This is a genomic window from Reyranella sp. (genome assembly GCF_965279465.1).
Lineage (GTDB): Bacteria > Pseudomonadota > Alphaproteobacteria > Reyranellales > Reyranellaceae > Reyranella.
The window spans coordinates 7,826,866-7,935,854 of sequence record NZ_OZ257242.1 but is presented as its reverse complement, the minus strand read 5'-3'; the positions used below and the strand labels follow the sequence as shown (position 1 = coordinate 7,935,854).

The following is a 108,989-nucleotide window of genomic DNA, read 5'->3' as shown; positions in this document are numbered from 1 at the left end:
ATCCGTTCGTGAATCCTGCCGCCGAGCGCATCGAGGCCGGTGCGGCGCTGTTCAAGCAAGCCTGTGTCTCCTGCCACGCCACACCCGAGACCAGCTTCAAGCGCTGGGCGGTCGAGATGCCGAAGTGGGAGCCGCGCTTGAAGAAGGTGCTCGGCGTGGAGGAGTTCATCACCCGCCACGCCAAGGCGACCGCCGGCAAGGACTGGCTGATGCAGTCGCGCGACAACACCGACATGTCGGTCTATCTGCACAGCCTGGCCAACGGCGAGGCGATCAAGGTCGATCTCTCCTCGGCCGACGCCAAGGCCGCTTACGACCGCGGTGTGAAGCTCAGCGAGCTCAAGGTGGGCCAGTTCGACTTCGCCTGCGTCGATTGCCATGGCCAGGCGGCCAACAAATGGATTCGCGGCCAGTGGCTTGGCGAGCCGAAGGGCCAGTTCGATCACTTTCCGTTGTGGCGTACCAGCCGCAACGAGATCTGGGACATCCGCAAGCGCTTCGAATGGTGCAACGTGCAGGTGCGCGCCAACGAGCTGCCGCCCGACGCCGTTGAATATGGCGAGCTCGAGCTCTATCTGCGCAAGATGAACGAGGGGCAGAAACTCACCGCGCCGAACATCCGGCACTAGGGGAACCATGGTTGCTTCGACACTGACACGACGGACGGCGCTGGGGACGGTGATGGCGGCCCTGGCGGGCGCGCTGGTCGCCCGCAACGCCTTCGCCACGCCCGACCAGGCGAGGGACTGGATCGCCGCGATGGCCAAGGGAACACCCAAGGACGGGAAGGTGAGCCTCAAGGCACCGGAGATCGCGGAGAACGGCAACGCCGTGCCGCTCACCGTCTCGGTCGAGAGCGAGATGAGCGAGAAGTCCTACGTCAAGGCGCTCTATATCGCGGCTGACGGCAATCCCAGTCCGGGCGTCGCCGTCTATGAATTCACGCCGCTCTCCGGCAAGGCCGAGGTCGCGCTGAGGGTGCGCATGCAGCAGACCCAGAAGCTCGTCGCCGTCGCGGAGATGAACGACGGCACGCTCTACACGGCAAGCCGTGAAGTGAAGGTCACCATCGGCGGCTGCGGCGGCTGAGGAGGAAGACATGGCTGACGACATCAAGCCGCGCCTGCGCGTGCCGGCCACCGCCAAGAAGGGCGAGCTGGTCGAGGTCAAGACGCTGATCACCCATCCGATGGAAACCGGCCTGCGCAAGGACGCCGACGGCAAGCTCGTGCCTCGGCTGATCGTGAGCGCGCTTGCCGTCACTTATAACGGCAAGCCGGTGCTGAACGCCAAGCTCGAGCCGGCGGTGGCGGCGAACCCTTACCTCTCTTTCTTCGTGAAGGTCGAGGAGAGCGGCACGCTCAAGTTCACCTGGACCGACGACAACAAGCAGAGCTGGACCGCCGAGAGCAAGATCGAGGTAGCGTAGCACGGTCATGTCATGCTCTTCCGAACCGCGAGCCTCCGGCTCGCTCATGAAGCTGAGCGAGCCGGAGGCTCGCGGTCCGGAAGAGCATGAGGGTTCCCATCTTTGTGGTGAGGCATGAGCCTCGGCCGCCGCGAGCTGCTGCAGGTCGCGGCTGCGACCGCGGCGCTGGGGGCGAGTCGCGCGGGATTCGCCCAGCGGCGCGAACCGACGCAGGAAGATCTGCTGCGCTTCAAGCCGACGGGGCAGGTGACGCTGCTCAACTTCACCGACCTGCATGCCCAGCTCGTGCCGCTCTACTTCCGCGAGCCGTCGGCCAATCTCGGCGTCGGCGCGGACAAAGGCCTGCCGCCGCATCTCGTCGGCGAGAAGCTGCTGGAAGCCTACAAGCTCGGCCGCGGTAGCGCCGAGGCCTATGCGCTCGCCTGTACCGACTTCGAGGGGCTCGCGCGAACGTACGGCCGGATCGGTGGGCTCGACCGGATGGCGACCCTGATCAAGGCGATCCGAGCCGAGCGCGGCGACAAGGTGCTGCTGCTCGACGGCGGTGACACATGGCAGGGCAGCTACACCGCGCTGCAGAGCAAGGGCGCCGACATGGTGCGCCTGATGAATGCGTTGAAGCCGGATGCCATGACCGCTCACTGGGAGTTCACTTACGGAGCCAAGCGCGTCGAGGAGCTGGTCAAGGAGCTGAAGTTTCCCTTCCTCGCCGGCAACGTGAAGGAGGCGACCTGGGGCGACCCGGTGTTCCAGCCCTCCGCGGTGTTCGAGCGCGGCGGCCTGCGCGTCGGCGTGATCGGGCAGGCGTTCCCTTACACGCCGGTCGCCAACCCGCGCTACCTGATCCCCGACTGGTCGTTCGGCATCGAGGAAGAGAAGATCGCCGCCAACGTCGAGAAGCTGCGTACCGACAAGGTCGATCTGGTCGTGTTGCTGAGCCACAACGGGTTCGACGTCGATCGCAAGCTGGCCGGCCGGGTCAAGGGCATCGACGTGATCCTGACGGGCCACACGCACGACGCATTGCCCGCGCCGGTCAAGGTCGGCGACACCCTGCTGATCGCCGCCGGCAGCCACGGCAAGTTCCTGGCGCGGCTCGATCTCGAGGTGCGCGACAGGCGCATCCAGAGCTACGAGTTCCGGCTCATCCCCGTGCTGTCCGAAGCGATTGAGCCCGACCCCGACATGGCGACGATGATCCGCGAGGTGCGCGAACCGCATCTCGACAAGCTGCACAAGGTTCTGGGCCGCACCGATTCGCTGCTGTACCGCCGCGGCAACTTCAACGGCACGTTCGACGACCTGATCTGCCAGGCGCTGCTCGCCGGGCGCGACGTCGAGATCGCGCTGTCCCCGGGGTTTCGCTGGGGCGCGAGCCTGCTGCCCGGCCAGGAGATCACGGGCGACGATCTCTTCAACCAGACGGCCATCACCTATCCTGCGGCGTACCGCACCGAGATGACGGGCGCCTATCTCAAGGAGGTGCTGGAGGACGTGGCCGACAATCTGTTCAATCCCGATCCCTACTACCAGCAGGGCGGCGACATGGTGCGGGCGGGCGGGCTCGCCTACACGCTGACCATCGACAGACCGGCAGGCCAGCGCATCTCCGACATGGTCCTGCTGCGCACCGGCGAGAGGATCGATGCCAGCCGGAAGTACACGGTGAGCGGCTGGGCCTCGGTCAACGAGGGCACCGAGGGCCCGGCGGTCTACGACGTGGTGGCCAAGCATATCGAGCGCGAGAAGACGGTGCGCCTTCAGCCGAACCGACACGTGAAGGTCGTCGGTGCCGATTCGGCCGGCATGACCGAGGAGCGTCAATAAGGCAGCGTCCTTGCCGTTCCCAATGGTCTTTCACCGCGAGGCATTGTCGGGCGAGCGGAAGTAGGCGAGCGAACCCAGCACCAGCCCGCCGGCCAACGTGCCGAACACCACGCGATAGGCGAGGTCGCTCGCCCCGAAGGCCTCGACGATGTAGCCGGTGACGGCGGGCAGCACGGTGAGGCCGAGGCATTGCGCCAGGTTCACGGTGGTGACGGCGCGGCCACCGAGCCGGTCGGGGAACAGCGTCCGGCCCTGCGCCACGATCACCGTGCCGAAGGCACAGAAGAAGCAGACCGCAACCAGCAGGGCGATGGTGACGGCGAGCGACGGCCGCGCGATCAGCGCCAGGGCCAGGAACAGGCTCGCCGAAATGTAGGTGCCGCCGATCACGACCTTCTTGCGCGACTTCAGCACGCGATCCATCGGGCCGTAGGCCAGGATGCCGAGGACCTGGGCGATGCCCATGGCGAGCAGCACGTTGCCGCGCTCGACGCCGTCGAGCTTGTGGACATCGAACAGATACGGCCCGCCCCACACGCCGAGCACCGTCAGCATGGTGGCATAGGCAAAGAAGTGCATCGACAGCAGCGGCAGCAGGCCGGGCGTACGCCACACTTCCCACAGGCCGCGGAACACGTCGCGCAGAGACTCCTTATGCGTCGCTGGCAGTGCCGATCCCGGCGGCCGGTCGCGCACCACGGCATAGAACAGCGCGACGACGATGAGCGTGATCGCGGCGAGGCCCAGGAACCCGTTGCGCCAGCCGACGGTGGCGGCGATCCAGGCAAGCGGCGTGGCCCCGGCCAAGGTGCCGAGGTTGGACGCGGCGAATACCCAGGATAACGCCGTCGCGAGCCTGGCCGGCTCGAACCAGCGCGCGCACAGGAACACCACCGACATGAAAGAGGCGGCACACCCCAGCCCCATGACGACACGGGCCGCGATCAGGTCGGCGGCGTCGGTGGCGTGCGCCATGCCGACCGCCCCCACGACCGCGAGCAGCGACACCGCGGACACCGTGCGCCGCGCACCGAACCGGTCGAACCACAGCCCAACCGGAAGCTGAACGGCGAACAGCGCGAGAAAGAACGCGCTGCCCGCCCAGCCAAGCTCCCGCGCATTGAGATGGAGGTCGCGCACGAGGTCAGGCGCGATCACGGAATTGGAGACGCGATAGAACTGGCTGAGGCAAGTGATTGCGATCAGCAGCAAAAGCAGCGGCACTTTGGAGGCCATCGGTGCCCGCGTATCACGCAGCAAGCGGACTGTCCTTCGGTGCGGACCGAAGCATCAAGCTTGCAAGTTGCAGCTGAGGAGCCTCGCTAATCAATCGGCAATTCACGAATCCGCACGCGCGTGTCGTCGACGACGACAACTGCTCCCGCTTCCAACGCCAATGTTGCGACACGCAGAGCTGCTATCAGGCGTTCGATCTGATCATGCGCACGAGGATCCGTTAGACGGTAGATGACGACGCTTGGGAACGCTGCGCGAGCGTCGAAAACGAGCCGCGCAAAGTCGAGATCGAAAGTCAGGATCACGCGTCTTTCATAGATCGCTCGTGCAAAGATTTCTTCGTCGGGCATGCGCTGCATGCCGATGTCTCGCAGATGGAGGACGTCATGCCCCTTTAGGCGAAGATGCAGCACAACAGAATAAGCTGACCCCCATATCGGCAAGGAAGCGCATCCTGGGGCTAGGAAGCGATCACCTGCTCTCGAGTCAGCCACGCCGCATACTGGAGGGCCTGCGAAATATCCTCGCGCTCAAGATCGGGGTACTCTTGCAGGACTTCGTCGTTGGATGCTCCGTAGGCGATTTGGGACACGATCACAGACACTGGAATGCGCATGCCCCGGATGCAGGCACGCCCGCCCATGATCTTAGGATCGAAGGTGATGCGGTCGAACATGCTCTAACTGTACTCCCGCGGCCGGGGGATGGCCAACCCGCGATGACGGCGTATGATCGCGCCATGGCACGCACCCTTGGAATCATCACCGTCGGCCAGGCGCCGCGGGACGACATGGCCGACCTCTTCGCCGAGCACGCGCCGCCCGGCACGAAGGTCATCCTGCGCGGCGCGCTCGACGGGCTGAGCGAGGCAGAGATCGACGCGGCGACGCCGGAGAACGGCCCCGATACGCTCTACACGAAGCTGCGCGGCGGCCGCGACGTGAAGCTCTCCAAGAAGGCGGTCATCGCGCGCTCGCCCGAGGCCTTCGCCAAGCTCCGGGCCGACGGGTGCGACGTGCTCGTCTATGCCTGCACCGGCGACTTCCCGCCGATGGAGGGCGACGAGGGCATTCTGTTCCCCTCGCGGGTGTTGAGCGGCCTCGCGGCCGGTCTGCTGCCGCGCGGCCGGCTCGGTCTGCTGATTCCCGTCGCCGAGCAGGCCGAGAAGCTTGGCGCGAAATGGTCGCGGCCGGGACTGGAGGTCTTCTCGGAGGCCCTGGCGCCGAGCGCCGATGCGCGCGACGCCGAGGCGGCGGCGCAGCGCCTTGCGGCCAAGAAGCCCGATCTGGTCGCGATGGATTGCATGAGCTATTCGCCTGAGACCAAGGCGCAGGTGAAGCCCGCGCTCGGGGTGCCGACTCTGCTCGCGATCACCGCGACCGGTCGCGTGCTGCGTGAGATGCTGGATTAGCCCTCGCGCGTGGCGGAGACCAGCAGGAACGTCGGCCGGCGGTGGTCGATCTTCCATTCGGGATGGGCGGCGATCTGCTCGCGGCTCGCGCCCCATTCCTCGACGCGATCGATGGCGAAGCCCGCGCCGATCAGCAGATTGAGATAGGTCGCGAGCGTGCGGTGCTGCTTCACGACACCCTCGGCGAGCCAGTCGCTCGTGCGCGGGCCCTCGTCGAGATAATCCGGGCCGGGCTCGGTATAGAGCGGATGTTCGGCCGAGAAGACGAAGTGCCCACCCGGCACCAGGGCGTGATGGACCGTGGCGAACAGCGCGCCGAGGTTCTTCAGGTAATGCAGGGTGAGCGAGCTGTAGGCTAGATCGAATGCGCCTGTCGGAAGATCGAGCGATTCGAGATCGGCCTGACGATAGAGGATGACGTTGTCCGACGTCGTTTCTCGTGCGCGGGCCAGCATGTTCGCCGACACGTCGAGGCCCAGCACGTCCTGCGCCCCCGCCTCGCGCGCGAAGCGGCAGAACCAGCCGAAGCCGCAGCCGAGATCGACCACGCGCTTGCCGTCGAAATCCGGCAGCAGAGACCGGAGCGTTGGCCATTCCGGCGCGCCGTCGAGTCCGTCGACGGAGCGCCTGAGCTGGCTGTAGCCGGCAAAGAATCCGGCATTGTCATAGATATTTTGCGTCACTTCACAGAGGCGGCGGCCTTCGCTTGCCGAATGGCGAGCGCAAGCGCCGCGCCGAGATCGGTGAGAAGCTTGGCTCCGACCTCGTCGGTGAACTTGCCGTCGACGAACTTGGTGTGCGCCGCACCGATCATGACCTCGGGCTTGTTGACCATCCGGCCATCGAGGAAAATCATCATCTGGCGCAGGTGATATTGCGCGCGGGCCGTGCCGAGCGGGCCGCCCGAGGCGCCGAACACCGCCATCGGCTTGCCGGCAAAGGGCTGTGGCGTCATGCGCGACAGCCAGTCGATGGCATTCTTCAGCACGCCCGACACCGAGTAATTGTATTCGGGCGATGCGAACACGATGCCGTCGGCGGCGAGCATCGCCTTCTGCGCGGCCTGCACCTTGTCGGGGAAGCCCTGCGCCTGGATGTCGGCATCGTAGAGCGGCCAATCGCCGATCTCGATCGTCTCGATCGTCGTGCCCGCCGGCGCGCGCTCGGTAAACACCTGCAGCGCCATGCGGTTGAACGAACCTTTGCGCAGGCTGCCACAGAAGGCGACTAACTTGATTGGCTCGGACATTGCGTAGGGTTCCTTTGTCAGGCGGGAATCAGCGGGCTACATAGAAGCCGCAGGGGAGATTGGCAACGCAATGCCGCTACGCGACATCACTTCGGACGACATTGAATCTCTCGCCGTCGGCGCATGGGTGCTGGGAACCGGCGGTGGCGGCAGTCCCTATCTCGGTCTGTTGAACATGCGCGCCCTCTACAAGGAGGGCCATCGCGTGCAGCTCATGCCGGCGTCCGAGCTCGCCGACGACGACTGGGTCGCCGCGGTGTCGAACATGGGCGCGCCGCTGGTCGGCCAGGAGAGGCTGACCGACAGCCGGACCATCGCGCGCGCGGTCGAGCTGATGGAACGCCACATCGGCCACGAGTTCCGCGGGATCATGTCGCTCGAGATCGGCGGCGGGAATTCGATCCAGCCGTTGATGGCGGCCGCGCACCTGAAGCGCCCGGTGATCGACAGCGACATGATGGGGCGCGCCTATCCCGAGGCGCAGATGACCTCGATGGCGGTCGGCGATCTCGTGCCCTGTCCCCTGACGACGGTCGATGTGCGCGGTCTCGAATCGGTTGTCGAGAAAGTGCCGACCTGGAAATGGATGGAGCGGGTCAGCCGCAAGATCTGCGCCGAGTACGGCTCGATCGCGTCGACCTGCAAGGCGCCGCGCACCGGCGCGGAGGTGAAGAAATGGGGCATCCACGGCACCACGACCAAGGCGATCGCAATTGGCGCGGCGGTGCGCGAGGCGCAGCGCAAGCATGAGGATCCGATCGCGGCCATCCTGTCCGTCGAGCCGGGCAAGCTTCTCTACAAGGGCAAGGTGATGGACGTCGAGCGCCGCGCGACAGAGGGATTTCTGCGCGGCCGCACACGCTTCGACGGCATCGACGAGTTCCGTGGTGCTGTGATGGAGATCAACTTCCAGAACGAATGGATCGTGGCCTGGGTGGACGGCAAGCCCATCGCGATGACGCCCGATCTGATCTGCGTGCTCGACTCGGTTTCGGGCGAGGCGGTTGGCAGCGAGACCATCCGCTACGGCCAGCGGGTCACGGTGATCGCGCTGCCGTCGCCGCCGGTATTCCTCTCGCCCAAGGGCCTGCAGCACGTCGGCCCGCGCGCCTTCGGCTACGACCTCGAGTTCAAGAGTGTGTTTGCGTGAGCCTGCGCGCGCTTTCCATCGACGATATCGAATCGCTCGCCGTCGGGGCCTGGATTCTCGGCACCGGCGGAGGCGGCAATCCGTATTTGCCGCTTCTGAACATGCGCGCGCTCTACAAGGAGGGCCATCGCGTTCAGCTTATGCCGGCGGCTGACCTTGCCGACGACGATTTGGTGGCCGGCGCGGGCGGAATGGGCGCGCCGTTGGTGGGCGCAGAGCGCATGGGCGACCCCCACACGCTCACGCGCGCGGTCCGGGTCATGGAAGCCCATATCAAACGCAATTTTGCGGCCCTGATGAGCGTGGAGATCGGCGGCGGCAATGGCGTGCGGCCGCTCATGGCGGCGGCGCTCATGAAGCTGCCCGTGGTCGACAGCGACCCGATGGGGCGCGCTTACCCCGAAGGGCAGATGTCGTCGACCGCCATCGGCGGCCTGGCGCCTTGCCCGATCAGCCTGGTCGATGTGCGCGGCCTCGAAAGTATCGTGCACAGCACGCCCAATGCGAAGTGGACCGAGCGGGTGGCGCGCAAGATCTGCATTGAGTACGGCTCGACCGCCACCATGTGCACGCCGCCGCGCACCGGCGCGGAGATCAAGAAATGGGGCATCCACGGCACCACGACCAAGGCGATCCGGATTGGCGAGGCAGTGCGCCGCGCTCAGCGCCTGCACGAGGATGCGGTGGCGGCGATCCTGGCTGCCGAGCACGGTGTGCTCCTGTTCAGAGGCAAGGTGATCGACGTGGCGCGCCGGGTGACCGAAGGCTACCTGCGTGGCGTCCTGCGCGTCGATGGCGTCGACGAGTTCCGTGGTGCTGCGTTGCGCATCGACTTCCAGAATGAATGGATCGTCGCCTATCGCGATGAGCAGCCCCTCGCCATGAGCCCCGACCTGATCTGTGTGCTCGATACGGTGTCGGGCGAGGCCGTCGGCAGCGAGACGATCCGCTACGGCCAGCGGGTGACGGTGATTGCCTTGCCGCCGCCGGCGATTTTCCTGACGCCCAAGGGTCTAGAGCATGTCGGTCCGCGCGCCTTTGGTTACGACCTCGATTTCAGGAGTGTGTTCGCGTGAGCCGGCGCGATCTTTCCATGGACGACATCGAATCGCTGGCTCTCGGCGCCTGGATCCTGGGCACGGGCGGCGGCGGCAATCCCTATCTGCCGCTGCTCAACATGCGCGCGCTCTACAAGGAAGGCCATCGCATCCAGCTCATCGACGCCGCCGACCTCGCCGATGACGACTGGGTGGGGACCGTCGCCAACATGGGCGCGCCGCTGGTCGGTCAGGAGCGGCTGATCGACAGCCTCACGCTGGCACGCGCCGTGTCGGTGATGGAAAAGCATATCGGCAAGCGCTTTGCCGCGCTCATGAGCATGGAGATCGGCGGTGCCAACGGCGTGCGGCCACTGATGGCGGCGGCGCACCTCAAACGGCCGATCGTCGATTCGGACACGATGGCTCGCGCCTATCCCGAATTGCAGATGACCTCGGTCGCGATCGGCGGGCTGAAACCCTGTCCGGTCAGCGTCGTCGACGTGCGCGGCTTCGAAAGCATCGTGCACAAGGTGCCGACCTGGAAATGGGCCGAGCGGGTCGCGCGCAAGATCTGCACCGAGTATGGCGCATCCGCCGCGACCTGCCAGCCGCCGCGCACCGGGGCGGAGGTGAAGGAATGGGGTATCCACGGCACCGTGACCAAGGCGATGACGCTTGGCGCGGCCGTTCGCGAGGCGCAGCGCCGGCATGACGATCCGATTGCCGCCATCCTGGAAGTCGAGCCCGGCAAGCTTCTCTTCCGGGGCAAGGTGACGGACGTCCAGCGCCGGGCCGCCGAGGGCTGGCTGCGGGGTGTGGTCCGGTTCGACGGCTTCGACGACTGGCGCGGCTCGCAGATGAGCATCAACTTCCAGAACGAGTGGATCGTGTCGTTCCGCGATGGTGAGCCGCTGGCCATGACGCCGGACCTGATCTGCGTGCTCAATTCGGATACCGGTGAAGCGGTCGGCAGCGAGACGATCCGCTACGGCCAGCGGGTCACGGTGATCGCCCTGCCGCCCCCCGACATCTTCCTTTCGCCGAAGGGGCTGGAGCATGTCGGCCCGCGCGCCTTCGGCTATGACCTCGATTTCAGGAGCGTGTTTTCAGCATGAGACGCATTGGCATCGACGTGGGTGGCACCAATACCGACGCCGTCCTGATCGAAGACGGCAAGGTTTCCGGCGCCGTCAAGGCGCCGACCAGCGAGGACGTGACCACCGGTATCCTCGACTCTCTCAAGAGCCTGTCGGGGACCGGCGTCCTGAATGATGCTGGCGGCACGCTGAAGAAGCTCGACGGCGTGATGATCGGCACCACGCATTTCATCAACGCCGTGGTGCAGCGCCGGTCCCTGACCAAGGTGGCGGCGCTCAGGCTGGGCATGCCGGCCTCGGCGTCTCTGCCGCCGTTCTGCGACTGGCCGGAAGATCTCGCGGCGCTGGTGCGCGGCGGCGTGTGGATGGTGGAAGGCGGCCACGAATACGACGGCCGGCCCTTCATGCCGCTCGACGAGGCGGCGGTGACCAAGGCGGCCAAGGAGATGAAGGCGGCCGGCCTCAAGTCGGTTGGCATCTCGGCGATCTTCTCGCCGCTCGATCCGAGCCATGAGCGGCGGGCCGCGGAGCTGGTGGCCAAGGTGATTCCCGATGCCGTCATCACCTGTTCGTCCGATCTCGGCCGCATCGGCCTGCTCGAGCGCGAGAACGCCGCGCTGCTGAACGCGGCGCTGGCCGATCTGTCGCGCGAGACGATCGCCGCCTTCGAGAAGGCGATCAAGGATTCGGGCATCGCCGCGCCGCTGTTCATCACCCAGAACGACGGCACCGTCGCCGAGGCAGCCCAGGCGCGTCGCCTGCCAGTCTACAGCTTCGCCTCCGGTGCGACCAACTCGATGCGCGGCGCCGCCTATCTGTCGGGCCTGGCCGACGCGATGGTAATCGATGTCGGCGGCACGACCACCGACGTGGGCCAGCTCAAGAACGGATTCCCACGCGAGGCCAATTCGGTAGTGCAGGTCGGCGGCGTGCGTACGCTCTTCCGCATGCCCGACCTGCTGTCGATCGGCCTCGGCGGCGGAAGCCATGTGCAGCTCGATCCGCTCAAGGTCGGGCCGGTGTCGGTCGGCTATCGCCTGCTGAAGGAAGGCATCGCCTTCGGCGGCAAGCAGCTCACCACCACCGACATCGCCATCGCTTCGGGCGTGCTGACGCTCGGCGACAAGCAGAAGGTCGCGCATCTCGATGCGGCGACCTGCAAGAAGGTGTTCGATGAAGCCGCGCGCCTGGCCGAGGAGGCGATCGACCGGATGAAGACCGAGGCGGGCGACGTGCCGCTGATCGCGGTCGGCGGCGGCGCTTTCCTGATCCCCGACAAGCTGCCGGGTGTGTCCAAGGTGATCCATGTGCAGCACGGCGATTGCGCCAATGCCGTCGGCGCCGCGATTGCCCAGGTCTCGGGCGAATGCGACCAGATCTTCAAGGACCTGAGCCGCACCGATGCGCTGGCCGCCGCGCAAGGCATCGCCAACGATCGCGCCGTGGCGGCGGGTGCCGCGCGTGCCTCGCTCGCGACGATCGAGAGCGAGGACATGCCGTTGGCCTACCTGCCCGGCAATTCCGTGCGGGTGAGGGTGCGGGTCGTCGGCGACGTCGCCGCGTCGTAGAACGCTTCGGAGTCAAAAGGCCGTCTGACCGCCGCGGGAAAGTCGCGCCGCAGGAAATCGGCGTGGTGGTCGATGCAATGAAGCGTGTCGGCATACAGTTGCCCGATCGCCGTCGCATAGGCGACGAGCGCGCGCTCCGCAGCGCCGGGCAGAATCCCCGAGCAATGGTGCGACCATGCTGCCGAGGCTCACTCCAAGGTCCTCGCGCACGATGAGGCCGAGTTCCGCGTCGCCGCCGAGGAATGCTGGAGCGTTGCCCGGCGCGTGCTGCGAGAGAAATGCCGTCGCCACCCATTCCTTGACCAGCCCCGTCTCGAAGGCTCCGGCATCCTGTGGCCTGTAGTCCTCGTCGCGCGTCGCCTTGATGATGACCGAGCGAGACGGTGCGGACGCACGCAGGATGAGGTTGCGTCTGTCGTCGCTACTCAGCGGTGTCGTGCTGCAGCGGAACCCCGAGGACCCGCTCTGCCGTCGCAACGGCGCGCTCCTGTTCGGCAATCATGGGCAGGAGGTTATCCTATCGGGCGAAGGTTCCATCAAGGCGTCGTGACTGCATGTGCACCGCGTTCGATCGCCCGGCTGATGCATTTGCGTGCTCGCGATATCCGCGAGCCTAAACGGAGGCGCCCGCTGACCGACGCCCAGGCCGCCGATCTCAAAGCCGGCAAATGGTACTTCAACATCCACACCGAGAAGAACAAGGGCGGCGAGATTCGCGGGCAGGTGATGAAGAAGTAGTTCCTTTACCCGGCCTCGAAGCGAAGGCCGTGCCGCGAAGGCACGGCCTTTCTCGTTTCAGCCTGCGCGCACCGGCACATAGGGCTGCATCTTGTCGAAGGCCTTGAAGAAGTGGCGCGCCTGGTCGACCAGTTCTCTATCGGTCGGATGATCCATCGTCTCTACGGCGGCGAGCTTCGCCTTCAGGTCCTGCGCGTGCCCGCCGACGTGCCGCAGGAAGTCGTGCTTTGCGACGCCCGGGCCAACCAGCAGCCATTCGGTCACACCGGCCAGCGCTTCGACGGTCTCGTCGAAAAAGGCCCGATCGCTATGGGCGTGGCCTCCACCGATGGCGCCTGCCTTGTGATGGACCTTGCGATACGGATTGCGCGCCTTGAGGCGCTGCTTTTGCACATCCTCGACGCCGAAACGGAACACGTGCGCTTCCCTGAAATCCATCCAGACGACGGCATGGCTGTGCGGCATCGAACTCTCCGGTTGTCTCGATCCCGACAGGGTCGAGCGGACGAGTTCCACCGGCCTTGATCCAGATCAAGGCCGACGAACCACCCAAGGTTACCGGGTGCGTCGGTAGAGATAGCAGTTGTCGGCGTGCGGCATCTTGATGCCCTGGTAGAACGTCACCGCGGTCGGCGCCGAGAGCAGCAGCGTCGTCGTCAGCTCGGCGCCGGCTGCCTTGCGCGTTTCCTCGATCAGCCGCTTGCCGATGCCCTGGCCTTGGCAGGCCTTGTCGACCGCGAGGTCCGACAGATAGCAGCAGAAGCAGAAGTCCGTGAGCGAGCGGGCGAAGCCGACCAGCTTGCCATCCTGCCGCGCGGTCACGAACAGGTTGCTGTGCTTGAGGAAGCGCTCGACCCTCGGGCGGTCCTCGACCGGGCGGTTGAGGCCCGACTTCCTCACCACGTCGATGTATTCGTCGGCCGCGAGATAGTCCTCGGTGGCGTAAACGGTCGTCGTCATTGCGTCAGCCATCTCCTCAGCGCGGCCGAGACCTCGGCCGGCTTCTCCAGCGGCGCCATATGGCCGCAGTCCTCGAGGGTCACCAGCCGCGCATTGGCGATGTCGGTGGCCATCTCCCGCGCGCGCGCCAGGGGCGTGGCCATGTCCTGGCGGCCCACGATCACGACGGTCGGTAAGTCGATGTCGACCAGCATCGGCCGGCTGTCGGGGCGGGCGATCATCGCGGTTTGCTCACGGCAGAAGCCGTCGGAGCCGACCTCGGCCGCCATCTCGACGATCGGCTGCACCACCGCCTGGTCGTTCAGGCGGCTGCGATGAACGATGGTCGGGAGCAGCGAGGGCTGCACGCCATGGAAGCGCCCGAGCTTGGTCTGCTCGATGAAGCCGCGCCGGCGTGCGCTGGCCTCGGGCGTGTCGGGCACGGCCTGCGTGTCCATCAGCGCCAGCCGCTCGACCCGTTCGGGTGCGCGGCGCAGGATCTCGAAGCAGACATAGCCGCCCATCGAGAAGCCGCCGAGCGCGAAGCGTTCCGGCGCCGCGTCGAGGGTCGCCTGTGCCATCGCGCCGATCGAATCGTAGTGCCAGAGTTCGGGCACGATCGCGTCTGCGATGTCGGAAAGTTCGGCGATCTGGCTCTCGTACACGCGGCGCGTGTTGAGCAGGCCCGGCAGCAGGACGAGCGGTTGGCGCGCCATTACACCTGGATCTGGTTGCCGAGCTCGATGGCGCGGTTGGGCGGGATGCGGAAGAAGGCCTTGGTTGCCGAGGCGCTATGGCTCAGCGATATGAAGAAGTCGCGGCGCCACCGGCCGAGCCGCGAGCGGCTGGCGGGCACGAGCGTCTCGCGGCCCAGGAAGAAGCTGGTCTCCATTTCATCATAGGCGATGCCATGCGGACGGCAGGCGCGCAAGGCCGCCGGCACGTCGGGTTGCTCCATGAAACCGTAGCGGGCGATCACTGAATAGAAGCCCTTGCCCAGGCGCTCGACCTCGACTCGCCGTGCCTCTGGCACCCGCGGCACATCCATCGTGTCGACCTGCATTATGATGATGCGCTCGTGCAGGATCTTGTTGTGTTTGAGGTTGTGCAGGAAAGCGGGCGGGGTCGAGGAGGCGTCGACCGTCAGGAACACCGCCGTGCCGGCGACGCGATCGGGCGCGCGCTCCATGCGGTCGAGGAACTGGGTCAATGGTAGCGCGCTCTCGGCCAACTCGGCGCCGACGATCTCGCGGCCGCGGCGCCAGGTCGTGATGGTGAAGAACACCAGCCCGGCCACCAGCAAGGGCAGCCAGCCGCCGTCCGGGATCTTGAGCGCGTTGGCGATGAAGAAGGCGATGTCGGGGATCGCCAGCAGCCCGAAGACCAGGGCGGCCACCGGCCACTTCCATTTCCAGACCAGGATCGCCACCGCCAGGGCGAGAGCGGCATCGACCAGCATCGCGCCGGTCACGGCAAGGCCGTAGGCGCCCGCCAGCTTGTCCGAGGAACCGAAGCCGACCACCAGGGCAATGATGCCCGCCATGAGGATCCAGTTCACCCGGGGGACGTAAATCTGGCCAATCTCGGTTTCCGACGTGTGCTGGATCTCCATGCGCGGCAGATAGCCGAGCTGGATCGCCTGCCGGGTGAGCGAGAATACCCCGGAGATCACGGCCTGCGAGGCGATCACGGCGGCCATGGTCGAGAGGACCACGAGGGCGAGCACCATGTCCTTCGGCACCATCTCGAAGAACACCTGCCGCACGACCTTCGGGTCTTCGATGATCAGGGCGCCCTGGCCGAAATAGTTGAGCATAAGGCCGGGCAGCACGATGAACAGCCAGGCGATCCGGATCGGCTTGCGGCCGAAATGCCCCATGTCGGCATAGAGCGCCTCGGCCCCGGTGACGGCGAGAACGATCGAGCCGAACGCGAGGAAGATCGGCCAGCCGCGATCGGCAATGAGGTCGATGCCGTAGATGGGATTGAGCGCCATCAGCACGCCGGGGTGCTTGGCCACCTGCCAGGCACCCAGGACACCCAGCACCAGGAACCAGACCAGCATGACGGGGCCGAACAGCCGGCCGACGTCGGCGGTGCCGCGCGACTGGAGCATGAACAGGCCGACCAGGACGGCCAGGGACATCGGCACGACGTAGTGGCTCATGCCCGGTGCAACGGAATGCAGGCCTTCGATCGCGCTCATCACGGTCATGGCCGGCGTGATGATCGCGTCGCCGTAGAACAGTGCCAGGCCGATCACCGCGAACACCGTGATGGACCGCCTTATTTTTCGGCTGCGACCGTTCAGGCCCTGTGTCGCGAGCGTGGCAAGGGCCAGCACGCCGCCTTCGCCCTTGTTGTCGGCCCGCATGATCAGCGTGACGTACTTGATCGTCACGGTGAGGGTGACGGCCCAGAACAGGATCGACAGCACACCCAGCACGTGGCGGGGCGTGGGCGTCATTCCCGAGCCGTGGGTGAATGATTCACGAAGTGTGTAAAGAGGGCTGGTGCCGATATCGCCGAACACGACGCCGAGCGCACCAACGACCAGCGCAGCCGCAGCGGCTTTGGCGGGCTCGTGGCCCGTCGCGCCGTTGGCTGGAGGCAGGGTGACGGCAGACAAGGGCGACGTGCGGTCGTCAGGGGCCATAGGTGAAACGCCGCCCTAAGGGGGGGCGGCGGGGCGAGGGTTTGCGCCTGCCCTTCCGCGCTGTCAACGCGTCAAACGGGGGGTCGTTGCGATGAAAGCGCTTGACTCGCAGGCAACCTGCAGGCCGGCTATGGGTCCATGACGGCACATGAAGATGTCGGCGACCCAAGGCTCTATCGGGAGGATACGTGGCGGCCGCACTTCGCGCGGCTGCGGGCCGAGGACCCCGTCCACTATCATCCCGAGAGCCCGTACGGGCCCTATTGGTCGGTCACGCGCTATGCCGACATCCTGAAGGTCGAGCTCGACCACGCGACCTATTCCTCGGCTTCGCAGCTCGGTGGCATCCAGATCGCCGACCAGCCGACCGGCGAGGAACTTCCGAACTTCATCCGCATGGATCCGCCGCGCCACACCGCGCAGCGCAAGACGGTGGCGCCGATCGTGGCGCCCACCAACCTTGCCAATCTGCAGGCGACCATCGAGCAGCGGACGTCGGCGCTGCTCGACGGCCTGCCGCGCAACGAGATCTTCGATTGGGTCGACAAGGTCTCGACCGAGCTCACCGCCATGATGCTGGCGACGCTGTTCGACTTTCCGTTCGCCGAGCGCCGCAAGCTCACCTGGTGGTCCGACGTGGCAATCTGCAATATCGCCGCCGAGGACGCCGTGGTGAAGACCGACGCCGAGCGCATGACGGAGCTCCGCAGCATGGCGGCGACCATGGCCGAGCTGTGGAAGGAACGCGCGGCGCAGCCGCCCAAGTTCGACTTGATCTCGATGATGGCGCATTCCGACGCGACCCGGGACATGCCGCTCAACGAGTTCATCGGCAACTTCGCATTGCTGATCGTCGGCGGCAACGACACCACGCGCAACTCGATGAGCGGCGGGTTGATGGCGTTCGCCGACCATCCTGGCGAGCGCGCGAAGCTCGAGGCCAACGCGGCGCTGATGTCGTCGGCGGTGTCCGAGATGATCCGCTACCAGACGCCGGTCATCCACATGCGCCGCACCGCGACGCGCGATACCGAGCTCGGCGGCAAGACCATCCGGCAGGGCGACAAGGTGGTGATGTGGTACGTCTCGGGCAATCGCGACGAGACGGCGATCGACGATCCCGAGCTCTTCCGCATCGACCGGCCCAAGGCGCGCCAGCATCTCGCCTTCGGCGCCGGCATCCATCGCTGCGTCGGCGACCGGCTGGCCGAGCTGCAGGTCCACATCCTGTGGCGCGAGATGCTGAAGCGCCGGATGCGGCCCGAGATCGTCGGCGAACCGGTGCGGCTCTACTCGAATTTCATCCGCGGCATCCGGGCCCTGCCGGTGATGATCCGCGAATAGCCGTATTCGAAAACTCGTTCCCAAGGTGCCGAAATGTCCGATCTGCCGACGTCGATCGAGATCCACGAGGAAGGCCCGCGCGAGGGGTTTCAGATCGAGCCTGGCCCGATCCCCACGGCCGACAAGATCCGCCTGATCGAGGCCCTGGCGGAGACCGGCCTGCGCCATATCCAGGTCTGCTCGTTCGTCAGCGCTCGCGTTGTGCCCAGCTGGGCCGACGCTGAAGACGTGGTGGCCCAGTTCCGGCAGCGGCCGGGCATCACTTATTCTGCCCTGTGGTTCAACGACAAGGGGCTCGAACGGGCGTTGGCGTTCCGCGACAAGCTCACGCTGTCGGGCGCGATCTCGCTCACGGCGTCGGAAGCCTTCACGCGCAAGAACCTGCACCGCAGCCATGCCGAGAATCTCGAAGCGATGCGCAAGCAGACCCGCCTGCACGTCGAGAAGGGCGTGCCGGTCAAGGCGATCGGCGTGATGGCCGCCTTCGGCTGCAACTTCCAGGGCGATATCGCCCCCGCCCAGGTCGTGCGGACAATCGCTGAGGGACTGGAGATCGCCGCCGAGTGCGGCGTGGAGATCGGTCGCCTGTCGCTGGCCGACAGCATGGGCTGGGCGACGCCGCCGAGGATCGAGCGGGTGGTCGGCGAGGTGCGCAGCGCCTGGCCGGACAAGCAGATCAGCCTGCACCTGCACGACACGCGCGGCATGGCCGTGGCCAACGCCATGGCCGGGCTTCGCCTGGGCGTGCGCCGTTTCGACTCCACGGTCGGCGGCCTGGGCGGATGCCCGTTCGCCGGCCAGAAGGGGGCGGCGGGCAACATCTGCACCGAGGAGCTGGTGATGCTGTGCGAGGAAATGGGCGTGCAGACCGGCGTCGACCTCGAGCGGCTGCTCGAGGTCGGGCGCATGGCGGAGGAGATCGTCGGTCACCCGCTGCCCAGCGAGCTTCTCCATGGCGGCGCGCTCGATGCCTTCCGACGGGCGGCGGCCTGACTTATCCGTGTAGACGCAACTCGTTGTTGACGGTCCGGTCGCCGGCCATCCACCGCTTCAGCGAGTCGTGGGCAGTTGCGCGCTGCCAGGCGTCGATCTCCGCGACATTGGCCGGATCGGCGGTGAACTCCACGATCAATCCGTCGGGATCGGACGCGTAGATCGACTTGCAATAGCCGTGGTCGCGCTCGCGCACGGGAATGCTCTCGGCTGTGAGGCGCCGCTTGATCTCATCGAAGGTCGCCTCGCTCACCGCCAGGGCCAGATGCACGTAGAACGGCTGCTGCTGGGCCTTGAACCTGGCGGCGACGTCGGCGTCGGCGAACTGGAAGAAGGCCAGGGCTCCCCCGTCGCCAATCGCGAAGAAGGTGTGGGCGAACGAAATCTCCCGTCCGGGAAAGTCGGGCGATTGGCCCTGCTCGATCCACGTCGCCACGAGCGGCAATCCGACGATGTCCTCGTAGAAGTGCCGGGTGCGTTCCTGGTCGGCGCAGACATAGGCATTGTGGTGAAGCCGCGTCGGCAACTCGCTCAGGATGCGGCTGTTGGCTGGCGTATGAGGCTGGCTGGTCATTGCCGTCTTTCCTCCTCAGCGACAATAATTGTAACACCGATTCCGGCCAAACGGACTCATTGGAGTGTGTCACTCTCATGCTCTTCCGGACCGCGAGCCTCTGACTCGCTCATGAGCTTGAGCGAGCCAGAGGCTCGCGGTCCGGAAGAGCATGACGACGCTAGCCTTTGCGTACCGTCGCCACGCCGGCGGCGAAGGCCTGCTGCAGCAGCCAGACGTCGCCGGCGATCGCCACGAAATCATAGCCGAGCTTTACGAAGTCTGCGCACTGCCGCGCATCGACGCCGAGGCGGCCGGCAGACTTGCCGTGCTTGCGGGCCGCGGCGATCGAGTCGCTTTCGTGCTTCAGGAAATCCGGGTGGTCGAAGGCGCCGGGCTTGTTCATCGCCACAGAGAGGTCGTTGTGGCCGAGCCACAGCATGTCGACGCCGGGAAGAGCAGCGATCTCGCCGGCGGCGTCGGCGCCGCGCGGATCCTCGACCTGCAGGATCACCACCGTGCGCGCATTCTGTTCGGCGAAGCGATCGAGCAACGGATCGCTCCTCATCGCGAAGCGCTCGTGCGCGAGGCCCAGCGCCACGCCGCGCGTGCCGTCGGGCCAGTATTTTGCGGCGTCGAGCACTGCCTTGGCCTGGACCACCGAGGACACGATCGGCACCATGATGCCATCGGCGCCGGCGTCGAGCGCGCGCGAGATGTGATGGCGCTGCTGGCTCGGCACGCGCACGATCAGCGGCAGATCGGCCGCCTGGCAGTAGCGCACCACCTGGCGCACGGTGTCGAAGCCGAAGCCGGTGTGCTCCATGTCGAGCACGGCGTAGTCGGCGCCGGCGGCCTTCAGGATCTGGCCGATGCCCGGCGTCGCGAACTCGAACAGGAACGTGCCGATCTTCGGGCCCGGCGTGCCGATGAGAGACCGTAATGTGTTTGTTGTCATTGCGTGGTTTCCCCCGTTGTGGCGCCAATGCTAGCGTCCCCCGTCCGAGACTGACACCCACGAAAGGGAGACTGCGATGAAGCTCTATTACATGCCCGGCGCCTGCTCGATCGGCATTCACGTCCTGCTCGAGGAGATCGGCAAGCCCTACGACCTGCAGAAGATCGACGGCGCCAAGCAGGAGCAGTACGGCCCCGACTTCGTGAAGCTCAATCCGAAGTCCAAGGTGCCGACGCTGCAGAAGGACGACGGATCGGTGCTGACCGAGTTCCCCGCCATCGCCACCTGGCTCGCTCGGAAGAACCCCGACAAGGGCCTGCTGCCGGCCGATCCTGACAGCGAAGCCAAGGCGCTCGAGGCGATGGACTACGTCGTCTCGACCATGCACATGCAGGGCTTCAGCCGCATGTTCCGCCCGGGCAACTATGCCCCGAGCGAAGCCGACCACGACGCGGTCAAGGCACGCGGCAAGGAGATCATGGAGAAGGGCCTCGTCATCATGGACAAGGCGCTCGAGGGCAAGGAATACGTCGCCGGCCAATACTCGGTCGCCGACGCCGCGCTGTTCTACGTCACCTTCTGGGCCGCCGGCCGCATGAAGATGCCGTTGCCCAAGAACGTCGCCGCCCACTACGAGCGGATGAAGAACCGCCCGGCGGTGAAGCGCACCGTCGAGCAGGAAGGCCTCTCGGCCGCGGTCTGATTCCTCTTCCTGGTTTCTCTCAGCGGCTCGCCGCGAGAAGCGACATTGATCGCCGCGGACGGACACTCGCTAATCGGGTGTCATGTCCGCGGCGTTTCTTTATGGCCTGGTGATCCTGTCGGCGATCGCGCATTCCGTCTGGAATGCGATGGTGAAGTCGGCCGCCGATCGCACCATGACGATGGTGGCGATCCGTGTCGTCGGCCTCTTGCTCGGCCTGGCCGCTCTGCCCTTCGTCGACTGGCCGACAGCATCCGGCTGGAAGTGGCTGGCGCTGACCGCCCTCGTGCAGTTCGGCTACTACGCGCTGCTGATCCGCTCCTACGGCATCGGCGACATGAGCGTCGTCTATCCGCTGGCGAGAGGCGTGGCGCCGGTGCTGACCACGCTGGCGGCGTTCCTGGTCATCGGCGAGACATTGGGCGCCGGCCAGATCATGGCGGTGGCGCTGATCTCGTTCGGCATCATGATGCTGTCGCTCGGCGCCGGCGCGAGCCGGTCCGCGGTGGGCTTCGCGCTGGCTACAGGCGCCACCGTCGCGGCCTACAGTTTCCTTGCCGGCATGGGCGTGCGCAGCGGCGGGACCGTGCTGGGTTTCCAGGCATGGCTCGAGATCGTCAACGGCATCGTCATGGTGGGCTTTGCGCTGCTGACGCGGCGCGCGGCGTTCGTCGACTATGCTCGCCGCCACGCCGCGACCGGTGTGCTGGCGGGCATCCTCTCGGTGATCGGCTTCCTGGCCTATCTCGCGGCTGCCAGGAGCCTGCCATTGGGGCCGATCACGGCGCTGCGCGAGACCAGCGTGATCTTCGGCGCGGTCATCGGCACGCTGGTGTTGAAGGAAGGCTTCGGCCTGCGCCGGATCACGGCTGCGTCGATGGTCGTCGCCGGCATCGGGCTTCTCGCCGTCTTGAGGTAAGCTCCGACCATGCCACTGCCTGTTGCTCTCAAGAACCGCCTGAAGCTGCCGCTGATCGCGGCGCCGATGTTTTTGGTCTCCGGCCCGGCACTGGTCAAAGCCGCGTGCCGTGCCGGCGTGATCGGCTCCTTCCCGACCGCCAACTGCCGCAGCGTCGAGGAACTCGATGCGTGGCTGGCCGACATCAAGGCCGCGACCGGAGGCGCGGCGCCTTTCTGCCCGAACCTGATCGTGCATCGCTCCAACCCGCGCGTGGCGGACGATCTCGCCGCCGTGCTGCGTGCGAAGGCGGAGATCGTGATCACTTCGGTAGGCTCGCCCGAGCCGGTGATGAAGCCGTTGAAGGACGCGGGCTGCCTGGTGCTGGCCGACGTCGCCTCGGTGCGTCATGCACAGAAGGCGGTTGCGGCGGGCGTCGACGGGCTGGTGCTGCTGACGGCCGGCGCGGGCGGCCAGACCGGCTGGGTCAATCCCTTTGCCTTCGTCCGTGCGGTCCGCCAGTTCTGGGACGGCATCGTGGTGATGGCGGGCGGCATGTCCGACGGCCATGCCATCGCTGCGGCCGAGACGCTGGGTTGCGACCTCGCCTACATGGGCACCAAGTTCATCGCTACGCGCGAGAGCCTGGCGAAGGACGAGTACAAGCAGATGCTGGTGAAGAGCCGGCTCGACGACGTGCTGCTGACCCGCGCCTTCACCGGCCTGGAAACCAACATGCTGCGCCCGTCGATCGCCGCCGCGGGGCTCGATCCCGACAACCTGCCGCAACGTGGCGCGATCGATATCGCCAAGGACATCAACGCCGCGGAACGAGACAGGCCGAACGCCAAGCGCTGGAAGGACATCTGGAGCGCCGGCCACTCGGTCTCGGGCGTCGCCGACATCCCGTCGGTCGCCGAACTGGTCGAGCGGACGGCGACCGAATACCAGGCGGCTAGTGCTTACCGTTCCTGAGTTTCGCGACCTGTCCCACGATCGCCGAGGCACTGGTCACCAGGACGGGCATGCGATGACTGAAGTCGGTCGGCGTCTTCATGACGTCGGCGACGGCGTTCAGCCGGCTGGTCGCGCTACGCAGGGCCGTCAAGGTGCCGCGAAGCGCGGCCCCGTCATGGCTGGCGCAAGGCGTGGCCCCTTCCAGCCGGTCCTTGATTTCCTCGAGCGTGTCGAGTGAAGCGCTTTCCCAGTCCAGCTCGGCTGCCCGCAGCAGGACCCGATTGATGCAGGCGAGAGCCGCCATGCGCTCGCCTTCGATTTTGCCATGACTTAGGTCGAGTAAGAGACTTCGAGATGAATGCATGTCGCCCCCCGGCTTGTTGCGGGAGGACACTCGCATGCATCGCGTTATTCGAGCGTTAGTCGGCCGTGAGGCGGTCGGCGACAGAAGAACGGGTGATGCGTTTGACGTTCGCAAGGTTGATGTACTTCGTCCAGAGTTCTCGCTCGCGCTTCAAGAAGGCCTCGGCCCTGGCGATCTCCCAGTCGCGCGGCGGCGTGGTGATGCCGATCTCAAGCGGGCGCTTGTGCACCTCGGGCTTGTGCAGCGCCTCCATCCCCCAGCCGGGGAGCTTGCGCTGGATCTCGACCGGCACTTGCCTGCGCACCGTGAAGGACAGAAGGGTGATCGCCTCTGTTTCGGGATATTGCGGCGCGCGTCGGGAGGACGTCATGCCGAGGGCGCGGACTTGGCCCGCGCGCACGTAGGTCCCGCCGATGACGATATCGCAGGGCGCTCAGAAAGGGGGAGGGCGATTCTCCGGTTCATGCCGCCAGCGAAAACCGCCCGCCTGCGCCCGCCCGTCAATGCAGGTGATAAAGTCCTGATGCGAAACCGAATTCTGCCGGCTTGATGAGCTGGGTGCTCGCCACGCGGACACGGTGCAGCTTGCCGTCGAGGTTGGTCTCCCAGAATTCGAGGAACTTGGTCAGGTTGGGGAAGCGGGGGGCCTTGTCCAGGTTCTGCCAGACATAGCTTTGCAGAACGTGCTTATGGTCGGGCATCCAGTACAGAATTTCAGCGGTGGTGATGCGGTAATCGTTGAGCTGAGCCACGAAGCTGCGGTCCATCAAGTCGCTCCTTGACACGTTACACGTAACGAAATAGTCACGCGCCTTTAACGAAAAGTCAGCAAAAATCGTTCCATATCAATGGATTAGCAGCCATCTCGCATGATTGCTGCTAATGCGAAGGGGTTCTTCGCACCTGCACAGCCAGATGAGGGAACCTTTCAGCGTTTGCCTTGACTCGACCTGCGCACAATCCTAAATCCCCTGCGCCTTTGGCACTCATCGCAGGAGAGTGCTGACAGGCATAGGCACACCGAGGGATTTAGGAGGCTACAGCATGAAGTTCCGTCCGCTTCACGACCGAGTCGTGGTCAAGCGCGTCGAGGAAGAAGGCAAGACCAAGGGCGGCATCATCATTCCGGACACCGCCAAGGAAAAGCCGATGGAAGGCGAAGTCGTGGCCGTTGGCCCGGGCGCCCGTGACGAGAAGGGCGCGCTCGTGCCGCTCGACGTCAAGGCTGGCGACCGCATCCTGTTCGGCAAGTGGTCGGGCACCGAGGTCAAGCTCGACGGCATCGAGTACCTGATCATGAAGGAAAGCGACATCATGGGGATCGTCGAAGGTTCCCCCGCCATGAAGAAGGCGGCCTGAGCACTTCCTGAAGTGCGCGAGCGCTTCCGATCCGACCAATCCAGACATATCCAAAGAGGAATTTGAACAATGGCAGCCAAGGAAGTCCGTTTTAGCGGCGATGCCCGCCAGCGCATGCTGCGCGGCGTCGACATTCTCGCCGACGCGGTGAAGGTCACGCTCGGCCCGAAGGGTCGTAACGTCGTTCTCGACAAGAGCTTCGGCGCTCCGCGCATCACCAAGGACGGCGTCACCGTCGCCAAGGAGATCGAGCTCGCCGACAAGTTCGAGAACATGGGCGCCCAAATGGTGCGCGAAGTGGCCTCGAAGACCAACGACATCGCCGGCGACGGCACGACGACGGCGACCGTTCTCGCCCAGGCGATCGTGCGCGAGGGCGTGAAGTCGGTCGCGGCCGGCATGAACCCGATGGACCTCAAGCGCGGCATCGACCTGGCGGTCGAGGCGGCGGTGAACGACATCAAGGCGCGCGCCAAGAAGATCACCGGCACCGACGAAGTGGCCCAGGTCGGCACCATCTCGGCCAACGGCGACAAGTCGATTGGCAAGATGATCGCCGAAGCGATGAAGCGTGTCGGCAACGAGGGCGTGATCACGGTGGAAGAGGCCAAGAGCCTCGACACCGAGCTCGACGTCGTCGAGGGCATGCAGTTCGACCGCGGCTATCTCTCGCCGTACTTCATCACCAACGCCGACAAGATGATCGCCGAGCTCGACTCGCCGTACATCCTGCTGTTCGAGAAGAAGCTCTCGGGCCTGCAGGCGATGCTGCCGGTGCTCGAGGCGGTCGTGCAGTCGGGCAAGCCGCTGCTGATCGTGGCCGAGGACGTCGAGGGCGAGGCGCTGGCCACCCTGGTCGTCAACAAGCTGCGCGGCGGTCTCAAGATCGCTGCCGTCAAGGCGCCGGGCTTCGGTGATCGCCGCAAGGCGATGCTCGAGGACATGGCGATCCTGACCGGCGGTCAGCTGATCTCCGAGGACCTCGGCATCAAGCTCGAGAACGTCACGCTCGACATGCTCGGCAAGGCCAAGAAGGTCATCGTCGAGAAGGAAAACACCACGATCGTCGACGGCTCGGGCAAGAAGGCGGATCTCGAAGGCCGCATCAGCCAGATCCGCGCCCAGATCGAGGAGACCACCTCGGACTACGACCGTGAGAAGCTCCAGGAGCGCCTGGCCAAGCTCGCGGGCGGTGTCGCCATCATCAAGGTGGGCGGCGCGACCGAAGTCGAGGTCAAGGAGAAGAAGGACCGCGTTGACGACGCCATGCACGCCACCAAGGCGGCGGTCGAAGAGGGTGTCGTCGCCGGCGGCGGCGCTGCTCTCCTCTACGCGATCCGTGCCCTCGACAAGCTGCGGACGGCCAATGACGACCAGAAGGTCGGCGTCGAGATCGTGCGCCGCGCACTGCAGTCGCCGGTCCGCCAGATCGCCGAGAACGCCGGCTTCGACGGCGCGGTGGTCGCGGGCAAGATGCTCGACCAGAAGGATCCCAACTTCGGCTTCGACGCCCAGAAGGGTGACTATGTCGACATGATCAAGTCCGGCATCATCGATCCGGTCAAGGTCGTGCGCACCGCGCTGCAGGACGCCGCCTCGGTGGCCGGCCTGCTCGTGACGACCGAAGCCATGGTCGCCGAGAAGCCCGAGAAGAAGGCCCCGATGGGCATGCCGCCGGGCGGCGACGGCGGAATGGGCGGCATGGACTTCTAAGTCCAGCCGACCTCGAGACAAGCGGAAAGGCCGGGGAGCGATCCCCGGCCTTTTCTTTTGGCGCCGGCACCGTCACCGTGGCCTTCCCTCTCCGCCCTTCGGGCACCTCCCTCGTCAGACGGGGGAGGCTGGGAAGGGGAAAGTCGGGGACGAGATGTGAGCCACCCCCTCTCCATCAAGGGCGTGCTGATCCACGACGGCTGCGTCCTGCTGCTGCTCAACGAACGCGGCGAATGGGACCTGCCGGGCGGGCGGCCCGATCCGGGCGAAGACCATCGCGCGGCGCTGGCGCGCGAAGTGCGCGAGGAGGCAGGGCTAGCCGTCGACGTCGGCGGACTGCTCGACGAACATCTTTTCGAGGTGCTGCCGCAGCGCTTCGTGCGGATCGTTGCCTATGGCTGCACCCTGACAGGCGCGGCCGATATCACGCTGAGCGATGAGCACCTGCGGATGCACTGGGCGCCTTTGACGGAGCTTGCCGGGGTGGTCGCCGGCCACCGGCTGCCATCCGGCTATTTGCGCGCCATCAAGTCAGCCTTTGGCTAGTTCTTTCGCGGCGCCACTGGCGTGGCGCCCCTTGGCGAAAGAGCTACTCGGACTCAGCTGCTTCCGACTCAGCGAACCTCCGATCGATCAGCACAAAGCGCCGGTCGCGCTCGCGCCAGGCATGCATGTCGCCGGTGGCAATATCGAACCACCAGCCGATCAGCTTTAGCAATCCCTTGGCGACCTGATCGCGCACGATGGGGTAGGTGGCCAGGTGATCGAGTTGCGACAGCACGTTGAGCTGCGACAGCTGATCATGGGACGGCCGCGAGGCGTCGAGCGGACCTTCCTGCGCGAGCCGGAATGCGGCGGTGTCGGCGTGATACAGCCATCGCCTGAGGTTGGGGGAGCCCGCCACCGTGCTCGGCTCGAGCACGGCCCTCATCGCTCCACAGCCCGAATGCCCGCAGACGACGATGCTTCCGACATTCAGGACGGAGACCGCATATTCGATCGCGCTCGCCTCCGACAGGTCACCTGTCGACACCCCGTCGGTCGTCGCCGGCGGGATCAGGTTGCCGACATTGCGCATCGTGAACAGATCGCCGGGATCGGTCGACAGCAGGAGGTTGGGGACCACGCGGCTGTCGGCGCAAGTGATGAACAGGGTGTCGGGAGATTGCCCGGACGCCAGCTTGCGAAAGCGGTCGGCGAGCATGGGAAGGTGCAGCTCCCGAAAGTCGACGATCCCCTGGATCAGCTCACGCATGGTGGCTTCATGCGGTCGCCCGCGGGCCGATCGTCCAGGAGATCGACCAGCCGCGCTCACCGAGCAATCGTTCGGTGCGAACCGTCAGGAACCGGTCGTGCGCCGCGGCGGCGCCGATCCACAGCTCGTTCCAGGCGTCGAACGCCTTCAGCGGATCGGCGAGCGTGAGTTCGCGCACGGCGCGCCAACCCGTGGCGGTCACCACGACGGTGCCGTCGCGTTCGGCCGCTTCGATCTCCTCGCCCTCGGCTCGCAGGATGTTGGCGAGCCAGCGCGCGAAGTCGCGGGCGCTTTGCAGATCGCCGCGCTCGACGTCGGTCGGCAGGTCCATCTCGCGCGCGGTCTCTTCGTGGAACTGCAGGCCGACGAGGCGCGCGACCCGGCCGAGCTCCGTCTGCGCGTCGTCGGCTCCCAGCAGCTCCTGCAGGGTCGGCAGCATGGTGCGCAGATACTCGACGGCATAGGCCCGGAACGTCTTGAGCCGCCGCTCCTCCGGCCAGTTCGCCGTCTCGAGCCTGGGCTGGGCGGCCCAGTCGAGCTTCGGCATCTCTTCCGTGCCATAGACGAAGCGCACGCGCTCGTGCTCTTCGATCGGGCGGCCGTAGTCGAAATAATAACCCTCGAGGCCGGGCATGCCGTCGACTGTCATGCCGGTGCAGACGAAGCCCAGGCCAGGATTGCCGAGCGACACGCCGTTATGGCCGTGCCAGCCGTGCAGCATGGCGGCAGAGACCGCGTGCGGGACGGCCGCGATCGCCGTGCCCCGCCAGATCCAGCGCGGCGGTGGATAGCGCACCCACGCCTTCCTGTCGCTTTCGCGCAGATAGCCGGTCTTCACACCGCCCAGCGCATTCGAATGATAGTGATAGAGTGCGCAGGCCGGTGCGTCGGGCTGGTCCGCGAGGCCGAGCTTCTGCAGGCCGGGCAGGAACTTCTCGAGGTGCTGGCGGCGGAAATGGCGGAAGACGTACTCGCGCGCGGTGTCCTCGCCGCGCCGGGTCACGAGGCCCAGCACCAGCGAGGTCATCAGCGCGTTGTAGAGCGTTCCGACCGCCTTGTAGGCGGCGAGCTCGGCCCCGGAGCTAGCCACTATGGCCGTCGACCAGGATGGCCTTCGACTTGCCGGCCTTCAGCCGCATCTCGAGGATCGGCTTGTAGTGCTCGCCGAAATAGAACGCCTCGGCCTTCTCGTAGTCGGGGAATTCCAGCACGACGACGCGTGAGGGCGTCCAGCCGCCTTCGAGCGTCCGGGTCTTGCCGCCGCGCACGATGAACTTGCCGCCGAACCTGGCAATCGCGCCCGGCGTGTGCTTGCGGTACTCGGCCATCAGCGCTTCGTCGGTCGTCTCCACTTCGACGATGATATAGGCAGCCATCTCTCGTTTCCTCTTTCAGCCGGTTTCCATCGGCAGGCTGGGGTCGTTCGACCATTCCTGCATGGAGTTGTCATAGACCGAGACGTTCCTGTGGCCGAGGACCGCCGTCAACACAAACGCATCGAGCGAGGCTGCAATCCCGCCGCCGCAATAGACCAGCACGCGCTTGTCGGGGGTCGTGCCGACGCCCTCGAACGCCCGCCGCAGCTCGGCGATCGGCTTCAGCGTCTTGTCGGCACCGAACAGGCTCGCCGCCGGCACGCAGGACGAGCCGGCGATTCGCCCGGCGCGCCCGTAGGTCACGCCGCCGCTGCCCGTGTGCTGATCGTGGCTGAGCGCATTCAACGTCAGCGTGTCGCTCTTGCCGATTGCCGCCTTGATGTCGTTTTTGTCGACGAAGATCCCGGGGCGTCCGCGCAGGGTGAGAGTGGTCGGCGGATAACTCGTCGCCTCGGTCGAGAGCGGTCGGTTTTCCGCCTTCCACTTGTCGAGGCCGCCGTCGAGGATCGCGGCATCGTCGAAGCCGACCGCGCGCAGCATCCACCAGATGCGCGTCGCCCAGACCGGTGAGGCGTGGCTGTAGAGCACGACGAAGGTGCCGTGGCCGATGCCCTTCGCCGCGAAAGCCCTGGTCAGCTCATCGAGCGGCGGGAGCGTGAAGCGAAGATCGGAACTCCGGTCGGAGAGTTCGGCGCCGAGATCGAGGAAGCCCGCGCCAGGGATGTGACCCTTGTCGTAGTTGGCGCGCCCGCTCTCGGCAGCATAGCCGCCTTCGGACCTGGGGCGCAGGTAGGTGGTGCAGTCGAAGATCCGCAGCGCGTGCGCGCCCATGCGGCGCGCCAGCTCGTCAGTGGAAATCAATGCCGCAGAATGAGTCACGTCGCTCTCCCGGGTTGGGGGAGAGCGAGACTACGTCAGATGGTCTTCTGCGGCAGCGGCGGAATGGCGACCGTCTGCGAGGTCGAAGGAGCCTGCGCCGGCGTGGCGGCCGGCGGCGCGTACTGGGCCGAGGAGTCGGTCTTGGCCGGGTCGACCTTCTTGGGCTTGGTCTTGTGCGGCGTCTTGGCGCTGGCATGCACCCGCTTGAGGCACGACGACTTCGACGTGGAGCTCTTCAGGGTGTTGCAATAGGCGGAGGTGCCGGGCTTGGGCTTGGCCGACGGGGTCGGGGCGGGCGCCGCCGCTTCCTGGGCGAAAGACGGAGCGGCGAACGCGACGGCGGCAAAGGCCGCGACGGAGGCGATCAACAAGCGCATCAATATCTCCTGGGCCGCCGTGCGGAGGGGGCGGTGCGGCCTCGATTTCAGGCGAAAATATTATGTTGTTCCGAAGGTTTATGTCAAATTCTTAATGTCTTGGTGGATGATCGGGCATGCAGGCCATCTTCAACGTCGCTTTGCCCATCTTTGGGGTGATCCTGACCGGTTACCTGGCGGGCAAATGGCGGATTCTGGGCGGTGAGGCGACCGCCGCGCTCAACGCCTTCGTCAGCTATTTCGCCCTGCCGATCCTGTTCTTCGGCACCCTGGCGCGGACGCCCGTCGACACGGTGCTCGATCCTTCGTTGATGGCCGGCTTCGGGCTGGTCGTGGTGGCGACCTTCCTCGTCGGCATGCTGTCGACGCGGCTCGCGGTACGGGGCGGGCTTGCCAAGATGAGCCTGCAGGGCATCGCGGCGTCATGGGGCAATGTCGGCTACATGGGCGTGCCGCTCTGCCTCGCGGCGTTCGGCGAGGCGGGCCTGCCGCCGGCCATGCTGACGGTGATCGTGACCGCAGTGGTCGCGATGGTGTTCGGCGTGATGCTGATCGAGCTCGAGGTCGCGGCCGGGCGCGGGCCGATCCTCACTTTCTTCAACGCGGCGTGGAACGTGGCGCGCAATCCGCTGCCGGTCTCGATCGCGGCCGGCATCGCCTGGTCCGGCCTGGCGCTGCCGTTGCCGACACCGGTCGAGAAGTGGATCGATCTGCTGGGCGGTGCCGCGGCACCGTGCGCCTTGTTTGCCATCGGGCTGTTCCTATCCGACAAGTCGGTGCGCTCGGGCCTCGCCGAAGCGGGCCTCGCCACCGTCATCAAGTTGCTGTTGCAGCCGTTGCTCGCCGCCTGTGTGTTGCCTTTCTTCGTTGATCTGAGATCGGTGCCGGGTCAGGTGGCTTTGCTGATGGCCGCGCTGCCGACGGCGGCCAACGCCTTCGTCCTGGCCCGGCAGTTCGACATCCAGGTCGAGCAGAACACCGCCTCGGTCCTGTTGACGACCGGCTTTTCAGTGGTGACGGTATCTGCTTTGCTGGTTTGGCTTCGCGTCACCTGAAGCAACGGAGGAACCATGCTGCAGGAGTTCAAGAAGTTCGCGATGCGCGGCAGCGTCGTCGATCTCGCGATCGGTGTGATCATCGGTGCCGCTTTCGGCAAGATCGTCGACTCGCTGGTCACCGATATCATCATGCCGGTGATCGGCCGCGTCTTCGGCGGGCTCGATTTCAGCAACTACTTCCTGGGCCTCACCGGCGCGGCCAGCCAGGCACCGACCTACGATGCGGCGAAGAAGGCGGGCGCCACGCTGGGCTACGGCCAGTTCATCACCGTGACGGTGAACTTCATCATCATCGCCTGGGTGATGTTCCTGGTGATCAAGGGCATGAACACCCTGTTCAAGAAGGAAGAGGCAGCGCCGGCGCCGCCCGCGCCGCCGACCAAGGAGCAGGAGCTGCTGACCGAGATCAGGGATCTCCTGAAAGCCCGCGCCTGAAATAGCGGCCCGATCACGCGGCCAGGCGATCGACCAGCATGCCGTCGAGCCGCCGCGCCAGGCCGTCGGAGATCTTCGTCAGCGGCAGGCGACATTCGGGCGAGGCGATCAGGCCCTGTCGCCACAGCAGGTACTTGATCGGCATCGGATTGGCCTCGGCGAACAGCAGCGGCACGAACGAGGCGAGCGGCGCCCAGGCGGCGCGGGCGCCGGCGATGTCGTTGCCGGCGAAGCGGCGGCCGACCTCGAGGAAGCGCTCCGTCATGATGTGGCTCGCCGCCAGGATGCCGCCGTCGGCGCCGTTGGCCATCATGGTGAAGTAGAGCGCGTCCTCGCCGGTCAGGACGGAGAAGCCCTCGGGCTTGCGCGCCAGCAGCTCGAGCGACTGGGCGAGGCTGCCCGAGCTGTCCTTCACGCCGACGATGTTGGACACCTTGGCGAGCTCGAGCAGCGAATCGTTCGAGAGGTTCACCGCGGTCCGGTAGGGGATGTTGTAGATCACCACGTCGCGATCGGTTGCCGACGCGACGGCGCGGAAGTGCGCGATCAGCCCGTCCTGGCTCGGCCGGTTGTAGTAGGGGCAGACCGAGACGATGCCCTCGAACGGCAGCCGTTCCAGCTGCTTCAGCGCCCTGGTCACCTTGTGCGTGGCGTTGCCGCCGACACCGACGAAGACCGGCACGCGGCCAGCCGCGACCGCGAGCGTGCGCTCGACCAGCGCCTCGGTCTCCGCCTCGTCGAGGGCCGGCGATTCGCCGGTCGTGCCGAGCGGAAAGAGCCCGTCGACCCCGGCGGCGATGTAGTGCGCCGCCAACCGTTCGTAGCTCGCGTAGTCGACCGCGCCGTCCTTGAACGGCGTCACCAGGGGGAGCCAGAGGCCCGAGATCCGTGTGCTCATGGTGGCAGGATGGCGCAGGCGATCCTATAAGAATATCTAATTGTTTGAATGACACCATTCGGAATTGCTTATGATTGACCTCCTGCGCACCTTCCTTGCCGTGGTCGACGGCGGCGGCGTCACGCCGGCTGCGGCGGCGCTCAACATGAGCCAGGCGGCGGCCAGCCAGCAGGTCAAGCGGCTGGAGGAGATGCTCGGCTGCCGCCTGTTCGAGCGGGTTGGCCGCCGGCTGGTGCTGGCGCCGGCCGGCGAGCGATTGCTGGCGCAGGCGCAGCGGCTGGTGAGCCAGGCCGACGAGCTGCTGTCGACCATGCGGCGGCCGGCGTTCGAGGGCGAGGTGCGGCTCGGCGTGCCGTACGACATCATCGGCAGCTTCGTGCCGGGCATCCTGCGCCGCTTCGCCAGGGCGCAACCGCGGGTGCGGGTCAGCCTCGTGTGCGAGGATTCCAGGGTCGTGCGCCAGCAGCTCCGCTCGGGCGGTTGTGACCTTGCGCTGACCACCGAGACCGAGTGCGGCCGCCACGGCGAAACGCTGCGCACCGACCGGCTGGTATGGGTCGGCGTGCCGGGCGGCGATGCGCATCTCAAGGACCCGCTGCCGGTCTCGCTCGGCGCGCCGACCTGCGTGTTCCGGCCGGTCGCGATCGAGGCGCTGGGCAAGGCCGGGCGTGACTGGCGTGCGGTCTGCGAGGTGAGCCGCCTCGAGCCGGTGCATGCCGCGATCGAGGCGGGCCTCGCGGTCGCGCCCCTGCTGCGCTCCTCGGTGCCGGAGAGGTTCGAGATCCTGGGCCGCGAGGCGCGGCTGCCGGCACTGCCCGAGTTCCAGATCAACCTCTATGCGCCGCCCGGCCCCAGCCCCGCCGCGCGCGACCTCGCCGAGCATGTTCGCGCGGCGTTCCTCACCGCCGGCCGCGGGGCGGTCGGTTACAACAATTGATACCAAGCGATGCTGGCCGCGGGCCGCGCCGCGTCCCTATCATCCCCCTCGTCGAATTCGCGGCCTACGAGGGGGCGTTGGGCGGGTCCGGCAGGAGCGATCGAAAACGATCGCCCGCCGGGCCCGCTCACCCATCGCCGCACCGTCGAATGATGTTCAGCGTGGCGGCAGCAGCTTCTTGGCCTGCATCTCGGCGAAGGCCTTCGTGAACATCGCCTCGGTATCCATCACCTCGGTGAAGCCGGCCTGCATCAGCTTGATGGTCGAGACCAGCGCCGGCGGGCCGGGCTCTGTGCGGCCGTAGCCCATCTGGTAGTCGGCGTACTCGAACGACAGCCCGACGAAATCCTTGAGCGTGCCCGAGGCCAGCCCGTGCTCCCCGCGGATCGCGGCCCATTCCGACTCGCGCGGCCGGATCTCCTTGTCGAGCGCCAGCGGCACCGCCACGCCGGGCGCCATGCCCAGTGCGTCGGCGATCGCGGGCCACACGTTGGGCCACACGAACACGTCGCCGTTGGTGACATTGAAGATCTCGTTGGCCGCCTTCTCCGACTCGCCCGACCAGGCAATCGCGCGCGCCAGCAGGTCGGTATCGACCGCCTGCGCCACCCTGCCGGCGCCGCCCGGGTAGTCGAGCGCGGCCTTGCCGGCGCGCTTCATGAAGGCGGCATAGACGCCGAGCGCCGGGATCACGTTCATCGCGCTGCCGACCGAGTCGCCCACGATCAGCACCGGCCGCAGGATCGACCAATGCCAAGCCTTGCCGGGCTGGCGTGCGCGGATGAAGCCTTCCTGGTTCCAGTAGAAGTTGGGCTGCTCGTGCATCTCCGAGCGGTTCTCGCGCGCCGGGACCTGAATCCGCCGGACGTGCGCGCCGTAAGCCTTGGTGCCCTGCAGCAGCGCGACGTGGCGCAGGCCGGTCGCCGCACGCTCCAGCGGCTCGAACAGGTTCTTCAGCATCGCCTCGTTGAGCGCGATCTGCTCGTCCTCGCGCCAGCCGGCGACCAGCCCCGGCCGTTCGTAGAGCGCGGCATAGACGAGGTGCGTCACGCCCGCGAGCTGCGGTGCCAGCGCCGCGCAGGCCGCGGCATCGGCCAGATCGAGCGGATACCAGCGCGCGCCGAATGTGTTGTCGGGCCGCCGCCGCGACAGCGCGATCACCTCGCAGCCCGGCTGGGCGGCGAAGTGCTTGAGGCAGGCATAGCCGACCAGGCCGGTGGCGCCGGCGACGAGAACGGTTTTGGGCATTCCGGGGGAACCTCTTTTCGGGCTAGAGGATAGCGCTTCGTCCGCGTCCTGCACTCCCTGGAGTCGGCTCATGCGCCTGTCGATTTCGCTGTCGCTCGTTCTTCTCGGAGCCGCCCTGCCGGCCTCGGCGGGCCCACTCGAGGATGGCATCGCCGCCTACAATGCGAAGAACTTCGACAAGGCCGTGGAGCTGCTGCAACCGCTCGCGGAAAAGGACGGCAATGCGCGGGCGCAGGAAAAGATCGGCCGCCTGTATCATCGCGGCAAGGGCTTGCCGAAGGACGCCGGCAAGGCGGCCGAATGGTATCTGAAAGCCGCGGAGCAGGGCGATGCGGCCGCAGCGGCGCGCCTCGGCTCGATGTACTGGATGGGCGAGGGCGTGCCGCGCGATCCGGTCCAGGCCGCCAAGTGGTACGAACTCGGCGCGTCCAAGGGCAATCCGCTTGCGCAGGCCGGGATCGGCTACATGTCGATGGAGGGCAGCGGCACGCCGGTCGATTTCAAGGCCGCCGCCGGCTGGTTCGACAAGTCGGCCGGGCAGGGCGACGCCTCGGCGATGCTGGCGCTCGGCACGCTGTTCGAGCTCGGCAGGGGCGTGCCGAAGGACGTGGTGCAGGCCTACAAGTGGTACGCGCTCGCCAGTGTCGACGACGGCGAGTACGAGCAGGACGTGTTCGACCGCGCCGCGCGCTCGCGCGACGAGCTCGCGAAGAAGATCACCCGCGCCGAGGTCGAGGAAGGCGAGCGCGAAGCCCGCAAGTGGAAGCCCGTGAAGCGCGAAGGGACGTGATGCGCTGGGAGCGCGGGTCTCCAGACCCGCTCGGAATCATGAGCGGGTCTGGAGACCCGCGCTCCCAGCAGATGATCACTCCACCTTCGCGCCCGAGGCCTTGATCACCGGCGCGAGCTTCTTCTCGTCGGCGGCGCGGTAGGCGGCGGTATCCTTCGGGCTCATCCAGAACGCCGTCGCGCCCTGCTGGGCGAACGCCGCCTTAACCTTGGGGCTCTCGAGCGCCTGCTTGGCCAGCGCGGCGCACTTCTCGACCATCGCCGGCGGCAGGCCGGCGGGGCCGCACAGGCCGCCCCACGAGGTGATCTCGAACCCGGCCAGGGTCTCGGCCATGGTCGGGATGTCCGGCGCCGCGGGATGCCGCGAGTTCGACGTCACCGCGATGCCGCGCACCTTGCCGCCGCGCATCAGCCCGAGCGGCCCGGGGATGTTGTCCCACATCATGTCGACCTGGTTGGCGAGCAGGTCCTGGTAGGCCGGCGCGCTGCCCTTGTAGGGCACGTGCAGCAGGTTGACGCCGGTCATCTGCTTGAACATCTCGCCGCTGATGTGCGGCGTGGTGCCGGCGCCCGAGGAGGCGAAGGACAGCTTGCCGGGCTGCGCCTTGGCCAACGCGATCAGCTCCGCCAGGGTCTTCACCGGCAGGTCGAGCCGCACCATCAGCATGTTGGGCACCGACCACAGCATCGCGATCGGCGTGAAGTCCTTGTCGACGTCGAAGGCCAGCCTGGCGTAGAGCGTCGGCGCGATCGACTGCGAGGCGATGGTGTAGAGCCCGATCGTGTAGCCGTCGGGCGCCGCCTTGGCGATCGCGTCGGTACCGATGTTGCCGCCGGAGCCCGACTTGTTCTCGACGATGAACTGCTGGCCGGTGAGCTCGCTCATCTCGGCGCAGACGATGCGCGACAGCGTGTCGGTCGGCCCGCCCGCCGGAAAGACGTTGATGTAGCGCACGGCCTTGTCTGGCCAACCGTCGGCCGCGCGGGCGACGCCGGACGCGAGGAACGGAGCGGCCAACAGGCCGAACGCACGACGACGCGGAAATGCTACTCGAACCATTTGAACGTTTTCCTCCTGTGCTTTTTCACTGGTTGTGAAGCTTAGCGGGACGCGCGGCGAATGCCAAAGCCCGCTATGCTCCTTGCAGGAGGAAGCAAAATGGAATTCGGCATGTTCCACGAGTTTCAGCGTCTGCCCGGCGCGAGCGAGCCGTCGGCCTTCGCCGACTCGCTGGCCCAGGTCGACGAGGCGGAGCGCCTGGGGCTCGATGCGATGTGGCTCGCCGAGCTGCATTTCAACCCCGAGCGCTCGGTGCTCGCCTCGCCGCTGATCCTGGCGACCGCGATTGCGGCCCGCACCACGCGCATGAAGATCGGCACCGCCGTCCAGGTCCTGCCGCTCTGCCATCCGCTGCGGCTCGCCGAGGAGCTCGCCACCGTCGACCAGCTCAGCAACGGCCGGTTGATCTTCGGTGCCGGCCGCTCGGGCTTCGCCCATACCTACCGGACCTACGGCGTCGATTACGGCGAGAGCCGCGAGCGCTTCAGCGAGACCTTGCACATCGTGAAGCGCGCCTTCACCGAAGAGCGCTTCAGCCACGCCGGCAAGTACTTCACCTACGAGAACGTCCGCCTCGCGCCGCGCCCCATCCAGCAGCCGTGGCCCGAGATCCGCGTCGCCGCGGCGAGCCCCGACACCTACGAGGAGATGGGCACGATGGGCCATCCGATCTTCGTGGCCGCGCGCATCGGCAACCTCTCCGACCTGGCGCCGAACGTGAAGACCTTCCGCGAGGCGTGGGCGAAGGCCGGCCATCCCGGCCGTGGCGCGGTCTATCTTCGCGTCCCGGTCTATGTCGCCGCCACCGACGAGGCCGCGCAGGAGGAGCCGCGCGAGAGCATCCTCCACCTGCTGCGCACCATCGGCGCCAACCTCGCCGCCTCGGCCAATCTCGCGAGCGCCCGCGCGATCGAGAACCGCGCCGAGCGCGGCGCCAAGATGATGTCGATCGACTACGAGGAGGTTCTGCGCGAGCGCATGATCGTCGGCACGCCGGCCACCGTCATCGCCCGGCTGAAGCAGCTCGAGGAAGAGCTCGGCCTCGACGGCATCCTCGCCGAGCTCAACCCCGGCAGCCGCATCCCCCACGCCCAGGTCATGACCGCGCTGCGCCTCCTCTGCGAAGAGGTCATCCCGGCGTTCAAGTGACGGCCTCATGGCTGGGAGCGCGCCTCTCCAGAGGCGCTCATCTCATGATCATGAGCGCCTCTGGAGAGGCGCGCTCCCAGCGATGACAGGTCAAAACACCTTCGTCACCGAGAAGAACGCCCGCGCCGCGCACAGGCGCGTGTAGCCGCAGCCTTCGTAGGCGATGTCGGTGTCGGTATAGGCCAGCGTGACATCGAGCCCCCAGACCGAGGTCACCAGCCCGACCTGCCAGTAGAGGTAATCGTGCGCCGGCAGGCCGACGGCCTCCGGCTTCTCGCCCCAGAAGTCGCCGAGCGAGCCGTAGAGCCTCATCCTGGCGTCGAACGGCAGCTTGACGAAGGAGAGCGGCGCGGAGACCAGCGCCCGTTTGTTCCAGCTCCGGCCGACGCCGCCCTGCGCGTTCGAGCTGTAGCGCAGCCGCCCGCTCACGGTGGCCGGGCCGAAATCGTAGTCGGCCTTGAGCTCGACCTCGCCGTAGCTCCAACCGAAGTGCGCCGGGATGTCGGGGAACAGGTAGCGGATGTACCCGAGCGACAGGCTGAGCCTGTCCGCCAGCAGCCGCATCTTCAGCCCGGCCGAGAGATCGATTTCCGTGCCGCCGCCGATGTTGGGGAAGCTCACGTTGCTGCCGAAGACGGAGCCGTAGAGCCAGAGCGGCGGCTGGTCCCTGGGCAGCAGATTGGGCGAGCGATAATCCATCCCGGCCTGGAAGGCGGGCCCGAGCTGGGTGTTGGAGATGCCGTTCGCGGCGTAATCCGAGGCGAACGTGAAATTGGCGTTGAAGCGGCCCCCGAACGGCGCCGGCCAGTAATTGGGGGGCGGCTCGTCGTCGGCGCGGGCGATGGAGGCACCGCAGAGCATCCACAGCATCGCGCAGAAGGCCAGTCGGAAGACTTTCTGCACGCTGCAACGATAAGCCCGGCCCGCCCGCAGAGCCAGCCTCCGTAGCGTAAGTGAAGAAGCCGGTGTTATTGCGCATAGAGGTTTATGCGCAACTCACCGTTCTATGCGTAACCCTGCGAAGCGTGTCATCCCGAGCGCAGCGAGGGATCTATGGTCGACACCGGCGTAGATCCCTCGCTGCGCTCGGGATGACACAGTCGTAGAGCCCAGAGCCTTCTCCGGGAGCTCACTCCGGACAGCGTTGGCGCTCGCGGTAACTCGCATCAATGGGGCGTGCCGCACCATCTCCGCGAAGAAGCCAGCCCGAAGCCTAGCCCTTCTGCCCCCGGCCGGCCCCGGAGCGCTTGTCCTTCTTCACATCCTTAGGACCGCCCTTAACCGCGTTCTCCGCGATGTGCTTGGTCGATTCGTTCTCGGCGGCCTGCTTGGGGCCGTCCTTGGGCTTCGGGTCGGGCTTGATCTTGATCATGGGAGAACGGGCCTGGAGGATCGGGGTTACGGGGACGACCATCGGCGGTCGCGCGGCCTTGCGCAAGCGCTGGCGCGGCCCTTCATGCCTTCTGATCGTCGGGGTCCGAATCGGCAAGCGAATAGCTCGTGCTCCGGCCGCCCGCCCCGTCCCTGGCGAGGATGCCTCGGTTGACGAGGTCCGTGATGTCGCGGAGCGCCGTGTCGGGCGAGCACTTCTCGATCTTCGCCCACTTGGACGACGTAAGCTTCCCGGTGAACCCGTCGAGCAGGCGATTGACCATATCGCGTTGCCGATCGTTCATCGACGACGTGCCGTGACGTTTCCAGAACTCGGCCTTCGCCAGCACGGCCCCCAGGAGTCGCTCGGCGCCCGTCAACGCCCGATCGAGGCATTCGAAGAACCATCGAAGCCAGGCGGTGATGTCCAGATCGCCCTTCTGCGTGCTTTCGAGGAGGTCGTAATACTGCCTGCGCTCGAGCTGGATCTGCGCCGACATGCTGTAGAAGCGCCGAGGCGTCTGGTCCGCGCGCGCCAACGCCATGTCGGCGATGGCCCGGGCGATACGGCCGTTGCCGTCGTCGAACGGATGAACGGTCACGAACCACAGATGGGCAATGGCGGCCTTTAGCACCGGATCGAGAGCGATCGGGCCGTTGAACCATTCCAGGAAGGCACGCATCTCTCCGTCCAGAAGCGGTGCGGCGGGGGCTTCGTAGTGGACACGCGCCCGTCCATAGGGATTCGACACGACCTGCATCGGTCCCCTTTCGTCGGTGCGCCATCCGCCGACGGTGATCCGCAACATGCCGCTGCGGCCCGTCGGAAAAAGAGAGGCGTGCCAGCCGAACAAGCGCTCGGCGGTCAGCGGCTCCAGGTATCTTTGGGTCGCATCGAGCATCATCTCGACGACGCCGTCTACGTATGGATCGACAGGCAGTGCCGCCCCGATATCCATGCCCAGCCGCCGTCCGACCGAGGACCGGACCTGCGCTTCGTCCAGGATCTCGCCTTCTATTTCGCTGGACTTCACGACGTCCTGGGTCAGCGTGCGGAGGACGGCTTCTTCCTGAAGGCGGAATCCGAGGCCCGTCATCGTGCCCAGGAGCCGGCCCTGCCGATGGCGCACAGCCGCCAAGAGTGCCGACAGGGCGCCCGCATCCGATTGGAACTTGGGCCAACTTGGCAGCTGGTGGATGTAAGTTGCCATAAACACCGCATCACATGCGGACATTATGCTGGAACTTCTCCGCAACGCACACGTTTCACCGCAGACAATGCGGTGAAACCACCCTGTGCTTTGTGTCGGACCTGATAGTGGGTTGTGTGTAGATAAGAGCCTCAACTGACTCTGCGCAAACGGCGGCGCGGTCCTTCGTACCCTTTGTTACGATTTCCGCCATGCCTCGAACTCGGGCGGCCTGATCTGGTAACGTGGGAAGCTGCCCTTGTACTGGCTTGCCAGTCCGATCTCGATGCTTAGGGGTTTTGTTGCGCATAGAATTTATGCGCAAGCACCATACCTATGCGCAACTATACCTCGCGCTTAGGCGAACCGGCCTGACTTGGAGATCAGGACCCTATTTTCCTCCGCCGCTTGCGGGGGAGGTGGCGCGGTAATCCGCGACGGACGGGCGTGACGCACCGCTCAGCCCAAGAGCTCACCCGAAACCCCGACCTCTCTTGGCCCCCGCACATCGCCTCGGAATGCCCTAGACTGCCGCCATGCTCGAGAGGTGCTGGAGCTGAAGCACAGCGAGATCCCCCGACTCTGGTCTAGGCGATCGCGACCGCGCGCGAGCCGAGCCACCGGCCGCCGCGGGACGAGGCAGAGCAGGAGCTCAGGGAGGCCCTGGAGAAGGGCGGCAGCAGGGAAGCCGGACGGTGGCGCACTCCTGTTCGTCTTGAGGGCGCGCACTACCTATCGTCTCCGACGCTGATGGCCACACCTAGTCAAAAAGCCCTCTACGCGCAGCAACGATAGACACTGCTTCCCTACAGAGCCTGCCTCCCCCGCTCCGGCTCCAGAGCATATGAAAGAACGGCCGATCAAGCTGCACTTCGAGCTACACCGAACGATACGGCGAGCTTGGTTGCCGGTTCTTGACATGCCAGACTGACGTACGTTGAAACGCGTTCTTATACTGAGGGTGAATGATCTGATGATCCCGGTGGCGTTGAACTTTTCAAGATACCGCGCTTTCCGCGAAGAGAGCCGCGTTGAGCTTGCGCCACTAACTCTGATCATTGGGAAAAACGGCGGAGGCAAGAGTGTGCTTACGAGGCTGCCGCTTCTACTCGCCAGCGGTCTCTCGTCAGTAGCCGAAGCGCCTCTAAACCTGACCGCTGGTGGTATTACTCACGCAACTCGCTATGAGGACTTAATATTCTTGAGGTCGGGCTTGCCTTTTTCTCTAGGAGCTGAGATTTCGGACGGCTCGACTACTTTAAGATTCAAGACGACTCTTCAGCACATCGTAGAGCAACATGCACTTGGCATAGTTGCATTCGAGCTTCAGAAAAATGGCGAGAATGTCGTTGCCATGAATTTGAGCACGCTCGAAGACCTCGGCAAGCCCACCGCAAATTTCCAAGTGCGGTTCGCAAGCGGTTCGGCAACTGAGAATCAAGTGGGAATTATTGGGATATTTCCTGCCGAGATATTCGGACAGCAAGAACGAACCGCGGAGCTCTTAGACGCCCGGTCGTACTTTGAAAAAGCTTTTAATAGACCGTCTTATTTAGGTCCCTTCCGAGCCGAACAGGGATCGCTTTCTAGGATGCCACACCAAGGGGTTAAAGATCTGGGGCCCCGAGGCGAACGATCTCTCGATCTCGTAGGAGACGACGCTCTCCGGGGAAACGGTGATCTTGTTCGTGCAGTTGCAAGTTGGTTTGAGACCAACCTAGGTGGCAATCGCGTAGATTTAGTCCACGAAGGTTTCCCGCGAATAATGGTCTACGACGCTTTGCGAAAAATCAGCGTTGACCTAGTTGATACGGGTGTGGGCTTCGCTCAGGTTCTTCCCATCGTGGTGCAAGCATTGGCGCGCCAATCGGGAAAACTTCAAAGTCCATTTATAATAGTAGAGCAACCAGAATTGCATTTACATCCTGCGGCTCACGGCGGTGTTGCTGATCTTATCATCGCTACAGTAAAAAAATGCGGAAGCGGCCTTCGCTATTTCTGCGAAACGCATTCCGAACAAATAATTAGCCGAATTCGTCGTCGCGTAGCGGAAGGTATTCTGCCGCCGGAATCGGTGAAGATTGTTTCCGTAGGTCACCAAGCATCTGCCAACGATCCCATAGAGAGCTTGAGAACTATTCACATCGACAAACTAGGCAACCTGGATTCTTGGCCTATTGGAGTATTTGAAGAGGCTTTCGATGACTTGGTTCATCAGAGAGAAGCGATAAGGCGAAAGCAGAGTGCAGAACAGGCGGCGCCGGGTGCTTATACAAGTTGAGATAAACGTTCTCGGAAACTCCACGTGGCATCCGTTGCTTGATACAATTGTCCAGTTGCTTGAGCAGGACGGCTGCAGGCACTCGTTCGACATCGCGCAGTTCGAAAAGTTGCGCACGAGTAAATGGTTGGTGGATGCTACGGGCATAAGGGCTAATACGGTCCATTTTATTCGATCTCTCTCTGTAAGAGCATTTCGAGGCCGCCCTAGCGACGCTGTATCAGTCAAAATTGATGCTAATGCCACTAGACAGGGAAAAGTCGAGGGAAAGACGATTCGCATTGACCCGTTTGGTGCCTTGGTGCTTCTGATCCAACCGCTGTCAGTCATAGTTGAGGACGAGACTACAGATGGTGGATTCTTATTGTGGATGGCGAGAGCGCTGGGTCACGACACGATCAGGGAGAGTTATAACAGCGGTAGTTTAGTTTTCCGGCATGCAGGCGGCAAGGGACAGATGATAAAATCAGCGCGCGCGCTAACTCATGGAGTTTGGCCTCGCGGAAAGAAAGCAATTAGGAGCCTGACGTTGCGCGCGGTGGCGGTGTTGGACAGCGACGCTCGTTTTCCTGGTGACACAGTAAATATGAGAATTCAGAGCCGGCTTCGCCCCTTCGTCGCGTTTGTGCACGTATTGCAAGGCAGGACGATAGAGAATTACGCCCCGAAATACTATGTGACTCAAAAACTAGGAGGCCAGCTGAACTCTTGCGAGGCGTATTTCCGTATGGGCGAAGTTCAGCGGAATCACTACCCGCTAAAGAGCGGATTTGTTCGCGGCAATATCGTTCAACCTCACGCGGGCTTTTTGGTAGATCCAGACTGGCAACGGGAGGAACGTGCATTGTATCAGACTGTTCCTCCTGCCGATTGGGCACTCATTGCTCGTGGTTTTGGAGATGCTCTCGCCGCGATCTACGTAGAATCGAAGTATCGTTGTGCTCCTAATGAGAGGCGTATCCTGACGGTTGCTCAAGCAAATGAACTGGACGACCTTCTGTCTAAGATCGTCGAGCATCTCTAGCGGAACAGGCAGACCAAAACATGAAGACACAAGCTCTCGCCGCTAGCGCCCGGCCCGACATCATTTCCCTCGATGTTCTACTCAATGATGTTGATGAAGGCCGTGTTAAAATCCCTCGTTTTCAGAGGCCTTACGTGTGGACGCCCCAGATGATGCGCGAACTCTTTGAAAGCGTGCTCAGCGGCTATCCGATCGGTTCTCTACTCCTATGGACACCACAAGAAGAACTTAATGTGAGGACAATGGATCGGATTGGGCCAATCCAATCTTTCAAGAGTTCCTCGAAGTCACAGATTTCCTTGGTGCTCGATGGCCATCAGCGTCTAGCGACACTTTACGGCGTTCTGCGCCTGCCCGAAGATCACCCCCGCGATGAGAATGCTAGTGCTGATACCTTGTCTTGGTGGTTGGGATATGATTTGAAGGCGGAAGAACCGCGACAGCTGAGGAGGGCGGAAGATTTTAGAGATCCTTCAATTTTGCCGTTACGCTCGGTTCTAAAGACGGCTGAATTTGTTCGGTTTGCCCGAGCTATAGATTCAAGCCCGTCTCTTAGCCGAGCAATGAAGTCCCGATACTTAGATCGCGCCGACGAAGTGCAACGCGCATTGAGAGACTATAGGATTGCACTTACTATAATGCGAGGCGGCAGTGTCGACGATGCGGTTGCTATATTTTCGCGGATCAATCGCAGCGGTAGGCGAATGACAAGCGATCAAATGGCTGTTGCGCTCACGTACCATGACGGCTTTAATTTGGAGGAAGCGCTTGATGAAATTCTCGGCGCGTTGACTCCGTTTGGATTTGGGGATGTGAGCCGAACGATTCTGTTGCAAAGTCTGCTACATAATGCGGGACAAAATTTCACAAAACCCAAGTTTGATGACTTGCGAAAGAAGGAAACACAGGAAAGATTGCAGGAGGCTAAAGAGCCCACACTTTCGGCACTTTCAAGTGCGTCGAGTTTCTTGAACCAGAAGATTGGCTTCAAGACCGGTCGGCTTCTACCATATGCACTGCAGTTATTTTTGCTTGGGGTTTTCTTTCATAAGAACCCGGTCTCTGTTGAAGCGCTTCGAAGAAGAACTGTGGACGCATTGAGTCGATGGTTTTGGGCTACATCGTTCTCCGGTTGGTTTGCTTCAGCAAATTCTGCCGAAATCGAGCGCGCAGTGGAGGTGATGGAGCGATTTGCTGGAGCGCCGACTTCTGCCGTAAACATCGCTGCATTTGATGCATTCTTCAGCGACAGGCCGCTTCGTCCATTTCCGAAGACATTTGATCGCAGATCCGCCCGCATCCGCGCACTACTTTTGGTGCAGATCGTTAGAGAACAGTTGTTAGATCCGGTCACCAATTTACCAGTCGATGGGTCAGCCCTGCTCGCTGATCCTGACCGGAGAGATATTCCTCATGTATTTGCTTCGGATGGTACTCGGCCGGCGCGCCGGCCTGGTAATCGTATCCTATTGGACAAGAAATATGGAAGTGTGGTGAGAAGTATTCTGGCGGAGAATATCGAACATCACGACGCACTTCGGACTCATGGAATTGGGCGAGCCGCAAGGATCGCTCTAGGGGAGAGGGACATGGAAGGATTTGTTAATGCTCGCGAAGAACGAATGCAAAGGCAGGAGGAAGAGTTCTTGGCGAAGTTTGGATTGCATATCGGAGAGCAGATCGAACCATCAGATGCGGAGGTCGATGTTGATGAAGACTAACGGGGCAACCCATGGGGTATGACGTCGTCGGGATTAGAATGTGTGTGAAAGATTTGATCAGCAGACTCCGAGTATCTAATAGGCGTTCCTAGCTCGCCCGCTCTGTACTCGTCCCGCATGAGGCGCCGAAGCGGTCTAAAAGTGGTCGCTAATACGCATTGAGAAGACGCGGGCTCGGCCAATGGTGGGTCGTGTTGTGGCCACGTGCGCAAACTTATCGCCATCGGCTAGATGGTGCCCGCGTTGGCGGCACCCCAAGCAACATTGCATGCGCGGTAGATCTACATGGGAGCCGTTTGTCACTTAACTGACACGCCAGAATCATAGTTCGGCAACGAGTTCCCTCCAAAGATAATGGCCATCAACCCGAAAGCTCATACGTCTGATCGAGTGCCCGTCCAGCCTTGTTCACGTGACTGCGGTCGGCAGATGCATCAGCGCCCTGCCCATTCGGATGGCCGTGCCCTGGGTGATGTCCTCGCACAGACGGAAACCCGGCGGCGCGAACAGGATGATCGTCGAGCCATGCTCGAACCAGCCGAGCTCGTCGCCCTTGGCGATCCTCGCGTCGCAGTCGATCTCGGCGGCGCCGCGATAGTTCATGTTCATCGTCATATCGAGGAAATGCAGGCGGATGCTGGCGACCAGGATCGCCGCCACCGGCACCAGGGTCACGAGGTGACCGCTGCCGGCGAGCCGCGTGCGGATCACCGCGCGCTCGTTCTTGCAGAACAGCCGCTCGACCCTCGCGAGCGCGATCGGATTGACGTTCCAGGTGTCGCCCGAGATGTAGGTCACCCGCTCGACCGTGCCGTCATGCGGTGCGTGGAAGCGGTGGTACATGCTCGAGGTGAGCCGCAGCGTGACGTAGGTGCCGTCGCGATAGGTCTCGACCAGCGCCGGGTCGGCCAGCAGATCGTGCAGCGTGTAGGTGAAGCCCTTGGCCTGCAGCAGCTCGGTGCCGCGGATCGTCCCGCAGGCGCCGACGATCGCGTCGCACGGGCTGGTGAGCACCTGCGGATCGGGATCGACCGTCCGCGCGCCGGGCTTCAGCTCGCGCGTGAAGCAGGCATGCAGGCTAACGAACGATTGCCGCCGCGCATCGCTGAGGTCGAGATCGGCGAACAGCCGCCACACCGCGATCGCCGCCCGCGCCACGGCCGGGTTCTCGATCTTGCTGAACCAGCCCATCCATTTCGTCGCGAGGCGCCGGGGGATCCGGTTGGTCAGCAGGAAGTTGATGTCCTCCTGGTGGAGGATCTTCAGCAGCTCCGAACGCAGGCTCATGACACGGCCGTTCCGACTGGAGGGAAGCGGAGGGGCGCCAGCCTTGGCTTTGACCTCACCCTGAGGAGCGCAGCGAAGCGGAGCGTCTCGAAGGGTGGCAACGGGCACGGTGCGGGTTGCCACCCTTCGAGACGCTCGCTGCGCTCGCTCCTCAGGGTGAGGTTTACGTCTGCACTGCCGGCAATGTCGGCGCGGGTGAGCGGAGGGGGCATAGGCGCCAGCCTTGGCTTTGACCTCACCCTGAGGAGCGCAGCGAAGCGGACCGTCTCGAAGGGTGGCAACGGGCACGGTGCGGGTTGCCACCCTTCGAGACGCTCGCTGCGCTCGCTCCTCAGGGTGAGGTGTACCCCTGCACTGCTGGTAACGTTGGCGAGCGGGCGATGCATGCAGAAAGTCAGGAGATGTCCATGATGACAGGAACGATCGCCTCCCTCGTGGCGGCAGGCGCGCTGGTGGCGCTGGCTGGGCCGAAGCTGCGCGCTCGGCTTATGCTGTCGCGCGCCAAGCACCGCTCGCTGGCCGGTCACTCGCGGATGTCGCGCCGGGTCGCGGCGCTGCTGCCGCGCTATGCCTACGACGACGCGATGTTCTTTTCCGCCGACGATGCCAGCGCGGAGATCGCCGGCCGGCGCCGCGCGGCGTTCGAGCGCCTGTCGGACGAGATCCGGACGGCGGGCGTGCGGACGGTCGGCCAGACCGCCGAGGCGACGCCCTTCATCTCGGACTTGCAGTTCACCGAGAGCTATCGCGTGCCCTTCCAGTTCAGCCCGAGGGTGCAGCGGCAGCTGCCGGCCGGATCGTTCGTCGCGTCCTCGGACGGCGTGCAGGTCACCGATCTCGACGGCACCGCGCGCTACGACCTCACCGGCTCCTACGGCGTGAACCTGCTCGGCTACGATTTCTACAAGGGCTGCATGGCGCGCGGCGCCGAGCGCGTCGGCGCGCTCGGGCCGGTGCTGGGCGCCTACCCGTCGCTGCTCGCCGACAATGCCGCGCGGCTGGCGCGGATCTCGGGCAAGGACGAGGTCTCCTTCCACATGTCCGGCACCGAGGCGGTCATGCAGGCCGTCCGGCTGGCGCGCTATCACACGAAGCGCTCGCATCTCGTGCGCTTCTGCGGCGCCTATCACGGCTGGTGGGGCGACGTGCAGCCCGGCATCGGCAATCCCGTGCCGGCGCACGACACCTACACCCTGGCCGACATGTCCGAGCGCACCCTGGCCGTGCTGCGCAGCCGCCGCGACATCGCCTGCGTGCTGGTGAACCCGTGCCAGGCCATGCATCCCAACCTCGGGGCGCCCGCCGATTCGACGCTGGTCCACAGCCGCCCGGACCGGAGCGTCGATCGCGCCGCTTATTCGGCCTGGCTGAAGGAACTGCGGGCGATCTGCACCGAGCGCGGCATCGTGCTGATCTTCGACGAGGTCTTCGTCGGCTTCCGCCTCGGCCGCGGCGGAGCGCAGGAATATTTTAGCGTCCAGGCCGATATCGTGACCTACGGCAAGACGGTCGGCGGCGGCTTCCCGATCGGCGTCGTCTGCGGCGCCCATCGGCTGATGAAGCGCTTCCGTGACGATCGGCCGGCCGACATCTGCTTCGCGCGCGGGACGTTCAACTCGCATCCCTACGTCATGGCGGCGATGAACGAGTTCCTGTGCCATCTCGACAGCCCGGAGATGGAGGCGCTTTATCGCGACCTCGACGCGACCTGGGAGCGGCGCACGGCCTCGCTCAACCGCCGGCTCGCCGAGCGCGGCCTGCCGCTGCAGGTCGCCGCGCTCTCGTCGATCTGGACCGTCTGCTACACGGCCTCGTCGCGCTACAATTGGATGTTCCAGTATTACCTCAAGGCCGCGGGCCTGGCGCTGAGCTGGGTCGGCACCGGCCGGCTGGTGTTCAGCCTCAACTTCAGCGACGCCGACTTCGAGGCGGTGGCCGAGCGCTTCCTCGCTGCTGCCGAGGCGATGCGCGCCGACGGCTGGTTCGAGACCGGCGCGCTCGCCACCGACCGCGCCATCAAGCGCCGCATCCTGCGCGAGATGCTGGCCCAATGGTGGCACGCCACTCCCGCACCGCATCAAGCTCATCTTCCTCCCCCGCTTGCGGGGGAGGTGGCGCGGTAATCCGCGACGGAGGGGGCGTGACGCACCATCTCGCGTCACGCCCCCTCCGTCAGCGTCAGACGCTGACACCTCCCCCGCGCAGCGGGGGAGGGAGGCTGAAGCAAGCTCAAGCCGCTACGTTACAGACGTTTGACGATCTACACGCCCGACTTCGAGGCCTCGACGGCGACCGGCTCGGCGATCTCCTCGCCCAGCACCTCGTCGAGCACTTCCTCGATCTCCTTGCGCTGACCCCGCCACAGCTCGAGCGGCGCGCGGTGGTAGAGCTTGATGTCGTGGAACGGGTCGGTGGCGATCTTGGTCGCCCACACCAGGCCGGTGCGGACATCCTTCAGGATGAAGAGCTGGACCACGCGGAAGGCGATGCCGCCGAGGCCGACCACCAGCCAGATCTGGCCGACGTGGGTGGCGAACTCGCCCGGGCCGTCATGCGGCGCGAAGATCCCGAGCAGCGTCGGATCGGCGACCAGCAGCAGCGGCGAGGCGGCCCACAAAGCGAGCAGCACCAGCTTGCGCTTGATGTTGTAGCCGACCTTGATCTCTTCCTTGTACTCGTCGGTCGCCTGGTTGACCCGGTCGTAGCCGCGCGGCTCGAAGAACAGGTGGCCGACCTGGCGGCTGGTCATCGCGACCAGCCAGCCGATCAGCGCCGCCATGGCGGGATCGGAAAAGGCCACGACATAGGCGACCAGGAAGCTGGTCGCGCTCAGGAAGTGGAGCGCCTGGTTGACCTTGCTGTGATGGTAATAGCGGTGATCGTCCCAACGTTGCACTTTCAGTTCATTGAAGAAGCCATTCATGCGCGCGTTCCTTGGTGGGGGGACGATCCATTTCTTTTCACGCCAGTGACCTTGATATCGCGTTGCGGTTACAGGAAAGCGACGGTGGCGACGATTGCTCCCCCGAGCGCGGCGATTAGTCCGGCGACGACGGCGAGCGGGATCAGCGGGTGGATGATGTTGAGCCGGCGGAAGACGTTGCACAGCAGGCCGACGGCGCGCTGCGGCAGTGTGCGCGGGCTCTTGGAATATTCCATCGCCGCCTTCACGACATAGAACACGGCGGTGTTGGCGGCGAGGGCGCCCCATTCCGCTACGGCAGCGTTCGGCGGCGTCACGAGGTAGTTGCACTTCAGCAGGATGCGCTGGCGGTCGGCCGGGTTGTACGCGCCCTCGACCCAGTGCAGCTCGCGATGGAAGTCGAGCAGGCCGAACTCGTAGGAGCCGAACGCCTTGGCGAGACCGCTGTCGTCGAACACGACCGTGTAGGTCGCATCCGATTGCAGGTAGATCAGCGCGCGGACCACGATGCTCGACGACAGGAAGCGCAGGTTGCCGTCGTAGTGCTTGTCGAACAGGCCCTGGTCGCCGCCGCGGTCCTTGTTGTAGTGCGAGATGTAGAGTTCGTCGGTGTGCTTCATGGGCGCTATCGCGCTTCCGGGCCGGACCTGCAGCGCGATCAGGGAGCGGATGGTGGAGCTGTCGCGCAGGCGGTCGACCTGCTCGACCACCACGGCGGGCAAGGTGCGGATGTAGACGTGCTTGGACGGCCGGTCCTGCAGCTCGGCGCGATAGCGATCCTCGACCCAGCGTACCAGCCCGTCGATCACGGCGCGGTCGGCGGCGTCACCGAAGCGACCGACGGTGGCGGGAAAACGCTGGGCCGGACGGGCCTGCGGTTCGGCGTCTTTCAGGATGGCGGTCATCGGCTCTCCTTCTTGTGCTTGCGGCGTGGTGGGCCGGTCAGCTCCATGGCCAGCAGCCCGATATTGGCCGCCACATGCAGGCTCGCGAGCGGCCACCACTGCTCGCGGAAACCGGCATTGAGCAGGGTGCCGCCGAAGGCAGCGACGTTGCCCAGGATCATCGGATGGGCCGTCAGCGAATAGGGGAAGGCGGTGATGCGCTGCGGCGGAAGGTTCGCGACCTCGTGGCCGTAGTAGGTCCGGTCGATGCCCAGGACCATCGCGGCCCGCACGTTCAGGAAGGTGCCGCCGGCGATCACGGCCAGCGAGACGGGATCGAGCGGGAAGCGCAGATAGACCAGCGCGAGGGCGGTAACCGAGATCGTCTTGAGGACGATTGCCTTGCGTTTGAAGGCGTCGAAGTCCGCCGTGCCGAACGCGAAGGCCCGCCAGTAGAAGACGTAGTGCCAGAAGCTCAGAAGGTAGATCGCGAGCGGCAGGAGCAGGGGGCCAGACACTGCACGGTGCGATAACCCGCTTCTGTTGCGGAGAAATGAAGGATCGGAGTCAGGCCGGTGTAACCGTCTCGTCGAGAAACTGCTTCACCGCTGCGACCGCCTCGGCGAGGCCGGTGCGTTCGACGGCGACACCCGCCGGGAACGCGCCGAGCAGCCGCGACGGCAGCCGCGAATCCAGCATCACGAACACGCCGCGGTCGTCGGCGCGGCGGATCAGCCGGCCGTAGGCCTGCTTGAGCCGCAGCCGCGCCAGCATGTCGTCGTAGGCGGTGGCGCCCGCGCCGGCCGCCTTCCACGCGGCCTTTCGCGCGCGGTGGAGGATGTCGGGGCGCGGCCAGGGCACGCGGTCGAATACGATCAGCCGGAGGGAGCGGCCGGGCACGTCGACGCCGTCGCGCACCGCATCGGTGCCGAGCAGGCAGGAATGCTCCTCGGCGCGGAAGATATCGACCAGAGTGGCGGCATCCATGCCGCCGACATGCTGGGCATAGAGCGGCAGGTCGGCGTCCTCGAGCGGCCGGGCGATGCGCTGGTGCACGGCGCGCAGGCGGCCGATCGCGGTGAACAGCCCGAGCGCGCCCCCGCCCGACGCCAGGAACAGCTCGCGGTAGGCGGCGGCGACCTGCTCGGCGTCGTCGCGGCGCACGTCCTTGACGATCAGGACCTTGGTAGAGGCGGCGTAGTCGAACGGCGAGGCCATCGCCGCGCGTGTGGCGGGTGCGAGCAGGTGGCGGGTGCCGGTGCGAGCCTCGGCGGCGAACCAGTCGATCGCTCCCGGCGGCTCGTCGTTCGCCGCCTGGGGCACGCCCAGGCTGTCGCGCAGCGTCGCCGAGGTGATCACCGTGCCGTGCGAGGGCTTGACGACGGCATTCACGAACGGCTCGGTCGGATCGAGATAGTGCCGGAACATGCCGACATCCAGCTCGCGCGCCTGGGCGCGCTCGACCGCGAACCAGTCGACGAAGGCCGGGTCGGCGTCGTTGTGCAGGCCGCGCAGCATCGCGCGCCATGCCGCGAGGGTCATCTCGCAGCGGTTGGTGAGCGAGCGCATCACTCCTTCGATACGGCCGCGCTGGCTGGACTCGAGCTTGTCGGCCTCGCTCTCGAGCTTGCCCTTCATCGCCTGCTTCAGCCGCTGCACCGGCAGCAGCATCTGCTCGAACAGCGCGGCGAGCTTGTCGGCCGCCTCGATCAGGCCGGGGTTGAGCGGGCGGATGTCGCATTCCATGCCGAAGCCCTGGTCCTCGCCGGCGGCGCGGGCCCGGACCTGGAGGCGGACGAGGGCCAGGAACTCCTCGGCCGGGCCGATCACCGTGCCGTCGGCCAGCCGCGTCTGCCAGTTGGGCGAGGGCAGGCGACGGCTGAGGTCGAGCAGGCGGCGCAGCGCGTTCTGCGCCTCGACGTCCTCGCCCAGCAGGTCGGTGACCCGGCGTTCGAGCCCGCGCGCGCGGCTGCCACGCCGGCCCTCGGAACCCAGGATCCAGCGCCGCAAATCCCCCGCTTCCACCCCGCTCAAATGCGCGGCAAATGCGCCATCGGCGGCATCGAACAGGTGATGTCCCTCATCAAATACGTAGCGAAGCGGGCGGGTTGCATCGTCCAGGCCGCCCATTGCCGCCTGAACCATCACCAATGCGTGGTTGGCGATCACGATATCGGCCTGCCGCGCGCGGCGGACGGTGCGCTCGACGAAGCACTTCCTGTAATGCTCGCACGCCGAGTAGATGCATTCGCCGCGGCGGTCGGCGAGGCGCGTAATGCGGTTACGTCCCAGCAGGTCGAGCAGCCAGGCCGGCAGGTCGCCGCCGATCATGTCGCCGTCGCGGCTGGCCAGCGCCCAGCGTGCCAGCAGGCCGAGGCCGACGGCATTCTCGGGCACCAGGCCGGTGCGCATCACCGCCTCCTGGAAATTCAGCAAACACAGGTAGTTTTCGCGGCCCTTGCGGATCACCACCCGGCGGCGCTTTTCGGCGGAATCGCGGTGCAGCCGGTCGAGCTCGTTATCGATCTGGCGCTGCAGGTTGCGGGTGTAGGTGGCGATCCAGACCGGCGCGCCGTTCTTCTCCGCCCAAAGGCTGGCCGGCGCGACATAGCCCAGCGTCTTGCCGACGCCGGTGCCGGCCTCGACCAGCACGACCCGGGGCTTGTCTTCCGCCTCGCGCGGCGCGAAGGCTTCCGCCGCGGCGGAGGCGTAGTCGCTCTGCGTCGGCCGCGCCTCGGCCAGGTTGGGGCCGGCCGAGATCATTTGCGCCAGTCGCAGGCGCGCCTCGCGCGGCTCGACCGGCCGGCTGCCGGGCGGCGTGGGAGGCGGAGGCTCTTCCCAGGCAGGAAGGCTCTTCCACACGTCGAGGCCGGCGCCGGGACGGAAATTCGGGCGCGACTTCGGGGCGATCTGGTCGAGGCCGAGGGCTGCCAGCACCTCGCTGCCCCACGCCCAGTTGCCGCGCGCCATGGCCATCGCGGTCTCCTTCATCTCGGGCGAGGCGAGGGCCGCCATGTCCTCGAGCGCGTCGATCAGTGCGTCGCCGATGCGCGGCAGCAGGGTGAGCTCGTCATCGCCCGCGATGTCGAGCGCGGCGGCCAGCCCGCGCGGCGTCGGAAGGCAGAAGCTGGCCGGCCGGACAAAGGCATAGAGCTCCAGCAGGTCCCGCGCAGCCAACGAGTCGAGCCCCAGCCGGGCCGCCGTTGCCGGCGCATGCACGACCAGCGGCGGCGCCGCCGCCGCGCGCAGGCCGGCGTCGGGACCGCTGAGGCGCTCGATCTCGCCATCGGCGCTCAGCCACAACGCCCCGCGCGCCGTGGCGAGGAGGGAGGGAGCCATCACGACCCCCTCACGATGCAGAAGCGCGCGGCCTCATGTTTCTCGCCCCCGCCAGGGGGAGAGGCCAGGAGAGGGGGCCGCACGAGATCGTCGAGCACCCCAGCCCGATAGCATACAATCGCGCAACAATGAGGCTCGGCCGACGTCCCCTCTTGTCCGGCGCCCTGGCTGCCGGCTTCGTCCATCCGGCCCGGGCCGCCGATCTGGATGCCATCGTCATCGGCGCCGGTGTGGCGGGCTTCGCGGCCGCCAGCGCGTTGATCGGCGCCCGCAAGAACGTGGTTGTCCTGGAGGCGCGCGAACGCACCGGCGGACGGGTCTTCACCAACACCAGCCTCGGCCTGCCGTTCGACGAGGGTGCGCCGACGCGACCCGAGTCGGGCGCGCCCGCCCTGGTGATCGACGGCCGCGAGCTTTCCCGCGAGGAGTATGCGCGCTACGCCCGGGTCTCGGCCGAGCTGGAGCGCACGTTGGAGAAGTTGCGCACGCAGCTTCCCGGCGTCGATCCGCAAGTCGTGATCCAGGGCAACGATTCGCTGGAGAAGCTCGCGATCGCCGAGCTGTTCCGCCGCGTGCCGTTCGCGCCGTTTGCGACGCTGCCGGTAACCGAGGGCAAGGTGCCCGTGCGGATCGGCACGCGGGTGATGCGGATCGACTCGACCGGTGCGCTCGTGCGCTTGATGACCCAGGGCGGCGAGTTCACCGCGAAAGTCGTGATCGTGACCGTGCCCACCGGCGTGCTGGGTGGGGGCGGGCTGACCTTCGCGCCGCCCCTGTGGCTTGAGCGGCTGGCCGCGATCGAGTCGCTGCCGATGGTGCAGGCTGCCAAGACATTCGTCACTTTCTCGCGCAGGGTATTCGACGTGCCGGACGATGCCCGGCTGGTCGCCTGGACGGCGACGGGCACGGTGATCGAGGCGCAGTTGCGGCCGCGCGGTCAGGAGGCGGCGCTGCTGTTCTATCGCGACGGGGAGGCGCGCCGGCTCGAGGCCGACGGGCCCATGGCCGCGACGGCGGGTGCCGTGTCGGCGCTGGCCGAGCTGTTCGGCAGGGAGGTGCGGACAGCCTTCCTGCGCGGCGCCTCGACCAGGTGGGGAAAGGACCCCTTCGCGCGCGGCGCCTGGGTCGACGGCCCACCGCCGCCCCGGCGGGCGCTTGCTCAGCCGCACCACGAGCGCGTCGTGTTCGCCGGCGAGGCGACCGATCCGGTCGGCGGCGTCGTGGGCGCGAATGCGTCGGGCCTGCGTGCCGCGAAGGAGGCCTTGGCGGTGCTGGGGCGAGGTTGATGCTGGCTCATGCTCTTCCGGACCGCGAGCGGTTCGCTCGCGCAGATTCATGAGCGAGCGAGATGCTCGCGGTCCGGAAGAAAGTAAGAAATCCCGCCACTACCAGCGCTCCCGCCGCCGCCCACGACGGAGCCGAGAGGCTGCCGGTCAGGTCGTAGAAATAGCCGGCGAAGCTCGGGCCGACGATCTGGCCGGCGCTGAACGCTGCGGTCATCAGCGCGATCCGGCCGCGCGGATCGCCGCCGCCCTCGCGCGCGCCCATCACGCCAAGCGCCGTCAGCCCCATCAATGTGCCGCCGACCAGCACCGAGGTCACGATCACGCTGGCCGACGTCAGCCACAGCGCCGACACGGCGACGCCCGTCGCCTCGATGAAGGCCACGATGGCGAAGGTCCGGCGAATGCCCCAGCGCGCGGCAAGCCCGGTCCACAGCGCGACCGACGGCGCGGCGCTCAAGCCAAACATCACCCAGATATAGGGCTCCAGGCCGGCGATCTCCCGGCTGCCGCGCACCATGGCGACGATGAAGGTGGCGGTGATGATGTAGCCGAAACCGAACAGGCCGTAGGCCAACGCGAGCGGCAGGAAGCCGCGCGGCAAAGGCTGGCGCGGGCCGGTCGCCTTGACCTGCGAGCCGGCGTGGTCGGGCGGTACCAGCAGCAGCACGGCCAGCCCGGCCGCGAGCGCCAGCGCGCCGCTGGCGAGCCACATGGTGCGCCAGTCGTGCAGCGTCGCGACCAGTGCGGCCGAGACCGCGATGCCGGTGCCGACGCCGGCGAAATGCACCGCGCTCAGGCTTCCCCGTCCTGCCGCCGCGAGGCGGTCGAGCACCAGCGCCGAGGCGAAGATCAGCGTGACGGCGCTGGCGATGCCGCCGATCAGCCGCATTAGCAGGAACGCCGCGAGCGAGGTCGTCAGCGCCATCGCCGCGAGTCCCGCCGCATTCACCGCCAGCGCGACCATCAGCCAGCTGCGGCGCGAGCCGGGCAATCGCACCGCTGCCAACAATGCGCCAAGCAGATAGCCGACGAAATTCGCCGAGGCGATCAGCCCGGCCTGGCTGTTGCTGAGGCCGAGCGCATCGACCATCGCCGGCAGGATGGGCGTGTAGACGAAGCGTCCGATGCCGAGGCCCGCGGCCATGGCGAGCATTCCGCCGATTGCCAGCGAGAGGGGAGATTTGTTCATGGGTGACGCATTGTAGCATCGGCATCCCGACCGGAGCCGAGCGTAGCGAGGCGCAGTGGAGGGAGCTGTTCATGTGCTGCTGCCGACATGAACAGGTCCCACTGCGCGCCTGCGGCGCTTCGGTCGGGATGACGAAAGGGGAGGGGGTAGCGGTAGCTGGCCGGATGCCCTAAATTGGGCGGTTCCATGTCCCAGATTGATCGTTCCCTCGCCGAGGCCGCGCGCGCGTGGCCATTCGAAGAAGCCCGCAAGCTGGTCGCCCGCACCGGCGGCAAAGCGCCGGCGAAAGGCTATGTCCTGTTCGAGACCGGCTACGGCCCGTCGGGCCTGCCGCATATCGGGACCTTCGGAGAGGTCGTGCGCACCACCATGGTGCGCCGAGCCTTCCAGCGCCTGAGCGACGTCCCGTCGCGGCTGTTCTGCTTCTCCGACGACATGGATGGGCTGCGCAAGGTGCCCGACAACGTACCCAACAAGGAGATGCTGGCGGCCCATCTCGGCAAGCCGCTGACCTCGGTGCCGGACCCGTTCAGCAACGAGCATCCCTCGTTCGGCGCGGCCAACAACGCGCGACTGCGGGCGTTCCTCGATTCCTTCGGCTTCGAGTACGAATTCCAGTCGGCGACCGACTGGTACAAGTCGGGCCGCTTCGACAAGATGCTGCTGACGATGCTGCAGCACTACGACGAGGTCCAGGCGGTGATGCTGCCAACCCTCGGACCGGAGCGGCGCGCCAGCTATTCGATTTTCCTGCCGATCTCGCCCAAGACGGGGCGCGTGCTTCAGGTGCCGGTGATCCAGACCAATGTCGATGCCGGCACGATCGTCTACCGTGACGAGGACGGGACGATGGTCGAGACGCCGGTGACCGGCGGCAACGTCAAGCTGCAGTGGAAGGCCGACTGGGCCGGTCGCTGGTTCGCGCTCGATGTCGACTACGAGATGTACGGCAAGGATCTGATTCCGTCGGCCGAGCTGTCGGCGAAGATCGTGAAGATCCTGGGCGGCCGGCCGCCGGAGGGTTTCAACTACGAACTGTTCCTCGACGAGGAAGGCAAGAAGATCTCCAAGTCCAAGGGCAACGGGCTCTCGGTCGAGGACTGGCTGCGCTATGCGCCGCCGGAGTCGCTGGCGCTCTACATGCAGCAGCAGCCGCGGCGCGCGAAGCGGCTCTATTTCGACGTGATCCCGCGCGCGATCGACGACTATCTCGCGGCGGTCGAGAAGCTGCCGAAGGAGGAGCCGGCGAAGGTGCTCGAGAATCCCGCTTGGCACATCCACAACGGCGAGACGGTCGACCATCACGCGAGCGGCGTCAGCTTCGGCATGCTGCTGAACCTCGCGAGTGTGGCGCACACCGACGACAAGGACGTGCTCTGGCAGTATCTGCGCCGCTACGTGCCGGGGGCGACACCGGAAAGCGCGCCTTATCTCGATCGGCTGCTGCAGGGCGCCGTGGCCTACTACCAGGACTTCGTGAAAAGCACGAAGACGTTCCGCCTGCCCGTCGGCAAGGAGCGCGCGGCGCTGCAGGATCTTGCCGACACCTTGCGCAGGATTCCCGAAGGCGAGAGCGCGGAGTTCATCCAGAACGAGGTTTACGAGGCCGGCAAGCGGCACTTCGCCAAGGAAGAGCTGCGGCAGTGGTTTTCGACGCTCTACGAGGTGCTGCTGGGCAGCACGCAGGGGCCGCGTATGGGTGCCTTCATCAAGCTCTATGGGCGCGACAATGTCGTGCGGCTGATCGACCGCGCGCTGGCCGGCGAAGATCTCAGCCAGGCGGCCTGATCGGCCGTCACCCGCCCTCTACGCGTTCCTCCATGCGGCTCCGGGCGTTGCCCTGCTTGCGAATTCGCATGGAACCGTCGTCTCACCGGGCCGTAGAAGACCGTGCGGCCTCGCATAGCCTTGATGCCTAGGCAGGGACATGAGCATCGACGAACGACCGATATCGACTCCTTTGCCGTTCGTCCGAGGTTGGTTGCGCGACCCGGTCGGTGTCGGCCTGCCATTCCCCAGCAGCAGCGCGACGGCCCGGCGGCTCGCACGGGCGGCCGTAGACGCGGCCATTCCCGGCACTGGACCCGTCCTCGAACTCGGCGCCGGCACCGGGGCCGTCACGGAGGCGCTGATCGAGTGCCGCCGCGCGGTGGAGGGGATCGTCGCGGTCGAGCGTGATGTCGAGCTCTGTCGGGCACTCGAGCGGCGATTTCCAGGGCTGCAGGTGCTGCACGGCGATGCCCTCGATATCGGCACGGTCCTGAGCAAGGCGGGCCTCGCATCCGTCTGCGTCGTGGTGAGCGGTCTGCCGATGCGGGCGATTCCCTCCGACGCTGCCGGACGCTGCTACTCGGAGGCATTCGAGGCGATGCCGCCGGGCGGCGCCATCATCCAGTATACCTACGGCTTGCGTCCGCCGGTCGATCCGGAGGTGACAGGGCCGACATTCGAGGCGACATTCATCGGACGCGAATGGCGAAATTTCCCGCCGATGGGCATCTGGCGCTACCGTCTGGCTGGGTAACATCCTGCTCTGCAACGACGACGACCTGGGTTACAAGGCGAGCCGGACCCAGTTCACCCCGGGCGCGGGGTTTGTCCTCGATGAGGCTTATAGGCTCGCCCACCTGCCGCTGGTCGCGCCGCATCATCCGAGGGTGATCGCTCGCAAGCCGGGTGCGGCGTATGAGATGGGACGGCACGGCAAGGCCCTCTCGCTCGTGCTGCCCGTGCCCGATGTCGGCCACCTGCTCGAGCCGGAGCTGAAGGCCGCGCCATTCGCTTCCAAGATCGCCTGGGACATCGCCGAACTCCGGCGCGGCAAGCTGCACGCCACGCTCTGCGGATCGCCGGGGACCATTGATCGCGCGGCGCTGGCGGCGATCGGGCCGATCACGGTCGAGGTGCGCGGTCTGTTCTCGGGCAACATCAATCACGGCCGCCTCTATCTCCGCGCCTATTCGGAGAAGCGTGGCAGTGAGAACCAGCTCAAACGCATCCAGCGCCTGGCCGGCGGCCGTGAGACCGGCCTCTATCTCGTCGGCCTGCACAACTTCACCGACGATCTCGACGCTCCCGAAGCAGCGGCGCTCGCCGCGCTGATCGAGCGCTGGTGGGACTGGCCGATCCTGCGCTGGCAGGTCGATGCGCTGTGGCTGCTCGCGGCATGGGACGACCTCGTGCTCGACGGCGGCGTCGAGGAGACGATATCCTTGGTGTCATGACACGCCTGATGGATGTTCCGCTGGTGCGCGCGACGCCCGAGAGCCTGAAGGGCTTCGGCGAGATCGTGCACGACCCCAAGAACCACAAGGTGCAGATCGTGCCGTGGCCGGTGAAAGGCCATCGCAAGCTCGATCCCGGCACCGGCGACGAAGGCGGCACGACGGAGGGCATCTTCGCCTGCGAATGGCAGGGCAACGAGCTGCGCGGCGTCAACGCGGCGGTTGGAGGTGACTACGTGCTCGGCTATCGCACCGCGCCGGGCCATGTCCATCTCTGGCATATCAACTACCATCCCGATGGCGGTCAGTTCTTCTGGCCGATCGACGGCCAGCCGTTCGTCGTGCCGGCCGGTCCGCCGGGCGAGGATCCCGCGCCGGAAAAGTTCATCGCCTTCTGGTCGGACGGCAGCTTCGGGATCTATCTCCATCCCGACGTCTGGCACGAGGGCCCGTTTCCGACCGCGCCGAGCGGCCGCTACTTCGACAAGCAGGGCAAGGTGCACGGCCGCATCAGCTGCGACCTCAGGACCGAGCTCGGGTTGATGCTGAACGTTCCGCTGCCGACGGCGCTGTAGCGGATGGCCGGCAACGGCATCGGCGCGTCGCTACCGCGGCTGGAGGATGCGCGGCTGCTGACCGGCGGCGGCTGCTACTCGGACGACTTCACCCAGCCGAACCAGGCGCGCGGCTTCGTGCTGCGCTCGACGCACGCCCATGCGCGCATCGTGTCGATCGATGCCGGGGCGGTGTTGCAGATGCCGGGCGTGCTGCTGGTGCTGACCGGCGCCGACGTGCTCGCCGAAGGGCTGAAGCCGATCCCGCACATCCCGCAGGCGATGAGCCCGCCCGATATCCGGCTGGACAATCTCGACGGCTCGCCGCACCTGCTCGAGCGGCCGATGGTCCTCGCGACGGACAGCGTGCGTTTCGTTGGCGAGGGCGTGGCCTTCGTTGTCGCTGAGACCGTGGCACAGGCCAAGGACGCTGCCGAGGCCATCGATGTCGTCTACGAGGCCCTGCCGCCGATGGACGACATCGCCGTCGATGCCCGCGTCGGCAATCCCCGGGCGACGCGCGAGGGCTTCGCCGAGGCGGAATACGTCGTCCGTATCGAGACCGACATCCAGCGGATCGCCGGCGTGCCGATGGAGCCGCGCGCCGCCCTGGGCACCTACGATCCGGCGAGCGGCCGCTACACGCTCTACGCCGGCGGCGGCGCGGTGGTGCGGCCGAAGAAGGAGCTGGCGATCATCCTCGGTATCGAGCCTGAGCAGGTCCGCGTCATCGCCAGGGAGACCGGCGGCAACTTCGGCACGCGCAATTTCCTGTATCCCGAGTTCGTGCTGGTCGCGTGGGCGGCAAAGAAAGTCGGCCGTCCAGTCAAATGGACTTGCGAACGCGGCGAGGCCTTCGCCAGCGACTATGCCGCCCGCGACCTGCGGGTCGAGTCGGAGCTGGCGATTTCAGCCGACGGCAAGTTCGTCGGCCTGCATGCGACGGCGATCAGCAATGTCGGGGCCTACACCGCCTCATACATTCCGCTGACCAAGGGCACGCAGCTCATGACCAGCGTCTACGACATGCCGGCGACGGCGCGGGCGCGCGCGGTGCTCAGCAATACCCAGTCCACGGCGCCCTATCGCAGCGCCGGCCGGCCCGAGACGATGTTCGTGATCGAGCGGCTGATCGACATGGCCGCGCGCGAATGCGGCTTCGACCGGGTCGAGCTGCGCCGTCGCAATCTCATCGAGACGACGCCCTATCGCAATGCCTTCGGAGTGACCTACGACAGCGGCGACTATGCCGGCACGTTCGAGGCCGTGCTGAAGCTGGCCGACTGGACCGGCTATGGCGCGCGGCAGAAAGAGTCGGCGGCGCGCGGCCTCAGGCGCGGCCTCGGCCTCGGCGGCTATATCGAATCGCAGAGCGGCGCGCCGCAGGAGCGCGCCGGAGTGACGGTGCGCGCCGACGGCACGGTCGAGGTGCTGATCGGAACGCTGTCCGCCGGCCAGGGCCATGCCACCAGCTTCGCGCAGCTCGTCGAGGAATGGCTCGGCATCCCGGCCCACAAGGTCGTGATCGAGAGCAGCGACAGCGATCGCCTCACGATCGGCGGCGGCTCGCATTCCGGCCGTTCAATGCGACATGCCGGCACGACGATCCACAAGGCATCGCAGGGCATCATCGCCAAGGGCACCAAGCTCGCCGCCGAGCAGCTCGAGGCGAGCGAGGCGGACATCGCGTTCGCCAACGGCCGCTTCACCGTGAAAGGCACCGACCGGAGCGTCGCCCTCGTCGAGCTCGCCGCAACGCACGGACCGATCGCCGATGCGGGCGAGGTCAACAGCCGGGTCGGCGCCTATCCTTATGGCTGGCACGTCTGCGAGGTCGAGATCGACGCCGAAACCGGCGTGGTGCGGCTCGACCGCTACACCACCGTCGACGACGTCGGCCGTGCGGTGAACCCGCTGATCCTGCACGGCCAGACCCATGGCGGCATCGCCCAGGGGGCGGGGCAGGCGCTGATGGAGCGCGTCGTCTATGACGGCAACGGCCAGCTCCTGTCCGGTTCGTTCATGGACTATGCCATGCCGCACGCCGACGATTTCCCGCGCTTCGTCACGGCGCTCTCGGAGGTGCCGTCGACGACGCATCCGCTCGGCATGCGCGGCGGCGGCGAGGGCGGCATCACGCCGGCGCTGGGCGTGATCGTGAATGCCGTGGTCGATGCGCTGGCCGAGTTCGGCGTTACCCACATCGACATGCCCTGCTCGCCCGAGCGCGTATGGCAGGCGATCCGGGCCGCGTCCGCTACTCCGGCTTGAGGCCGCCGAGCAGCGCCGATGCCGGCACCCGGCAGCTCTCGAAGATCACGTCGGCGGTATGGGCGCCGCGGAAGCCCATCTTCTTGTAAAGCTTGGTGACGGCGAGGCCGGGCACGCCGACCTCGACCAGGAAGGCTGAGATTCCGGCTACACCGGCCTCCTTGGGCGCAGTGCGCGCGAACACGCTGAACAGGCCGAAATGCGGCGAGTTGGTGGTGAAGCGCTTGGTGCCGTCGATGACGTAGTGGTCGCGTCGATGACGTAGTGGTCGCCGTCGCGCGCCGCCACGACCCGTGCCTCCTCGTGGAGCGACAGGCCGAGCCCATCGTATTTCTCGGCGATCGCCATGCCGAACAGGCCAAGCTCTTTGATCTGGCGGATGACCCCTCGGGGATGTCGTCGGTCTCCTGGACTTCCCGCTCGGCCGGGATCAGCAGCTCGCGCGCGAAGCGGCGCACGGTCTGGATGAGTTGCTCGATCGTCTCTGCACGCTCGCTCATGGCCTCTCTCACTGCGTCACGATGCGGCCGGACTTCACCAGTTCCGCCCACTTCGGCACTTCGTTGGCGATCATGGTGCCGAGCTCCTGAGGCGCGCTGGCTGTCGCCACGCAGCCGTAGCCGACGAACTTCTTCTGGATCTCCGGATCGGACAGCACCTCGCGGACCGCGCCGTTCAGCTTTGCGACCACCGGCGCGGGGGTGCCGGCTGGTGCCAGGATGGCGAACCACACGACGGTCTCGTAACCGGGCAGCGACTGGTTGATGGTCGGCGCGCCGGGCATCAGCGGCGAGGGCTTCGCGGTCGAGACGGCGAGCAGCTTGAGCTTGCCGGCCTTCACCGCCGCGTCCTGCGTATCGGACGAGGTGGTGAGCAGCATCTTCACTTCGCCGTTCATCACCGCCAGGGTCGAGGGAGCCTGGCCCTTGTAGGGCACATGCACCAGCTTGATACCGGCCTCCTTGCCGAACAGCTCCGACGCCAGGTGACCGAGCGATCCCGCGCCGGCCGAGCCGTAGTCGAGGCCGTTTGGCAATGTCTTCGCGTACGCGATCAGCTCCTTCACATTGCTGGCCGGCACGCTCGAGTGCACGACGAGGGTGAGCGGCGCGATCGAGACCAGCGAGACGGGCGCGAAATTCCTGATTGGGTCGTAGCCGACGTCCTTCTGGGTCAGCGGCACGATCGCGCTCGGTCCATTGTTGCCGAAGACTAGCGTGTAGCCGTCGGGCGCGGCCTGGGCGACCTGCGCCGTGCCGATGGCGCCGGCAGCGCCCGCCTTGTTGTCGACGATCACTGGCTGGCCGAGGATCTTCGACAGCGGCTCCTGAAGGGTGCGCGCCATGATGTCGGTCGTGCCGCCGGGCGCATAGGGCACCACCAGGCGAATCGGCCTGTCCGGAAACTGCGTTTGCGCCCGCGCGGCGCCGGGCAATGTCAGGGCAAGGCTAAGGAACAGGCGTCTCCCGACCGTCATCGTTTCCTCCAAGGTTTTTCTTTTTTCTCATTGATCTTCCGGACCGCGAGCGTCCCGCTCGCTCATGAGTCTGAGCGAGCGGGACGCTCGCGGTCCGAAAGAGCATGACTCTCACGACGGCCGTCGCGGCCGGGCGCGGTCGCGATAGCGCTCGCGCAGCTCCTCGAGATGATCGGTCATCGCCGCCACCGCCGCTTCGGCGTCGCGTTCACGCAGTGCGGCGAGCAGGCGGCGGCGCGCCTTGATGGTGAGATCGTTGCGCTCGCCGCCGGCGGCGTGGGCGAAATCCCGCATCACCTCCATGGTCGCGCCCATCAGCATCTGCATCACGGCGTTGCGCGTGCAGCGCGCCAGGATGTTGTGGAACTCGATCTGGACGTCGATCTTCTCCTCGAAGCGCTTGGCCTTGATCAGCCGTTCGGCCTCGTCGACGTTGGCGGTCAGCGCATCGAGGTCCTCCTCGGTGGCTCGCGCACAAGCGATGCGTACGACCGTCGAGGCGAGCCACAGCCGGGCCTCGGTCAGCTCGTCGAGCGACACGCTGCCGAGTTGGTACAGATTGCGGAAGCTGTCGCTGATCAGGTTGGGATCGCCATGGCCGATGAAGGCGCCGCCGCGTGCGCCTGCCTGCAGCGCCACCAGGCCCGATCGTTCGAGATTGCGCAGCGCCTCGCGCACAGCGCCGCGGCTGACCTTGAAGCTTTCGGCCATCTCGCGCTCGGGCGGCAGCTTGTCGCCGCTCTTCAGCTCGCCCGAAGCGATGCGCACCTGGATCTCGGCCGACACTTGGTCGGAGAGGCGCCGGCGCTTGATCGGATCGAAGGCTTGGCTCATGCCGCGATGCCGGTGGTGAGGCCGGTCAGCGCCTTGGCGCCGATGCGTTCGCGATAGGCGTCCTCGCCTACGCGGGCGTGGCTGTCGAGATAGGCATCGAAGCTCTTCTGGTCTCGGCTCGCGGCGACATAGGCCTTGAGATGCGCCTCGTCCTGATCGTAAAGGCCCGCACTCGCGCCGGGATGAGCACCGAATGGCGTCACCACCACGGCATCGACGAAGGCTGCGGGGATCTTCGTCAGGCGGGCGTCGTGGCGGACCGTGCTGGCCGGCACGATGCGGTCGACCGAGCAGATCACGTACTTGGCCGCCTGCGCCATCAGCAGGTCGAAGTAGCCTGCGCCGAAATACTGCACGTTGCCTTCCTCGTCGGCCTGCTGGCCGTGGAAGATCGCCACGTCGGGCTTGATCGCCGGCACTTCGAGCAGAGGCCGCGCGCCCTCCTGCACCCTTGCCTTGCGGTAAGTCTCCGGGTTGACCTTGGGCAGGTCTGTGCCGAGATCGGGGATAAGCCCGTAGGGCAGGTCGCAAGCGCCGGCCCGCAAGCCGCCCGCGATGCCGGGCCCGTCCATCTCCAGCACCTTCACCGCGCCCGATTGAGCGGCACGGCGAAAGTTGGGCGCGAGACCGAGATGCTCGAAGCTGATGAAGACGCAGCCGGTGGTCCTCACGCAGCCGGCGCCGATCATCATGTCCGGCGCCACGCTGCCGGGCGAGGGGATCAGGGTGAGGTCGCGCACGCCGCGGCGGATCAGGCCGCGCACCAGGCTCATCGGCTGGCCGTGGAAGATCCAGCCCCCGATACCCAGCGTCATGCCGCCCTTGACGGCGGACAGGGCGGTATCGAGATCGACGATCTTGTTGATGGCCATGGTATCAGCCCCGCAGCATGTGGCGGGCGATCACCAGGCGCTGGATCTGGTTGGTGCCCTCGAAGATCTGGTTGATCTTGGCGTCGCGCATGAAGCGCTCGACCGGGAAGTCGCGCATGTAGCCCGCGCCGCCGAAGATCTGCACGGCGTCGGTCGTGACCTTCATGGCGACGTCGCTGGCATAGCATTTCACCATCGAGGCCTTGGCCGGGAAGCCGTCCCAGTCCTCCTTGTCGGCCATGCGGCAGCAGTCGTAGAGCAGGCAGCGCGCCGCCTCGGTCTGCATCTGCATGTCGGCCAGCATGAACTGGATGCCCTGGAACCCGGTGATCGGCTGACCGAACTGCTTGCGCTCGCGGCCGTAGCTGACCGCCTGGTCGATCGCGCCTTGCGCCAGCCCGACCGAAATCGCGCCGATGGTCGGGCGGTTGAGGTCGAGGATGCGCATGCAGGTCTTGAAGGCCTGGCCCTCGGGCCCGATCATGTTCTCCTCGGGCACGCGCAGATTGTCGAAGAAGATCGGCACGTTGGGCACGCCGCGGATGCCCATCTTGCGGTCCTCCTTGCCGAAGGAGAATCCGGGTGTCTTTGTGTCGACGATGAAGGCGGAGATACCGTTGGCGCCGCGGCCCTCGCTGGTGCGCGCGAACACCAGGATGTAGTGCGCGACCGAGCCGAAAGTGATGTAGATCTTGCCGCCGTTCAGCACCCAGCTCGCGCCGTCCTTCACCGCGCGCGTCTTCATCGACGACACGTCGGAGCCGGTGCCCGCTTCGGTGATCGCCACGGAGGTGATCGTACGGCCCTTGGCGGCGATGCCGAGATAGTGCCGCTTCTGCTCTTCGGTGCCGAAATTCAGGATCGGCAGGATGAGGCCGAAGGAGTTGTTGGCCGCGAGCAGCGCCGCCGATTCGGAGACCTTGGCGATCTCCTCCTTGACGATGCAGACCGAGGTGAGGTCGGCGCCCGGGCCGCCGTACTCGGTCGGCACCCAGAGCTGCAGCAGCCCCATGTCGCCGAACACCTCGACCAGCTCCTCGGGGAAGCGGTTGCTCTCGTCGATCTCCGAGGCGATCGGGGCGACGTGCTTCTCGACCATGCGGCGCACCTGGTCGCGCAGCAGCAGGTGATGCTCTTCGAAATGATAGTTGTTCATTGGTCCTGCTCTCAATGCGCCTTGGGCCAGGGGAACTTGCGCGCCAGCACGCCGGTCGAATCGACGGTGCGGCGCAGCAGGAACAGCTCCTCATCGCTGGGCGCTGCGGTGCGCTCGATCTCGTCGGGCACGATCAGGTCGAAGCCGGTGTTGTCGCGCACCTCGTCGAGCGTCACGCCCTCGTGCAGCGACCTGACTCGCATCGCCTTGCTCGCCGGCTCGAAGTCGAACACGCCGAGCGGCGTGACGACCAGGCGCGGCCCGCCCTCGGGCAACCCGGCGTCGGTGCGCGAGGTGCCGCCCTGCATGTGGCCGGCACCGCAGATGAAATCGACCTGGGGCACGAAGGCGCCGCGATCATGCCGCGTCATCATGATGTAGAAGCGGCGCGACAGGCCGCACAGCGCGCTGATGCCCACCGTTCCGGGGCCGCGCAGCCTCGGTCTGGCGTGATCGCCGACGCAGACGGTGTTGATGTTGCCGAAACGGTCGGTCTGCAGCGCGCCGAGGATCGCGAAGTCGAAGAAGTGCACCTGCCAGTCGATGAAATCGATCATCTGCGGCAGGTCCATCACCGCCGAGGCGACCGCGATGTTCTCGGCATCGGCCGCCGGCCGCACGATGCCTTCGGTCGGGTTCGTCATGCCGCCGGGTCCCGACACCCACCACAGATGCGGCGCCTGGCGCTGGCGGGCGAGGTTGCAGGCGGCGACCTGGATGTCGGAGTTGGTGCCGACGATCGCTTTTTCGCCGTCGGCCATGTCGCGCGCCAGCAGCACGGCCAGCATCTCGCCCATGGCGAACTGTTTGGTGGAGACCGGCATTTCTTCCCTATTCGTGCTTATCGTTGGTCCGGAGAATTATTGGTCGGACCAAAGGAGTCAAGAGCGACTTGCCGATTAGATGATTAGCGTCCTATCTTTCTCGCCATGCCACCGGCCCAGCACACGGACTTCGGCTTCCTCGTCGCCCGCATCGCACGGCGGCTGCGTCAGGCGGTCGATGCCGAATTGCGTCTCATCGGGCTCACCGAGGCGACGTGGCGGCCGCTCGTCTATGTCCGCCGTCTGGGCGACGGCGTGCGACAGAAGGAGCTCGCGACGGCGCTCTCCATCGAGGGGCCGTCGCTGGTGCGGCTGCTCGACAATCTCGAACGCCGCGGCTTCATCGAGCGGCGCGAGGACGAGACCGATCGCCGCGCGCGCGGCATTCATCTCACGCGCTCCGGCCGCGAGCTCGCGGCGCGGGCCGCGAAGATCGGCGGCGCCATCCAGGGCCGGCTGATGGCCGGCGTGCCGCTGGCGGACCTCGAAACCTGCGAGCGTGTGCTGCAAACGCTCGAACGTGAAATGGAAGAGCCGCAGCAAGCGGCCGAACAACCATCCAAAAGGAGGAAGCGATGAACCAGATCGTCGTCAACGAACCGAACCGCTGGCGTCTCGAATCTCCCGGCGCCACAGGCTGGCCGCGTAGTGCACGGCCGGATGCTGCGAAGAAATACTTCATGGTGTCGGCCGACGGCCATGCCAACGAGCCGGCCAACCTGTGGGTCGAGCGCATCGAGGCGAAATACAAGGAGCGCCTGCCGCGGGTCATCACCGACAAGGACGGCGTGCAGTGGCGCGTCAGTGAAGGCCATCGGCCTGACCGGCTGCGGCTCTCGACGCTCGAAGGCGAGGACCAGGCGCGCAACAAGGCGGGCGCCGATCCGCTCGGCCGGCTTGCCGACCACGATCTCGACGGCATCGACGTCGAGCTGATCTTCCCGAACAAGGGCCTCGCGATGTGGGCGACGCCCGATCCGCAGTTCGCCATGGCGCAATGCCGTGTCTGGAACGACTGGGCCTGGGAGCAGTTCGGCACCCACCAGGACCGCATGATCCCGGCGGGCTCGCTGGCGACCGCCGACCTCGAAGGCTCTATCGCCGAGGTGCAGCGTCTGGCCAAGCTCGGCTTCAAGTGCCTGACCCTGCCGTGCAAGCCGGTGTGGGGTGCGCATGACAGCAGCCATGTGAACTACAACCTGCCGCATTTCGATCCGCTGTGGGCGGCGATCACCGACGCCAACCTGCCGATCACCTTCCACGTCTCGACCGGCCGCGATCCGCGCGCCGCGCGCGGCAACGGCGGAGCGGTCGTGAACTACGTCTCGCACTCGCTGTCGCCGACCATCGAGCCAGTGGCAAACCTCTGCGCCTCGGGCGTGCTCGAGCGCTTCCCGACCCTGCGCTTCGCCACCATCGAGGCCGGCATCGGCTGGGTGCCGTGGCTGATGGAGGCTATGGACGAGGCCTACAAGAAGCATCACTTCTGGGTGCGGCCCAAGCTCAGGCATCTGCCCAGCGAGTATTATCGCATGCACGGCTTCTCCTCCTTCCAGGAGGACAGGGCCGGTCTCGACCTGGCCGAGAGCCACAACCTCGCCGACAATTTCATGTGGGCGAACGACTATCCGCACCACGAAGGCACCTGGCCGCATTCGGCGGAGGCCATCGAGCGCACCATGGGGCAGCTCTCCGATGGCGCGCGCGCCAAGGTCCTCGGCCTGAACTGCGCGCGGTTCCTGGGTATCGACGTGCCGGCGAAGTACCGTCAATGAGCAAGCGCACTCTCCGCGGCAAGGTGGCGGTCGCCGGTGTCGGCGAGACGACCTACTACCGGCACGGCAAGGCGCCGGTGTCGGAGTTCACGCTGGCGCTGCAGGCGATCCTCGCAGCCTGTGAGGATGCCGGCATCGATCCGCGCCGCATCGACGGCTTCGCGTCGTACTCCAACGACCGTAACGATCCGTCGCGGCTCGCCGCGGCGCTGGGCCTGCCGGCGCTGCGCTTCTCCAACATGAACTGGGGCGGCGGCGGCGGCGGCGGCTCGGCTGCCGTCGGCAATGCCGCGGCGGCGGTGGCCTGCGGCATCGCCAACTGCGTCGTGGTGTTCCGCGCCCTGGCTCAGGGCCAATTCCAGCGCTTCGGCGCGGCGCCGCCGGGCGGCACCGCCTCGGGCGAGAACGCCTTCAACGCACCCTATGGCGTGATGTCGCCCGCGCAGCGCTACGCGATGCGGGCGATGCGCTTCCTGTACGAGAACAAGATCGCGCCCTCGGCGCAGCGCGCCATCGCCCTCGCGTCGTATCATCACGCCCAGTCCAATCCGCGCGCAGTGATGCACGGACGGCCGCTGACGGCGGAGGCGTACGACAACTCTCGCTGGATCGTCGAGCCGTGGCGGCTGTTCGATTGCTGCCAGGAGAACGATGGCGCCGCCGCGCTCATCATCGTGCCGGCCGAGGAGGCCAACGATTTCAAGCAGAAGCCGGCCTTTCTGCTGGGCTCGACCCAAGGCTCCGAGCATCGCAATGCCGCGCGGGTGCACAACGCACCGCTCTACGGCACGTCGAGCTTCACGACGGTGGCGCCGCAGCTCTACGAGATGGCCGGCGTGAAGCCGTCCGACGTCGATGTCGTTCAGTCCTACGAGAACTTCACCGGGGGCGTGCTGATGAGCCTGGTCGAGCACGGCTTCTTCAAGGCCGAGGAGGCCAACGACTTCCTCACGCCGGAGAACCTGATAGCGCCGACGGGCAAGCTGCCGCTCAACACCTCGGGCGGCAACCTGGCCGAATGCTACATGCACGGGCTGGAGCTGCAGGTCGAGGCGGTGCGCCAGCTGCGCGGCCAGTCGACGGCGCAAGTCAAGGACGCCGACGTGGCGATGGTGATCTCCGGCCCGATGGTGACGCCGGTGTCGAGCATGATCCTGGGCTCGGAGGCGACGTTATGAGCTACCTTCCGAACGGACTGCCGGCGCCGGTGCCGGAGAATGACGGGCTCGACAAGCCGCATTGGGAGGCAACGCGCCGCGGCGAGCTGATGGTCCAGCGCTGCCGCAAGTGCGGCACGTTCCAGTGGGGACCGGAGTGGATCTGCCACAAGTGCCTGTCCTTCGACATGGACTGGCACAAAGTGTCGGGCAGGGGCCGCATCTACAGTTGGGAGCGGCCGTGGCATCCGGTGCATCCCGCGCTCAAGGATCACGGCCCCTACATTGTCGTGCTGGTGGAGCTGCCGGAGGCCGGCAACGTCCGCATGCTCGGCAATCTATTGGGAGATCCACATCAAGAAGTGAAGATCGGCGCCGAGGTGGAGGCCGTCTTCGAGCCGCACGACGACGCCAATCCGCCCTTCACCCTGGTGCAGTGGAAGACGGCGTGAAGAGCATAGGTCCCTCGCTGCGCTCGGGATGACACTGTTCTGGTTGCAAACTTCCGGGTCATCCGAGCGCAGCGAGGAATCAATGCCTCACCCCCAGTTGCTTGCCCGGAAGTCGACGACGAACGACTGGGCCGGGCGCCACTTGTAGTCCCGGCGCTTGGCGGTGAAGGTCGCGTTCTGGTGGATCACGTTGTAGGCGGGGTCTTCGCGTTCGACGATCGTCAGCATGCGCCGGAAGACATCGCGGCGTGGCGTGAGGTCGACCTCGCTTTGCAGCGTTGCCATCAGCTTGACGATCTCGTCGTTTTCCCACTGGCCGGCCTCCCAGGTCTGCCCGCCCGGCGCATAGGCCGCGAGCGAGGCGACGGGATCGTTGAACCACGATGAGTTCGAGTTCTCGCAGATGCCGCGGCCGGGGAAACGGCCGAGGATCTGGGCCCAGTTCTCCTTCATCTCGATCACGACGTTGAGGCCGACGGCTTTCCACTGCTCGACCATGATCTGCGCGGTCTGCAGCTGGTTGGTGTAGTAGTTGTTCAGCATCTGGTAGGGGATCGGCGCGCCGTCGTAGCCGGCTTGCTTGAGCAGCTTCTTCGCTTCGGCGGGATCGAAGGCGGGCGGCGCCCAGTCACCGAGCAGCATCGGCCCGAAGAAATCCCATTGCAGGCCCTTGGGCACCTTGGTGCGGCCCGACCACAGCGCGTCGACGATCGCCTGGCGGTCCACGGCATGGGTCATCGCCCGGCGCACGCGCGGATCCTTCAGCACCGGATGATGCTTGTCGAAGATGGTGAGTCGGATGTTCATGATCGGCCCACCCACGACCTCGAGCTTCGGGCTGGACTCGATGGCGGCGATCTGGTCCGGCGGCATGTCGCAGGCGAAATCGAAGTCGCCCGAGCGCAAGCCGTTCACGCGCGAGGCGACCTCGGGCACTTCGACGAAGCGCAGGCGCTTGATCGGCGGCCGGCCGCCCCAATAATCGTCGAACGCTTCCAGGACGAGCTCGACGTCCGGCTTGTACTCGACGATGCGATAGGGGCCGGTGCCGACCGGCTTGCGCGACCAGTCGAGCCAGGTCGGCGCTTCGGCGAAGGCGCGCGCGGAGAAGATCACGCCGGTGTTGCGGGTCAACCGGCCTTCGAGCGTCGCGTCGGGCACCCGGTTGATGAAACGTACGGTGTATTTGTCGACGATCTCCATGCGCTCGAAGCCGGGATAGGCGGCCATCGCGATCTTGGGCGCCTCCGGCGGCGGGACCTTGCTGGTCAGGCCGGGCGTGGTGTTGGTCCACATGCCGCGCGTATCGACCGGGCTGCCGGTCCACATCCGCTCCGGCCCGAAGCTGAACGCCACATCCTCCGCGGTCATCGCGTCGCCGTTGTGGAAACGCACGTTCTGGCGGAGCTTGAGCTCGAGAGTGCGCCCGTCGATCCGCTTGAAGCTTTCGGCGAGGCCGGGTTTCAGCGCCAGATCGCCGGTCCAGGCGTGATCAGTCAGCGTCTCTGCGAAGGTGTAGAAGACACGCTGCCCGACGTTGGACTGCTCGCGCATGGGCTCGAGCGTGTTCGAGGTCGAGATTTTCTGCACCGCCACGGTGAGGCTCGGCCGGTTGTCCGATTGACCGATGGCGAAACGCGGCAGGGCGGAGGCGCCGGCAAGGCCGAGCGCGAGACGACGGGACAGCAGCATTTTTTCAATTCTCGCAATTGTTGCGAGCCCTATCTGCGCCAGTCATATGAAGCTGCGATGTCGCCCCCTGGGGGCACGGATGAAAAGGGTAGAAATCGTCGAACCGCGCGTGGGCGTGCAGCAGGAGTCCGACGCCTATGCGCCGGGCGTGCCGGAGGGCGACAGGCTCAAGCATGTGGTGCAGCATGGCATCATCAGGCTGGTGCGATCGGCGCCTTCGGAATCGCTGTTCGCCTCTCGACCTCCCCTCCGTTCGGGCCGGCATAACCGCTGTGGCCATGCTCCTCGAAGAACGTCGGAGTGGCAGCTGACTAGGCGCGAGCCGCTGACACCGATCCCACGTAGGAAAGCACCAGCCGCACCAGTTCGTCCTCGAAGGCGCGGCCTTTGAAGAAGGGCGCTTCCTCCAGAACCGCGGCGCGGATTGCGCCCATCAGGGCGCGCGAGACGACGAACTGCTGCTCGCGACTGAGGCGCGCCATGCCGTGCTGGGGGATTGATCCGGCCTCGGCGATGAAGGCGGCGACGGGCGCCACCATCTCGATCGCCATGCCTTGAGCCAGCACCGCTTGCACCACCGCTTTGCGGGCGCGCTGGCGACCGTGGAAGGCATGCACGATCGCCCGTACCACGGCACGGACGCGCTCCTCGAGCGGAGCCTCGCCCTCGCCGCGCAGGGCCTTGGCCACACTCACGATTGTCAGTCGCATCTCGCGCTCGGCCAGGGTGCGCAGCAGGGCGCCCTTGTCCGAGAAGTATTGATAAAGTGTGCCGATGCTGACGCCGGCCCGCTCGGCCACGGCGTTTGTGGTGAAACCCGCCAGTCCGCCAGCCTCCAGAACCTGAGCCGCCCCTTCGAGAATCGCCGTCACGGTTTCCTCGGCACGAGTCTGCCGCGGGATTCGGCGCTTTGTTTCAACGGGTTGCCGAGGCCTGCCCATGATGCTCCCTGCCGTCGCAAGGCGAGTACAAGAACATGAGTAGTGCTCATATCTTCCCTTGCATCGAAAGGAAAGGATTCCGTCGTGGAAGCTCTCGGCCCGCTCTACTTCATCCTGCTGCCCGTGGTGCTGGGCGCCGCGCTGATCGAGGGCCTGTGGCTCTCACGCAAGCGGCCCGAAGGCTACGACTGGAAGGAGTGGGCAACCTCGTTCGCCGATCTCACGGTGCGCCGGCTGCTTGCCATCATCCCATACAGTCTCGCCACGCCGGTGTTTGCGTGGGCTTACGACCACCGCCTGTTCACGCCCGATCTCGGCACGGTCGGCGGGGTGTTGCTGCTCTTCATCAGCCTGGAGTTCTTCTATTACTGGTTCCATCGTGCCAGCCACACCGTGCGCTGGTTCTGGAACACCCATTCGGTGCATCATTCGCCCAACCGCTTCACGCTGTCGGCGGCCTATCGGCTGGGCTGGCTCGGCAAGTTCAGCGGCGCCACGATCTTCTTCACACCGATGGCCCTGCTCGGCTTCGAGCCGGTGACCATCCTGAGCGCCCTGTTCCTGAACCTGCTTTATCAGTTCTGGATCCATGCCGACTGGATTCCCAAGCTGGGCGTGCTGGAATATGTGCTGAACACGCCCTCGGCCCACCGCGTGCATCACGCCCGCAATCCGGAGTATCTCGACGCCAATTTCGGTGGCGTGCTGATCGTCTTCGACCGCCTGTTCGGCACCTACGTGGCCGAGCGCGCCGACCGGCCGTGCGAGTACGGCCTGGTCTCGCCGGTGACGACCTACAACCCGATCCGCATCAATTTCGAACCGTGGATCGGCATGGCCAAGGACCTCGCCGGCGCGCGGTCCTTGAACGAGGCGTGGCACTATCTGTTCGGCGCGCCCGGCTGGCGGCCGGACGGCCGGGGGCTGACGACCAAGGAGCTGCGCGCTCGGGCCGCCATGACTTGATCTCCTGCGCTCGGGATGACAAGGAAGTTGTCATCCCGAGCGTAGCGAGGGATCTTTCGCTTCTTCAACCAGGCAACGAAGAGTCATCGAACGGCTGGGAGCGCGGCTCTCCAGAGCCGCTCATGGGATGTGGCAAAACTGAAGGAAGAGCGGCTCTGGAGAGCCGCGCTCCCAGCGAAGATTCTACTGCTTCGTTGCCCGCAGCTTCAGGAGAGCGAGCATCATGTCGATCGTCGGCGTGGCGACACCGGCCAGCTCGGCGAGATCGGCGATCGAGCAGGCCAGCGCGTCGATCTCGAGCGGCTTGCCGGCCTCGAGGTCGGTCAGCATCGACATCTTGTGGTGGGTGAGCCCGACGGTGAAGGCGATGCGCTTCTCCTTCGGCGTCGCCATCGCGGCGCCGAAGCGCGCGGCCACGTCCTCGGCCTCGATCATCATGCGTCGCGCGATCTCGATCGCGCCCGGCGAGCGGCCGATCTCGCCGTTGCTCGCGAGGGTGAGCACCGCGATCGGATTCCAGGTCAGGCTGTTGATCATCTTGGTCCATAGCTCGGCGCGGATGTCGTGCTTCACCGGCGCCTTGAGGCCGGCCTCGCTCATTGCCTGGCTGAGCGCCGTCACCCTGGGCGAGTTCGACCCGTCGGGCTCGCCGAGCGGCAGGTAGCAGATCTCGTTCTCGAGCTGCGCCACGCCCGGAGCCGGCATCTTGCCGCCGGCCCAGTAGGCGCAGCCCAACGCGCGCTCCGGCCCGAACAGCGACCATTGCCGGCCGCCGGGATCGGAGCGCTTCAGCCGGCTGCCCTCGAACGGACCGCCGAGCTTGTGGAAGAACCAGTAGGGTGCGCCGGTCGTCGGCGGCACGAGGGCGGTGTGCGGCCCGAGCAGCGGCATGATGCCGTCGAGCGCCGCCAGATACTGATGCGTCTTGAGGGTGACGATGACGTAGTCCTGCGGTCCGAGCTGCGTCGGATCGTCGGTCGCGGCCAGGCGGACCGTGAAATCCTCGCGCGGCGACAGGAGGCGCAGGCCGTTCTGGCGGATCGCCGCCAGATGCGCGCCGCGGGCGACCAGGCTCACCTCTACTCCCTTCACCCGCGCAAGATGGGCGCCGATGATCCCGCCGATCGAGCCGGCGCCATAGATGCAGATCTTCATGACGGCACTGTGCGGGAAGAGACGGCGGGGGAACAAGCTGCTCGGCCCGGCCGTTCCGATTCCCGAACCCGAACAAGGAGCGAGAGCATGCCTGCCGAAACCGCCGCCGACTGGACCAAATTCTGGGAACTGATCAAGGACATCAAGTTCGCGATGTTCACCGCGCACGCAAGTGACGGTCACATGCATTCCCGGCCGATGACGACGCAGAACAGGAGCGACGATCGCGCCAATGTCCTGTGGTTCTTCATGGCGCGCAGCAGCGAGCCGGTGCTCGATATCGCGCGCGATGCCAGCGTGAACGTAGCCTATGCCGATCCGGCCAGCGACGCCTATGTCTCCGTGGCGGGCCGCGCGCGCCTCGTCGACGATATCGCCAAGAAGAAGGCGCTGTGGAACACCGGAGTGCAGGCCTGGTTTCCCGGCGGCGTCACCGATCCGGACGTGGCGCTGATCGCGGTGACCATCGAGCATGTCGATTATTGGGATGTCGACACCAACAAGGTCGTCCAGCTCTTCAAGATCAAGAAGGCGGCAGTGACCGGCGTGCCGCCCAGGATGGGCGAGCATCGCGAGCTGCACTCGCGCTAGGCCTGGCCTTGTAAGACGGCCGGCGGCGGGCCATTGATGGTCCGCCGCCATGTCGAGCTGGATACTGAGACACGCGGGCCTTGCGAGACCCTATCGCGACAACGGGCACTTTCTCGAAGCAGGCGCCCTCAAGTTCGCCCGCCAGCTGGCTGCCACCGTCGCAAAGGAGTGCCGCAAGAGCGCCGGCCGCCGGGGCTAGTAACGGCGCGGCGTCGTGGCGGCGCCGGCGCCGGCACCGACGGCGCCCCCGATCACCGCGCCCGTAAGCGGCCCCATGCCGGTCACGGCGCCGATCACGGCACCGGTTCCTGCGCCGATGCCGCCGCCGGTCACGGCGCGCTGGCCCCAAGTGTCGCCGCAGGCCGTCGCGGTCAGCAGGATTGCACCAAGAACGATCAGATTACGCATGACAGAAGGCTCCCCGTTGGGCTGATTGAGAGCGAGGGGTGCTCTCGGTTAGCCAATACGAGGCAGATTGCGGCAGAAGCTCGGCAAATGGCGTGGCGAAGTTGTGTCCAACCTAAAGGCGCGCCACGCGTGCGCGGACCTTCTCGAGGAAGGCCTGGCGCGACTCCGCCGTCGAATGGTCCATGTCGTAATGTGCCATATAGAAGGAGCGCGCGCCCTTGGCGCAGAGGGGCTTCATCCCGCGCATCAGCACTTTCTTGCCCGCGTTGCCGGCGAACAGGGTCACGACCCACCACGGCGAGCCGTAGCTGGTCACCACGCCGAAAAGCCTGATGTTGCGCAACGCCGGCTCGAGGTGCCGATCCTTGGGATCGTAGTCGAAGGCGATGCTTGGCCCCCAGACGCGGTCGACCCAGCCCTTGAGCATGGCCGGCATCGAGAACCACCAGTGGGGGAAGCACAGGATGAGGCCGTCGACCGACTTCAGCGTGTCGGCATAGCCGGCCACGGCGCTGTAGTCGTAGGTCTCTTCCATGTAGGTCTGCCGTTCCCGCTCCGTCATCGCCGGCTGGAAGCCCTCGCGATAGAGGTCGGTCGCGACGACGTCATGGCCGTTGGCCTTGAGCGTCTCGACGATCGCCTCGTAGAGCGCATGGTTGTAGCCGGTGACGAGAGGGTGGCAGTGAACGACCTGGATGCGCATGGTTCGGCAAACGCCTCGTTCCGCGGGGAGTTCCGCAACAGCCCACCATCTCCGGAAAAGCGTGGGGCTGTCAGATCACGCGCTGGGTCCGCGACCAGGCCATGTAGAGCTCGTGCGCCTGGCGGGCGATCGGGCCCGGCTGCAGGTCGCGGCTTTCATAGCGGCTGACGGGCTGTACCTTGCCGGCGTTGCCGGTGGTGAATATCTCGTCGGCGTCGTCGAGCTCGGCGGTCGTCACGGTGCGCTCGTCGACCCGCACGCCCGCGTTGCGCAGCAGGGTGATGGTGCGGTTGCGCGTGATACCGGCCAGGAAGCTGCCGTTCGGCACAGGCGTCGCCACCACACCGTCCCTGGCGAGGAAGATGTTCGAGCTGCAGGTCTCGGCCACATTGCCTGCCGAATCGAGCACCACACCGTTGTTGAAGCCGCGCTCCAGGATCTCCGCGACGCCGCGCGAGGAGTTGGGGTAGAGGCAGGACGCCTTCGCCATCGTCGGCGCGCTTTCCGGCGTCGGCCGCCGGATCGTGCGGCACATGCCCAAGGTCAGCGGCGTGCCGGCGCGCATCGGCGAGAGATAGACACAGAGCAGGAACTGGGTAGACCCTGGATCGACAGAGATCGGGCCGGGCCCGCCCTTGGTCGCCCAGAACATCGGCCGTACATAGAGCTCGGCCTTCGGACCGAAGCGGCGCACGCCTTCATGCATCAGCGCCAGGATCTCCCCGGCGGTCTTGGTCGGCTCGAGGCCGAGCACCCTGGCCGAGCGCACCACCCGTTCTGCATGGAGATCGAGGTCCGGTCCGCAGCCCTCGAACGCGCGGCCGCCGTCGAATACCATGGAGCCCAGCCAGAAGGCGTGATCGCGCGGGCCCAGGATCGCGGGGTTGCCCTCGTGCCACGTGCCGTTCCAGTAGGTGAGCGTGTCCATCATATCCTCGGTTGCGGAAGCGGGCGGGAATAGCAGATTCCCATGAGCGCGGCAGCCCTTTTGGCGCTGGCCGCCGCGCTATGTTTCGCCATCGCGCAAATTCTCATCCAGTACGGCTTGCGCACCGTCCCGTCGTGGCGCTCGCCGCTCTACAGCATCGGCGGTTCGGCGATCCTCGCCTGGTTGTTTGCGCTGATCTTCGTGGACTTCGGGCGGGTCCATCTCGAGGCCGTGGCGATCTTTGCCGGCGTCGGGCTGATCTTCCCGGTGCTGGTGTCGATCCTGTCGGTGCGCTCCAACGAGAAGCTCGGGCCCGCGGTCGCCGCCGCGGTCGGCAATGTGTCTCCGCTGTTCGCCGTGCTGGGTGCGGTGCTCTTCCTTGGCGAGCGCCCTGGTCCGGGCCAGATGGCCGGGCTGGCGATGGTGATCGGCGGCGTGGCGCTGCTCGCACTGCGCGGCGGTAGCGGCGGGCGGCAGTGGCCGCTCTGGGTGCTCGTCCTGCCGCTCTCCGCCGCCCTGGTACGCGGCGCCGTCCAGCCGGCGATCAAGACGGCGCTCGCGCTGTGGCACGAACCGATGGCGGCGGCGGCGATCGGCTACACCTTGTCGACGGTGGTGATCCTGCTGCTGGTCGGACGCCGGGCCTGGCGTACCGGGCCGGCGGACCGACGGGGCGTGATGTGGTTCACGCTGGTCGGCGTGTTCAACGGCGCGGCGACCTTCCTGCTCTATGCGGCGCTCGGTCTTGGCTCGATCACCTTGGTCGCGCCGCTGGTTGCGCTCTTTCCGTTGCTTGCCGTCGGTCTGAGCCTGATCTTCCTGCGCGGCGAGCGGCTTCCGCTGATCGGCCTGCTGGGCGTCGTGACCTGTGCGGCCGGTGTCATAGTGCTGCTGGTCGCCCGCTGACCGTGGCGGAATCTCGGCACACGCAAGGCGCGAATACCCCAATCGGCGTGGGCACGGAAATGGTCGCCCCAACGTACTTCCTTGCAGACAGACACGGGTGCCACGAGCCCGTGCACACAGGAGGCAAGTCATGTTGAAGCACACCGTATTCACCGCTCTTGCCGCCGCCGCAGTTTCTACGTCGGCGCTGCTCATCCCGGCGATGCTGACGCCGGCGGCCGCACAGGCCAGTCTCAATGTCGTCATCGGCACGCCGCCGCCGGCGCCGGTCTATGAGGTCGTTCCTGCACCGCGCGCGGGCTACGTCTGGGCGCCGGGCTACTATCGCTGGGAGGGCGGCCGCCACGTCTGGACAACGGGCTACTGGATGCCCGAGCGCGTCGGCTACCGATGGATCCCCGACCGCTGGGATCACGGCCCCAATGGCTGGTATCACATAGCCGGCCGATGGGACCGCAACGGCAACGGCATTCCCGACCGCTACGAGCATCGCGCCGACAACCGGTCGTGGGGCGACCGCGATCACGACGGTGTTCCCAACCGCTACGACAGCCGACCGGACAACCCCTATCGCCGCTAGTACCGGTTGGGTGACAATTCAGGAAGCGGGGTGCCTTGGGCGCCCCGCTTTCTTTTTTGCTATCCTCACGTTGAGCGCGCGGCATGAACTCCTCGTTCATGCTCGGTGGACCGCGAGCTTCCTGCTCGCTCATAGCGGTCCAATGAGCAAACAAGCGCGCTTTAGGAGGACCGCCATGCCTGCACCGATCACCATCCGCCTGCATCCCAATGACAACGTCGTCGTGGCGCGCATGGATATCCTGCCCAACACCAAGGTCGAGGGCGACGTCGCGGCGCAGACGCGTGTGCCGCCGGGGCACAAGATCCTGACCCGTGCTGTCAAGAAGGGCGAGCCGCTGCGCAAGTACAACCAGATCATCGGCTTCGCGAGCGACGATCTCGCCGCCGGCACGCACATCCACACGCACAATTGCGTAATGGGTGATTTCGAGCGCGATTACGCCTTCTGCGCCGACGCTCATCCGACCGACTTCATCACGCCGGCTGCGACCTTCATGGGCTATCGCCGCGCCGACGGCCGCAGCGCCACGCGCAATTATCTCGGCATCGTCACCACGGTGAACTGCTCGGCCGCGACCAGCCGCATGATCGCCGCCAGGATCGAGCCCCTGCTGGCGCAGTATCCCAACATCGACGGTGTGGTGCCGCTGACCCACGGCGGCGGTTGCGGCATGGCGGCCTCGGGCCTCGAGATGGATGTGCTGCGCCGCACGCTCGCCGGCTACACCCGCCATCCCAACATGGCGGCCGTCGTCGTGCTGGGGCTGGGCTGCGAGACCAATCAGATCTCCGGCCTGATGGATGCCGAAGGCCTGCGGGAAGGGCCCAAGCTTATCCCAATGGCGATCCAGGACGAGGGAGGGGTGTCGAAGACCGTGATGCGCGCCGTCGGCTTCCTCAAGGACCTGTTGCCCGAGGTCAATAACGTGACGCGTGTGCCACTTCCGGTGAGCGACCTGATTCTCGCGCTGCAGTGCGGCGGATCGGACGGCTACTCCGGCATCTCGGCCAACCCGGCGCTGGGCGCGGCCGTCGATCTGCTGGTGCGGCACGGCGGTTCGGCGGTGCTGTCGGAAACGCCGGAGATCTATGGCGCCGAACATCTGCTGACGCGCCGCGCGGTAAGCCGCAAGGTCGGCGAGAAGATCGTGGCGCGCATCAAATGGTGGGAGGACCACTGCGCCCGCACCGGCGGCGAGATGAACAACAATCCGTCGCCCGGCAACAAGGCGGGCGGCCTTACCACCATTCTCGAGAAATCCCTTGGGGCCGTTGCGAAAGGTGGCACGACCAACCTCGTCGACGTTTACGAGTACGCCCAGCCGATCACCGCCAAGGGATTCGTCTATATGGATTCACCGGGCTATGACCCGGTGTCTGCCACAGGCCAGGTCGCGGGTGGCGCCAACGTCCTGTGTTTCACCACCGGCCGAGGCTCGGTGTTTGGCTGCAAGCCGGCGCCCTCTCTCAAGCTTGCGACCAATAGCGCACTCTACCGGCGGATGACGGACGATATGGACATCAACTGCGGTACGATCGTCGAGGGCGAGGAAACGATTCAGGAGAACGGAAAGAAGATATTTGAACTAATCGTGAAGACAGCGTCCGGACAAAAGACAAAATCCGAAGCCATGGGTATCGGCGATGATGAGTTCGAGCCGTGGAAGATCGGCGCGACGATGTGAGCGCGAATTTCATGCAACCAACTTGACTTGAAAGCGTTCGTTTCACATATGCGGCCCTAACGACTTACGACTTCACGAACTTGGCCTTGGCTTTGGCGGCCCAGCCCTTTGCGGCCTCGGACTCTCCCAACGCGCTAATTTCCCAAATTCTTCGAGTTGTCGCGGTCGATGCAGCAAGCGCAGCGGCTGCACGTTGAGAGTGCTCGTACGTACTAGACTAGGCTAAGGAGAGGATGAGATGCCAACCGGTACCGTGAAGTGGTTCAATGCGACCAAGGGCTTCGGATTCATCCAGCCGCAGGAAGGCGGCAAGGATGTGTTCGTTCATATCAGCGCCGTCGAGCGCTCCGGTTTGAACGGCCTCAACGAGGGCCAGAAGATCAGCTACGAGATCGCAACCGAGCGGGGCCGGTCTGCGGCGGTGAATCTCAAGGCGGGCGACTAAGCGCTTTCGGCCTCCGGGCAAACGGCGGTGTGACTATCACACCGCCGCTCTTTTTTGCGCTGACGCTCACCTTGAGCGGCGCGTCCATTGCGGCGTACATGGCTGCGGGGCGGTCCGCTCGAGGGGAGAGGCATGCCAGTCGATATTCATTATCTGTCGCTCGATGAAGTCGCGCGGCGCCTCAAGGCGCGCACGTTCACGTCAGTCGACGTCACCCAGGCGATCCTCGACCGAATCGAGCGGCTCGATCCCACACTGAGAAGCTATGCGACGCTGACGCGTGAGCAGGCGCTCGCGGATGCCGCCGCGCGCGATGCCGAGGCCGTGGCCGGCAGGTCGCGCGGTCCGCTGCATGGCGTTCCGATCGCGGTGAAGGATCTCTGCGATACCAAGGGAGTGGCGACCGCCGCCGGGATGGCGATCCATCGCGCCAGTGTACCGAGCGAGGACGCCACCGTCGTTGCGCGGCTCAAGGCCAGCGGCGCTGTGATCCTCGGCAAGCTCCAGATGACCGAGGGCGCGTTTGGTGCGCACCATCCCAGCATTCCGGCGCCGCTCAATCCGTGGAATGCGGCGTACTGGACCGGTTCGTCGTCCTCGGGCTCCGGTGCCGCGACCGCTGCCGGCCTGTGCTTCGCCTCGCTCGGCTCCGACACGGGCGGCTCGATCCGTTTTCCCAGCACCATGAACGGGCTCACCGGCCTGAAGCCCACGTGGGGCAGGGTGAGTCGCGCCGGCGTCTTTCCGCTCGCCGAGTCGCTCGATCATATTGGCCCGATGACCCGCAGCGCGCTCGACTGCGCGATCGTGCTCGGCGTCATCGCCGGCGCCGACGATCGCGATCCGACCGCGGTCACCTTGCCGGTGCCGGATTATGCCGCAGCCGTCACAGACGGCGTGAAGGGCAAGTGCATCGGCCGGCCCGTCGATCTCGTCGGCCTCGACGACGACGGACGGCGCGCGCTCGACGGGGCGGTCGAGGTGCTCGGCAAAGCGGGCGCGAGGATCGTCGATGTCGTGCTGCCGGCGAATTTCGACCAGGCCGCAGTCGACTGGGTGCCGCTGTGTGCGGTCGAATGCGCCGTTGCGCACGAGATGACCTATCCCGCGCGCGCCGGCGAGTACGGCAGCGTGCTTGCTGGCCTGATCGAGATGGGTCGGCGGCTGTCAGGCACCGAGTTCGCCCGTCTGCAGCTCCGTCGTGCCGCGATCACCGGCGCGCTCAGCCGGCTGCTCGCCTCGGTCGACCTGCTGTTGATGCCTGTGATGCCGCGGGCGGTCTGGTCGCTCGAAGCATTGGCCGCTGCCGGCCGGGATCCGGAGACCGTTGCGATGCGCCTGCGCTATACTGCGCCGTTCGACATGAGCGGCCATCCGACTCTCACGCTGCCTGGCGGCATGACGCCCGACGGCATGCCGGTCGGCTTCCAGATCGTGTCACGCGCCTTCGACGAGGCCGGTATCCTCGCCGCCGGCCACGCCTATCAGCAGGCGTCCGGTTGGCATCTCGATCGCCCGCCACTGGACGGTTGATTCAGGCCTGCTGTACGATACTTCACGGGGGTGAAGCGGGGCGGATGATCAAATCTTTCAGGCCAAGCCTGCGACTAAAGCCCAGTATCCTGACGCTGTTCGTGCTGCTGACGGTTCCCGTGCTTGCCGCGATCATCGCGCTGAACTACGTCTCGAACGACCGTATCGCGCGAATCAAGGGCCAGGAGCTGGTCGAGCGTTTCCGTGGCGATGCGATCAACAGCATCCGCGACGTCTTCGATCCGATCAAGTCGATGATCCGGGCGGCCGCCGTCGTCGGCGACGAGGAGACGGACTTCTACGCCGACAATCGCTCGATCAAGTACTTCTACGCGATCCTTCAACACAGCCCGAAGATCGTCAGCGTTTATGTCGGGCTGTCCGACGGCTCCTTCCGACAGGCACGCCGCATCGACCCGAAGGTGCCGATCAACGATGCGCTGCCGCCGCCGGGGACGCAATTCGCCTATCGCTGGATCGAGCGCAAGGGGAGCGAGAAGCCAATCGACCGCTACCTGTTCCTCGACGCCAACGGCCAGAGGCTCGGCGTCTCGTCCGGCGTGACAGCCTACGATCCTCGCAACCGCATGTGGTTCCGCGACACCGTCGAGTCGGGCGGCCTGTTCATCACGGACCCCGATGTCTTCGCGACTTTAGGGCTGATCGGGTTCACGGTCGGCCAATCGTTCTCGAGAGACGGCGCGGTAAAGGGTGTTGTCGCGGCCGACATAACGCTCGAGGGACTGTCGGAATACATCTCCGAGCACAAGATCAGCCCCAACGCGCTGAGCTACGTGCTGGACCAGCAGGGTCGCGTACTCTCTGCATCGGACCTGTCAAAAACCTACACGAGCGAGAAGGGCCGGGTCGACCTGCGCCATATCAGCCAGCTCGACAACGAGCTGCCGGCGATCGCCTACGGGGCGCATCCGCGCAGCAGCGGCGCGACATTCTATGCTTTCCACTATAGCGGTCGCGAGTACTTTGCCAGCCTCAGCACGCTGCCGCCCGACTTCGGCAAGAAATGGCAGCTCTTCATCATCACCCCGATCGCCGATTTCACCGGTGCCTTCGACCGCAACAACCAGTATCTGCTTGCGCTCGGCCTGGCAGCGACGATCCTGGCGCTCGTCATCATCTACGTCATGGCTGGCGCGGTCTCCGCACCGCTCGAACGGCTGGCCGCCAAGGTCGGCAAAATTCAGGAGTTGCATCCCGAGCCGCTGCCCGTCGTGCACAGCCCGGTCCGCGAGATCGCCGTGCTGTCCCGCGCGATCGACACGCTCGACGTTGCGGTAAAGTCGTTTGCCGCCTTTGTACCGATGGGACTGGTCAAGGAGCTGCTCGCTACCGACCAGAAGATGGAGCTCGGCGGGCACAGCCGGTTCCTCACCATCTTCTTCTCCGACATCGCAGGCTTCTCGACGCTGTCGGAGGAGCTGCCGACCCAGACTCTGCTGCTGCGTGTCTCTCGCCACCTCGAGCTGGTCACCCGCTCGGTCAACGACGAACATGGCACGATCGACAAGTTCATCGGCGACGGCGTGATGGCTTTCTGGGGCGCGCCGGGCCTGCTCGAGGACCATGCCTGGCGCGCCTGCGTCGCCGCCCTGCGAATCCAGCGCGGCATGGACGTACTCAACGATTCGTGGCGGGCCGAGGGTGCGCGGCCGCTGCAGGTGCGCATCGGCATTCACTCCGACGCCGTGCTGGTCGGCAACATCGGCTCGCTGCAGCGCATGAGCTACACCGTGATGGGCGATGGCGTGAACATTGCGGCGCGCCTGGAAGGCATCAACAAGGAATTCCGCACCGGAATCTGCATCAGCCATGCCGTCTTCAAGGAGGCCGGCGAGCGGCTCTGTGTGCGGCCGATCGACGAGGTCGCTGTGAAAGGTCGCCGTGGGCTGATCCCGATCTACGAGTTGCTGGGCGCCTATGGCGCAGGCGAGGAGCTGGAGCCGAGCCCGTCCGTGCTGCGCCTTGCCACTCTGACGCGCCTGGCGCATGAAGCGATCATCCGTGAGGACAGAAATCTGGCAGGCGAGCGTTATCGTGCCGTGCTGAACGAGTTCCCCGACGATCCCGTGGCCTCGGTGATGTTGAAGCGTTTGGCGGAGCCATGACGGGCGCTTCCGAAGCGGGCCCACCGATCGTCCCGGTGCTCCGTCCCAGTGAATATACGGCTGCCCTGATCCAGGCTCTTCAGGCCAGCCGCGACCGTGTGCGCGGCGCACGTGTGCTCGAGATCGGCTCGGGCAGCGGCATCGTGCTGGCGGCGCTCGGCGCCATGGGGGCCGCGGCCCTGTGCGGAGTAGACATCGAGCCTGATGCGGTTTCGGCGGGTCGCCGCCTGCTGGGCGAGTGCGGCCTCGGCACGATGGCCGAATTCCACCGCGGCGACATGTGGTTGCCGGTGGCGGGCCGTCGCTTCGACCTGATCGTTGCCAACCTGCCGCACTTTCCGATGGAGCCGGTACCGGTCGCCGGTCGCCTTTCGACCTGGAGTTCGGGCGGCGCCGACGGCCGCTGGTTGCTCGATCCCTTCCTCGAAGGCCTGTCCGTCCATCTCGCGCCCGGCGGAAGGGCCGTCCTTTCTCACAACGCCTTCGTCGGTCTCGATCGTTCCCGCGACATTGCCCATGATCACGGCTTGTCGCTCCGCATCGTTCTGACCGTGCTGGTCTATATCGCCGAACAGAAGCTCGCTCGCATGACGCCGGATGTGCTGCGTGCCGAAGAAGGACGGTCGCTTCATCGTCATGGCCCTTATACATTCGGCGAAATGCATATCGTCGAGATTGGCGCGGCGGCGGGATGAGGCGGCCGTTTCTGAACGGTCTCTGGATCGGCTTGCTGACTCTGTTGGTTGCGGTCGCGTCCTCGCGGGCCGAGACGCCCGACGCGGCGCTCGCCGAGCTCTTGAAGGAGGTGCGGGCCGATTGTACCCAGCCGTCCGACCGGCTGACGCGCGTCTTGTGCGGCGGCCGCATACGCGCCGGCGTGCGGGATTATTATCCCCTGTTCGGCACGCGCGAGGGCCTGGTCCGCGAAGGCTACGAACCCGACGTCGCCCGCGCCATCGCTGGGCGCCTGGGTGTTGAAGTCGACTTCGTCCGCGTCAACGCCGCGAGCCGCATTCCCTTGCTGGCTGAGGACCGGATCGACCTCACCATCGCGACCATGGGTCACAACACCCAGCGCGACGGCCAGGTCCGGTTCGTTCGGCCGCATTATTATCAATCGGAAAGCGTGCTGGTCGCCGCGAAGGTGCTGCCGATCCGAAACTGGCAGGATGTCGCCGCCCGCACAATCTGCGTCACCGTGGGCAACGGCTCCAATGCCGAGCTGGTTTCGCACAATGCGCGGCTGATGCTTTTCGACGAGGCGGGCGTCCTGCCCGACCGGCTGAAGGACGAGACCTGCGCCCTGGCCGCTCAGGACGACAGCTTCTTCGCCTTCTATTTCACCGACCCGGCCTTTGCTGCCCAGTTCGAGCAGAAGATGGGCTTTGCCCAGGTGCCGTGGGGCATGGCGGTGGCACGGACCGGTAGCGACAAGCTTGCCCGCGCGCTCGACCTGTTGAGCCAGATCTTCCACCGCGACGGCGTGTTCCTCGAGATCGCGCGCAAGAATCGCATCGGCACCGCCTTCCTCGAGCATCAGAGGAGCGTCTGGCAGCGTCCCGACTGCAACACGGCAATCGGCAGCACGAATGGTGCCTGCGTGCTGCCGGCGCTCAACGCGGCGCTGCAGCCGACGCCGTTCGCGGACCGCGTGAATGCGGTCGAGGAGTGGTTCGAGAGGGATCTTGGCCTCGACCTCACCTTGCCGATGCTGAAGACGGTGCCGGCCCTGTCGCTGTTCCTGAACGGCGTCGTCAATTCGCTGATCCTGATCGCCGGCGCGCTCACGGCGACGCTCGGCTTCGCGATCGCCTTCGGCTTCGCGCTGGGCTCGGAATGGCGGCTGCTGCGTTGGCCGGCGCGCCTGGTCACCGTGACCCTGCAATCCTCGCCGATCGTGCTCACCCTGGTGATCGCCGCGGCCTTCGCCAATGCGATCGTTCCCTATTCGTCCGCGGTGGCGCTCGCCGCCGCGATCCTGGCGCTCGGCCTCAGCAATGGCAGCAACGCCGGCCAGGCGGTGTCGGAGGCGGTGGTCAGCCTGCATCACGAGGGCCACTCGTCGGGGATGAGCCTATTCGTCCGCGCGCTCGGCCGCTCGGCCACTTCGATCGTGTCGTTCTTGGTCAATGCCGCCAAGGGCACCCCGATCGCGAGCTTCATCGGGGCGCCCGAGCTCCTGAGCGCGCTGACCGACATTACCTCGTTTTCGAGCGGCCGGGTGACGACCTATTGCCTGTTGCTGGTCTTCTACACTGTCGTGGTGATGGTCGTTGTCTGGCTGTGCAACAAGCTCAGGGACTGGCTCGAACGCGGCGAGGCCCGGGCATGAACGTGCTGCTGCGCGATCTGTGGATCGACTTCGTGCCGACGCTGCTGTCCGCCATGGTCACGAACTTCGAGATCTCCTTCATCGCGCTCGTGCTCGGCCTGCTGCTCGGCCTGCCGCTCGCGGTCTTGCGCGACCGAGGTGGCATGGTGGGCGCCGGCCTTTCGGCGACGATCATTTCGCTGATGCGTGCGGCGCCGACCTTCGTGGTGATGTTCTTCCTGCTGAACGTCGTGCGCGACATCAGCCTGTTCGGCGTCAAGCTCGCTATGTCGGGCGTCATGACGGTGGCGGTATCCCTGGTGCCCTATTCGGCGGCCTACGCGGCCGATGCCGGCGTCGAGGCACTGCGCCAGCTCCGCCGCCGCTCGCCGCTCGGGGCCCTGCTGTTCCTGCCCAACATCACCCGCGCCTTCTTCGTCATCGTGATGTCGTCGGGCGCGGCGGCGGCGATCGGCGTGCCCGAAGGCATTTCGATCATCCTGCGCGAGGCCGCGGTGCTGCCCACGCTCGGCGACCGTCTGATCGTCTTCGCCACCGGTATCGTGCTGTTCGGCGTCCCGCTCCAGCTCGGCCTCGCCTTCATGCGCTGGCTGCAGCGAGAGCTCGGCCGGCGCATGATGCCCGCATGAGGATCCCATGAAGTTCGAGAGTCCCTCCCGGCGCGACGCGCTGCTCGGCGTGGCGCTGTCGGTGCTTGCGCCGCACGCGCAGGCACAATCGTTTCCGACCAGGCCGGTCAGGCTCGCTGTGCCCTATTTGCCGGGCGGCGGCCCGCCGGTGGCCAATGTCGCGGCCGGCTATGCGCCATTTCATTTTGGCAACATGTCGGCGGCGCTGCCGCAAGTGCGCGCCGGCCACGATCGCGTGGCTTCACGCCGAGATGGCGAAGATCATGCGGATGGACGACATCGGGGCGAAGTTCGCCGATCTCGGCGCCGACGCGATCGGCTCGACGCCGCAGGAGTTGGCCACCTTATCTGGTGGGACGAACACCTTGTCTATTGCCACCCGTCGAGACGGCCCTTCGGGCCTTCAGGGTGAGGGAATCGGTGAACCATGCACTATCACTCCATCTTCCGTCCCGGCCTGTTCGAGGACCAGACGATCATCGTCACCGGTGGCGGCTCGGGCCTCGGCCGCTGTACCGCGCATGAACTGAAATCGCTCGGCGCCCGGCTTGCGCTGGTCGGCCGCACGCAGGAGAAGCTCGATCGCGTGAAGGAAGAGCTTGCCGATCCAGACGCCTTCACCTTCGCCGCCGACCTGCGCGAGGAAGACCAGGTGAAGGCCGCGGTCGACGGCGTGATCAAATGGGGCGGGCGGATCGATGGGCTGGTGAACAATGCCGGCGGCCAGTTTCCGGCGCCTCTCAGGGACATCTCGCTCAACGGTTGGAATGCGGTGATCCGCAATAACATGACGGCGACCTTCCTGATGTCGAAGGAAGTCTATCTGCGCTCGATGGAGCGGCACGGCGGCGCGATCGTGAATGTCGGCGCCGATTTCGAGCTCGGCATGCCCGGCATGGGCCATAACGGTGCAGCGCGCGCAGGCCAGACCAATTTCACCTACACCGCATCGGTCGAATGGGCTCACTCCGGCGTGCGCGTGAACTCGGTGATCCCGGGCTTCATCGCCTCGTCAGGCCTCGATCGTTACCCCGAGCGTGCGCACGATGTGCTGCGCAACGTGAAGGGCAAGGTGCCGCTGAAGCGCCACGGCACGGAGTCCGAGATCGCCGGCGCCATCGTCTATCTGCTGAGTCCGGCCGCGGCCTACGTCACCGGCATCGGGCTCAGGGTCGACGGCGGCCTGCACAACAACGCCAAGTCGAACTTCTACGAAGTGCCGGACCACGAGCGCTCCAAGCCGTTCAACGGCTTTCCGCTGTATCGTGTGCCCGATGTGTTGAAGAAGTAGTTTCTGCTGGGACGCGCGCCACTGGAATGTCGCGCGCCCAGCAAAAAATGCTTCGCCTCAGGGCAGGATCGCTTCGGCCTCGATCTCGACCTTCGCGTTGGGATCGATCAGAGCCGAGACCTGCACCAGGGTCATCGCCGGAAAGTGCCGGCCGAGCGTGGCGCCCCAGGCCGCGCCGATCGCCGCTCCGGCCGCATTGAACTCGGCGATGTCGGTGACGTAGGCTCGCAAGGCTACCAGGTGCGTGGGCTGGCCGCCGGCGGCCTTCAGGACCGCCACGACGTTGGAGAGCGCCACCTTCCATTGCGTGCCGGCGTCCGTGCCCGCAGGAATATGGGCCTGGCTGGGCTCGCGGCCGATCTGGCCCGCGATGCGCACGCTCCTCGTGCCGGTCGCGACGACTGCATGCGAGAAGCCGCGCGGGCGCGTCCAGCATTCGGGCAGGATGGGTGTGTAGGCGATATCAGACGTGGTCATGGCCGGGTGTCTCCCTTAGGCTGCAGCTCGCTTATCATAATGGAGGAACGATGCTTTTCAGCCGATTCATCGCCGTGTTGGGCGTTGCCTGTCTGGCGTCGTTCTCAGCTCACGCGCAGACCGCCAAAGCGCCGCTGAAAGATGCCGCCGGCAAGGAGGTCGGCACCGTCGATCTGATCCAGACACCGCATGGCGTGCTGCTCAAGATGTCGTTGAAAGGCATTCCTGCGGGTGAGCATGCCTTCCACGTCCATGCCGTTGGAAAGTGCGAGCCGCCTTTCACCACCGCAGGAGGGCATTTCAACCCGCACGGCAAGAAGCACGGCATGGAGGCGGCCGAAGGCGCCCATGCCGGCGACATGCCGAACCTGCACGTCCCGGCCAACGGCGAACTGGTCATCGAGATCGCCAATCCCGCCATCTCGCTGGTCAAGGGCCAGCCCAATTCGGTGTTCGACGCTGACGGCTCGGCGATCGTCATCCATGCCAAGGCCGACGACTACAAGAGCGACCCGGCCGGCAATGCCGGCGACCGCATCGCCTGCGGCGTCATCGCGGAGTGACGGTCGCGGTCGAGACGCATCCGCTCATAGCTTTCATCCCATGAGAATGGGGAGGAAAGTGTTCGTCACGTTCGGTCCTGGCTCACGAGCTTCGCGCAGCGGAGGGCGAACAGCAGCGCGACCGCGCCGAGGCCTGCCGCCAGCCCGAGCCAGATCCCGGCGGCACCCATTCCCAGCGTGAACGCGAGGAGCGCGCCGAGGGGCAGGCCGACGACCCAGCCGCCGACAAGCCCGATGATCATGGGGACGGTCGTGTCGTGCAGTCCGCGCAGGACTCCCAGGCCGATGAACTGCAATCCATCCGCGATGACGAAGACGGCGCCGATGGCGAGCAGGGCGAGGCCAGCCTCCACGACGTGCGCGTTGGACGGATCGCCGACGCTGATGAAGATCGCGAGAAGAGGGCGCGGGTATACGAGGAGCGCGATGGCTGCGGCCGCCATCATGACAGTGGTCACGAGGTAGGCCGCAAGGCTCGCGCGCACCATGCCTTGCCGGCTTGCGGCGCCAAAGGCCTGCCCGACCAGGACGGTCGCGGCCTGGCTGAGGCCGACCGAGATCGTCGTCAGCATGTTCATGATCTGCAGGTTGATCACATGCGCCGCCAGGGCTTCCGCCCCGAGCCAACCCATCATGTTCGAGGCGGCATAGAAGATGGAGGAATCGAGCACCTGCGTGATGCCCATCGGCAAACCCAGACGCCAGAAGGCGGTCATCCCGGAGCGGCCGGGAAAGCGCATATCGGTGTGGAGACTGTAGTGTCGTAGTTGCTTGTGAAGGATCGCCACGCCAAGGAGCGCACCGAACATGAATAAGTTGGTGAGCGTCGTGGCAAGGCCGGCGCCGGCGAGGCCGAGCGCCGGCAGGCCCCACCATCCGAAGATGAGCGCTCCGGCCGCTGCGGCATTGAAGGCAACGCCGAGCACGGCCACGAGGAGAGTCCACGTTGGCCTCTCCAGCGCGGCGAAAAAGCTTCGCAGCGCGACGTATCCGAGGAAGGGCGCCATGCCCCATTGCAGTGCGCGCATCATCTCGATCGATCGATCGGCGAGTGCCGGCGGTTGCCCCAGGACGGCGAACACGCTCTCGGCATGCCAGAGCAGCACCCAGCAGGGCAGGCAGAACAGTGCCACCGACCACAGGCCTTGTCGCATGACGTCACGAAATGCCGCCGCCGAGTTCTCTTGCTTGCCTCGCAGCTTCGACAGCATCGGCATCGTCGCCGTCACGACGCCGAGCCCGAACATGGTGACAACCTGGTAGAGCGCCACGGTCATGGCTGCCGCGGCAAGATCCTCTGCGCCGAGTGCACCAAGATAGATCAGGTCTGTCGTAGTGATCGCCAGCTGGGCGAAAGTCGTCAGCGACAGTGGAATCGCGAGGCGAAGAAGGAGCCTGCTCTCTCTCGCCAGACGCAAATCCATTGACGGTCCTTTCACCGGCCTGTGATGCATCCGGGACGGCGTGGGTCCAGTATGTAGATCATGCGGCGCACCTGGACCTGGCATTTCGACCTGCCGCCAGACCGGCTGTGGCCGGTTCTCGCGGACACCAGTCGCTTCAACGAGGCGATGGGCCTGCCGCCTTATGTCCTGGAGGAGACGCCGCAGCCCAACGGCACCGTGCTGCGCCGCGGCAGCGGCAAGGCGGCTGGTTTCGCCCTCGCCTGGGAGGAGAAGCCCTACGAGTGGATCGCGAACCGTCACTTCCGCCAGGCCCGCCTCTTCACCAAGGGACCATTCCGCCGCTTCGGGCCGGTGTTCGACATCGAGCCGGCGGGTAGCGGAAGCAAGGTGAGCTATGCGCTCGAATGGGAGCCGCTCACCTTCGTCGGGCGGTTGTTCGGCAGGAAGCTCGCGGAACAGGCAGGAACCGCGGTCGAGAAGCGCGTGTTGCAGGCCGTGGCCTTCGCGAGCGGCGAGCGGCCGACGATGTTCGACATGCCGGCGCCCGAGCTGCCGCCTGGTGCGCGCGAGCGGGCGGCGGCGCTCGCCACGACGATCGACAGCAGCCCTTATGGCAATGGCCTCGGCAAACGGCTCAGCGACTATGTGCTGGGCGGCATGGCGAGCGATCTCGCGCACCTCAAGCCCAAGCTGCTGGCGAGGGAGTTCGGCGTCGCGCAGCGATCCGCCATCGAGGCGTGCCTCGCCGCGGTGAGCGCGGGCCTGCTGTCGATGCAATGGGATCTGCTGTGCACCAACTGCCGTGGGCCCAAGCTCAGCGCCGTGTCGCTCGCCGAGCTGCCGCGCGGCGCGCATTGCCCGTCGTGCAACATCGACTACGACCGCGACTTCGAGCGCAATGTCGAGCTCGCCTTCACGCCGGCACCGGCGATCCGGCCGCTGATGGCCGGCGGCTATTGCCTGAGCGGTCCGATGGCGACGCCGCATGTGCCGGTCCAGCTCCTGCTGGCGCCGGGCGAGCGGCGTACGATCGACATCGCGTTGCCGCCGGGGCGCTACCGGATGCGCACCCTGCATCCCGGCGCGGTCGCCGACATCGACCATGACGGCGGCGCTTTTCCCGGCCTGCGCGCGACGGCGACCGGCGTCGAGGCGACGGCCGCGGGCGAGGCGGGCAGGATCAGCTTTGGCAACGACGCGGATTTCGAGCTCGCTGCGCTGATCGAGGACCGGACCTGGACGCGCGACGTGCTGACCGCGACCGAGGTGATCTCGCTGCAGGTCTTCCGTGACCTCTTCGCCGAGGCGACGCTGCGGCCCGGCGACGACGCGGCGGTCGGGCAGATCGCGCTGCTGTTTACCGACCTGCGCGGCTCGACGGCGCTCTACGAGCGGGTCGGCGACGCGGTGGCCTTCAACATCGTGCGCGAGCACTTCGCCTTCCTGGGCTCGATCGTGCGCGATCACAACGGCGCGGTGGTCAAGACGATCGGCGATGCGGTGATGGCCTCGTTCGGCGATCCGGCCGACGCGGTGCGGGCGGCGCTCGCCATGCAGGCGCGCATCGCGGAGTTCAACCGCGCCAACGCCGCCGAACGCGCGCTTGCGATCAAGCTCGGCATCCATGTCGGCAGCAGCGTCATGGTGAGCCTGAACGACCGGCTCGATTACTTCGGCTCGACCGTGAATATGGCCGCCCGCCTGCAGGGCCAGAGCACGGGCGGCGATATCGTGCTGAGCCGCGCCGTTGCCGACGATCCCGCCGTGAAGCCGCTGCTCGAGTCCGTCCCGACGCGCGACGAGAGCGTGTCGCTGAAAGGCTTCGACCGGCCTGTCGGATTCGTTCGCGTGCTGCCACGCGAATCGTGACCTTCAAGGAACCTTCTCAAGCTCTTCCGGACCGCGAGCATCCTGCTCGCTCATGAGCATGAGCGAGCAGGATGCTTGCGGTCCGGAAGAGAAGACATTCCGACTCACGTGCCGAAATGCGCCGCCATCACGGCCGCCGCTTCGTCGTTGGCCTTCAATCCCTGCTTCAGGAACCGGGTCAGCGAGAAGAAGCCGTGGATGGTGCCCGGATAGTTCACATAGGTTGTCTTCACGCCGGCATCGATCAGGCGGTTGGCATAGGCGCGGCCCTCGTCGCGCAGCGGGTCGAAGCCGGCGGTCAGCACGAAGGCGGGCGGCAGGCCGGTGACGTCGGGGGCGAGCAGCGGTGACAGGCGGAGGTCGGCGAGGTCGGTGCCGGCCGGGATATAGGCCTTCCAGAACCAGTCGATCAGCTCTTGCGTCAGGAAATAGCCGTCGCCGAAAAGCTTGTGCGATTCGCTCTGCCGCCGCGAGTCGGTCGCGGGATAGATCAGCATCTGGAAAGCAGGCATTCCCTCGCCGTTCTGCTTGCAGGCTTGGCAAACCACGGCCGAGATCGCTCCACCCGCCGAATCGCCGCCCACGGCGATGCGCTTCGAATCGGTACCGAACGCCTCGGCGTTGTCGCGGATATGGCGGAAGGCCGCGAGCGCGTCGTCGGTCGAAGCGGGGAAGGGGTGCTCGGGCGCCAACCGATAATCGATCGAGATCACCTGGCAGCGGCTCCTGTTTGCCAGCCTCCGGCACGTCGAGTCGTGCGTCTCGATGTTGCCGATCACGAAGCCGCCGCCGTGATAGTAGATCAGCGTCGGCAGCGAACCGGGCTCGACGCCGAGCGGGCGATAGCGGCGGTAGCGGATTGCGCCGCCGGGACCGGCGAGGCTGCCGTCGACCGTTTCACCGACCTCGGGCGGATCAGCCTCGCTGTCCTCCGACATCTTGTCGACGGCAGCGCGGCCCTTGTCGTAGGGCATCGTCTGCAGCTTGGGCCGTCCCTCCTTGGCGGCCTGGTCCATCAGGTCGAGCAGGAAGCGGGCTTCGGCATCGAGCATGTCGGTCTCCGGATCAGTCGAACAGGTAGTGGTAGGCGAACAGGGCGGGCGCACCGCCGGCATGCGCGAATTGGCGGCTTCGCTCGGGACGACGGGGACGGTGGGCGGTCACTCGAGCTTGACCTTGGCGAAACGGACGACCTCGCTCCACTTCGCGCTCTCGGCGGCGAGGAACCTGGTGAGTTCCTCCGGCGTGCCGCCGACCACGACACCGCCGACGGCGGCATAGGCGTCGACGACCTCCTTGCTGTGCAAGGTCGCGACGGCGGCGGCATGGATCTTCTGGCGTACGGCGGGCGGCGCCTCGCCCGGCGAGATCAGCGCGTACCAGTTGTCTGAATTGACCTTGGGCAGGCCGAGCTCGCGCATGGTCGGAACGTCGGGCAGCAGGGGTGCACGGGTGTCGGAGGTCACCGCCAGCGCCTTGACTGCGCCGGAGCGGATGTGCGCCAGCGAGACGGTGATGTCGAGCAGCGTCGAGTCGACCGTGCCCGAGATCAGGTCGTTGGTCGCAGGCGCCGCGCCGCGATAGGGCACATGCAGGATGTCGATGCCGGCCTCGTGCTTCAGCAACTCGATGGCGAGATGGGTGATGCCTCCGGTGCCGGCCGAGCCGCAGGTCAGCTTGCCGGGCTTGGCCTTGGCGGCGGAGAGGAAGCCGGCGAAATCGGTGATGCCCAGCTTGGCATTCACCACCAGGATTTCCTGCACACGCACCATCAATGTGATGGGCGCGATGTCCTTGGCCGGGTCGTAGGGCATCCTGGGCATGAGATGCTGCATGATGGCGCCGGCCGAAGCGCTCATCATGCCCATGACATGGCCATCGCTGCCCGACTTGGCGACGAAGTCGACGCCGGTGACCCCGGCCGCGCCGCTCTTGTTCTCGACCAGGACCGATTGACCGATGCGGGCCGCCATGCCTTGAGCAAGGTGGCGGCCGAAGACGTCGGACGGGCCGCCGGCGGGAAATGGAACCACCAGGGTCATCGGCTTGGTCGGAAAGGCCGCCTGAGCGCGGGCCTGCCCCGCAGACAAGGCTGCGAGGCCGCCCAACGCGGCGCGTCGGCTGATGGACATTGTTTCCTCCGGTTCGTTGACCGGAGCTTGCCGCGCCTAGAACTCGACGTCGAGTTCCTCGACTTCCTCGGGTTCGGACTTGGCCGCGTTGGTCCATTCCAGCATCGGTGCCCAGCGCAGAATCAGGTCACGATAGGCCGCCGAAGCCGGATCGAGCTTCACGTCGTAGGTGGCGAAGCGGGTGCAGACCGGAGCGTACATCGCATCGGCCATCGTCGGGGTCGCGCCGAACAGGTAGGGGCCCTTGTATTGCTGCAGGCACTCGCGCCAGATCGAGGTCACCCGCTCGATGTCGGCCTGGGCGCCGGCCCAGACCTTGAAACCCTCATGCCGGGCCTTGAGGTTCATGGGCAGGGCCGAGCGCAGGTTGGCGAAGCCCGAATGCATCTCGCCGCACACCGCGCGGCAATGCGAGCGGGCGGCAACGTCGGCCGGCAGCAGACCGGCCTGGGGCTTGATCTCGTTCAGATACTCCGCGATCGCGAGCGTGTCCCAGACCTTGACCGGGCCATGCTCCAGACAGGGCACCAGGAAGGACGGCGACAGCAGCAGCAATTCCGCCCGCGTCGCCGGATCGTCGAGCGGCGCCAGTCGCTCGGCGAAATCGATCCCGGCCATTTTGCACAGCAACCAGCCGCGAAGGGACCAAGAGGAATAGTTCTTGCTACTGATCGTAAGAGAAGCCTCGGCCATGACGGCGGGGAAGCAAAAACCGAGCCGATTGCCCCCTTATGCTCTACGCCCTGTACCAGACCACCGCCGACGTGATGTTGCCCATGCGAATCTGGGCTGCGGTGGCAGGCCAGGGGTTTGCATTGGGCGGGGAAGCGAGTGCCGAACGATGGCGCGCGGCCAGCGCGCTGTGCGAGATGATGAGTCGGGCGGCGCTCAGCCACCGCCGGCCATCCTTCGGCATCGACGAGGTGAAATGCGGCAACCAGCTCGTGCCGGTGCATGAAGAAGAGGCTCTTGCGATGCCGTTCGGCACGCTTTTGCGCTTCGCCAAGGAAGGCGTGGGCCCCCAGCCGCGGGTTCTGCTGGTGGCGCCGCTCAGCGGTCATTTTGCGACCCTGCTGCGCGACACGGTGCGGGTGCTGCTGCCTGAACACGACGTCTACATCACCGACTGGGCCAATGCGCGCGATGTCGGCATGTGGAATGGCCGCTTCGGCTTCGACGAATACATCGAGCACCTGATCACCTTCCTCGAAGCGATGGGGCCGGGTGCGCACGTTGTGGCGGTGTGCCAGCCCTGCGTCCAGGCGCTGGCCGCGGCGGCGATCATGGCCGAGGACGACAATCCGGCGCAGCCACGCAGCCTGACCCTGATGGCCGGACCGATCGACACGCGGGTCAACCCGACCAAGGTCAACGATCTCGCCACCGGCAAGCCCATCTCGTGGTTCGAGCAGAACCTGATCAGCCGGGTGCCGTTGCGCTATCCGGGCGCGACACGGCGGGTCTATCCCGGCTTCCTGCAGCTCACAGCCTTCATGAGCATGAACGCTGAGAGGCACATAAAGGCGCAGGTGGACCTCTACAAGGCACTGTCCAAGGGCGAGACCGAGCAGGCCAAGACCATCAAGGACTTCTACGACGAATATTTCGCCGTCCTGGACATGACCGCGGAGTTCTACCTCGAGACGGTCGAGCGGGTGTTCCAGACTTATTTGCTGGCCAAGAACGAGCTCGACTGGAAGGGCCGGCGGGTCAATCCCAGGGCGATCCGGCGCACGGCGCTGTTCACCATCGAGGGCGAGCGGGACGACATCTGTTCCATCGGCCAGACCGTGGCGGCGCACGATCTTTGTTCCAGCCTTCGGCCCTACCGCAAGAAACACTATATGCAGGCCGGCGTCGGCCACTATGGCGTCTTCGCCGGGCGCCGCTGGGCCGGCCAGATCTATCCCTTGGTGCGGAACACGATACTCGCCAACGATTAGCGGGGCTGTTTTCGCTTCCCCGAGCGTTTATTGTTGGCTCCCCCAATGCCGGTTGTCATGCCGAGCGTAGCGAGGCACCTTCGAGGCGATGAGCCAGGATCCGCGCTGCGCTCTGGATGACAATGACGCGTCAATGACAGCAAGCGATTGAACATGGCCGATTTCCCGAAGAAGACCCTCGCCGACTGGGAGAAGCTTGCCGCCAAGGAGTTGCGCGACAAGCCCCTCGCTGCCCTCGACTGGACCACGCCCGAAGGGATCGTGGTCAAGCCGCTCTACACGGCGGCCGATCTCGAGAACCTGGAGACGGTCGGCACGGTGCCGGGCTTTCCCCCCTTCACGCGCGGCCCCAAGGCGACGATGTATGCCGGCCGGCCCTGGACGGTCCGTCAATATGCCGGCTTCTCGACCGCCGAGGAGAGCAACAAGTTCTATCGCGCCAACCTTGCGGCCGGCCAGATGGGCCTGTCGGTGGCGTTCGATCTCGCCACTCACCGCGGTTACGACTCAGATCACCCGCGTGTGGTGGGTGATGTCGGCAAGGCGGGCGTCGCGATCGATTCGGTCGAGGACATGAAGATCCTGTTCGACGGCATCCCGCTCGACAAGATGACCGTGTCCATGACCATGAATGGCGCCGTGCTGCCGGTGCTGGCGGGCTACATCGTGGCGGCCGAGGAGCAAGGCGTGCCGCAGGAGAAGCTGGGCGGCACGATCCAGAACGACATTCTCAAGGAGTTCATGGTCCGGAACACCTACATCTATCCGCCCGGACCCAGCATGCGCATCGTGGCCGACATCATCGAGCACACGGCCAAGTTCATGCCGAAGTTCAATTCGATCTCGATCTCCGGCTATCACATGCAGGAGGCCGGCGCGACGCTGGTGCAGGAGCTCGCCTTCACGCTCGCCGATGGTCTCGAGTATGTGCGCGCAGCCAAGGCCAAGGGCCTCGACATCGACGCCTTCGCGCCGCGCCTGTCGTTCTTCTTCTGCATCGGCATGAACTTCTTCATGGAGGTGGCGAAGCTGCGCGCCGCGCGCTTCCTGTGGGCCGAGCTGATCCAGCCGTTCGAGCCCAAGAAGGCCGATTCGCTGTCGTTGCGCACCCATTGCCAGACCTCGGGCGTGTCGCTCACCGAGAAGGACCCGTACAACAACGTCATCCGCACCGCCTACGAGGCGATGGCGGCGGTGCTGGGCGGCACGCAGTCGCTGCACACCAACAGCTTCGACGAGGCGATCGCGCTGCCGACGCCGACCTCGGCGCGCATCGCACGCAATACGCAGCTCATCCTTCAGCACGAGACGGGTGTCACCAAGGTCGTCGATCCGCTGGCCGGCAGCTACTACGTCGAATCGCTGACCGCGAGCCTGATCGCCGAGGCACGCAAGCTGATCGCGGAGGTCGAGGCGTTGGGCGGCATGACCAAGGCGGTCGAGGCCGGCATGCCCAAGATGCGCATCGAGGAGGCCTCGGCCCGCCGCCAGGCGCGCATCGACCGCGGCGAGGAGATCGTGGTCGGCGTGAACAAGTTCCAGCTCAAGGAAGAGGCGCCGATCGAGATCCTCGATGTCGACAACGACATGGTGCGCGAATCCCAGGTCACGCGCCTCACCAACATCCGCAAGACCCGTGACGAGGCCAAGTGCGTCGCCGCGCTGAAGGTGCTGGGCGAGGCGGCCCGCAACGGCACCGGCAACCTGCTGTCGCTGGCGATCGAGGCGACGCGGGCGCGTGCCACGGTGGGCGAGATCTCCTCGGCGCTGGAAGGCGTCTATGGCCGCTATCAGGCAACCATCCGCTCGATCTCCGGCGTCTATGCCGCCGAGTGGGAGGGCGATGAAGGGTTGGAGCGCATCCGCACCGACATCGCCGGTTTCGCCGAGGAAGAGGGCCGCCGGCCGCGTCTGATGGTCGTCAAGATGGGCCAGGACGGCCACGACCGCGGCGCCAAGGTGATCGCCACCGCCTTCGCCGACCTCGGCTTCGACGTCGATATCGGGCCGCTGTTCCAGACGCCGCAGGAAGCCGCCCGCGCGGCGATCGAGAACGACGTGCATGTGATCGGCGTGTCGAGCCAGGCTGCCGGCCATAAGACGCTGGTGCCCCAACTGATCGAGGAGCTGGCCCGGCAGGGTGGGTCGGAAGTGTTGGTCGTGGTCGGCGGCGTGATCCCGGCGCAGGACTACGACTTCCTGAAGAAGGCGGGGGTCGCGGCGATCTACGGACCAGGCACCAACATCCCTGCGGCGGCGGCCGAGATCCTCTCGATCCTGCGCCAGAAGAACCACAAGCGCGCGGCTTGAGCCGGGCGTGCGTCATGCTCTTCCGGACCGCGAGCCTCTGGCTCGCTCATGATCATGAGCGAGCCAGAGGCTCGCGGTCCGGAAGAATATGATCCGCCCCAGCGGTACTTACTTCATCGTCTCGCTGAACTTGATTAGCCGGCCACGGATCGTGCCGAAGCCGGTGATGGCCTCGAGCTTGACGGGATAGCGGAACTGCGAGTTGTCGAGCCGCGCCAGCCAGATCCTTATCGGCCGCTCGCGCTCGGTCTCGGCTTCCTTGGGCGCGTCGAAGAATTCGCCGGCGATGCGCTTGGTGTAGATCTCGCAGACCAGCATGTCGCTCTTGGCTTGCGGTATGCCGGAGGTCGCGGCCGGCTCGATGCCGACCTTCTTCAGGATGACGTCGATCCGCCGCTTGCCGTCATTGGACGGCACGGTGCGGTCGCACGCCGCGTCGCCGGCCAAGCCAACCGACATCGCGGCCGACAGCGGATCGAGCGAACCCAATCGTTGGTCCTCTGGAATGGTCTGGTCAGGTTGAGGCTTCCACTCCGGATTGTGCTGCTCCTGAAGCGAGCCGCCCGGCCCATATTGCACAAGCCATGTTCGCGGCTTGCCGCCGACCACGATCGAGAGTGAGCCGCCGCTGGGCAGGACGCCTTGCGGCGAAAATCCGCCCCACGCCCGATTCTGGCCATCGTACTGGATGGTGAGCGCGCGCATCATGCCTTCCTTGAAGGTATGGCTGCGCATGTCGTAGCGGTTGCCGGTAAGGGTGCCGCTGAAATCGATACGAAAGCCCGTGAAGCCCAGAAAAGTGATGTCGTAGCTGATCTCGACCTGACGGGTTTGCTGGGCCAATGCGATGCTGGGTGCGGTGCAGCATATCAAGAATCCCAGCAAGGCCCTACGAAAACTCATGAAATCGATCTCCATTGGGGGACTTACGTTGGGCTGGCCGGCACGATAGAAGGCCCACGCCCCCCACGTCACCTGTCATCAGTGCCCCGAACGGCCTTTCTCATGTCGCCTCCGGTCAACGACCGCCCTCCTGCCATCAGTCTCGAGCGCTCGAGCGCCGCGCTGACAACCCTTGGCCGCCATTTGTGGCCAAAGGGCGAATGGAACCTGCGCGCCCGTGTTGTCGTGGCCGGCGTGCTGCTGGTTCTGGCCAAGGTGACAAACGTCTACGTCCCGATCCTCTACAAGGACGCGGTCGACATGCTGGGCGACAAGGCCCAGGTCGTGGCGGTGCCGATCGCCTTGATCGTGGCCTACGGTTTCGCCCGGGTGCTGGCCCAGGCCTTCGGCGAGGTGCGCGACGCGATCTTCTCGCCGGTGGCGCAGCGTGCGATTCGCAATCTTGCTCTCGAGGTCTTCGACCATCTGCATGCACTGAGCCTGCGTTTTCATCTGGAGCGCCAAACCGGGGGGCTGAGCCGGGTCATCGAGCGCGGCACCCAGGGGATGGACTTCCTGATTCGTTTCACGACCTTCAACATCATCCCGACGCTGATCGAGATCGCGCTGGTCGGCGGTATCCTCTGGCATCTTTATGATTGGCGCTTCACGGCGGTGACCCTGGGCATCATCACCCTCTACATCGTCTTTTCGGTGGTTCTCTCGGAATGGCGCATCAAATTCGTGCGCTCCATGAACGATGCCGACACCGAGGCGAACGCCAAGGCGATCGACAGCCTGCTCAACTACGAAACGGTGAAGTACTTCGGCAACGAGGCCCACGAGGCTCGGCGCTACGACATCGGGCGGCGGCGCTACGAGACCGCTGCCATCCGCTCCGCGCGAACCCTGTCGCTGCTCAATGTCGGCCAAGGCGCAATAATCGCGCTCGGCCTCGTCTCGGTCATGGCGATGGCCGGCTCGGGCGTGGTCGACGGCACCATGACGCTCGGCGACTTCGTGGCGGTGAACACCTTCCTGATCCAGCTCTACATGCCGCTCAATATGCTGGGCTTCGCCTATCGCGAGATCCGCAGCGCACTGGTGAACATGGAAATGATGTTCGGCCTGCTCAGGATACCAGGCGAGATTGCGGACAAGCCCGGCGCACCGGCGCTCAGCGTGCACGGCGGCGAAATCGTGTTCGACCATGTCGACTTCCATTACGAGAAGGCGCGGCCGATCCTGCACGATGTCAGCTTCCGCGTCGCGCCGGGCAATACCGTGGCGATCGTCGGCTCGAGCGGCGCCGGCAAGTCGACCGTGTCGCGCATTCTTTTCCGCTTCTACGACGTGGCCGGCGGCAGTGTGCGGATCGATGGCCAGGACATCCGCGACGTCACACAGAAGAGCCTTCGCGCCGCGATCGGCGTGGTGCCGCAGGACACCGTGCTGTTCAACGACACGATCTTCTACAACATCTGCTACGGCCGGCCCGACTGCACCCGCGAGGAGGTCGAGCAGGCCGCGCGCCTGGCGCGCATCCACGACTTCATCATGGCCCTGCCGTTGGGCTACGAGACGACCGTCGGCGAGCGCGGCCTGAAGCTCTCGGGCGGGGAGAAGCAGCGGGTGGCGATCGCGCGCACCATCCTGAAGAACCCGCACATCCTGCTGTTCGACGAGGCGACAAGCGCGCTCGACACGCGCACCGAGCAGGAGATCCAGCGCTCGCTGGAGGAGGTGAGCCGTGGCCGCACCACCGTGGTGATCGCCCATCGCTTGTCGACCATCATCAATGCCGACGAGATCGTCGTGCTCGATCGCGGCCGCGTCGCCGAGCGTGGCCGGCATGGCGAGCTGCTGGCGAAGAACGGCCTCTATGCCGACATGTGGCGCCGCCAGCAGGAAGCGGCGGCTGCAGCCGAACGCAAGGTCGAGGTGCCCGAGCCGCCGTCCTTCCGCGCGGAGGGACATCTCCGTGTCGCCGAGTAGCGGAACCGTCACCAATCCCTGGCGCACGCTCCTGCCGGTCTTCGCTGCCTGCGCCGCGATCGGGCTACAGGCCGGCATCGGCATGCCGCTGGTGCCGCTGGCCCTCGAGCAACAGGGCCACGACAAGCTCACCATCGGCATCGTCTCCGCCGCCTGGCCTGTCGGCATGCTCGCCTTCGGCACGCGCATCCCGCAGCTCGCGTCGCGCTTGGGCGCAGTCCCGGCGATCATCGGCTCGGTGGTCGCCGGCGCGCTGCTCAGCGTGGCCTACACCGTCACCTCCGGTCCGGTGGCGTGGGCGATCCTGAGTTTCCTGCACGGCATCGTCGGCGGCGTGCCGTGGGTGGTGAGCGAGATCTGGATGAACGTCGTCGCGGAGGAGAAGCACCGCGGCCGGGTCATGGGCCTCTATGCCGCGATGGTGGCGCTTGGCATGGCGCTGGGACCGGTGGTGCTCCAGGTGGTCGGCGTCTACGGGCCTTTGCCGTTCCTGACCGGCGCAGTCCTGTCCCTGCTGGTGGCGGTCCCGTTGCTACCCTATTGGCACACGGCGCCCCGTATCCGGATCGATGCGAAGAGCGGCTTCGCGGCCGTTATCGTGGTGGCGCCGCTCGCCTTGTTCACCGCCTTCGCCTGCGGGCTGGGCGAGCAGGTCGCCTTCAGCTTCCTGCCGGTCTATGCCGTCGGTGCCGGCGTGTCGGCGGAGACGGGCACGCTCTGGCTATCGGCCTTCGTGATGGGCAACGTCCTGCTGCAATGGCCGATCGGCTGGCTGGCCGATCACGCCGACCGGAGGATCGTGTTGGCCGGCTGCACTCTGGCCAGCACCCTCCTGATGCTGGCGCTGCCGCTGGTACCTGCACAGTCGCCCGGCGTCATCGCCGTGGTGATGCTGTGGGGCGGCATCTCCTTCGCGATCTATCCGGTCGGGCTGGCGCTGCTCGGCCAGCGCTTTCGCGGCGGCGACATGGCCCGCGCAAACACGGCCTACAGCCTGATCTACGTCCTGGGCGGGCTGGTCGGCCGGCCGCTGACGGGCGCAGCCATGGACGAGTTCGGCGATCCCGGCCTCGGCTGGACGCTGGCGGTGTTCTACCTCGCAGCCTGCGTTGCCGCGGTCGTCGCCTGGCGCCGTACCCAGACGTGACGACGGCGGTCGGCTGGCGGCCTTTGCTGCCGATCTACCTCACCTGCCTGGGGTATGGCGTCCTGGCAGGGACTGGGATGCCGCTGATTCCGTTGGCGCTCGAGCATCGCGGTGTGGACACCATTACCATCGGCCTGATCGAGGCGGTGTGGGGCATCGGCATGATCGCCACGGCGCATCGCATTCCGGCGATCGCTGCGCGTCTGGGTGCGGTGAGGCTGGTGCTCGTGGCCCTCCTGTGCGGCGCGACCCTGGATGTGACCTTCGCCTTCACCGAGAACCTCGCGCTGTGGTTCGTGCTAAGCTTTCTGTCCGGCATGGTGAGCGGCGTGCCGTGGGTGGTCAGCGAGATCTGGATCAATATCGTGGTCGACGAACGCCAGCGCGGCCGGGCGACCGCGCTCTATTCGGCGATCATGGCGATCGGCCTGGCGATGGGACCGCTGGCGCTCCAGGTCGTTGGTGTCTACGGCCCGCAGCCGTTTCTCACCTGTGCCGCCTTCGCACTCCTGGTGGCGCTGCCCCTGCTCCTCGTCCACGAAGCGCCGGCGATCGCCCCGGACTCCGAAGGCGGGTTTAGCAAGATCGTTCTGATGGTGCCGGCTCTCCTGATCTGCGCCCTGGCCTGCGGGTTGGGCGAGCAGGCGGCGTTCTCCTTCCTGCCGATCTACGGGCTGAAGGCGGGCGTCCCGGCGGAGACCGCCGTGCTGTGGCTGTCGGCCTTCGTGATCGGCAACATCGCGCTGCAATGGCCGATCGGCTGGGTGGCGGACCACGTCGACCGGCGCGTGGTGCTGGCGACTTGTGCGCTGGCGAGCGCCGGGCTCACCGCGGCGCTGCCGGCCATCGATCCGCATTCGCAGGCGATCCTGGTCGTGCTGGTGCTGTGGGGAGGCATCTCCTTCGCGATCTATGCGGTCGGGCTGGCGCTGCTCGGACAGCGCTTCAAGGGTGGCGACATCGCGCGCGCGAACGCCGCACTCACCAGCATCTACACGTTCGGCGGCATGGTCGGGCCGCCGATCGCCGGCAGTGCATTGGAGCTGCTCGGCCGGCCAGGCTTCGGCTTGTCGCTTGCGGTCGTCTATGGGTTCGCGGGCATCGGCGCCTTGCTGGCATTGCGCCGGCCCGGCTGATATTGCTGCGGGCAATGAGCGACCCCCTGCTCGAGCCGTTGCTCGCCGGCGACCGCCGCGCGTTGGCCCAAGCCATCACCCTGATCGAATCGACTCGCGCCGATCATCGCGAACGCGCCGACGCGCTGCTTGCCGAGGTGCTGCCGCACAGCGGCAGGTCGGTGCGGCTGGGCATCACCGGCGTGCCGGGCGTCGGCAAATCCACCTTCATCGAGCGCTTCGGCCTGTCTTTGCTGGAGCGTGGCCGCTCGCTTTCGGTGCTGGCGATCGATCCGTCATCCAAGCGCGGCGGCGGTTCGATCCTGGGCGACAAGACGCGCATGGAGGAGCTGTCGCGCCGGACGGCGGCCTTCATCCGGCCGTCGCCGGCAGGGGCGACCCTGGGCGGCGTGGCGCGGCGCACGCGCGAGGCGATGCTCCTGGTCGAAGCCGCCGGCTTCGACACGGTGATCGTCGAGACGGTCGGCGTCGGCCAATCCGAGACGGCCGTCGCCGACATGGTCGACATGTTCATCGTGCTGCTGCTGCCGGGCGGCGGCGACGATCTTCAGGGCATCAAGCGCGGCGTGATCGAGCTCGCCGACCTGATCGTGGTCAACAAGGCCGACGGCGACCTGAAGGCAGCGGCCAAGCGATCCGCTGCCGACTATCAGCATGCGCTGCGCATGTTGCGCTCTCCGACGGTTGGCTGGACGCCCGAGGTCACCACCTGCTCAGCACAGACCGGCGACGGCGTGGTCGAGATCTGGGACGTCGTCGAACGCTTCAACGCGGCTGTCGGCCCCCAGGGCATCGCCCGCCGCCGCGCCGAGCAAGCCCGCGCCTGGATGTGGAACGAGGTCGGCGAAACCCTGCTCACCGAGCTGCGCAGGCACCCCGAGGTGAAGCGCCTCGTAGGTGGGCTGGAGCGCGAGGTCGAAGCCGGGCGAGCGACCCCCGCCGCGGCGGCCCGGCGTATGCTAGAAGCCTTTCATGGCCGCTAAGTCCTTCGTCCGACGTGCCCGGCGAGCCGCTGCCGAGAACGAACTCCCGTTCTGGAAGCGCAAGACGCTCGCCCAGATGACGCAGCAGGAGTGGGAATCGCTATGCGACGGCTGCGGCATGTGCTGCACCAACAAGCTCGAGTACGAGGGCACCGGCGAGATCGTCCAGACCGACACCTGCTGCAAGCTGCTCGATCCCAAGACGGCGCTCTGCAAGGACTACAAGAATCGCAAGAAGATCGTGCCGGAGTGCATCCAGCTCACCCCAAAGGTAGTGGCCAAGATGGACTGGCTCCCCAAGACCTGCGGCTACCGCCTGGTCCATTTCAAGCAGGACCTCTACTGGTGGCATCCGCTGATCTCCGGCGACCCGGAAACCGTGCACCAGGCGGGAATCTCGGCCCGGGGACGGGTGATTCCGGAGGATCAGGTCGACGATATCACCGAGCGCGTGGTGGATTGGCCGCTCTGAGGGTGCCGCCGCGACCTCTCGCCTGAAGCCTCGCGTGGGCTAAGATGCATTCGGCATTCGGGGTATCCTTGCGGTCCGAGCGTTGTGTTCTTCAGGGGGTTGACGGCTCCGGCCCTCACCCTTAATAAACCGGCCTTCCCGCCCTCCCGGCGGGATCGTTTTTTAGCGGAATAGCCATGCCTCGTCGTTGCGCCCTCTCGGGCAAGTCCGTCCAGTACGGCAACAATGTGAGCCACGCGAACAACAAGACCAAGCGCCGGTTCATGTCGAACCTGCAGGTCGCTTCGGTCCTGTCGGACGTGCTGGGCCATTCGATTCGTCTGCGCCTCACCCCGCGCGGCATGAAGACGATCGAGCACAATGGCGGCATCGACGCCTACCTGCTCGGCACCAACGACAGCAAGCTCACGCCGGAGATGACGGTGCTGAAGCGCCGGGTTGTCCTGGCCAAGGCCAAGAAGGATGCGAAGGCCGCTGCGGCGGCCTGATCGACGTGCCGCCGGAAGCGTAGCCGCCGCTTACTTCTCGAGCTCGAACAGCAGCAGCAGGTCGCGCTGGAGCGAGCTGAAATTGTCGTCCGAGATCAGCCATAATAGCGTCTCGCCGCGCGTCCCTTTGGTCGCTGCGATACCTTCCAGATTGTCGACCGCCAGGGGCGACGCTAACCGTGCCAGTTCTCGGGCGTTGATCGTGGCGCCCGGTTTAAGCTCGGCTTCATCGAAGCGCATCACGCGGATCCGCACGCCGTGCACCATGTCGAAGGCGCGCTCCAGCATCACGAAGCCGCCGTCAGGCAATGGCGCCAGCGCGGTCGGATTGAAGTCCGGGATCTTGGCGTACTGGAAGGTCTGCCAGGAATAGCGACCCTCCGCCTCGGGCTGGCCGATCCAGCCGACCAGCAGTTTCGGCGTCAGCGTATGCTCTTCGCTGATCGCGACGATTCGGCCGTCCGGCAGCGCCGTCAGCGCCTCGACGCCGCCGTTCAGCGGTTGGCGCGAGAAGTCCTCGGGCAGGTTGATTGCCACCGGTGTGCCGTCGAGCGTCGGATAGCGCCAGATGCGGTGGTCCCGTTCGAACGAGACCAGCCAGGAGCCGTCGGGCATATGCGCCATGCCTTCGGAGTCGGCCTCCACCTTGCTGGCGAGTGGGTTGCCGTCGAGACCGCGCAGCGAGCCTATCCGGGCGTGATCGAGACCGGCAAGATTATCTGCAGAATCGTACTCGATCGTTGCTGTGAGCCAGCTTCCGAGGTCGGAGATCGTGGTGAGGGTGCGTCCGTCGGGTGAGATGTGAAGGTCCGACCAGCCGCCGAAATTGGACGAACTGCCCGTCATCGAGATGCCGCCGCGCCAGATCAGCTTGCCGATCTTGAATAGGCTGGGCTCGTCCAGCTTGAGCTGCAGCGGCTCGGACCGGATTGTGAGGTCGAGGGGCTGAGCGCCGACCGGCGAGGAGGGCGGCACGCCCGCACAGGCGGCCGCGACGAGAAGGCAGAAGCCGACGACGGATCGGAGGGCAGGGCGCATGGGTGGCGCTTGTATCACAGTTGGGGTCTTCGGTGCGGCGCGTCAGAGGCTCGCGGCACCGAAGAATTTGAAGCATCTTAAGCGGCGCGCTTGCCGCCGCCCTTCGAGCCCTTTGCCATGCCGCGGCCGGCCCGCTTGGTCTCGCGTGCCGCGCGGACGTCCTTGACGTCCTCCTCGTCGAACAGCGCGGCGAGCTGCTCCATCATCGTGCCGCCGAGCTGGTCGGCGTCGACGATGGTGACGGCGCGGCGATAGTAGCGCGTGACGTCGTGGCCGATGCCGATGGCGACCAGCTCGACCGGCGAGCGCGTCTCGATCCAGTCGATCACATCGCGCAGGTGGCGCTCGAGATAGTTGCCCGGATTGACCGACAGCGTGGAATCGTCGACCGGTGCGCCGTCGGAGATCACCATCATGATCTTGCGCTCTTCCGGCCGCGGCAGCAGCCGGTTGTGCGCCCACAGCAGCGCCTCGCCGTCGATGTTTTCCTTGAGGATGCCT

Annotated in this window: 111 protein-coding genes and 1 pseudogene (2 of these 112 only partly in view); 60 read left to right on the top strand and 52 right to left on the bottom strand. The window is 66.0% G+C overall.

Annotation, left to right across the window (positions count from 1 at the left end; all coding sequences use genetic code 11):
* The 4 genes from soxA to soxB all read left to right on the top strand — a co-directional run.
* Window positions 1-629: the 3' portion of a sulfur oxidation c-type cytochrome SoxA gene (gene soxA, locus ACQY8M_RS38685; RefSeq protein ID WP_428667963.1), read on the top strand. Its footprint begins 568 nt before the window's first position; 629 of the gene's 1,197 nt are visible here — the last part of the coding sequence; its start codon lies off the left edge, out of view; it ends in the stop codon at window positions 627-629.
* Window positions 630-636: 7 nt separating this feature from the next.
* Window positions 637-1,089, top strand: coding sequence for a thiosulfate oxidation carrier protein SoxY (gene soxY, locus ACQY8M_RS38680; protein ID WP_428667961.1), 453 nt, complete (start codon window positions 637-639; stop codon window positions 1,087-1,089).
* Window positions 1,090-1,099: 10 nt separating this feature from the next.
* A complete protein-coding gene (gene soxZ, locus ACQY8M_RS38675) occupies window positions 1,100-1,429 on the top strand; it encodes a thiosulfate oxidation carrier complex protein SoxZ (RefSeq protein WP_428667959.1) in 330 nt (109 codons plus the stop codon).
* A 114-nt stretch (window positions 1,430-1,543) separates the two neighbouring features.
* Window positions 1,544-3,256, top strand: a complete 1,713-nt coding sequence (soxB, locus tag ACQY8M_RS38670) for a thiosulfohydrolase SoxB (RefSeq protein ID WP_428667957.1) — start codon at window positions 1,544-1,546, stop codon at window positions 3,254-3,256.
* Between the two features lie 30 nt (window positions 3,257-3,286).
* Here soxB and ACQY8M_RS38665 read toward each other — a convergent pair whose 3' ends face one another.
* The 3 genes from ACQY8M_RS38665 to ACQY8M_RS38655 all read right to left on the bottom strand — a co-directional run bounded on the left by ACQY8M_RS38665 (window position 3,287) and on the right by ACQY8M_RS38655 (window position 5,168).
* Window positions 3,287-4,516, bottom strand: coding sequence for an MFS transporter (locus tag ACQY8M_RS38665; protein WP_428667955.1), 1,230 nt, complete (start codon window positions 4,514-4,516; stop codon window positions 3,287-3,289).
* A 62-nt stretch (window positions 4,517-4,578) separates the two neighbouring features.
* Window positions 4,579-4,905, bottom strand: coding sequence for a DUF5615 family PIN-like protein (locus ACQY8M_RS38660; RefSeq protein WP_428667953.1), 327 nt, complete (start codon window positions 4,903-4,905; stop codon window positions 4,579-4,581).
* 47 nt (window positions 4,906-4,952) lie between these two features.
* On the bottom strand, window positions 4,953-5,168 hold the full coding sequence (locus ACQY8M_RS38655; protein WP_428667951.1) for a DUF433 domain-containing protein: 216 nt from the start codon (window positions 5,166-5,168) through the stop codon (window positions 4,953-4,955).
* A 63-nt stretch (window positions 5,169-5,231) separates the two neighbouring features.
* Here ACQY8M_RS38655 and ACQY8M_RS38650 point away from each other — a divergent pair, with 63 nt between their 5' ends.
* On the top strand, window positions 5,232-5,903 hold the full coding sequence (locus tag ACQY8M_RS38650; RefSeq protein ID WP_428667949.1) for an AroM family protein: 672 nt from the start codon (window positions 5,232-5,234) through the stop codon (window positions 5,901-5,903).
* Here ACQY8M_RS38650 and ACQY8M_RS38645 read toward each other — a convergent pair.
* Complete coding sequence (locus tag ACQY8M_RS38645; protein ID WP_428667947.1) at window positions 5,900-6,586, bottom strand: class I SAM-dependent methyltransferase; 687 nt, start codon at window positions 6,584-6,586, stop codon at window positions 5,900-5,902. The genes ACQY8M_RS38650 and ACQY8M_RS38645 overlap by 4 nt on opposite strands.
* A complete protein-coding gene (locus tag ACQY8M_RS38640; RefSeq protein WP_428667945.1) occupies window positions 6,583-7,152 on the bottom strand; it encodes an NADPH-dependent FMN reductase in 570 nt (189 codons plus the stop codon). The genes ACQY8M_RS38645 and ACQY8M_RS38640 overlap by 4 nt, the downstream gene beginning before the upstream one ends.
* 70 nt (window positions 7,153-7,222) lie before the next feature.
* Between ACQY8M_RS38640 and ACQY8M_RS38635 the strand changes: the two genes are divergently transcribed.
* From ACQY8M_RS38635 to ACQY8M_RS38615, 5 genes and pseudogenes are all read left to right on the top strand, one after another.
* The gene (locus ACQY8M_RS38635; RefSeq protein WP_428667943.1) at window positions 7,223-8,302 is read left to right on the top strand and encodes a DUF917 domain-containing protein; all 1,080 of its coding nucleotides are present in this window, start codon (window positions 7,223-7,225) and stop codon (window positions 8,300-8,302) included.
* Window positions 8,299-9,378, top strand: a complete 1,080-nt coding sequence (locus tag ACQY8M_RS38630; RefSeq protein ID WP_428667941.1) for a DUF917 domain-containing protein — start codon at window positions 8,299-8,301, stop codon at window positions 9,376-9,378. Before ACQY8M_RS38635 ends, ACQY8M_RS38630 begins: the two co-directional genes overlap by 4 nt.
* Window positions 9,379-9,395: 17 nt before the next feature.
* Complete coding sequence (locus ACQY8M_RS38625; RefSeq protein ID WP_428675602.1) at window positions 9,396-10,457, top strand: DUF917 domain-containing protein; 1,062 nt, start codon at window positions 9,396-9,398, stop codon at window positions 10,455-10,457.
* Window positions 10,454-12,007 (top strand): hydantoinase/oxoprolinase N-terminal domain-containing protein, encoded by a 1,554-nt coding sequence (locus ACQY8M_RS38620; protein ID WP_428667939.1) that lies wholly within the window; start codon window positions 10,454-10,456, stop codon window positions 12,005-12,007. The genes ACQY8M_RS38625 and ACQY8M_RS38620 overlap by 4 nt, the downstream gene beginning before the upstream one ends.
* A 630-nt stretch (window positions 12,008-12,637) precedes the next feature.
* Window positions 12,638-12,745 (top strand): annotated as a pseudogene (locus ACQY8M_RS38615) (CHRD domain-containing protein); the annotation flags it as partial.
* Window positions 12,746-12,802: 57 nt separating this feature from the next.
* Here the strand turns inward: ACQY8M_RS38615 and ACQY8M_RS38610 are convergent.
* The 4 genes from ACQY8M_RS38610 to ACQY8M_RS38595 form a co-directional block, all read right to left on the bottom strand.
* Complete coding sequence (locus ACQY8M_RS38610) at window positions 12,803-13,210, bottom strand: translational machinery protein (RefSeq protein ID WP_428667937.1); 408 nt, start codon at window positions 13,208-13,210, stop codon at window positions 12,803-12,805.
* Between the two features lie 90 nt (window positions 13,211-13,300).
* Window positions 13,301-13,705, bottom strand: coding sequence for a GNAT family N-acetyltransferase (locus ACQY8M_RS38605; protein WP_428667935.1), 405 nt, complete (start codon window positions 13,703-13,705; stop codon window positions 13,301-13,303).
* Window positions 13,702-14,400 carry an alpha/beta fold hydrolase gene (locus tag ACQY8M_RS38600; protein WP_428667933.1) on the bottom strand — a complete coding sequence of 233 codons (699 nt, stop codon included), beginning with the start codon at window positions 14,398-14,400 and terminating at the stop codon, window positions 13,702-13,704. The genes ACQY8M_RS38605 and ACQY8M_RS38600 overlap by 4 nt, the downstream gene beginning before the upstream one ends.
* On the bottom strand, window positions 14,400-16,340 hold the full coding sequence (locus tag ACQY8M_RS38595; protein ID WP_428667931.1) for a potassium transporter Kup: 1,941 nt from the start codon (window positions 16,338-16,340) through the stop codon (window positions 14,400-14,402). Before ACQY8M_RS38595 ends, ACQY8M_RS38600 begins: the two co-directional genes overlap by 1 nt.
* A gap of 138 nt (window positions 16,341-16,478) precedes the next feature.
* On the opposite strand from ACQY8M_RS38595, the gene ACQY8M_RS38590 reads away from it, so the two are divergent.
* Together ACQY8M_RS38590 and ACQY8M_RS38585 are read left to right on the top strand one after the other, a co-directional pair.
* Complete coding sequence (locus ACQY8M_RS38590; RefSeq protein WP_428667929.1) at window positions 16,479-17,684, top strand: cytochrome P450; 1,206 nt, start codon at window positions 16,479-16,481, stop codon at window positions 17,682-17,684.
* Between the two features lie 33 nt (window positions 17,685-17,717).
* On the top strand, window positions 17,718-18,677 hold the full coding sequence (locus ACQY8M_RS38585; protein WP_428667927.1) for a hydroxymethylglutaryl-CoA lyase: 960 nt from the start codon (window positions 17,718-17,720) through the stop codon (window positions 18,675-18,677).
* Between the two features lies 1 nt (window position 18,678).
* Here the strand turns inward: ACQY8M_RS38585 and ACQY8M_RS38580 are convergent, their stop codons facing one another.
* Both ACQY8M_RS38580 and ACQY8M_RS38575 read right to left on the bottom strand, forming a co-directional pair.
* Window positions 18,679-19,251, bottom strand: a complete 573-nt coding sequence (locus tag ACQY8M_RS38580) for a VOC family protein (protein WP_428667925.1) — start codon at window positions 19,249-19,251, stop codon at window positions 18,679-18,681.
* 160 nt (window positions 19,252-19,411) lie between these two features.
* Entirely contained in the window at window positions 19,412-20,188 is a 777-nt protein-coding gene (locus ACQY8M_RS38575; RefSeq protein ID WP_428667923.1) for an HpcH/HpaI aldolase family protein, read from the bottom strand.
* A 76-nt stretch (window positions 20,189-20,264) separates the two neighbouring features.
* On the opposite strand from ACQY8M_RS38575, the gene ACQY8M_RS38570 reads away from it, so the two are divergent.
* The 3 genes from ACQY8M_RS38570 to ACQY8M_RS38560 all read left to right on the top strand — a co-directional run bounded on the left by ACQY8M_RS38570 (window position 20,265) and on the right by ACQY8M_RS38560 (window position 22,764).
* Complete coding sequence (locus ACQY8M_RS38570) at window positions 20,265-20,891, top strand: glutathione S-transferase family protein (protein WP_428667921.1); 627 nt, start codon at window positions 20,265-20,267, stop codon at window positions 20,889-20,891.
* Between the two features lie 82 nt (window positions 20,892-20,973).
* A complete protein-coding gene (locus ACQY8M_RS38565; protein WP_428667919.1) occupies window positions 20,974-21,810 on the top strand; it encodes an EamA family transporter in 837 nt (278 codons plus the stop codon).
* Window positions 21,811-21,819: 9 nt separating this feature from the next.
* On the top strand, window positions 21,820-22,764 hold the full coding sequence (locus ACQY8M_RS38560; RefSeq protein ID WP_428667917.1) for an NAD(P)H-dependent flavin oxidoreductase: 945 nt from the start codon (window positions 21,820-21,822) through the stop codon (window positions 22,762-22,764).
* On the opposite strand, the gene ACQY8M_RS38555 is transcribed toward ACQY8M_RS38560, so the two are convergent.
* The 3 genes from ACQY8M_RS38555 to ACQY8M_RS38545 all read right to left on the bottom strand — a co-directional run bounded on the left by ACQY8M_RS38555 (window position 22,745) and on the right by ACQY8M_RS38545 (window position 23,877).
* The gene (locus ACQY8M_RS38555; RefSeq protein WP_428667915.1) at window positions 22,745-23,050 is read right to left on the bottom strand and encodes a hypothetical protein; all 306 of its coding nucleotides are present in this window, start codon (window positions 23,048-23,050) and stop codon (window positions 22,745-22,747) included. The two genes, ACQY8M_RS38560 and ACQY8M_RS38555, sit on opposite strands and share 20 nt — an antisense overlap.
* Before the next feature lie 115 nt (window positions 23,051-23,165).
* Window positions 23,166-23,480 (bottom strand): hypothetical protein, encoded by a 315-nt coding sequence (locus tag ACQY8M_RS38550; RefSeq protein ID WP_428667913.1) that lies wholly within the window; start codon window positions 23,478-23,480, stop codon window positions 23,166-23,168.
* A gap of 130 nt (window positions 23,481-23,610) precedes the next feature.
* The gene (locus tag ACQY8M_RS38545; RefSeq protein WP_428667911.1) at window positions 23,611-23,877 is read right to left on the bottom strand and encodes an usg protein; all 267 of its coding nucleotides are present in this window, start codon (window positions 23,875-23,877) and stop codon (window positions 23,611-23,613) included.
* 277 nt (window positions 23,878-24,154) lie between these two features.
* Between ACQY8M_RS38545 and groES the strand changes: the two genes are divergently transcribed.
* The 3 genes from groES (at window position 24,155) to ACQY8M_RS38530 (ending at window position 26,728) form a co-directional block, all read left to right on the top strand.
* The gene (groES, locus tag ACQY8M_RS38540) at window positions 24,155-24,469 is read left to right on the top strand and encodes a co-chaperone GroES (protein ID WP_428667909.1); all 315 of its coding nucleotides are present in this window, start codon (window positions 24,155-24,157) and stop codon (window positions 24,467-24,469) included.
* A 69-nt stretch (window positions 24,470-24,538) separates the two neighbouring features.
* Window positions 24,539-26,182, top strand: a complete 1,644-nt coding sequence (groL, locus tag ACQY8M_RS38535) for a chaperonin GroEL (RefSeq protein ID WP_428667907.1) — start codon at window positions 24,539-24,541, stop codon at window positions 26,180-26,182.
* Window positions 26,183-26,338: 156 nt separating this feature from the next.
* Window positions 26,339-26,728 carry an NUDIX hydrolase gene (locus ACQY8M_RS38530; RefSeq protein WP_428667905.1) on the top strand — a complete coding sequence of 130 codons (390 nt, stop codon included), beginning with the start codon at window positions 26,339-26,341 and terminating at the stop codon, window positions 26,726-26,728.
* 43 nt (window positions 26,729-26,771) lie between these two features.
* On the opposite strand, the gene ACQY8M_RS38525 is transcribed toward ACQY8M_RS38530, so the two are convergent.
* The 5 genes from ACQY8M_RS38525 to ACQY8M_RS38505 are packed head-to-tail and all read right to left on the bottom strand — an operon-like array spanning window position 26,772 to window position 30,069.
* Entirely contained in the window at window positions 26,772-27,437 is a 666-nt protein-coding gene (locus ACQY8M_RS38525; protein ID WP_428667903.1) for a carbonic anhydrase, read from the bottom strand.
* 7 nt (window positions 27,438-27,444) lie between these two features.
* Window positions 27,445-28,527, bottom strand: a complete 1,083-nt coding sequence (locus ACQY8M_RS38520) for a hypothetical protein (protein WP_428667901.1) — start codon at window positions 28,525-28,527, stop codon at window positions 27,445-27,447.
* Window positions 28,520-28,813: a DUF1330 domain-containing protein gene (locus tag ACQY8M_RS38515; protein WP_428667899.1), complete on the bottom strand. Its 294-nt coding sequence runs from the start codon at window positions 28,811-28,813 to the stop codon at window positions 28,520-28,522. The genes ACQY8M_RS38520 and ACQY8M_RS38515 overlap by 8 nt, the downstream gene beginning before the upstream one ends.
* Before the next feature lie 15 nt (window positions 28,814-28,828).
* Complete coding sequence (locus tag ACQY8M_RS38510; RefSeq protein WP_428667897.1) at window positions 28,829-29,692, bottom strand: sulfurtransferase; 864 nt, start codon at window positions 29,690-29,692, stop codon at window positions 28,829-28,831.
* Window positions 29,693-29,727: 35 nt separating this feature from the next.
* Entirely contained in the window at window positions 29,728-30,069 is a 342-nt protein-coding gene (locus ACQY8M_RS38505; RefSeq protein WP_428667895.1) for a hypothetical protein, read from the bottom strand.
* Window positions 30,070-30,185: 116 nt separating this feature from the next.
* On the opposite strand from ACQY8M_RS38505, the gene ACQY8M_RS38500 reads away from it, so the two are divergent.
* The gene (locus ACQY8M_RS38500) at window positions 30,186-31,124 is read left to right on the top strand and encodes an AEC family transporter (RefSeq protein ID WP_428667893.1); all 939 of its coding nucleotides are present in this window, start codon (window positions 30,186-30,188) and stop codon (window positions 31,122-31,124) included.
* Between the two features lie 15 nt (window positions 31,125-31,139).
* Window positions 31,140-31,562, top strand: a complete 423-nt coding sequence (mscL, locus tag ACQY8M_RS38495) for a large conductance mechanosensitive channel protein MscL (protein WP_428667891.1) — start codon at window positions 31,140-31,142, stop codon at window positions 31,560-31,562.
* 13 nt (window positions 31,563-31,575) lie between these two features.
* Here mscL and dapA read toward each other — a convergent pair whose 3' ends face one another.
* The gene (gene dapA, locus ACQY8M_RS38490; RefSeq protein ID WP_428667889.1) at window positions 31,576-32,460 is read right to left on the bottom strand and encodes a 4-hydroxy-tetrahydrodipicolinate synthase; all 885 of its coding nucleotides are present in this window, start codon (window positions 32,458-32,460) and stop codon (window positions 31,576-31,578) included.
* A gap of 70 nt (window positions 32,461-32,530) precedes the next feature.
* On the opposite strand from dapA, the gene ACQY8M_RS38485 reads away from it, so the two are divergent.
* A complete protein-coding gene (locus ACQY8M_RS38485; RefSeq protein ID WP_428667887.1) occupies window positions 32,531-33,397 on the top strand; it encodes a LysR family transcriptional regulator in 867 nt (288 codons plus the stop codon).
* A gap of 156 nt (window positions 33,398-33,553) precedes the next feature.
* Here the strand turns inward: ACQY8M_RS38485 and ACQY8M_RS38480 are convergent, their stop codons facing one another.
* The gene (locus ACQY8M_RS38480; protein WP_428667885.1) at window positions 33,554-34,645 is read right to left on the bottom strand and encodes an NAD-dependent epimerase/dehydratase family protein; all 1,092 of its coding nucleotides are present in this window, start codon (window positions 34,643-34,645) and stop codon (window positions 33,554-33,556) included.
* A gap of 70 nt (window positions 34,646-34,715) precedes the next feature.
* Here ACQY8M_RS38480 and ACQY8M_RS38475 point away from each other — a divergent pair, with 70 nt between their 5' ends.
* On the top strand, window positions 34,716-35,435 hold the full coding sequence (locus ACQY8M_RS38475; protein WP_428667883.1) for a tetratricopeptide repeat protein: 720 nt from the start codon (window positions 34,716-34,718) through the stop codon (window positions 35,433-35,435).
* Between the two features lie 75 nt (window positions 35,436-35,510).
* Here the strand turns inward: ACQY8M_RS38475 and ACQY8M_RS38470 are convergent, their stop codons facing one another.
* Window positions 35,511-36,494, bottom strand: a complete 984-nt coding sequence (locus tag ACQY8M_RS38470) for a Bug family tripartite tricarboxylate transporter substrate binding protein (protein ID WP_428667881.1) — start codon at window positions 36,492-36,494, stop codon at window positions 35,511-35,513.
* Between the two features lie 99 nt (window positions 36,495-36,593).
* On the opposite strand from ACQY8M_RS38470, the gene ACQY8M_RS38465 reads away from it, so the two are divergent.
* The gene (locus ACQY8M_RS38465; RefSeq protein WP_428667879.1) at window positions 36,594-37,643 is read left to right on the top strand and encodes an LLM class flavin-dependent oxidoreductase; all 1,050 of its coding nucleotides are present in this window, start codon (window positions 36,594-36,596) and stop codon (window positions 37,641-37,643) included.
* A gap of 90 nt (window positions 37,644-37,733) precedes the next feature.
* Here ACQY8M_RS38465 and ACQY8M_RS38460 read toward each other — a convergent pair whose 3' ends face one another.
* From ACQY8M_RS38460 to ACQY8M_RS38450, 3 genes are all read right to left on the bottom strand, one after another.
* Complete coding sequence (locus ACQY8M_RS38460; RefSeq protein WP_428667877.1) at window positions 37,734-38,546, bottom strand: TorF family putative porin; 813 nt, start codon at window positions 38,544-38,546, stop codon at window positions 37,734-37,736.
* A 310-nt stretch (window positions 38,547-38,856) separates the two neighbouring features.
* The gene (locus ACQY8M_RS38455) at window positions 38,857-39,015 is read right to left on the bottom strand and encodes a hypothetical protein (RefSeq protein ID WP_428667875.1); all 159 of its coding nucleotides are present in this window, start codon (window positions 39,013-39,015) and stop codon (window positions 38,857-38,859) included.
* A gap of 82 nt (window positions 39,016-39,097) precedes the next feature.
* Window positions 39,098-40,225, bottom strand: a complete 1,128-nt coding sequence (locus tag ACQY8M_RS38450) for a Fic family protein (RefSeq protein WP_428667873.1) — start codon at window positions 40,223-40,225, stop codon at window positions 39,098-39,100.
* Window positions 40,226-41,177: 952 nt separating this feature from the next.
* On the opposite strand from ACQY8M_RS38450, the gene ACQY8M_RS38445 reads away from it, so the two are divergent.
* Genes ACQY8M_RS38445 through ACQY8M_RS38435 form a run of 3 tightly spaced genes read left to right on the top strand, consistent with a single transcriptional unit; the run spans window position 41,178 to window position 45,230 of the window.
* A complete protein-coding gene (locus tag ACQY8M_RS38445) occupies window positions 41,178-42,485 on the top strand; it encodes a hypothetical protein (RefSeq protein WP_428667871.1) in 1,308 nt (435 codons plus the stop codon).
* Entirely contained in the window at window positions 42,469-43,509 is a 1,041-nt protein-coding gene (locus ACQY8M_RS38440) for a hypothetical protein (protein WP_428667869.1), read from the top strand. The genes ACQY8M_RS38445 and ACQY8M_RS38440 overlap by 17 nt, the downstream gene beginning before the upstream one ends.
* Window positions 43,510-43,529: 20 nt before the next feature.
* The gene (locus ACQY8M_RS38435; RefSeq protein WP_428667867.1) at window positions 43,530-45,230 is read left to right on the top strand and encodes a GmrSD restriction endonuclease domain-containing protein; all 1,701 of its coding nucleotides are present in this window, start codon (window positions 43,530-43,532) and stop codon (window positions 45,228-45,230) included.
* A 408-nt stretch (window positions 45,231-45,638) separates the two neighbouring features.
* Here the strand turns inward: ACQY8M_RS38435 and asd are convergent, their stop codons facing one another.
* Entirely contained in the window at window positions 45,639-46,517 is an 879-nt protein-coding gene (gene asd / locus ACQY8M_RS38430) for an archaetidylserine decarboxylase (RefSeq protein WP_428667865.1), read from the bottom strand.
* Window positions 46,518-46,924: 407 nt separating this feature from the next.
* On the opposite strand from asd, the gene ACQY8M_RS38425 reads away from it, so the two are divergent.
* Window positions 46,925-48,640 (top strand): aminotransferase class III-fold pyridoxal phosphate-dependent enzyme, encoded by a 1,716-nt coding sequence (locus tag ACQY8M_RS38425; protein WP_428667863.1) that lies wholly within the window; start codon window positions 46,925-46,927, stop codon window positions 48,638-48,640.
* 137 nt (window positions 48,641-48,777) lie between these two features.
* On the opposite strand, the gene ACQY8M_RS38420 is transcribed toward ACQY8M_RS38425, so the two are convergent.
* From ACQY8M_RS38420 to ACQY8M_RS38405, 4 genes are all read right to left on the bottom strand, one after another.
* Window positions 48,778-49,440: a hypothetical protein gene (locus tag ACQY8M_RS38420; RefSeq protein WP_428667861.1), complete on the bottom strand. Its 663-nt coding sequence runs from the start codon at window positions 49,438-49,440 to the stop codon at window positions 48,778-48,780.
* Between the two features lie 68 nt (window positions 49,441-49,508).
* Window positions 49,509-50,345, bottom strand: coding sequence for a hypothetical protein (locus ACQY8M_RS38415; protein ID WP_428667859.1), 837 nt, complete (start codon window positions 50,343-50,345; stop codon window positions 49,509-49,511).
* Window positions 50,342-50,842 (bottom strand): methyltransferase, encoded by a 501-nt coding sequence (locus ACQY8M_RS38410; protein ID WP_428667857.1) that lies wholly within the window; start codon window positions 50,840-50,842, stop codon window positions 50,342-50,344. Before ACQY8M_RS38410 ends, ACQY8M_RS38415 begins: the two co-directional genes overlap by 4 nt.
* 49 nt (window positions 50,843-50,891) lie before the next feature.
* Window positions 50,892-53,663 (bottom strand): ATP-dependent DNA helicase, encoded by a 2,772-nt coding sequence (locus ACQY8M_RS38405; protein ID WP_428667855.1) that lies wholly within the window; start codon window positions 53,661-53,663, stop codon window positions 50,892-50,894.
* 152 nt (window positions 53,664-53,815) lie between these two features.
* Here ACQY8M_RS38405 and ACQY8M_RS38400 point away from each other — a divergent pair, with 152 nt between their 5' ends.
* Entirely contained in the window at window positions 53,816-54,949 is a 1,134-nt protein-coding gene (locus ACQY8M_RS38400; protein ID WP_428667853.1) for a flavin monoamine oxidase family protein, read from the top strand.
* 7 nt (window positions 54,950-54,956) lie between these two features.
* Here the strand turns inward: ACQY8M_RS38400 and ACQY8M_RS38395 are convergent, their stop codons facing one another.
* A complete protein-coding gene (locus ACQY8M_RS38395; protein WP_428667851.1) occupies window positions 54,957-56,138 on the bottom strand; it encodes a YbfB/YjiJ family MFS transporter in 1,182 nt (393 codons plus the stop codon).
* A 186-nt stretch (window positions 56,139-56,324) separates the two neighbouring features.
* Between ACQY8M_RS38395 and ACQY8M_RS38390 the strand changes: the two genes are divergently transcribed.
* The 5 genes from ACQY8M_RS38390 (at window position 56,325) to ACQY8M_RS38370 (ending at window position 62,187) form a co-directional block, all read left to right on the top strand.
* On the top strand, window positions 56,325-57,926 hold the full coding sequence (locus ACQY8M_RS38390; RefSeq protein WP_428667849.1) for a lysine--tRNA ligase: 1,602 nt from the start codon (window positions 56,325-56,327) through the stop codon (window positions 57,924-57,926).
* Between the two features lie 139 nt (window positions 57,927-58,065).
* Complete coding sequence (locus tag ACQY8M_RS38385) at window positions 58,066-58,662, top strand: class I SAM-dependent methyltransferase (protein WP_428667847.1); 597 nt, start codon at window positions 58,066-58,068, stop codon at window positions 58,660-58,662.
* Window positions 58,663-58,828: 166 nt separating this feature from the next.
* The gene (locus tag ACQY8M_RS38380; RefSeq protein ID WP_428667845.1) at window positions 58,829-59,362 is read left to right on the top strand and encodes a hypothetical protein; all 534 of its coding nucleotides are present in this window, start codon (window positions 58,829-58,831) and stop codon (window positions 59,360-59,362) included.
* Entirely contained in the window at window positions 59,359-59,937 is a 579-nt protein-coding gene (locus tag ACQY8M_RS38375; protein WP_428667843.1) for an ureidoglycolate lyase, read from the top strand. Before ACQY8M_RS38380 ends, ACQY8M_RS38375 begins: the two co-directional genes overlap by 4 nt.
* 3 nt (window positions 59,938-59,940) lie before the next feature.
* On the top strand, window positions 59,941-62,187 hold the full coding sequence (locus ACQY8M_RS38370; RefSeq protein WP_428667841.1) for a xanthine dehydrogenase family protein molybdopterin-binding subunit: 2,247 nt from the start codon (window positions 59,941-59,943) through the stop codon (window positions 62,185-62,187).
* Here ACQY8M_RS38370 and ACQY8M_RS38365 read toward each other — a convergent pair.
* The 7 genes from ACQY8M_RS38365 to ACQY8M_RS38335 form a co-directional block, all read right to left on the bottom strand.
* Entirely contained in the window at window positions 62,174-62,425 is a 252-nt protein-coding gene (locus tag ACQY8M_RS38365; RefSeq protein ID WP_428675600.1) for an acyl-CoA dehydrogenase family protein, read from the bottom strand. The genes ACQY8M_RS38370 and ACQY8M_RS38365 overlap by 14 nt on opposite strands.
* Window positions 62,335-62,535 carry a hypothetical protein gene (locus ACQY8M_RS38360; protein WP_428667839.1) on the bottom strand — a complete coding sequence of 67 codons (201 nt, stop codon included), beginning with the start codon at window positions 62,533-62,535 and terminating at the stop codon, window positions 62,335-62,337. Before ACQY8M_RS38360 ends, ACQY8M_RS38365 begins: the two co-directional genes overlap by 91 nt.
* Before the next feature lie 160 nt (window positions 62,536-62,695).
* On the bottom strand, window positions 62,696-63,664 hold the full coding sequence (locus ACQY8M_RS38355) for a Bug family tripartite tricarboxylate transporter substrate binding protein (RefSeq protein ID WP_428667837.1): 969 nt from the start codon (window positions 63,662-63,664) through the stop codon (window positions 62,696-62,698).
* Window positions 63,665-63,775: 111 nt separating this feature from the next.
* Window positions 63,776-64,498 (bottom strand): FadR/GntR family transcriptional regulator, encoded by a 723-nt coding sequence (locus tag ACQY8M_RS38350; protein ID WP_428667835.1) that lies wholly within the window; start codon window positions 64,496-64,498, stop codon window positions 63,776-63,778.
* Entirely contained in the window at window positions 64,495-65,370 is an 876-nt protein-coding gene (locus ACQY8M_RS38345; RefSeq protein ID WP_428667833.1) for a CoA transferase subunit A, read from the bottom strand. Before ACQY8M_RS38345 ends, ACQY8M_RS38350 begins: the two co-directional genes overlap by 4 nt.
* 4 nt (window positions 65,371-65,374) lie before the next feature.
* Window positions 65,375-66,526, bottom strand: coding sequence for an acyl-CoA dehydrogenase family protein (locus tag ACQY8M_RS38340; RefSeq protein ID WP_428667831.1), 1,152 nt, complete (start codon window positions 66,524-66,526; stop codon window positions 65,375-65,377).
* Window positions 66,527-66,537: 11 nt separating this feature from the next.
* The gene (locus ACQY8M_RS38335) at window positions 66,538-67,350 is read right to left on the bottom strand and encodes a CoA-transferase subunit beta (RefSeq protein ID WP_428667829.1); all 813 of its coding nucleotides are present in this window, start codon (window positions 67,348-67,350) and stop codon (window positions 66,538-66,540) included.
* 105 nt (window positions 67,351-67,455) lie between these two features.
* On the opposite strand from ACQY8M_RS38335, the gene ACQY8M_RS38330 reads away from it, so the two are divergent.
* The 4 genes from ACQY8M_RS38330 to ACQY8M_RS38315 are packed head-to-tail and all read left to right on the top strand — an operon-like array spanning window position 67,456 to window position 70,734.
* Window positions 67,456-67,929 carry a MarR family winged helix-turn-helix transcriptional regulator gene (locus ACQY8M_RS38330; RefSeq protein WP_428667827.1) on the top strand — a complete coding sequence of 158 codons (474 nt, stop codon included), beginning with the start codon at window positions 67,456-67,458 and terminating at the stop codon, window positions 67,927-67,929.
* Window positions 67,926-69,125 (top strand): amidohydrolase family protein, encoded by a 1,200-nt coding sequence (locus ACQY8M_RS38325; protein ID WP_428667825.1) that lies wholly within the window; start codon window positions 67,926-67,928, stop codon window positions 69,123-69,125. The genes ACQY8M_RS38330 and ACQY8M_RS38325 overlap by 4 nt, the downstream gene beginning before the upstream one ends.
* Window positions 69,122-70,303, top strand: coding sequence for a thiolase C-terminal domain-containing protein (locus ACQY8M_RS38320; protein ID WP_428667823.1), 1,182 nt, complete (start codon window positions 69,122-69,124; stop codon window positions 70,301-70,303). Before ACQY8M_RS38325 ends, ACQY8M_RS38320 begins: the two co-directional genes overlap by 4 nt.
* On the top strand, window positions 70,300-70,734 hold the full coding sequence (locus ACQY8M_RS38315) for a Zn-ribbon domain-containing OB-fold protein (RefSeq protein WP_428667821.1): 435 nt from the start codon (window positions 70,300-70,302) through the stop codon (window positions 70,732-70,734). Before ACQY8M_RS38320 ends, ACQY8M_RS38315 begins: the two co-directional genes overlap by 4 nt.
* Window positions 70,735-70,821: 87 nt before the next feature.
* Here ACQY8M_RS38315 and ACQY8M_RS38310 read toward each other — a convergent pair whose 3' ends face one another.
* Together ACQY8M_RS38310 and ACQY8M_RS38305 are read right to left on the bottom strand one after the other, a co-directional pair.
* The gene (locus tag ACQY8M_RS38310; RefSeq protein WP_428667819.1) at window positions 70,822-72,426 is read right to left on the bottom strand and encodes an ABC transporter substrate-binding protein; all 1,605 of its coding nucleotides are present in this window, start codon (window positions 72,424-72,426) and stop codon (window positions 70,822-70,824) included.
* A 311-nt stretch (window positions 72,427-72,737) separates the two neighbouring features.
* Entirely contained in the window at window positions 72,738-73,298 is a 561-nt protein-coding gene (locus tag ACQY8M_RS38305; RefSeq protein ID WP_428667817.1) for a TetR/AcrR family transcriptional regulator, read from the bottom strand.
* Between the two features lie 153 nt (window positions 73,299-73,451).
* Between ACQY8M_RS38305 and ACQY8M_RS38300 the strand changes: the two genes are divergently transcribed.
* Window positions 73,452-74,333: a sterol desaturase family protein gene (locus tag ACQY8M_RS38300; protein WP_428667815.1), complete on the top strand. Its 882-nt coding sequence runs from the start codon at window positions 73,452-73,454 to the stop codon at window positions 74,331-74,333.
* A gap of 183 nt (window positions 74,334-74,516) precedes the next feature.
* Here the strand turns inward: ACQY8M_RS38300 and ACQY8M_RS38295 are convergent, their stop codons facing one another.
* Complete coding sequence (locus ACQY8M_RS38295) at window positions 74,517-75,488, bottom strand: ketopantoate reductase family protein (protein ID WP_428667813.1); 972 nt, start codon at window positions 75,486-75,488, stop codon at window positions 74,517-74,519.
* A gap of 87 nt (window positions 75,489-75,575) precedes the next feature.
* On the opposite strand from ACQY8M_RS38295, the gene ACQY8M_RS38290 reads away from it, so the two are divergent.
* Window positions 75,576-76,079, top strand: a complete 504-nt coding sequence (locus tag ACQY8M_RS38290; protein ID WP_428667811.1) for a pyridoxamine 5'-phosphate oxidase family protein — start codon at window positions 75,576-75,578, stop codon at window positions 76,077-76,079.
* Window positions 76,080-76,274: 195 nt separating this feature from the next.
* Here the strand turns inward: ACQY8M_RS38290 and ACQY8M_RS38285 are convergent, their stop codons facing one another.
* The 3 genes from ACQY8M_RS38285 to ACQY8M_RS38275 all read right to left on the bottom strand — a co-directional run bounded on the left by ACQY8M_RS38285 (window position 76,275) and on the right by ACQY8M_RS38275 (window position 78,118).
* Complete coding sequence (locus ACQY8M_RS38285) at window positions 76,275-76,487, bottom strand: YMGG-like glycine zipper-containing protein (protein WP_428667809.1); 213 nt, start codon at window positions 76,485-76,487, stop codon at window positions 76,275-76,277.
* A 112-nt stretch (window positions 76,488-76,599) separates the two neighbouring features.
* A complete protein-coding gene (locus tag ACQY8M_RS38280) occupies window positions 76,600-77,190 on the bottom strand; it encodes an NAD(P)H-dependent oxidoreductase (protein WP_428667807.1) in 591 nt (196 codons plus the stop codon).
* Between the two features lie 70 nt (window positions 77,191-77,260).
* A complete protein-coding gene (locus ACQY8M_RS38275) occupies window positions 77,261-78,118 on the bottom strand; it encodes a branched-chain amino acid aminotransferase (protein WP_428667805.1) in 858 nt (285 codons plus the stop codon).
* A gap of 42 nt (window positions 78,119-78,160) precedes the next feature.
* Between ACQY8M_RS38275 and ACQY8M_RS38270 the strand changes: the two genes are divergently transcribed.
* The 11 genes from ACQY8M_RS38270 to ACQY8M_RS38220 all read left to right on the top strand — a co-directional run bounded on the left by ACQY8M_RS38270 (window position 78,161) and on the right by ACQY8M_RS38220 (window position 89,647).
* Window positions 78,161-79,024, top strand: coding sequence for a DMT family transporter (locus tag ACQY8M_RS38270; RefSeq protein ID WP_428667803.1), 864 nt, complete (start codon window positions 78,161-78,163; stop codon window positions 79,022-79,024).
* Between the two features lie 130 nt (window positions 79,025-79,154).
* A complete protein-coding gene (locus ACQY8M_RS38265) occupies window positions 79,155-79,604 on the top strand; it encodes a YXWGXW repeat-containing protein (protein ID WP_428667801.1) in 450 nt (149 codons plus the stop codon).
* A 175-nt stretch (window positions 79,605-79,779) separates the two neighbouring features.
* Window positions 79,780-81,291: a UxaA family hydrolase gene (locus ACQY8M_RS38260; RefSeq protein WP_428667799.1), complete on the top strand. Its 1,512-nt coding sequence runs from the start codon at window positions 79,780-79,782 to the stop codon at window positions 81,289-81,291.
* A gap of 238 nt (window positions 81,292-81,529) precedes the next feature.
* Entirely contained in the window at window positions 81,530-81,736 is a 207-nt protein-coding gene (locus tag ACQY8M_RS38255; RefSeq protein ID WP_428667797.1) for a cold-shock protein, read from the top strand.
* Between the two features lie 132 nt (window positions 81,737-81,868).
* Window positions 81,869-83,269: an amidase gene (locus ACQY8M_RS38250; RefSeq protein WP_428667795.1), complete on the top strand. Its 1,401-nt coding sequence runs from the start codon at window positions 81,869-81,871 to the stop codon at window positions 83,267-83,269.
* A 44-nt stretch (window positions 83,270-83,313) separates the two neighbouring features.
* Window positions 83,314-85,395 carry an adenylate/guanylate cyclase domain-containing protein gene (locus ACQY8M_RS38245; RefSeq protein WP_428667793.1) on the top strand — a complete coding sequence of 694 codons (2,082 nt, stop codon included), beginning with the start codon at window positions 83,314-83,316 and terminating at the stop codon, window positions 85,393-85,395.
* On the top strand, window positions 85,392-86,090 hold the full coding sequence (locus tag ACQY8M_RS38240) for a methyltransferase domain-containing protein (RefSeq protein ID WP_428667791.1): 699 nt from the start codon (window positions 85,392-85,394) through the stop codon (window positions 86,088-86,090). Before ACQY8M_RS38245 ends, ACQY8M_RS38240 begins: the two co-directional genes overlap by 4 nt.
* Window positions 86,087-87,727: a transporter substrate-binding domain-containing protein gene (locus ACQY8M_RS38235; protein ID WP_428667789.1), complete on the top strand. Its 1,641-nt coding sequence runs from the start codon at window positions 86,087-86,089 to the stop codon at window positions 87,725-87,727. The genes ACQY8M_RS38240 and ACQY8M_RS38235 overlap by 4 nt, the downstream gene beginning before the upstream one ends.
* Window positions 87,724-88,356, top strand: coding sequence for a hypothetical protein (locus tag ACQY8M_RS38230; RefSeq protein WP_428667787.1), 633 nt, complete (start codon window positions 87,724-87,726; stop codon window positions 88,354-88,356). The genes ACQY8M_RS38235 and ACQY8M_RS38230 overlap by 4 nt, the downstream gene beginning before the upstream one ends.
* A gap of 7 nt (window positions 88,357-88,363) precedes the next feature.
* Entirely contained in the window at window positions 88,364-88,768 is a 405-nt protein-coding gene (locus ACQY8M_RS38225) for a hypothetical protein (RefSeq protein WP_428667785.1), read from the top strand.
* 15 nt (window positions 88,769-88,783) lie between these two features.
* A complete protein-coding gene (locus tag ACQY8M_RS38220; RefSeq protein WP_428667783.1) occupies window positions 88,784-89,647 on the top strand; it encodes an SDR family oxidoreductase in 864 nt (287 codons plus the stop codon).
* Between the two features lie 57 nt (window positions 89,648-89,704).
* Here ACQY8M_RS38220 and ACQY8M_RS38215 read toward each other — a convergent pair whose 3' ends face one another.
* Window positions 89,705-90,124, bottom strand: a complete 420-nt coding sequence (locus ACQY8M_RS38215) for a RidA family protein (RefSeq protein ID WP_428667781.1) — start codon at window positions 90,122-90,124, stop codon at window positions 89,705-89,707.
* 50 nt (window positions 90,125-90,174) lie between these two features.
* On the opposite strand from ACQY8M_RS38215, the gene ACQY8M_RS38210 reads away from it, so the two are divergent.
* Window positions 90,175-90,687, top strand: coding sequence for a superoxide dismutase family protein (locus tag ACQY8M_RS38210; RefSeq protein ID WP_428667779.1), 513 nt, complete (start codon window positions 90,175-90,177; stop codon window positions 90,685-90,687).
* 65 nt (window positions 90,688-90,752) lie between these two features.
* Here the strand turns inward: ACQY8M_RS38210 and ACQY8M_RS38205 are convergent, their stop codons facing one another.
* Window positions 90,753-92,111 (bottom strand): MATE family efflux transporter, encoded by a 1,359-nt coding sequence (locus ACQY8M_RS38205; protein WP_428667777.1) that lies wholly within the window; start codon window positions 92,109-92,111, stop codon window positions 90,753-90,755.
* 60 nt (window positions 92,112-92,171) lie between these two features.
* Between ACQY8M_RS38205 and ACQY8M_RS38200 the strand changes: the two genes are divergently transcribed.
* Complete coding sequence (locus ACQY8M_RS38200) at window positions 92,172-93,962, top strand: adenylate/guanylate cyclase domain-containing protein (RefSeq protein WP_428667775.1); 1,791 nt, start codon at window positions 92,172-92,174, stop codon at window positions 93,960-93,962.
* Window positions 93,963-94,066: 104 nt separating this feature from the next.
* On the opposite strand, the gene ACQY8M_RS38195 is transcribed toward ACQY8M_RS38200, so the two are convergent.
* The 3 genes from ACQY8M_RS38195 to ACQY8M_RS38185 all read right to left on the bottom strand — a co-directional run bounded on the left by ACQY8M_RS38195 (window position 94,067) and on the right by ACQY8M_RS38185 (window position 96,787).
* Window positions 94,067-95,014: an alpha/beta hydrolase gene (locus tag ACQY8M_RS38195; RefSeq protein ID WP_428667773.1), complete on the bottom strand. Its 948-nt coding sequence runs from the start codon at window positions 95,012-95,014 to the stop codon at window positions 94,067-94,069.
* 108 nt (window positions 95,015-95,122) lie between these two features.
* Window positions 95,123-96,094, bottom strand: a complete 972-nt coding sequence (locus ACQY8M_RS38190; protein WP_428667771.1) for a Bug family tripartite tricarboxylate transporter substrate binding protein — start codon at window positions 96,092-96,094, stop codon at window positions 95,123-95,125.
* Between the two features lie 36 nt (window positions 96,095-96,130).
* Window positions 96,131-96,787: a glutathione S-transferase family protein gene (locus ACQY8M_RS38185; RefSeq protein ID WP_428667769.1), complete on the bottom strand. Its 657-nt coding sequence runs from the start codon at window positions 96,785-96,787 to the stop codon at window positions 96,131-96,133.
* Window positions 96,788-96,825: 38 nt separating this feature from the next.
* On the opposite strand from ACQY8M_RS38185, the gene ACQY8M_RS38180 reads away from it, so the two are divergent.
* Together ACQY8M_RS38180 and scpA are read left to right on the top strand one after the other, a co-directional pair.
* Window positions 96,826-98,037 (top strand): polyhydroxyalkanoate depolymerase, encoded by a 1,212-nt coding sequence (locus ACQY8M_RS38180; protein ID WP_428667767.1) that lies wholly within the window; start codon window positions 96,826-96,828, stop codon window positions 98,035-98,037.
* A 153-nt stretch (window positions 98,038-98,190) separates the two neighbouring features.
* Window positions 98,191-100,347, top strand: coding sequence for a methylmalonyl-CoA mutase (scpA, locus tag ACQY8M_RS38175; RefSeq protein ID WP_428667765.1), 2,157 nt, complete (start codon window positions 98,191-98,193; stop codon window positions 100,345-100,347).
* Between the two features lie 108 nt (window positions 100,348-100,455).
* On the opposite strand, the gene ACQY8M_RS38170 is transcribed toward scpA, so the two are convergent.
* On the bottom strand, window positions 100,456-101,250 hold the full coding sequence (locus ACQY8M_RS38170) for a DUF3108 domain-containing protein (protein WP_428667763.1): 795 nt from the start codon (window positions 101,248-101,250) through the stop codon (window positions 100,456-100,458).
* 102 nt (window positions 101,251-101,352) lie between these two features.
* Here ACQY8M_RS38170 and ACQY8M_RS38165 point away from each other — a divergent pair, with 102 nt between their 5' ends.
* From ACQY8M_RS38165 to rpmB, 6 genes are all read left to right on the top strand, one after another.
* Window positions 101,353-103,224, top strand: a complete 1,872-nt coding sequence (locus ACQY8M_RS38165) for an ABCB family ABC transporter ATP-binding protein/permease (RefSeq protein ID WP_428667761.1) — start codon at window positions 101,353-101,355, stop codon at window positions 103,222-103,224.
* A complete protein-coding gene (locus tag ACQY8M_RS38160; protein WP_428667759.1) occupies window positions 103,211-104,371 on the top strand; it encodes an MFS transporter in 1,161 nt (386 codons plus the stop codon). Before ACQY8M_RS38165 ends, ACQY8M_RS38160 begins: the two co-directional genes overlap by 14 nt.
* Entirely contained in the window at window positions 104,368-105,507 is a 1,140-nt protein-coding gene (locus tag ACQY8M_RS38155) for an MFS transporter (RefSeq protein WP_428667757.1), read from the top strand. The genes ACQY8M_RS38160 and ACQY8M_RS38155 overlap by 4 nt, the downstream gene beginning before the upstream one ends.
* A 14-nt stretch (window positions 105,508-105,521) precedes the next feature.
* The gene (meaB, locus tag ACQY8M_RS38150) at window positions 105,522-106,490 is read left to right on the top strand and encodes a methylmalonyl Co-A mutase-associated GTPase MeaB (RefSeq protein ID WP_428667755.1); all 969 of its coding nucleotides are present in this window, start codon (window positions 105,522-105,524) and stop codon (window positions 106,488-106,490) included.
* The gene (locus ACQY8M_RS38145; RefSeq protein ID WP_428667753.1) at window positions 106,480-106,962 is read left to right on the top strand and encodes a YcgN family cysteine cluster protein; all 483 of its coding nucleotides are present in this window, start codon (window positions 106,480-106,482) and stop codon (window positions 106,960-106,962) included. Before meaB ends, ACQY8M_RS38145 begins: the two co-directional genes overlap by 11 nt.
* Before the next feature lie 176 nt (window positions 106,963-107,138).
* Window positions 107,139-107,450 (top strand): 50S ribosomal protein L28, encoded by a 312-nt coding sequence (gene rpmB / locus ACQY8M_RS38140; protein ID WP_428667751.1) that lies wholly within the window; start codon window positions 107,139-107,141, stop codon window positions 107,448-107,450.
* 30 nt (window positions 107,451-107,480) lie between these two features.
* On the opposite strand, the gene ACQY8M_RS38135 is transcribed toward rpmB, so the two are convergent.
* Both ACQY8M_RS38135 and cobT read right to left on the bottom strand, forming a co-directional pair.
* Window positions 107,481-108,488, bottom strand: coding sequence for an esterase-like activity of phytase family protein (locus ACQY8M_RS38135; RefSeq protein WP_428667749.1), 1,008 nt, complete (start codon window positions 108,486-108,488; stop codon window positions 107,481-107,483).
* A 77-nt stretch (window positions 108,489-108,565) separates the two neighbouring features.
* Window positions 108,566-108,989: the final stretch of a cobaltochelatase subunit CobT gene (gene cobT, locus ACQY8M_RS38130; protein ID WP_428667747.1), read on the bottom strand. It continues 1,502 nt past the right edge of the window; the window shows 424 of its 1,926 coding nt (coding positions 1,503-1,926); the start codon falls outside the window, past its right edge — the gene reads right to left on this strand; the stop codon is at window positions 108,566-108,568.

What these genes read in the sequence shown, in the direction of transcription:
- soxY (WP_428667961.1), top strand. Translation starts at nt 637, where the DNA reads ATGGTTGCTTCGACACTGACACGACGGACGGCGCTGGGGACGGTGATG.
- soxZ (WP_428667959.1), top strand. Translation starts at nt 1,100, where the DNA reads ATGGCTGACGACATCAAGCCGCGCCTGCGCGTGCCGGCCACCGCCAAG.
- soxB (WP_428667957.1), top strand. Translation starts at nt 1,544, where the DNA reads ATGAGCCTCGGCCGCCGCGAGCTGCTGCAGGTCGCGGCTGCGACCGCG.
- ACQY8M_RS38655 (WP_428667951.1), bottom strand. Translation starts at nt 5,168, where the DNA reads ATGTTCGACCGCATCACCTTCGATCCTAAGATCATGGGCGGGCGTGCC.
- ACQY8M_RS38650 (WP_428667949.1), top strand. Translation starts at nt 5,232, where the DNA reads ATGGCACGCACCCTTGGAATCATCACCGTCGGCCAGGCGCCGCGGGAC.
- ACQY8M_RS38640 (WP_428667945.1), bottom strand. Translation starts at nt 7,152, where the DNA reads ATGTCCGAGCCAATCAAGTTAGTCGCCTTCTGTGGCAGCCTGCGCAAA.
- ACQY8M_RS38635 (WP_428667943.1), top strand. Translation starts at nt 7,223, where the DNA reads ATGCCGCTACGCGACATCACTTCGGACGACATTGAATCTCTCGCCGTC.
- ACQY8M_RS38625 (WP_428675602.1), top strand. Translation starts at nt 9,396, where the DNA reads ATGGACGACATCGAATCGCTGGCTCTCGGCGCCTGGATCCTGGGCACG.
- ACQY8M_RS38620 (WP_428667939.1), top strand. Translation starts at nt 10,454, where the DNA reads ATGAGACGCATTGGCATCGACGTGGGTGGCACCAATACCGACGCCGTC.
- ACQY8M_RS38610 (WP_428667937.1), bottom strand. Translation starts at nt 13,210, where the DNA reads ATGCCGCACAGCCATGCCGTCGTCTGGATGGATTTCAGGGAAGCGCAC.
- ACQY8M_RS38605 (WP_428667935.1), bottom strand. Translation starts at nt 13,705, where the DNA reads ATGACGACGACCGTTTACGCCACCGAGGACTATCTCGCGGCCGACGAA.
- ACQY8M_RS38600 (WP_428667933.1), bottom strand. Translation starts at nt 14,400, where the DNA reads ATGGCGCGCCAACCGCTCGTCCTGCTGCCGGGCCTGCTCAACACGCGC.
- ACQY8M_RS38595 (WP_428667931.1), bottom strand. Translation starts at nt 16,340, where the DNA reads ATGGCCCCTGACGACCGCACGTCGCCCTTGTCTGCCGTCACCCTGCCT.
- ACQY8M_RS38590 (WP_428667929.1), top strand. Translation starts at nt 16,479, where the DNA reads ATGACGGCACATGAAGATGTCGGCGACCCAAGGCTCTATCGGGAGGAT.
- ACQY8M_RS38585 (WP_428667927.1), top strand. Translation starts at nt 17,718, where the DNA reads ATGTCCGATCTGCCGACGTCGATCGAGATCCACGAGGAAGGCCCGCGC.
- ACQY8M_RS38580 (WP_428667925.1), bottom strand. Translation starts at nt 19,251, where the DNA reads ATGACCAGCCAGCCTCATACGCCAGCCAACAGCCGCATCCTGAGCGAG.
- ACQY8M_RS38575 (WP_428667923.1), bottom strand. Translation starts at nt 20,188, where the DNA reads ATGACAACAAACACATTACGGTCTCTCATCGGCACGCCGGGCCCGAAG.
- ACQY8M_RS38570 (WP_428667921.1), top strand. Translation starts at nt 20,265, where the DNA reads ATGAAGCTCTATTACATGCCCGGCGCCTGCTCGATCGGCATTCACGTC.
- ACQY8M_RS38565 (WP_428667919.1), top strand. Translation starts at nt 20,974, where the DNA reads ATGTCCGCGGCGTTTCTTTATGGCCTGGTGATCCTGTCGGCGATCGCG.
- ACQY8M_RS38560 (WP_428667917.1), top strand. Translation starts at nt 21,820, where the DNA reads ATGCCACTGCCTGTTGCTCTCAAGAACCGCCTGAAGCTGCCGCTGATC.
- ACQY8M_RS38555 (WP_428667915.1), bottom strand. Translation starts at nt 23,050, where the DNA reads ATGGCGGCTCTCGCCTGCATCAATCGGGTCCTGCTGCGGGCAGCCGAG.
- ACQY8M_RS38550 (WP_428667913.1), bottom strand. Translation starts at nt 23,480, where the DNA reads ATGACGTCCTCCCGACGCGCGCCGCAATATCCCGAAACAGAGGCGATC.
- ACQY8M_RS38545 (WP_428667911.1), bottom strand. Translation starts at nt 23,877, where the DNA reads ATGGACCGCAGCTTCGTGGCTCAGCTCAACGATTACCGCATCACCACC.
- groES (WP_428667909.1), top strand. Translation starts at nt 24,155, where the DNA reads ATGAAGTTCCGTCCGCTTCACGACCGAGTCGTGGTCAAGCGCGTCGAG.
- groL (WP_428667907.1), top strand. Translation starts at nt 24,539, where the DNA reads ATGGCAGCCAAGGAAGTCCGTTTTAGCGGCGATGCCCGCCAGCGCATG.
- ACQY8M_RS38525 (WP_428667903.1), bottom strand. Translation starts at nt 27,437, where the DNA reads ATGCGTGAGCTGATCCAGGGGATCGTCGACTTTCGGGAGCTGCACCTT.
- ACQY8M_RS38515 (WP_428667899.1), bottom strand. Translation starts at nt 28,813, where the DNA reads ATGGCTGCCTATATCATCGTCGAAGTGGAGACGACCGACGAAGCGCTG.
- ACQY8M_RS38505 (WP_428667895.1), bottom strand. Translation starts at nt 30,069, where the DNA reads ATGCGCTTGTTGATCGCCTCCGTCGCGGCCTTTGCCGCCGTCGCGTTC.
- ACQY8M_RS38500 (WP_428667893.1), top strand. Translation starts at nt 30,186, where the DNA reads ATGCAGGCCATCTTCAACGTCGCTTTGCCCATCTTTGGGGTGATCCTG.
- mscL (WP_428667891.1), top strand. Translation starts at nt 31,140, where the DNA reads ATGCTGCAGGAGTTCAAGAAGTTCGCGATGCGCGGCAGCGTCGTCGAT.
- dapA (WP_428667889.1), bottom strand. Translation starts at nt 32,460, where the DNA reads ATGAGCACACGGATCTCGGGCCTCTGGCTCCCCCTGGTGACGCCGTTC.
- ACQY8M_RS38485 (WP_428667887.1), top strand. Translation starts at nt 32,531, where the DNA reads ATGATTGACCTCCTGCGCACCTTCCTTGCCGTGGTCGACGGCGGCGGC.
- ACQY8M_RS38480 (WP_428667885.1), bottom strand. Translation starts at nt 34,645, where the DNA reads ATGCCCAAAACCGTTCTCGTCGCCGGCGCCACCGGCCTGGTCGGCTAT.
- ACQY8M_RS38475 (WP_428667883.1), top strand. Translation starts at nt 34,716, where the DNA reads ATGCGCCTGTCGATTTCGCTGTCGCTCGTTCTTCTCGGAGCCGCCCTG.
- ACQY8M_RS38470 (WP_428667881.1), bottom strand. Translation starts at nt 36,494, where the DNA reads ATGGTTCGAGTAGCATTTCCGCGTCGTCGTGCGTTCGGCCTGTTGGCC.
- ACQY8M_RS38465 (WP_428667879.1), top strand. Translation starts at nt 36,594, where the DNA reads ATGGAATTCGGCATGTTCCACGAGTTTCAGCGTCTGCCCGGCGCGAGC.
- ACQY8M_RS38455 (WP_428667875.1), bottom strand. Translation starts at nt 39,015, where the DNA reads ATGATCAAGATCAAGCCCGACCCGAAGCCCAAGGACGGCCCCAAGCAG.
- ACQY8M_RS38450 (WP_428667873.1), bottom strand. Translation starts at nt 40,225, where the DNA reads ATGGCAACTTACATCCACCAGCTGCCAAGTTGGCCCAAGTTCCAATCG.
- ACQY8M_RS38445 (WP_428667871.1), top strand. Translation starts at nt 41,178, where the DNA reads ATGATCCCGGTGGCGTTGAACTTTTCAAGATACCGCGCTTTCCGCGAA.
- ACQY8M_RS38435 (WP_428667867.1), top strand. Translation starts at nt 43,530, where the DNA reads ATGAAGACACAAGCTCTCGCCGCTAGCGCCCGGCCCGACATCATTTCC.
- asd (WP_428667865.1), bottom strand. Translation starts at nt 46,517, where the DNA reads ATGAGCCTGCGTTCGGAGCTGCTGAAGATCCTCCACCAGGAGGACATC.
- ACQY8M_RS38425 (WP_428667863.1), top strand. Translation starts at nt 46,925, where the DNA reads ATGATGACAGGAACGATCGCCTCCCTCGTGGCGGCAGGCGCGCTGGTG.
- ACQY8M_RS38420 (WP_428667861.1), bottom strand. Translation starts at nt 49,440, where the DNA reads ATGAATGGCTTCTTCAATGAACTGAAAGTGCAACGTTGGGACGATCAC.
- ACQY8M_RS38415 (WP_428667859.1), bottom strand. Translation starts at nt 50,345, where the DNA reads ATGACCGCCATCCTGAAAGACGCCGAACCGCAGGCCCGTCCGGCCCAG.
- ACQY8M_RS38405 (WP_428667855.1), bottom strand. Translation starts at nt 53,663, where the DNA reads ATGGCTCCCTCCCTCCTCGCCACGGCGCGCGGGGCGTTGTGGCTGAGC.
- ACQY8M_RS38395 (WP_428667851.1), bottom strand. Translation starts at nt 56,138, where the DNA reads ATGAACAAATCTCCCCTCTCGCTGGCAATCGGCGGAATGCTCGCCATG.
- ACQY8M_RS38390 (WP_428667849.1), top strand. Translation starts at nt 56,325, where the DNA reads ATGTCCCAGATTGATCGTTCCCTCGCCGAGGCCGCGCGCGCGTGGCCA.
- ACQY8M_RS38385 (WP_428667847.1), top strand. Translation starts at nt 58,066, where the DNA reads ATGAGCATCGACGAACGACCGATATCGACTCCTTTGCCGTTCGTCCGA.
- ACQY8M_RS38380 (WP_428667845.1), top strand. Translation starts at nt 58,829, where the DNA reads ATGGGACGGCACGGCAAGGCCCTCTCGCTCGTGCTGCCCGTGCCCGAT.
- ACQY8M_RS38375 (WP_428667843.1), top strand. Translation starts at nt 59,359, where the DNA reads ATGACACGCCTGATGGATGTTCCGCTGGTGCGCGCGACGCCCGAGAGC.
- ACQY8M_RS38370 (WP_428667841.1), top strand. Translation starts at nt 59,941, where the DNA reads ATGGCCGGCAACGGCATCGGCGCGTCGCTACCGCGGCTGGAGGATGCG.
- ACQY8M_RS38360 (WP_428667839.1), bottom strand. Translation starts at nt 62,535, where the DNA reads ATGGCGATCGCCGAGAAATACGATGGGCTCGGCCTGTCGCTCCACGAG.
- ACQY8M_RS38355 (WP_428667837.1), bottom strand. Translation starts at nt 63,664, where the DNA reads ATGACGGTCGGGAGACGCCTGTTCCTTAGCCTTGCCCTGACATTGCCC.
- ACQY8M_RS38350 (WP_428667835.1), bottom strand. Translation starts at nt 64,498, where the DNA reads ATGAGCCAAGCCTTCGATCCGATCAAGCGCCGGCGCCTCTCCGACCAA.
- ACQY8M_RS38345 (WP_428667833.1), bottom strand. Translation starts at nt 65,370, where the DNA reads ATGGCCATCAACAAGATCGTCGATCTCGATACCGCCCTGTCCGCCGTC.
- ACQY8M_RS38340 (WP_428667831.1), bottom strand. Translation starts at nt 66,526, where the DNA reads ATGAACAACTATCATTTCGAAGAGCATCACCTGCTGCTGCGCGACCAG.
- ACQY8M_RS38335 (WP_428667829.1), bottom strand. Translation starts at nt 67,350, where the DNA reads ATGCCGGTCTCCACCAAACAGTTCGCCATGGGCGAGATGCTGGCCGTG.
- ACQY8M_RS38330 (WP_428667827.1), top strand. Translation starts at nt 67,456, where the DNA reads ATGCCACCGGCCCAGCACACGGACTTCGGCTTCCTCGTCGCCCGCATC.
- ACQY8M_RS38325 (WP_428667825.1), top strand. Translation starts at nt 67,926, where the DNA reads ATGAACCAGATCGTCGTCAACGAACCGAACCGCTGGCGTCTCGAATCT.
- ACQY8M_RS38320 (WP_428667823.1), top strand. Translation starts at nt 69,122, where the DNA reads ATGAGCAAGCGCACTCTCCGCGGCAAGGTGGCGGTCGCCGGTGTCGGC.
- ACQY8M_RS38315 (WP_428667821.1), top strand. Translation starts at nt 70,300, where the DNA reads ATGAGCTACCTTCCGAACGGACTGCCGGCGCCGGTGCCGGAGAATGAC.
- ACQY8M_RS38310 (WP_428667819.1), bottom strand. Translation starts at nt 72,426, where the DNA reads ATGCTGCTGTCCCGTCGTCTCGCGCTCGGCCTTGCCGGCGCCTCCGCC.
- ACQY8M_RS38295 (WP_428667813.1), bottom strand. Translation starts at nt 75,488, where the DNA reads ATGAAGATCTGCATCTATGGCGCCGGCTCGATCGGCGGGATCATCGGC.
- ACQY8M_RS38290 (WP_428667811.1), top strand. Translation starts at nt 75,576, where the DNA reads ATGCCTGCCGAAACCGCCGCCGACTGGACCAAATTCTGGGAACTGATC.
- ACQY8M_RS38285 (WP_428667809.1), bottom strand. Translation starts at nt 76,487, where the DNA reads ATGCGTAATCTGATCGTTCTTGGTGCAATCCTGCTGACCGCGACGGCC.
- ACQY8M_RS38280 (WP_428667807.1), bottom strand. Translation starts at nt 77,190, where the DNA reads ATGCGCATCCAGGTCGTTCACTGCCACCCTCTCGTCACCGGCTACAAC.
- ACQY8M_RS38275 (WP_428667805.1), bottom strand. Translation starts at nt 78,118, where the DNA reads ATGGACACGCTCACCTACTGGAACGGCACGTGGCACGAGGGCAACCCC.
- ACQY8M_RS38270 (WP_428667803.1), top strand. Translation starts at nt 78,161, where the DNA reads ATGAGCGCGGCAGCCCTTTTGGCGCTGGCCGCCGCGCTATGTTTCGCC.
- ACQY8M_RS38265 (WP_428667801.1), top strand. Translation starts at nt 79,155, where the DNA reads ATGTTGAAGCACACCGTATTCACCGCTCTTGCCGCCGCCGCAGTTTCT.
- ACQY8M_RS38260 (WP_428667799.1), top strand. Translation starts at nt 79,780, where the DNA reads ATGCCTGCACCGATCACCATCCGCCTGCATCCCAATGACAACGTCGTC.
- ACQY8M_RS38255 (WP_428667797.1), top strand. Translation starts at nt 81,530, where the DNA reads ATGCCAACCGGTACCGTGAAGTGGTTCAATGCGACCAAGGGCTTCGGA.
- ACQY8M_RS38250 (WP_428667795.1), top strand. Translation starts at nt 81,869, where the DNA reads ATGCCAGTCGATATTCATTATCTGTCGCTCGATGAAGTCGCGCGGCGC.
- ACQY8M_RS38245 (WP_428667793.1), top strand. Translation starts at nt 83,314, where the DNA reads ATGATCAAATCTTTCAGGCCAAGCCTGCGACTAAAGCCCAGTATCCTG.
- ACQY8M_RS38240 (WP_428667791.1), top strand. Translation starts at nt 85,392, where the DNA reads ATGACGGGCGCTTCCGAAGCGGGCCCACCGATCGTCCCGGTGCTCCGT.
- ACQY8M_RS38235 (WP_428667789.1), top strand. Translation starts at nt 86,087, where the DNA reads ATGAGGCGGCCGTTTCTGAACGGTCTCTGGATCGGCTTGCTGACTCTG.
- ACQY8M_RS38230 (WP_428667787.1), top strand. Translation starts at nt 87,724, where the DNA reads ATGAACGTGCTGCTGCGCGATCTGTGGATCGACTTCGTGCCGACGCTG.
- ACQY8M_RS38225 (WP_428667785.1), top strand. Translation starts at nt 88,364, where the DNA reads ATGAAGTTCGAGAGTCCCTCCCGGCGCGACGCGCTGCTCGGCGTGGCG.
- ACQY8M_RS38220 (WP_428667783.1), top strand. Translation starts at nt 88,784, where the DNA reads ATGCACTATCACTCCATCTTCCGTCCCGGCCTGTTCGAGGACCAGACG.
- ACQY8M_RS38215 (WP_428667781.1), bottom strand. Translation starts at nt 90,124, where the DNA reads ATGACCACGTCTGATATCGCCTACACACCCATCCTGCCCGAATGCTGG.
- ACQY8M_RS38210 (WP_428667779.1), top strand. Translation starts at nt 90,175, where the DNA reads ATGCTTTTCAGCCGATTCATCGCCGTGTTGGGCGTTGCCTGTCTGGCG.
- ACQY8M_RS38205 (WP_428667777.1), bottom strand. Translation starts at nt 92,111, where the DNA reads ATGGATTTGCGTCTGGCGAGAGAGAGCAGGCTCCTTCTTCGCCTCGCG.
- ACQY8M_RS38200 (WP_428667775.1), top strand. Translation starts at nt 92,172, where the DNA reads ATGCGGCGCACCTGGACCTGGCATTTCGACCTGCCGCCAGACCGGCTG.
- ACQY8M_RS38195 (WP_428667773.1), bottom strand. Translation starts at nt 95,014, where the DNA reads ATGCTCGATGCCGAAGCCCGCTTCCTGCTCGACCTGATGGACCAGGCC.
- ACQY8M_RS38190 (WP_428667771.1), bottom strand. Translation starts at nt 96,094, where the DNA reads ATGTCCATCAGCCGACGCGCCGCGTTGGGCGGCCTCGCAGCCTTGTCT.
- ACQY8M_RS38185 (WP_428667769.1), bottom strand. Translation starts at nt 96,787, where the DNA reads ATGGCCGAGGCTTCTCTTACGATCAGTAGCAAGAACTATTCCTCTTGG.
- ACQY8M_RS38180 (WP_428667767.1), top strand. Translation starts at nt 96,826, where the DNA reads ATGCTCTACGCCCTGTACCAGACCACCGCCGACGTGATGTTGCCCATG.
- scpA (WP_428667765.1), top strand. Translation starts at nt 98,191, where the DNA reads ATGGCCGATTTCCCGAAGAAGACCCTCGCCGACTGGGAGAAGCTTGCC.
- ACQY8M_RS38170 (WP_428667763.1), bottom strand. Translation starts at nt 101,250, where the DNA reads ATGAGTTTTCGTAGGGCCTTGCTGGGATTCTTGATATGCTGCACCGCA.
- ACQY8M_RS38165 (WP_428667761.1), top strand. Translation starts at nt 101,353, where the DNA reads ATGTCGCCTCCGGTCAACGACCGCCCTCCTGCCATCAGTCTCGAGCGC.
- meaB (WP_428667755.1), top strand. Translation starts at nt 105,522, where the DNA reads ATGAGCGACCCCCTGCTCGAGCCGTTGCTCGCCGGCGACCGCCGCGCG.
- ACQY8M_RS38145 (WP_428667753.1), top strand. Translation starts at nt 106,480, where the DNA reads ATGGCCGCTAAGTCCTTCGTCCGACGTGCCCGGCGAGCCGCTGCCGAG.
- rpmB (WP_428667751.1), top strand. Translation starts at nt 107,139, where the DNA reads ATGCCTCGTCGTTGCGCCCTCTCGGGCAAGTCCGTCCAGTACGGCAAC.
- ACQY8M_RS38135 (WP_428667749.1), bottom strand. Translation starts at nt 108,488, where the DNA reads ATGCGCCCTGCCCTCCGATCCGTCGTCGGCTTCTGCCTTCTCGTCGCG.